Source organism: Amycolatopsis sp. NPDC051372 (assembly GCF_040682095.1).
Classification (GTDB): domain Bacteria; phylum Actinomycetota; class Actinomycetes; order Mycobacteriales; family Pseudonocardiaceae; genus Amycolatopsis.
In genome coordinates, this window is the sequence record NZ_JBFBAF010000027.1 from 5,675 (window position 1) to 120,524 (window position 114,850).

The window sequence follows — 114,850 nt, forward strand, 5'->3', positions numbered from 1 at the left end:
GCAACCACGCTGGGTCGGTCCCCGGTCGCGCCGCGGGGTTCCGGGGGCTCGGCCCCCGGGCAACACATCGCCCCTTCCCCGGGAGCACGAAGTGCGAAAACGCATCGCGGCTCACGGCAACCACGCTGGGTCGGTCCCCGGTCGCGCCGCGGGGTTCCGGGGGCTCGGCCCCCGGGCAACACATCGCCCCTTCCCCGGGAGCACGAAGTGCGAACAGGAAGGGGCAGAAGGGGCGACCCGCTCAACCAGCCTGGGGGTCACTGGGAGCGGGTCGCCGAGTACCAGCTTAGGTAATAAGTGCCGAGTTCGCTCCTCGGGGTCTTCAACGAACACCGATTACTTCTTCACCGAGTGAGCCCGCAACCGGTGAAGAAGCACGTTCAGGATCATGAAACCCCTCGTCAAGGGCACTTCGATCGCCGAAAGCGTACCGCTGAACGGGACGCGCAGCGTGACGAACGTCGCTCCGGCCACGGGTTCCTGTCGGTCGCCGCGCGGTGCCTGAAAAAGAGCACGAGGGGCCCCCGCCGGTTCGCGGAGGCCCCTCGAGGCGCCAGGTGGATCGGTTGGGTCACGCCAGGGCGGTCGCCAGGGGCGTGTGCGGCAGGCCGTGCGCGGTGGCGACGGGCTCGTTGGTGAGGGCGCCGCCGTGGGCGTTGAGGCCCTTGGCGAGCGACGCGTCGGCGTTCAGGGCCGCGTGCCAGCCGCGCTCGGCGAGCTGCACGGCGTACGGGAGCGTCACGTTGGTGAGGCCGTAGGTCGAGGTCCGGGGCACCGCGCCCGGCATGTTGGCGACGCAGTAGAACACCGACTCGTGGACGCGGTAGGTCGGGTCGTCGTGCGTGGTCGGGCGCGAGTCGGCGAAGCAGCCGCCCTGGTCGATGGCGATGTCGACCAGCACCGAGCCCGGCTTCATGCGCGAGACGAGGTCGTTGGAGACCAGCTTCGGGGCCTTCGCGCCGGGCACCAGCACGGCGCCGATCACGAGGTCGGCCTCCAGCACGGACTCTTCGACCGACAGGCGGTTGGAGGTGACCGTGCGGATGCGGCCGCCGAAGTCGTTGTCGATCTGGCGCAAGCGGTCGACGTTCGTGTCCAGGATCTCGACGTCCGAGCCCAGGCCCAGCGCCACGCGGGCGGCGTTGATGCCCGCGACGCCGCCGCCGATCACCACGACCCGCGCCGGGTGCACGCCAGGAATGCCGCCGGGCAGCACGCCGCGGCCACCGCTGGGCTTCATCAGGGAGTACGCGCCGACCTGCGGGGCCAGCCGGCCCGCGACTTCGGACATGGGCGCGAGCAGGGGCAGGGCGCCGGTGGCCGTCTGCACCGTCTCGTACGCGATCGCCGTGGTGCCTGCCGCCAGCAGGGCGTCGGTCAGGGGCCGGTCGGCCGCGATGTGGAGGTAGGTGAACAGCACCAGGTCCTTGCGCAGCCTCGGGTACTCCTCGGCGATGGGCTCCTTCACCTTGAGCACCAGCTCGCCCTCGGCCCACGTCTCGTCGGCGGTGGCGAGCATCTTCGCGCCGGCGGCCACGTACTCCTCGTCGCTGATCGACGAACCCACCCCGGCGCCGGTCTCGACGAATACGTCGTGACCACGCCCCACCAGCTCGTGCACGCCGGCCGGGGTCAGGGCGACCCGGTACTCGTGCTTCTTGACCTCACGGGGAACGGCGATACGCACGGCGGCCTCCTGGCGGCGGATTGGTTCGAGGTGCTGCCACTCACGGTGATGCACCCGGACGGCGGTGTCATCATGCGCGCGGAACAGTTCTCTCGCCATTTCATGGTGCCAAGGGCACAAATCGCTTGACCTCGACCGCACTCGAGGTTGTTGGCTGTCGCACTTGGTCGTGGAGGAGGGCGTGCATGCGTGCGGTGTGGTTGAGGGAGTTCGGCGGACCCGAGGTGCTGGTGGCGGGGGAGGCGCCCGACCCGGTCCCGGGGCCGGGCCAGGTGCTGGTCGAGGTGGCGTTCGTGAACGTGACGTTCGTCGAGACGCAGTTCCGGGCGTCGGGCTTCGGCCCTGTGAATGCGGAGCTGCCGATGATCCCCGGCAACGGCGTCGGCGGCGTGATCAGCAAGGTCGGCGACGGCGTCGACCTGGCCCTCGTGGGCCGGCGGGTTGTGACGTCGACCGGCGGCAGCGGCGGCTACGCCCAGCGCGCGGTGGTCGACGCGGCCTTGGTGTTCCCGGTGCCCGACGCGCTTTCGCTCGACGCGGCGGTCGCGTTGCTCGCCGACGGCCGGACGGCCACCGGGCTCGTCCACACCGCGGCAGTGGCGCCGGGCGACCGCGTGCTCGTCGAGGCTGCCGCCGGTGGCGTCGGCAGCCTGCTGGTACAGATCGCGAAGGCGGCCGGCGCGGAGGTCGTCGCGGCGGCGGGCAGCGCTGAAAAACTCGCGCGGGCCCGGGAGCTCGGCGCGGACGTGGCGGTGGACTACACAGCTGCTGACTGGGCTTCGGTGGTCGGACCGCTCGACGTGGTCTTCGACGGGGTGGGCGGCGCCATCGGGACCACCGCGTTTTCCTTGCTGCGTCCCGGCGGTCGCATGGCGGTGTACGGACTCGCGAGCGGCGCGTGGGCGGAAGTGTCCGAAGAGGACGCTCGCGCTCGCGGCGTCACGGTCATCCGCTCAATCGGCGACGCGGCCGCGCTGCGCGCCTTCACGGTGTCGGCCCTCGACGCGGCTTCGGCCGGCCACCTCACTCCGGTGATCGGGCAACGGTTTCCCCTCGCGGCGGCCGCTGACGCGCACGCGGCGATGGAAGCGCGCGGCACTTTCGGCAAAACCCTGCTGGTCGCATGACGCTGCTGGTCGCATAACGCCCGACGCCGGAAAGCCTTCGTGTGAAGGACCTTTCCTGCGACGTCAACTCCACCGCAACGCCACCAACTGTGTAAGCAACGCCAGCCGCACATCGGGGTCGTGGCGTTCGACGCGAGACGCGTCGGGCCTGATTGAGCGCATTGCGCCAGACCCCGGCCCCACCAGACAGGCCCCCACCCTCCACCGGGGGGACGTCCCTGTTCCATCCTATCGCCACCAGGCCTCGAAAAACGGCTGCAGCGCAATCTGTGGACAACTCCGCCAAAGGCGACCTTCCTGTGGACAACCAAGCCCGCCACTTGGTGTCCCGAGCGGTCCCGCCGGGGCGTTAGACGTGCCTGGCGCGCGGCGGAAACTGGTGCGGTACCTAGGGCCTGACGAGCAGCGGTCGGCCCCGCGATTCCTACACGAACGAGACCAAACGCGGCACCGTCTGGATCCGGCTGACGCCGGAAACCCTTCGCACGAAAGACCTCTCGTACGTCAACTCCACCGCAGAGCCACCAGCTGCGTAAGCAAAGCCAACCGCACATCAGGATCGTCCAGATCGAGCGGCACGAGGTCCAGCAGGCGTTTCATGCGGTACCGCAACGTGTTCGCGTGGATGCGCAGCTCCGCGGCGGCCGCGCGTGGGTCGCCGGGGTGGCGGAGCCATTCGTAGAGCGTGTCGACGTAGCCGGCTTTCGTGGTTTCGTCGTGGGCGCGCAGCAGGCCGAGCGGGCCGAGGTCCGCGACGCGCGCGGTGGCCGAGCCCGTGGCGGCGCGGTGCAGCACCAGCGAAGTCCAGGCGTCCTCGTAGGCGACGACGCGTCCCTCCACCAAGCCGGCGCGCAGCAGGCCCAGTGCTTCGTCGGCCTGCGTGCGCGAAGTAGCCAACGCGGAGACGGCCACGGGGGAGCCGGCGGCGGCGCGGGGGACGCCGCCGCGGCGGGAGGCGGGCTGCGCGGCGAGTGCGTCGCGCAGTTCGGCCCAGGCGCCGCCGTCGGGAACGACCGCGTAGAGCAGGCCGCCGAGTTCCGTGGCGACGGGGCGGCGGCCGATGCCCTGGGAGATGCGTTCGAGCAGCGCCAGGCGCAGGCCCTCGGCGTCGCGGCCGTCGCCGCCGGTCACCTCGATCGCGACGACGCGGTGGGGCTCGTCGGACAGGTCCAGCTCGGCCACCACGCGCCGCTGGCCAGGGTGGCCTTCGAGGACGGCCCGCAGCAGCTCGGCCGAAGCGCGGCGTTGCGCGTCCGTGTGCGCGCGGCGCCGAAGCAGGTGCAGCGCGACCACCGGCGCCGCGTCTGCGAAAGCGGCCGCGCGTTCTTCGGAAACCGGCCCTGCGACGACGGCCCACATCGACCCCAGCAGTTCGCCGCCCATGCGGATGGGCACGATCAGCCGAGGCAGCGTGCCGTCGCGCTGGGCCGGCACGAAGATCGTCTGCCGCCCGCGCGACAGCTCGCGGAACACGCCGCGCGAACGGAACCGCGCGAGCACGTCGTCGGGAATCCGGCGGCCCATGATCGTGGCGACGCGTGCGGGGTCGGTGAGGTCCTGGCGCGCGGAGTAGGCGAGCACGCGCGAGTTCGTGTCCTCGATGGTCACGGGCGCGTCGACCACGGACGCCACCGCGTCGGCGAGCCGGAACAGATCGCCTGAGCCGGGGTCGCCGCCGTCTTCGAGGGACTCCGATTCGTCGCCGAGCGCGTCGAGGACCGTGCGCAGCAGCCACACGAGCTGGGCCCACGAGGTTGCCGAGTGGACCTGGATGAGCGCTATTCCGGCAGATTTCGCCGCGCGGCGCACGGTGGGTTTGGTCGCCAGCGGTGGTTTCAGCAGGACCGCGGCGGCGCCCTGCGCGGCGCTCACGCGCAGCAGTTCGGCCGCGTCGGTCGGATCCACCGTGGCGACGCCCAGCACGAGGTCGCCCGCCGCGATGCCCGCGGGCACGCCGGGCTCGGCGATCACCACGTCGCCCGCCGCCGGGCAGTCGTCGGGCAGCTGGAGCGCGTGGAGCAACGTCGGCCCCACCCGGTCGACCACGCTGCGCACCGAGACCACGGGATACATCCTCGCCGAGACGCGTTCACGGCGCTCGGCGCGGGTAGCCTTCGACGGAACCGGGCAGCCGCCGGAGGGGAGGAAGGCGATGGCCATCGTGGGTGTGGGCAAGGTCGTCGTCGGCGTCGAGGACCAGGCGCGGGCGAAAGCGTTCTGGGCGGACACCGTCGGGTTCACTGTGACCACTGACGTGCCCTACGACGACCAGGGCAACCGCCGGGTCGAGGTCACCGCGCCCGATGGCACGATCCTGGTGCTGAGCGCGGCGCCGGAGGACCGGCGGCGCTTCGACGGCCGCGACGAGCTGCCGACGTCGAACGTCTTCTTCCACGCCGACGACATCGTGAAAACCTGCCAGGAGCTGTCGGAGCGCGGTGTGGATTTCCCCGCGAAGCCCCAGCGGCAGCCGTGGGGCTGGTGGGCGATGTTCACCGACTCCGAGTGCAACCGGTTCGCGCTGCAACAGCGTGACTGAGTCCGTTATGGACGGTCACCCGAACGGCCGCGCCCGGGCACCCGCTCGGGTGATCGACTAACACGGTAGGTTGACGGAGTACTCCCAGCCCGTGGGAAACCTTGGGTGGGCCGTTCAGGGGAGCTAGCTTCGTCCGCGGAGCCGATCCCTTTGAGCCGCAAGGAGAAACTGATGCCGGAAGACACCTCGGCCTGGTCCTTCGAGACCAAGCAGATCCACGCCGGCGCGGCACCCGACCCCGCGACGGGCGCCCGCGCGACGCCGATCTACCAGACCACGTCGTACGTCTTCCGCGACACGCAGCACGGTGCAGACCTGTTCAGCCTGGCCGAGCCCGGCAACATCTACACGCGCATCATGAACCCGACGCAGGACGTGCTGGAGCAGCGCCTGGCCGCGCTCGAAGGCGGCGTCGCGGCGCTCGCGTTCGCCTCCGGCTCGGCGGCCACCACCGCGGCGATCCTCACGCTGGCCGGCGCGGGCGACCACTTCGTGTCCAGCCCGTCGCTGTATGGCGGCACCTATAACCTGTTCCACTACACGCTGCCGAAGCTCGGCATCGAGGTCACGTTCGTCGACGACCAGGACGACCCCGAGCAGTGGCGCGCGGCCGTGCGGCCCAACACGAAGGCGTTCTTCGCCGAGACGCTGGCCAACCCGGGCAGCAACGTGCTCGACATCCGCACCGTCGCCGACGTCGCCCACGAGGCCGGCGTACCGCTGATCGTCGACAACACCGTGCCCACGCCGTTCCTGCTGCGCCCGATCGAGCACGGCGCCGACGTCGTCGTGCACTCGGCCACGAAGTACCTCGGCGGCCACGGCACCACGGTCGCGGGCGTGCTCGTGGACGGCGGCACGTTCGACTTCGGCAAGGACCCGTCGCGCTTCCCGGGCTTCTCCGAGCCGGACCCGAGCTACCACGGTCTCAAGTACTGGGAAGCTCTCGGCCCCGGCGCGTACGCGGCGAAGGCGCGTGTGCAGATCCTGCGTGACACCGGCGCGGCCATCTCGCCGCTCAACAGCTTCCTGATCCTGCAGGGCATCGAGACGCTGTCGCTGCGGCTCGAGCGCCACGTCGCGAACGCGCAAGCGCTTGCGGAGTGGCTGGAGCAGCGCGACGAGGTCGAGACCGTGTATTACGCCGGCCTCCCGTCGAGCAAGTTCTACGCGGCCGCGCAGAAGTACCTGCCGCGCGGCGCGGGCGCGGTGCTGTCGTTCGACCTGCGCGGCGGTGTCGAGGCGGGCCGCAAGTTCGTGGACGGCACGGAGCTGCACAGCCAACTGGTGAACATCGGCGACGTGCGCAGCCTGATCGTGCACCCGGCGTCGACCACGCACAGCCAGCTCAGCCCGGAGGAGCAGCTGGCGAGCGGCGTCACGCCGGGCCTGGTGCGGCTCGCCGTGGGGCTCGAGGGCATCGAGGACCTCAAGGCCGACCTCGAGGCGGGCTTCCGCGCCGCCAAGGCGGAACTGTGACGGATTCCGGTGCGCATCCCCTGCCCGTCACCGGTGCGTGGCGGGCAGGGGACCCACCCGGCAGACGGCAGTGGTTCACCGGTCCCGGCGCGCTGTCGCTGGAGGCCGGTGGGTCGCTGCCGTCCTACACCCTCGCGTACGAGACGTGGGGCACGCTCAATTCCGACGGTTCCAACGCGGTCCTCGTCGAGCACGCCCTGACCGGCGACAGTCACCTCGCCGGCCCCGCCGAGCCCGGCCACCCCAGCGCGGGCTGGTGGGACGGCCTCGTCGGGCCCGGCAAGGCGCTGGACACGGACTCGCTGTTCGTGGTGGCGCCCAACGTGCTCGGCGGCTGCCAGGGCTCCACGGGCCCGTCGTCGCCCGATCCCGACGGTCGTGTGTACGGCAGCCGCTTCCCGGTCGTCACCGTGCGGGACCAGGTGTCGACCGAGGCGGCGCTCGCCGACGCGCTCGGCATCGACCGCTGGGCCGGCGTGGTCGGCGGCTCGATGGGCGGCATGCGAGCCCTCGAATGGGCGGTGACTTTGCCCGATCGGGTGGCGTCCGTCCTGGTTCTCGCTTCGGCGGCCCGCGCGTCGGCCGAGCAGATCGCCTGGGCCGCGCCGCAGCTGCACGCCATCCGCTCCGACCCGGGCTGGCACGGCGGTGACTACTACTCGCTGGCGCCGGGCGAGGGCCCGCACGCCGGCCTCGGCGTCGCCCGCCGGATCGCCCACGTGACCTACCGCAGCGAACCCGAACTGGCGCAACGCTTCGGCCGCCTGCCGCAGGGTTCGGAGGACCCGCTTCGCCGCGGCCGCTTCGCCGTGGAGTCCTATTTGGACCACCACGCCGACAAGCTGGTGCGCCGCTTCGACGCGGGCTCCTACGTGGTCCTCACGGAGTCCATGAACACCCACGACGTGGGCCGTGACCGTGGTGGGGTGGGTTCGGCTCTGTCTCGGGTCCGGGCGCGGACTGTGGTCGCCGGCGTGGACAGCGACCGACTTTATCCGCTGTACCAGTCGGCGGAGATCGCGGAGGGCGTCGGTGGTGAGGCGGCGGTGGTTTCGTCGCCGTATGGGCATGATTCGTTCTTGATCGAGACCGGGCAGATCGAGGCTTTGGTGAAGTCCTTGCTGGGCTGACCGGGCGCGGGGCGATGATCCGAGGCACGCTGGGGTGGTGGACGACGCCTTCACCTCACGCTTGGGAATCACCTACGGTCCGGCTGACCGAGTTGACCGAGCTGATCCGGTTGGCTCGGCTGATCCGGTTGGCTCGGTTGGCTCGGTTGGCTTCGCCAGTCGACTCGGCGCCGAGCCTGGCCCGCCCATCTCCCTGGACCTGCACCCGATCCTGCGCGACTTCGCCCACTCCACCGACTCGGCTTCACACCAGGCTTGGCTGACCGGCCTCACCTGGACCGCCCACCTTCGCGACTCGATGGTCGTCGTCACCGCCTCCGCTCCGGACGGCAGTTCCTTCGGCTTCGGGATCCCGGACGGACCCGCCGCCTCCCGCCTGGCCGCCGCCGCGGACCGCCTGCAGGACTTCGTGGTCGAGCACCTCCGCGCCGGCCTGCCCCTGGTCCCCGGCACCGCCCGCCCGGCCCACGCCCGCCTCCACGACGGCGAGGCCCTGTGGGCAGACGTCCGCACGCCTTGGTCCTGCCTCATCGGCTCGTACCCGTGACACGTCGGCGCACCAGTGCCGCGCTGAGTTCGTTCGCGCCGGGGTGAAATCCTCGCGATGCGAGACAACCCCCGCGCGACGGCAGAGCCCACTCTCCCAAGGCAAGGTTCCGGCAAAGTTGTTGTGGTGTTCAGGGGTGGATGCCGAGCAGGGTGAGGGCTCGGGGTGGGGTTGCGGGTCGTGTGGCGTAGTCCGGCGGCGATGGTGGTCCAGCCGGTGTGGTCCAACCGGTGTGGCGCAGGGCGCTGGTGGTGAGGTTGCGGAGGCTGGCCATGACGCGGGGGTGCGGTGCCGGTGCGCGCTCGGGAGTGGTCTTCGTTGTCTGTGACGTCGCGGACCCAGCGGAGTTTGTTTTCGATGTGCCAGTGGTTGCGGACATAGTGGCCGATGGAGGCGGGGTGGGCCCAGGTTCCGGTGAGGTTGGTGAGGCCGAGCGCGGTGTGGGCGGTGTGTCGTGCGCTGGTGTAGTGGGTGGCGTGGGGGAAGCCGATCGCGGGGCAGCCGAGGAACTGGCCGAGTGGTGCGAGTTGGGTGGTGCGGCGTTAGGTGCGGCCGTGGCCACAGTCGGTGATGATGTGGGCGGGGATCTCGTGCCAGGGCAAGGTCTGGAGCAGCCCGTGGAGGCGGTGCTGGTTTTCTTTGACGGTGAACACGTAGTGGGTCATCGCGGCGAGTAGGTGCACTCCGGCGCCGCCGGTGCGGGCGAAGGTGCCGCGCAGCGATTTCCCGTCCACCGCGATCGCTTCGGGCAGGGTGTCGGCATCGGGTTCGGCGGGTTCGTGTTCGGCCGGCACTCACATGATCAACAGAGACCGCGCCCGCCCTACAACCAGGGCCACACGACTTTGCCGAAACCCCGCCCTCCCAAGGGGGGCTGCCCAAGATCCATTCTATCGGCACCCGGCGACAGAACCCTGTACTCAGCCGAAGTTGTCCACAGGACCCCACAGCCGGCCCAAGTTGTTCACAGCACTCTTTGGTGGACCTCGACGCACCACCTCGATGAGTCGAGGTGCTGCGTCGAGGTCGCCTGCCCCGCACACCCGCCACGGCGAACAAGCCGCGCCCTGGTGAATCGGGGCATCCCTCAGCGAGCCGCGAAACGCAACCGATCGGGGGACAGCAAAACGGACAACCCGGTGAACCGGACGCCCCAACTCCGACCGCCGTCGATCAAAGCAACTACAACAAGAAGAGGCGCCCCACCGAGGGACGCCCCTTCCGCATCACCAAAAACCGCAGATCAGCCGATCGCCGACGTCAACGGGTTGTAGTACCCACCACGCTGCCCAGCCGCCGTCGGGTGGTAGGACTCGTCCACCGGCCAGGTGAGGCTGTGGAGGTAGTCGCTGGCCGACGAGCAGATGTTGTGCCCCACGAAAGCCGAGCGCACGTCCACGAACTGGGCGCCCGCGGCCGCAGCGCGGGAAGCCAGCACCGAGGCCAGGGTGTCCGCGCCGGAGTTGATCGCGGAGCGCTTCGTGTCGCTCAGGCCGACGCTGCAAGAACCCGGCACGGTGTAGAAGCGCGGGTACGACAGCACCACGAGCTTTGCGTTGGGCGCCTTGGACTTCACGGCGCGGTAGACGTTGTCGAGCAGGCCCGGGAGGGTGTTCTGCACGTAGGTCTTGGCGGTGTTGACCCGGGCGGTGCAGGTCGAGTCGCTGTTGAGGGTGCAGGTGGTGATCACGTCGGTGAAGCCCGCGTCGTTGCCGCCCACGGTCAGGGTGACCAGGGAAGCGCCCGAGGGCATCGAGTTGATCTGGTTGAGCACGTCGCCGGTCTTGGCGCCCGAGCAGGCGAGGAAGGTGAACGACGTGCCGGCGTGGGCGTTGGCCCACAGCTGGCCGTAGGCGTTGGCACTGCGTTTGCAGCTGCCCGAGCTGCCGTAGCTCCCGGCGCCCACCCCGGAAGAGTAGGAGTCGCCGAGCGCGACGTAGCTGGTGGCGGCGTTGGCGGTGCTCACCAGGCCGAGTGAAGCGAGAACAGCGACCCCCAGGGCCGCACACATCCGGAGGAACGTACGTGAGGTGGGACGAGCGGCTTCAGCCATGGTCACTCCAGTCGTGACGGTTCGACGAGAAGAACAAATACCAGGTGGAATCCCCACCCGGCACCCCAGAAATCCCAGGTGACCCCACTTGGCTCACGCACTAAGTAGGGCCGGAAGTTAGCGGTCGCTAACCCGCCGCCCTACTATGAGCGGATGCCGGCGAACCCCACCCCACTCGTGAACGGCGAGAAGGCGAACAGGCGTGAACAGATCATGGCCGCCGCCGCCGAGCTGTTCGCCCACCACGGTTTCCACGGTGTCGGGATCGACGACATCGGCGCGGCCGTCGGCATCTCGGGCCCGGCGCTCTACCGCCACTTCCGCAGCAAGGACGCCATCCTCGGCGAGATGCTGAACTCGATCAGCCACTACCTGCTCGAAGGCGGCACCGACCGCGCCGAGACGGGCGGCACGCCGCTCGAGCTCCTCGAAGCGCTGGTGCGCTTCCACGTCGGCTTCGCGCTCGACCACCCGGCGCTGATCACCGTGCAGGAGCGCAACCTCGCGAACCTCACTGACAGTGACCGCAAGCAGGTGCGCGCACTTCAGCGGCAGTACGTCGAGGTGTGGGTGCGCGCGATCCGCGACGCGATCCCCGGTCTCGAAGAGCGAGAAGCCCGCTCGGCGGCACACGCCGTGTTCGGCTTGATCAACTCGACGCCGTACAACCGCCATCTCGGTGACACAGAGCTGTCCGAGCTGCTGTGCCGGCTCGCTCTGGGCGCACTTTCCGCGGCCGGCTGATCACCCGGATTCGGGGTATCCCCACGGAAGCCGGTGCTGGTGTTTGATAGGCACGTGACCCCGGACCGGAGCGAGGACGAGCAGCGGCTCGTGGAGAAGGCGCAGCGCGCGCTAGTCGCCATCAGCCTCGGCGAGGATGCCGAGGCGCTCGAAGAGGTCACCCCGTCGTCCGACGAGCCGCAGGCGCGCTCGGAGGAGACCAAGGAGCTCATGCTGCTGCTGTTCGGCGAGTGCAGCGCCATGGTGTCCACGCTCGGTGACGGCGGCACGGCCCCCGTGAAGGTCCAGGTCTTCGACGAGGACGGCGAAGAGGTCTCCATCGACCAGGCCGACCCACCCGTGCGCACCGCAGTGCGCACGCTGCTCGCCGAAGTGCACGGCAACACCGCCGCCGCGCGCGAGCAGGTGGAGATCGCGTTGGCCAGCGCCGCGCCCAACGAGGTCGACAGCCTCGTGCTCCAAGCGCTGCGCTGGACGATCCGGCTGTCGGTCGAATGCCTCGACCGCGACCTTCCCGTCGCCGACTGGATCTCCGACGCCGTCACCGGCTGAGTCCCGCGTCCGGACAAACGCCCGCCGCGCTGGCAGGATCACGGCCATGGAACGCGTGCTCGGCATCGGCGGCTACTTCATCCGCGCTGCGGACCCGGCGGCCCTGGGCGCCTGGTACCGCGACTGCCTCGGCCTCGATGCCGACGAGAACGGGGTGTGGCAGCAACAACCCGGCCCCACCGTTTTCGCGCCGTTCGAGGCCGGCACCGAGTACTTCGGCTCGAAGTCGCAGCAGGCCATGCTCAACTTCCGCGTCCGCGATCTCGACGCCATGCTCGCCCAGCTGCGTGACAAGGGCGCAGAAGTGGCCGAGGAGACGCAGGAGATGGACGGCGTCGGCCGCTTCGGCTGGGTCACCGACCCGGAGGGCAACCGCATCGAGCTTTGGCAGTCGGCCTGACGCCGGCCACGGGTGGCGGGAGACAGCCAAGGATGACCACGTCCGGAACCTCGAACGTCGCTGTGGTCGGCCCGGGAGCGATCGGGACGACCATCGCGGCCGCGCTCCACCAGGTCGGCCGCACGCCCCGGCTGTACGGCCGCACCGCTCGCGACCGGCTGGAGCTGCACGCACCGGCCGGCCACCTCGTGGTGCCCGGCCCGGTCCAGGTCGACGTCACCCGGGACGTGACCCCGGTCGATCTCGTTTTCCTGGCAGTCAAGGCGACGCAGGTCGACGCGGCTGCGCCCTGGCTGGCCGCGCTGTGCCGAGCGGACACGATCGTCTGCGTTCTCCAGAACGGGGTCGAGCAGGAAACCGTCGTCGCGGAACACACCCGCCTCGGCCGGGTGCTGCCCAGCGTCGTGTGGTTCCCGGCGCAGACCCGGGCCGACGGGGCGGTGTGGCTGCGCGCCCAGGCCCGCTTGACGGTGCCGGACACCGAGCCGGGCCGCGCGGTGTCCGCGGTGCTGGCCGGGAGCTTGTGCACCGTCGAGGCGGCAGCCGATTTCCGCTCGTTGGCCTGGCGCAAACTCATGCAGAACGCGCTCGCGGGGCTCATGGCCCTCACCGGCCGGCGTGCCGGCATGTTCGCGCGGGCCGACCTGACCGAGCTCGGGCTCGCCTACCTGCGGGAGTGCCTCGCCGTGGCCCGTGCCGAGGGCGCCGACCTCGATGACCAGGTGCCCCGGGAAATCATCGACACGTTCCGGACCTATCCGGCGGACATGGGCACGTCGATCCTGGCCGATCGCGAAGCCGGCCGGCCGCTGGAATGGGACGTCCGCAACGGGTCGTGCTGCGCCGCGGGCGCCACCACGGCATCCCGACACCCGTCAGCGACGTTGTGGTTCCGCTGCTCGCGGCCACCGGCGACGGGCCGGGATGACGCGGGTGTGAGCCCCCGGACCCTGGCTGGACACTCCGGTTAGCGGTCGCTAACATCCGAAGGTGAGTTAACGACCGCTAACGTCTCGACGGGGAGTCATGGACACGCCGGTACTGAGCAGTTCCGCGGATCCGCGCGGCGACGCGTTCGCCCGCAGCGTCACCTCGCACGGCGAGCTCGTCGAGGACCTGCGCAAGCGCCTTGACGCCGCCCGCCTCGGCGGGCCCGAGAAGTCCCGTGCCCGGCACGTGGAACGCGGCAAGCTGCTGCCGCGCGACCGCGTCGACACGTTGCTGGACCCGGGTTCGCCGTTCCTCGAGCTCTCGCCGCTCGCGGCCAACGGCCTCTACGACGACGAGGCGCCGAGCGCCGGGATCATCACCGGCGTCGGGCGCGTCTCCGGGCGTGAGTGCGTGATCGTGGCCAACGACGCCACCGTCAAGGGCGGCACGTACTACCCGCTCACGGTCAAGAAGCACTTGCGCGCCCAGGAAGTGGCGCTGCACAACAACCTCCCGTGCATCTACCTCGTCGACTCCGGCGGCGCGTTCCTGCCGCGCCAGGACGACGTGTTCCCCGACCGCGAGCACTTCGGGCGCATCTTCTACAACCAGGCCACCATGTCCGCGCGCGGCATCCCGCAGATCGCCGCTGTGCTCGGCTCGTGCACGGCGGGCGGCGCGTACGTGCCGGCCATGAGCGACGAAGCGGTGATCGTCCGCAACCAGGGCACGATCTTCCTCGGCGGCCCGCCGCTGGTGAAGGCCGCGACGGGTGAGGTCGTCACGGCCGAAGAGCTGGGCGGCGGCGACGTGCACTCGCGCCAGTCCGGCGTCACCGACCACCTCGCCGACGACGACGCCCACGCGCTGCGCATCGTCCGCGACATCGTCTCCACGCTCGGCCCGCGCACGCCGCGGCCCTGGGACGTGCGGCCCGTCGAGGAGCCGGCGGTGGACCCGCGCGAGCTCTACGGTGTGGTGCCCACGGATTCGCGCACCCCGTACGACGTGCGCGAGGTGATCGCGCGCGTGGTCGACGGCAGCCGGTTCTCCGAGTTCAAGAAGGAATACGGCGCCACGCTCGTCACCGGCTTCGCGCACATCCACGGCCACCCGGTGGGCATCATCGCCAACAACGGCGTGCTGTTCGCCGAGTCGGCCATGAAGGGCGCGCACTTCATCGAGCTGTGCGACCGCCGCTCGATTCCCTTGGTGTTCCTGCAGAACATCACCGGCTTCATGGTCGGCAAGGCCTACGAGGCCGGCGGCATCGCGAAGCACGGCGCGAAAATGGTCACGGCCGTCGCGTGCGCGCGGGTGCCGAAGTTCACCATGATCATCGGCGGCTCGTTCGGCGCCGGCAACTACTCGATGTGCGGCCGGGCGTACTCGCCGCGGTTCCTGTGGATGTGGCCCAACGCGCGGATCTCCGTGATGGGCGGCGAGCAGGCGGCTTCGGTGCTCTCGACGGTCCGCCGCGACGCGATCGAGGCCCGCGGCGGCGAGTGGTCGGCCGAGGACGAGGACGCGTTCAAGGCGCCGATTCGCGACCAGTACGAGCACCAGGGCGGCCCGTACTACTCCACCGCGCGGCTGTGGGACGACGGCGTGATCGACCCGGCGGATACCCGCACAGTGCTCGGGCTCGCGCTGTCGGCCGCGGCCAACGCGCCCCTGCCCGAGGTCAACTACGGCGTCTTCCGGATGTGATGAGCGTGTCTGACGGTTCTTTGTTCACCACGGTCCTGGTCGCCAACCGTGGCGAGATCGCGGTCCGCGTGATCCGCTCGCTGCGGGAGCTGGGCATCCGCTCGGTCGCGGTCTACAGCGACGCGGACGCCGACGCCAAGCACGTGCGCGAGGCCGACACCGCGGTGCGCCTCGGCCCGGCCGAGGCGGCGAAAAGCTATTTGTCGATACCGGCCATCGTCGCTGCGGCCCAGGTGACGGGCGCGCAGGCCGTGCACCCGGGTTACGGCTTCCTCGCCGAGAACGCCGCATTCGCGCGTGCCTGTGAAGAGGCCGGTCTGGTGTTCATCGGCCCGCCCGTCGCCGCGATCGAGCAGATGGGCGACAAGATCCGGGCCAAGGCCACGGTGTCCGCGGCCGGTGTGCCCGTCGTCCCCGGAGTGTCCGATCCGGACATTCCCGAGGGCGGGTTCGCCGAGGCGGTGGCCGGGGTGGGTTACCCGGTGCTGCTGAAGCCGTCCGCGGGTGGTGGCGGCAAGGGTATGCGGCTCGTGCACGAGGAGTCGGAGCTCGCCGCCGCGATCGAGTCGGCGCGCCGTGAGGCCCGGGCTTCGTTCGGCGACGACACGCTGCTCGTGGAGCGGTTCGTCACGACGCCGCGCCACATCGAGATCCAGGTGCTCGCCGACAAGCACGGCAACGTCCTGCACCTCGGCGAACGCGAGTGCAGCCTGCAGCGGCGGCACCAGAAGATCATCGAAGAGGCGCCGTCGGTGCTGCTCGACGAGGCCACGCGCCAGAAGATGGGCGCCGCGGCGGCCGAGGCCGCGCGGTCCGTGGGTTACGTCGGCGCGGGCACCGTCGAGTTCATCATGTCGGCGCACGACCCGGACGAGTTCTTCTTCATGGAGATGAACACGCGGCTGCAGGTGGAGCACCCCGTCACGGAGATGGTGACGGGTCTCGACCTCGTGGCGTGGCAGGTCCGCGTGGCCGCCGGTGAGCCGCTGACGGTGAAGCAGGAGGACGTGCGTATCGAAGGCCACGCCGTGGAAGCCCGCGTATACGCGGAGGATCCCGCGCGTGGCTTCATCCCGACCGGCGGCACGGTGCTCGCCGTGCACGAGCCGTCGGGTGACGGCGTGCGCGTGGACTCGTGGATGACCGAGGGCGCGGTGGTCGGCTCGAACTACGACCCGATGCTGGCCAAGGTGATCGCTTACGGCCCCGACCGCACGGCGGCGTTGCGCAAGCTCGACCGCGCGCTGGCGGACACGGCGTTGCTGGGGCTGGGTACGAACATCGCGTTCCTGCGCAGCCTGCTCGCCGACGAGGACGTGCGCGCGGGCCGGCTCGACACCGAGCTGGTGGACCGGCGGCTGTCGTCGCTGGTGTCGTCGGAGGTGCCCGAAGGGTTCTTCGTGGCGGCGGCGCTCGACCGGTTGCTTTCGTTGCAGCCCCAGGGTTCCGTGGTGGATCCGTGGGACGTGCCCAGCGGGTGGCGCATCGGCGGCGGAGGCGGGGTCACGTTCCGCCTGCGCGTCGGCGAGGTCCAGGCCGTGGTGCGAGTGACGGGGCTCGTTTCCCAGGCCACCGTGCAGGTCGACGACAACGCACCGGTCGAGGCCACCGCGACCCGCGCCGGCGACGTGCTGGAAGTGCGGCGCGAAACCGGGATCGAGCGCTACCGCCGCGCCGAAGGTCCACAACGGATGGTCTGGCTCGCGCGCGATGGCTTCGGTTTCGCGTTCGCGGACCAGGAAGTGCGGCTGGCGGCGCGTGGTGAAGCCGCGGGCGCCGGGCCGGTGAAGAGCCCGATGCCGGGCATGGTCCTGGTGGTCAAGGTCGCCCAGGGCGACGTGGTCGCGGCCGGCACACCGTTGCTGGTCGTGGAAGCGATGAAGATGGAACACACCGTGACCGCGCCGATCGACGGCGTGGTGAGCGAGCTTTCGGCGCGCGCGGGCCAGCAGGTGGCGTTGGACGAAACCCTGGCCGTGGTGAGCCCGAACGAGGAGCAACGATGATCGACTTCCGGCTGGACGAAGAGTACGAGGCGCTGCGCAAGACGGTCGAGGACTTCGCGCACAACGAGGTCGCGCCCGTGATCGGGCCGATGTACGAGAAGGAACAGTTCCCGTACGAGCTCGTGGCCAAGATGGGCGAGATGGGCCTGTTCGGCCTGCCGTTCGCCGAGGAGTTCGGCGGCATGGGTGGCGACTACTTCGCGCTGTGCCTGGCCCTGGAGGAGCTGGCGCGGGTCGACTCGTCGGTCGCGATCACGCTGGAGGCCGGCGTTTCCCTCGGCGCGATGCCGATCTACCGCTTCGGCACGCAGGAGCAGAAGGAAACCTGGCTGCCCGCCCTGTGCTCCGGCGAAGCTCTCGGTGGCTTCGGCCTCACGGAACCGGGCGGCGGTTCGGACGCCGGCGCCACGCGTACCCGGGCCAAGCTCGACGGTGACCAGTGGGTGATCAACGGCAGCAAGGCGTTCATCACCAACTCCGGCACCGACATCACGCGGCTGGTCACCGTCACGGCGGTCACCGACGTGATGGAGAACGGCCGCAAGGAGATCTCCGCGATCCTCGTGCCCTCGGGCACGCCGGGCTTCGCCGTGGCGCCCAAGTACTCCAAGGTCGGCTGGAACTGCTCGGACACGCACGAGCTGTCCTTCGCGGACGTTCGTGTGCCGGCGGAGAACCTGGTCGGCATCCGCGGCCGTGGCTACGCACAGTTCCTGTCCATTCTGGACGAAGGCCGCGTCGCGATCGCCGCCGTGAGCGTGGGTCTGGCCCAGGGCTGCGTCGACGAGTGCCTCAAGTACGCCAAGGACCGCGTCGCCTTCGGCCACCGGATCGGCGAGTACCAGGCGATCCAGTTCAAGATCGCCGACATGGAGGTGCGCACCCACACCGCGCGCCTCGCGTATTACCAGGCGGCGTCGAAGATGCTGCGCGGCGAACCCTTCAAGAAGGAAGCGTCCATCGCGAAGCTCGTCGCCTCCAACGCCGCCATGGACAACGCCCGCGACGCCACCCAGATCTACGGCGGCTACGGCTTCATGAACGAATACCCGGTCAGCCGCTTCTACCGCGACGCGAAGATCCTGGAGATCGGCGAGGGGACGAGCGAGGTGCAGCGGATGCTCATCGCTCGCCACCTCGGCGTCGCGGGCTAGTGCGTCAGCTCGCGGTCAACACGAAGAACAGGAAGCTCGGGCTGATCGTGAGCAGACGGTAGTCCTCGGGCCACAGCTCGCGGGCGGCCGGCGCGGGCATGGGTTCGCTGATCACGGAGATCTCGAAGCGCGCCGCGGTGAAGGCGGCGGTCATCGCGTGCAGTGGCCGCATCCAGAACGACATCGGGATGGTCTGGCTGCCGAACGTCCACTCTTCCGTCCAGTTGTAGGTCTCGAAGTAGTTGGTCTTGATGCCTTCCATGCGCTGCAGGGCGTGGATGGCGAAGGGGTGATCGACCGAGATCAGCAGGCGTCCACCCGGTTTGAGGATGCGCTTGAGCTCGGTGAGCGACGGGCCCCAGTCCTCCAGGTAGTGCAGCACGAGGGACGCAATGACGTCGTCGAACGCGTTGTCGGCGTAGGGTAGCGGTTCGGCCAGATCGGCGACGCGCAGGTCGGCCTCGGGCCCGAGCCGGCGGCGGGCCAGCTCCAACATGCCGGCGCTGAGGTCGAACCCGGACATGATCGCGCCGCGATCGCGCAGCACCTCGGACAGCGGGCCGGTGCCGCAGCCGGCGTCGAGGACCCGTCTTCCGGCGACGTCGCCGGCGAGCTCCAGCATCGCGGGCTGCTCGTAGTAGGCGTTCTGGATGCCGTTTTCGTTCTGGGCCGCGTATGCCTCGGCGAAGCTGTTGTAGTCGTTGGCCGGCAGCGTGTGGTTGTCCGGAGTCATGCGGCCGATCATGGCAGAAAACGCCGGACTTCCGGTTGATCCCCTTTCACCATAACCCGGGTGGCAAGCCGGAAACATCGGTCCGCGGGGCGATGTTTCGGCGCCGCCGAATGATTACTGTGGTCGGCATGCCTGAGGAACGCGCACTGAACGTCGGCCCGTCCGGAATCGAGCTGGCGTACGAACGCTTCGGTGACCCCGGAATGCCGCCGGTCGTGCTGATCATGGGCGGTGGCGCACAGATGATCAACTGGCCTGAGGAGTTCTGCCGGGAACTGGTGGACCGCGGCTTGCACGTAATCCGCTTCGACAACCGCGACTCCGGCCGGTCCACGCATTTCGACGACGCGCCTGTGCCGGATTTCGCTGCCGTTCTCGCGGGGGATTTCGCGACGGCGTCCTACACGCTGTCGGACCTCGCGGGTGACACGGTCGGGCTGCTTGATCTGCTCGGGCTGGAGAGCGCACACCTCGTCGGAGCGTCGCTCGGCGGGATGATCGCGCAGATGGTCGCCATCGAGCACCCCGATCGGGTGCGGACGCTGACGTCCATCATGTCCACGACCGGGGCCCCGGGTGTGGGCGCGCCCGACCCGTCGATCCTGGCCGAGATGGGACAGCCGCCGAGCGAGCGGCAGGCGTTCGTGGCGTGGCAGGTGCGAGCGTCGCGGATCACCGGGTCGCCGGGGTTCGAGTTCGACGAAGCTGCCGTCGCTGAGCGAGCGGGGCGGACGTTCGACCGGGGCTACCCCGCACTGGGCATGCCGCGGCAAGCCATCGCCGTGGTGGCGTCGGGCGACCGCACGGACCGGCTGCGGCAGCTGGACGTGCCCACCCTGGTCATCCACGGCGACGCCGACCGCATGTGCGACCTCAGCGGCGGGCGCGCCACGGCGGCGGCCATCCCCGGGGCGGAGCTCGTGGTGGTACCCGGCATGGGGCACAGCCTGCCGCGCGAGTTGTGGGCGGACTTCGCGACGCGGATCGCCGCGCTGGTCAAGACACCATGACCGCGGCCAGTTCGCCGCGTCGTACGCAGTGGTGTGCGCGAGCGCGGGATCTTCTTGCCACTGCGGGGTTTCCCGCATCGACGAGACCACGTCGGCAGGCATTCCCACGGCGTCCGTGCGGAACAAGGCCAGCGCACCGTCGAGGTCAACAGCGTCCACCACCGCCCGCAGCCGCCGCGCGCCTCCTGCCGTGATGGCAGAAGGTGGCTCCTACGCGACCACCCACCGCACCACGTCTGGCCGCACCGTCGCCCGCAACGCCAGCATCCCTCCCGACGAATGCCCGGCCACCACGGCCGCACCGCCGGCGGCAACAGCCGTGGCCACGACGTCGGCGACCTCATCCGCGACGGGGTGCGCCGGCGGTCAGTCGATCGCCACTTCCGCCTCGATCTCCACTGGAATGCCGAACGGCAGCTCCGCGAGGCCGACCGCCGAGCGCGCGTGGTCACCCGCGTCCGCGCCCCACAGCTGCACGATGAGGTCGGAAAAACCGTTGACCACGGCGGGAGTGCGGGCGAACCCGGGCGCGGTGTTGACCATGCCGAACACGCGCAGCCACGCCGTGACGCGGTCGAGGTCGCCGAGTGCGAGCTTCAGCGAACTGAGCACCGCGAGGGCGGTCAGGCGGGCGGCCTCGTACGCCTGCTCTTCGGTGACCTCGGCGCCGACCTTGCCGAGGGGGCCGGCGAGGGAGCCGTCGGGGAGCAGAGGGCCGTGGCCCGAAATGAACGCGCGGTCCCGGAAGACGCGGACCCACGGGAAGGCGAGCGTGACGCCGGGCGGCGGGTTCATCGGCTCCGGCAACTGCAGGCCGAGCTCGGCAAGGCGGTTTTCGATGTGCACGACGGGGAGCTTACGGGCCGGGATAATAATACCGGTATAGTTATCCTCATGGTGGAGCTGAAGACCGCGACCGAGCTCGCGGTGATGCGGGAGGCGGGCCGCGTGGTGGCCCAGGCGCTGGCTGCTGTGCGGGAGGCCGCGGACATCGGCGTTTCGCTGGCCGGGCTGGACGCCGTCGCCGCTCAGGTGATGGCCGACGCCGGGGCGAAGCCGTCGTTCCTCGGCTACCACCCGAACTGGGCGCCGACGCCGTACCCGGGCGTGATCTGCGCGAGCGTGAACGACGCCATCGTTCACGGCATCCCCGGCCGGTACCGCCTGCGTGACGGCGACCTGCTGAGCATCGATTGCGGCGCGTCCATCGACGGCTGGCACGGCGACGCCGCGGTGAGCTTCGTCGTCGGCGCGGCGGACCCGGCCGACCTCGCCTTGATCGCTGCGACGGAAAAGGCGCTCGCGGCAGGCATCGCGGCCGCGCAGCCCGGCGCGAAGATGGGCGACATCTCGGCCGCCATCGCCTCGATCGGCCGGGCGCCGGGCTACGGCGTCACCGAAGACCACGGCGGCCACGGCATCGGCCGCGCGATGCACGAGGACCCGCCAGTGCCCAACGACGGCCGCCCCGGTCGCGGCCTGCGCCTGCGGCCTGGTCTGGTCCTCGCCCTCGAGCCCATGTTCACCCGCGGCGGCCTCGACGACTACCGGCACGCCGACGACGGCTGGACCGTCCACACCACCGACGGCACCCGCGCGTCGCACTCGGAGCACACCGTCGCGATCACCGAGGCCGGGCAGGTGGTCCTGACGCTGCCCTAGGGGTACAACGTCGGAGATGGCGACTTTCACGATCCGCCCAGGCGAACCCGGCGACGCCGACACGTTGCTGCGCTTCTTCGACGAGGCCGTCGAGTGGCTGGTGGCGCGCGGCAGCGCCGGTCAGTGGGGTGATCAGCCGTGGAGCGGTATTCCGCACCGGGCCTCGCGCGTGGCCGACATGGCGAAGGAGCCGGGTCTCGGCATCGCCGAGGTCGACGGTGAGCCGGCGGGGGCGTTGATCGTCCGCGAGGAATGCCCGAAGTACGTGCCGCCGGCCGCGGAGCGGGAGCTGTACATCGGGCTGCTCATCACGTCGCGCCGGTTCGCGGGTCACCGGGTGGGCGCGCGGCTGCTGGAGCACGCGCTGGAGGAGGCCCGGAAGAGCGGCATCGGCCTCGTGCGCGTCGACTGCTGGGCCGGTGGCGACGGCGAGTTGCAGCGCTACTACGAGGGCCAGGGCTTCACGCCGACCGTCCGCTTCGACGTCGACGGCTGGATCGGTCAGGTCTTCGAGCGACGCCTCTGATCGGGGCAGTCGACTGGCGCTCGGCGCCGCGCCGGGGCACGATATTGACACGACGCCAACAGTGCCCCGAGGCAAGAGGAGCCGGCCATGGCCAAGCAGCCGCGAACGCTGTCCGGGAAGGTCATCGTCATCACCGGTGGCGCGCAGGGCATCGGGGCCGCCACGGCCACCGCGCTCAAGCGGCTCGGCGCGCGGGTGGTGCTGGGCGACCTCGACCTCGTCCGCGCGGAGAAGACGGCCGGTGAGCTGGGGCCCGACGCCGTCGCGCTGCCGCTGGACGTGACCGACACGAAAGCGTTCACCGAGTTCCTCGACGAGGTCGAGCGCCAGGTCGGGCCCATCGACGTGCTGATCAACAACGCCGGCATCATGCCACTGGCGCCGCTCGACGAGGAGGACGACGCGGCGACGCGCCGGATGCTGGAGATCAATCTGCACGCCGTCATCCATGGCACGCGCGAAGCCGTGAAGCGGATGAAGCCGCGGCGGACCGGGCACATCGTGAACGTCGCTTCGATGGCCGGGAAGTCCGGGTTCCCGGGCGCGGCCACGTACTGCGCGACCAAGCACGCGGTGGTCGGGCTGTCGGAGGCGGTGCACTTGGAGCTGCGCGGCACGGGCGTGTCGGTGTCGTGCGTGATGCCGGCGGTGGTGCGCACGGAGCTGGCGTCCGGGCTCGGCGAGGCGAAGTTCATCAAGTCCGTGGGGCCCGAAGACGTCGCCGCGGCGATCGCGGATGCCCTGAAATACCCGAAGTTCGATGTTTTCGTGCCGAAATCCCTGGATTTCACGGGCCGGATCACGCGGCTGTTCCCGCGCGCGTTCGGCGAATGGTTCGTGCGCGCGCTCGGCGGTGATCAGCTGCTGGCGTCGGCCGCGCATTCCCCGGCGCGAGCGGAATACGAGTCCCGCGCTGCTCAGAGCGCTCCGGCGGCCGACGCGGGGAACTAGGTTCCCGGTCACCGGGCACTGTCCGAAATGGACGTGCTTGCCGGGTGCTTGCAAGTGTGGCGGTGTTGATGCCGCCCCCGGCCACGGGCAAGATTGCCTCCGAGAGGTCGAGCTCAGGAGGCACACATGGTTTCACCCACGGCACGGCTGGCCGCAGCGGCGTCGAACGTCGTGGGGAAGGTGCTGCACGGCGGTGTCGCCGACCTGCGCCCGATGCCCCGGGTGCTCATCGACCAGGGCCCGAACCGCTCGCTGTACCGGATGACCCACAGTGGCGCGCCGGTGTCGGGGCCGCCGATCCTGCTCGTGCCGCCGCTGGCCGCGCCCGCGCTGTGCTTCGACCTGCGCCGCGGCTGCAGCCTGATCGAGCACCTCGTGGAGGCCGGGCGCAACGTCTACCTCGTCGACTACGGCAACGTCGCGTTCTCCGATCGGCGCCTCGGCATCGAGCACTGGATCGACGAGGTGCTGCCGCGCGCGATCCGCAAGGTGAGCGAGGACGCGGGCGGCGAGGGCGTGCACCTGGTGTCATGGTCGCTGGGCGGGATCTTCTCGCTGCTGGTGAACGCCGACCAGCCCGAGCTGCCGATCGAGTCCGTCACCGCCATCGCGTCGCCGGTCGACTTCGCGGCGATCCCGATCGTCGCGCCGTTCCGCCCGCTCGTCGACCTCACCGGCGGCCACCTGCTCACGCCGGTCTACCGCGCGTTCGGCGGCGCACCGTCCTATTTGGTCAGCCGGGTGTTCCGCGCGACGGGCATCAGCAAGGAGATCACGAAGCCCATCGCGATCCTCAAGAACCTCGACGACCGCGACTACCTCGCGCAGATCGAGGCCGTGGACCACTTCATGGACAACATGTACGCCTACCCGGGCCGCACGTTCGGGCAGCTCTACCACCGCCTTTTCCGCACCAATGACCTCGCCGAAGGCACCGTCGACCTCAACGGGCGCAAGATCAGTCTGTCGGACGTGAAGGCTCCGGTACTCGTCGTCGCGGGCGAGAACGACACGATCGCCCCGCAGCCTTCGGTGGAACGCGTGGTGCGGCTGCTGGAAAACGCACCGGAGGTGCGCTTCCGCACCGCGCCTGGTGGTCACCTCGGTGTGCTGACCGGGCGTAAGGCGCGGGGCACCACGTGGACTTATCTGGACGAGTTTCTCGACGACCGCATCTGACGGCGAGCAAAGGGGCACCGGGCTGACTCGGTGCCCCCCTTTCTTGTTGACTTAGACCGCCGGCGCCTGACCGTTGCGGGCGGAGATCCAGTCACGCACGTCACGCTGTAGCAGACCGCGCAGGGCGAGGCCCGCGAAAACCAGCGGCAGCACGCCCGAAAAGCCGCTGCTGATCAGCGTCACGATGCCGTTGATGATGATCACCGCCTCCACCACGATGGCGGTCACGAACGCCCACTGCTTGCCTTGCGGGAGCACGATCGCGCAGGCGGCGAGGGCGATCGCCATCAGGATGTTGACCACCACGATCACCAGCAGCACCCCGGCGAAACCCCCGGCGGAGGCGCCCGCGACGGCTCCGATCAGGATCGAACCGAGCACGCTGAAGGCGACCTGGATCCACATGAAGATCCGCGCCTGTCCCAGGCCCTTGGGTGGGCCGTACTCCCCAGGATTCGTCATGCCGCGAAGGTTAAGGCAAACACGTCGAAATCTATCGGCAGGAGATCAATCCGATATTCCGGACCTAAGACGCTAATTACGTGAGGAGTTGGAGAAAAACTCACCTGAGCGCGGTGAGTGCCTTTTCCAGTGCGTCGAGCGCGCCGAGGGCGTCGCTGTAGCAGTTGGGGAGGAAGTAGACCGAGCCGTAGAGGTGGTTGGCCTTCGTGTCGGGCAGCGTGGTGAAAGCCGTCTGTCTGAACAGTTCCGGGCCGTATTCTGGCAACCCCCGCTGTGAATTTGATTCAGGCCAGTGCCAGTGCTCGAGGAAGGTGTTTCCGGTATTGACTATTCGGTCAGAAGAATTTCCGAATAGAGTTTCGGTCGGGGCAGGTGCATGCGAGCGCTGCAACGGGTGGCATTGCCGGCATGAAACCGCCATTGGGCGGAGACGAACACCGCCCAGTCGCAGTTCCGTTGCGACCGGGCGGTGTTTCGTTACGCCCCAACCTACTTCAACTGCGCCGACGTCTTCCCCAACACCCGCCGAGCCACGATCAGCTGCTGGATCTGCTGCGTCCCCTCGAAGATGTCGAGGATTTTTGCGTCCCGAGCCCACTTCTCCAGCAGCGATTCCTCCGTGTACCCGTACACGCCGGCCAGCTCGACGCACTTCAGGGTCACGTCCACCACGGTCCGGCCGGCCTTGGCCTTCGCCATGGAGGCCTGCAGGGAGTTGGGCTTGCGGTTGTCCGCCATCCACGCCGATTCCAGTGTCAGGAGGTACGCGGACTCGAAGTCGGCCTCCAGTTCGAGCCAGGTGGCGGCGGCCGGGTGCTGCGGGGGGCGGTCGTAGTCGATCGTGACGCCCGCGGACGACAGGATTCGGCGGGTCTCCTCCAGGGCGGCGCGGGCGACGCCCACTGCCATGGCTGCGACCAGCGGCCGGGTGTTGTCGAACGTCTGCATGACGCCCGCGAAGCCCTTGGCGGTGTCGATGTCCGGCGTGCCCAGCAGGTTCTCGCGCGGGACGCGGCAGTTTTCGAAGCGCAGCACGGCCGTGTCGGACGCGCGGATGCCCAGCTTGTGTTCCACGCGAACGACTTCGAAGCCCGGCGTGCCCTTCTCGACCACAAAGGACTTGATCGCCGCGCGGCCCTTCGTACGGTCCAAAGTGGCCCAAACCACCACGGCGTCCGCGCGCTGGCCCGACGTCACGAAGATTTTCTCGCCGTTGAGCACGTAGTCGTCGCCGTCGAGGACGGCGGAGGTGGTGATGGCGGCGGAGTCGGAGCCGCAGTCGGGCTCGGTGATGGCCATGGCGGCCCACAGGCCGGAAAACCGGGCGAGCTGCTCGTCCGTCGCGACGGAGCTGATGGCCGCGTTGCCCAGGCCCTGGCGTGGCATGGACAGCAGCAGGCCGACGTCACCCCAGCACATCTCGATCGTGCCGAGGACGACGTTGAGGTTGGCGCCGTTGCGGTTTCCGTCGCCCGCCGAGTCACGAGAGCGGCGCACGCCCGCCGCGCCGGCGCCGCCCTCGCCGGAGGAGTTGAGGCCGTCGAGCAGGGCCGCGAACATGTCGAGCTCGGCTGGGTAGGTGTGTTCGGCGCGGTCGTACTTGCGCGAGATCGGCCGGAACACTTGGGCCGCGGCCTGGTACGCCTGGTTGATCAGCGTGCCGGCCTTCTTCGGAACTTCGAGGTTGATCATCGAAAAGCCTTTCTAGAGGAGGACGGCGCCTTCCATCACGCCGATCGCTCGCAAGTCCCGGTACCAGCGCTCCACGGGGTGCTCCTTCACGAAGCCGTGTCCGCCCAGCAGCTGCACGCCCGCGTTGCCGATGCGCATGCCCTTGTCCACGGCCAGCTTGCGCGCCAGCGCGGCCTCCCGCGCGTAGTCCTTGCCCTGCTCGGCCCGCGCCGCCGCGCGCAGCGTGACCAGGCGCAGGCCCTCGAGCTCGATGGCGATGTCGGCGACGGAGAACGCCACCGCCTGCCGGTGGCTGATCGGCTCGCCGAACGCGGTGCGCTCGTTCACGTACGGCACCACGTAGTCGAGCACGGCCTTCGCCGTCCCGGCGGCGAGCGCCGCCCAGCCCAGCCGCGAGAGGCGCACGACCTCGGTGAACACGTCGGGCTTCCCGCCGCCAAGCAACGCGCCAGCCGGCAGCGCGACCTTCTCCAGGTGCAGCTTGCCGGTCGCGGCGCCACGCAGGCCCATCGCCGGCTCGGCCTCCACGGTGACCCCCGCCGACGACGATTCCACGAGGAACAGCGCCGGGCCGCGGCCTTCGAGATCGGCCGAGACGAGGAACAACTCTGCCTCCGCCGCACGCGGGACCAGCGACTTCACGCCGTCGAGCTGGTAGCCCTTCGGCGTGCGTTTGGCCTTCGTGGCGGGCTTGAACGGGTCGAACAGCGGCGTGCGCTCCAGCAGGGCCAGTGCCGCCGCGGGCACCTGGGCGCCGGCGAACGCGGGCACGTAGTCGGCCTGCTGCTGCTCGTCGCCCCAGGCCACGAGCGCCGTGCTCACCGCGGACGGCGCGAGCACGGACACGGCCAGGCCCATGTCGCCGTGCGCGAGGGCCTCGGCGACGAGCGCGTTGGTGACGACGGAACGCTCGGTGCCCGCCCCGCCCAGCTCCTCGGGGATGCCGACGAGGCTGATGCCGAGCTCGGCCGCACGCGTGAGCAGGCCTTCGGGCGCCGCGAGCTTGGCGTCGGCGTCCGCGGCGGCGGGCCGCAGCTGCTCGGCGGCGAACTCGGTCACCGTCTCCGCGATGAGCTGCTGGTCTTCGCTGGGCGTGAGGTCGAACAGCCCGGTGTCCTGCGCGGGGGCCAGCCGCGCGGGTTTGCCGAGCCGCCGCACCGACTTGAACGACCGCGTGGCCGCCCCCGCCGCGCGGAAACCGTTGCGGGTGCCCGCTTTGACCAGGTTCTGCACGGGCCCGCGCAGCCCGGCCCTGTCGATCACGCTGCTCCCGGCCAGCCGGGTGAGCGCGGCCAGGCCGAAGCCCATCGCGTCTCGTTTCCTCGCCGCAGCCATGTGGCCTCCCCCTCGGGTTACCTACTCGCGAGTAGGTTAGCACGTGCCGGCCGACCTTGCGTGGCAGCGCGTCACCGGCCCCGGTTCGAACGGCCGAACTGCTGCGCTTCTCCGGTGAATTCGCCGGGTGACGGCAATTGCACTCGTTAGTGTGGAAACAGTTTCATGATTACCTGGGTCTCGGCACACTTCGGTGTGGAATTTCCGCCGGAATCATATGGGGAGTCATGACCGTCACTGCCGAAGATCGGGTAAAGGTCGTTTTCGAATTGTTCGATGTCGATCACAGCGGATTCTTGGAGGAGAGTGACTTCACGGCGATGTCCGACCGCGTCGAGCAGGTGGCCGACGGCTCGGGTCCCGAAGCGAAGGTGGCGCTGAGAGCCTCCTTCGCCAAGTGGTGGACCACCGTCGAGCGCGAGCTCGACGCCAACCGCGACGGCAAGGTGAGCTACGACGAGTTCACCGCGTGCGTCCTGTCTCCCGAAAAGTTCGACGACACCGTCACCGACTTCGCCCACGCGTTGTCCGCCCTCGGCGACCCCGACGGCGACGGCCTGATCGAACGTCCGCTTTTCACCGCTTTGATGCTCGCCATCGGGTTCAGCCCGGCCAACATCGACGCCTTGTTCGACGTATTCGGCCCGGACGCCGAAGATCGAATTGCGGTGTCCGTCTGGTCGGACGGCATCGTGGACTACTACCACCCGACCAAACCCGACGTCGCTGGCAACTACCTGGTGGGCTGAGGCTCACTGGTCAACGCGGCGGCAGGGGGACCTGCCGCCGCACCCAGGCCATCCGCTCGAACGCGACCAGCCCCAGCACCGCCACGGCGGCCGCGACCACAGCCACCGCCGCGGGGACGTGCTCCAGCAGCGGCGTGACCCCGAGCAACACGGCGGCGAGTACGAGGCGCTGGACGTTCCAGCTGCCGACGTTCCGCCGCCGCAACGCACTCAGCGCCACGAGGTACAACGCGAGCCCACCGGTGAGCGCCCAGATGGGCACGCCGTGCAGCGCCTCGCCGGGTACGTGGTGCGCGGTGTCGGACAGGTAGAGGAATGCCTTCTTCAGGCCCAGCGCCACGAGCACGATCCCCGCGATCAGCGGCAAGTGCAGGAACGTGTACGAGTCCGTCGCGAGCTTCGTGCGCTCCACGCCCTTCGCGCCCGCGAGCCGGTGCTCGGCGACGCGCGCGACCACGTCGAAATAGGTCCACCACATGCCCGCGGCGAGTGCGACCCCGCACAGCGCGCAGCCGGCGATCAGCCACGTCATGGGCACCGGCCCGATGCCGATCCCGATCGCCACGATCGATTCGCCGAGCGCGATGATCACGATCAGCCCGAACCGCTCCGCGAAATGCGCCGGCGAGTTGAGCCGCCAGCCGGCGGGGCCAGAAAAGTAGACGTTCACGTAGTCCACGGTCAGCGCGACCACCCACAGCACCAGCTGCCACGGCCCGGCGAGGAACGCCGCCAGCACCAGCAACCCGATGCTCGGCACCAGCCCGCGCAACATCCGCAGCAGCACGCGCTGCAACTCCGGGTCGTGCCGCGCCGCACCCAGGTACGCGACCTCGTGCAGCACTCGCACGATCGCGTAACACCCGACGAACAGCAACGGCCCGTCCAGCCCACCCGGCCGATCCGTGAACGCCTCCGGCACCGTGAGCGAAAGCAGGAACATCACGCCCATCGCCCCGAACATCGCGAGCCGCGCGATGCCGTGGTCCACGTGGATCGTCGTGCCGAGCCAGGCATAGCAGCACCAGCACCACCACAGCACCGCCAGCACCAACAGCCCCTCGGCAACGCCGAGAGGGCTCAGGTGGTCGGCCATCAGCTGGGTCGTCTGCGTGATCGCGTACACGAACACGAGGTCGAAGAACAGTTCGAGCGTCGACACCCGATGTCCTTCGTCCGCCGTGACCAGATGCAGTCTTCGTCCGGTGGGCACTCGGCATGCTCGCACGCGGATGCGGTGAGGGGGAGCGATTTCGCCGAGAGCTTCTTCAGTACTCCAGCACCGCGTGCAGCAATGCCGTCAACTCAGCCTCGAATCGCGGCCGCCCGCTCACCCGCCGGGTTCGCGTGAGGTCGTTGGCGATCGTCAGCGCCGCGTGCACCCGGATTTTCGCCTCGCGGGCGGGCAGGGTGGGCGAGATCGTCGACAGCAGTGTCACCCAGGAGTCCACGTAGTCCCGCTGCACGCGCAGCAGATCGGCCTTGTCGCGGTCCGGCATGGTGACGCGGTCGGCCGTGAAGGAGACCAGTAGCTCGGGCGTGTGCAGGAGCGTGTGGACGTACGAAGCCGCCAGGCGGCGCAGTGCCGTGCGTTCGTCGGGGGCGCGCATGGCCTGCTCGGCGGCCAGGGCGAGCCGGTCCGCCGCTCGGTGTCCGATGGCGACCATCAGGGCCGCTTTGCTGGGGAAGTGCCGGTAGACGCTGGGTCCGGCGATCCCGGCCGCTGCACCGATGTCCTCCATGCTCACCGCGTGGAAGCCGCGTTCGGCGAACAGTGAAGTCGCGGCCGCCAGCACCTGTTCGCGGCGGGAAGGCGTGCCGAGACCGTCCCGAACCGGCTCCACGACGCCTGCCGAAGGGATTGTGCTGTTCAACACAGCCGTGGCCAGCTCGACGAGCAGCGGAACGAATCGGCGACGGGCCACCGTGGTGTGGTGCACAGCCACGCTGCCGAACACCGACAGCGCGCCCCAGCAGAGAAACTCGGCGTCGTCGAGAGCCAGCGAAGGGCGGACTTCCAGCAGCGCCTTCGTCCACGCGTCGAGCACCGCACCCGACCGCCGCCGGATCTCCCGCCGCTCGTCGTGTGGCAGATGAGGGCCTTCCCAGCGCCACAAAGCAGCGATCTCGCGCCGTTCGACAGCCTGCGTGGCCAGCCCCGTCAGCAGCACTTCCAGCTGGTCAGGCCCACCCGACAACGCCGACGCGGTGACCGCCTCCATGTCGTCGATCCCGGCCAGCACGACGTAGGCCAGGATCGCCTGCTTGTCCGCGAAGTGCCGGTAGAGGGCCGGCCCGGTGACGCCCGCCGCGGCCGCGATGTCGTTGATACCGACGCCGTGGAAGCCGCGCGCGCGGAACAGCCCCGCGGCGACCGCGGCGAGCTGGGCCTTGCGGTCGCGGGGGCGCGACCCGCGGGCTGGAGTACTCATGGTGAACCGACGATAGCGCTAATCGGAACACGGGCAACCCATTGACACCATCGGGTTCGCCAGGCATATGTTAATGGGCATTAGCACCCATGGCTCGGTATGCTCGGCCGTGAGATACACCGAAGTGTCCAACCACGCCGCTGCGCGGAGGAGTGTTCAGTGAGTAGCGAGGCCTACATCTACGAGGCGATGCGCACGCCTCGAGGTAAGAACAAGGGCGGTGCCCTCCACGGCACCAAGCCGCTCGACCTGGTGGTCGGGCTGATCGAAGAGCTCAAGGTCCGCCACCCGAACCTCGACCCGCAGGTGATCGACGACGTCATCCTCGGCGTCGTGTCCCCGGTGGGTGAGCAGGGCGCCGACATCGCGCGCACCGCCGCCCTCGTGGCCGGCCTGCCCGAGACCGTCGCGGGTGTGCAGCTCAACCGGTTCTGCGCGTCGGGCCTGGAAGCCACCAACATGGCGGCCCAGAAGGTGCGCTCGGGCTGGGACCAGCTGATCATCGCCGGCGGCGTGGAGTCCATGTCCCGCGTGCCGATGGGTTCCGACGGCGGCGCGCTGTTCATGGACCCGACCACGGCCTACGACGAGTACATCGTGCCGCAGGGCATCGGCGCCGACCTGATCGCGACGATGGAGGGCTTCAGCCGCGAGGACGTCGACCGGTTCGCGGCCTGGTCGCAGGAGAAGGCCGAGGCGGCCTGGTCCGGCGGCTACTTCGCGAAGTCCGTGGTGCCGGTGAAGGACATCAACGGCGTGACGATCCTCGACCACGACGAGCACCGCCGCCCCGGCAGCACCGTGGAGGGCCTGGCGAAGCTCAAGCCGGCGTTCACCACGATCGGCGACATGGGCGGCTTCGACGCCGTCGCGCTGCAGAAGTACCACCAGATCGAGAAGATCGACCACGTCCACACGGGCGGCAACTCCTCGGGCATCGTCGACGGCGCGGCCATCGTGCTCGTCGGCAGCGAGCAGGTCGGCAAGACCTTCGGCCTCACGCCGAAGGCGCGCATCGTCGCCACCGCCGCCATCGGATCGGAGCCCACGATCATGCTCACCGGCCCTACGCCGGCCACGCAGAAGGTGCTGAAGACCGCGGGCCTGACCCCGGACGACATCGACCTGTGGGAGCTCAACGAGGCGTTCGCGTCCGTCGTGCTCAAGTGGCAGAAGGACCTGCACCTGCCGGACGAGAAGGTGAACGTCAACGGCGGCGCGATCGCCATGGGCCACCCGCTCGGCGCCACCGGCGCGATGCTGGTCGGCACCGTGGTCGACGAGCTGGAACGCCGCCAGGCGCGCCGCGCCCTGGTGACCCTGTGCATCGGCGGCGGCATGGGCGTCGCGACCATCATCGAGCGGGTGTGAGGGACCACTGTGTCTGATCAAAAGCTGGCTGAAAGCAAGACCATCCGCTGGGAGAAGGACGCGGACGGCATCGTCACGCTGACGCTGGACGACCCCAACCAGTCGGCCAACACCATGAACTCCGCGTTCCGCGAGTCGCTCGGCGTAACTGTCGACCGGCTCGAGGCGGAGAAGGACGACATCACCGGTGTCGTGATCACGTCGGCCAAGAAGACGTTCTTCGCCGGTGGCGACCTGCGTGACCTGATCCAGGCCAAGCCGGAGCAGGCCGAGGCATTCACCGCGTCCAGCACGCTGATGAAGAGCCAGATGCGCCGCATCGAGCAGCTGGGCAAGCCGGTCGTCGCGGCGATCAACGGCGCCGCTTTGGGCGGTGGCCTCGAAATCGCGCTGGCGACGCACCACCGCATCGCGGCCGACGCGAAGGGCAGCCAGATCGGCCTGCCCGAGGTCACGCTGGGCCTGCTGCCCGGCGGTGGCGGCGTCGTGCGCACCGTGCGGCTGCTCGGCATCCAGAGCGCGCTGCTGAACGTGCTGCTGCAGGGCACGCGCCACAAGCCGCGCAAGGCGCTGGAGCTGGGTCTGGTCCACGAGGTCGTGGACACCGTCGAGGAGCTGGTGCCCGCCGCCAAGGCGTGGATCAAGGCCAACCCCGAAGGCGGCGTGCAGCCGTGGGACGTCAAGGGTTACAAGATCCCGGGCGGCACCCCGTCGAACCCGAGCTTCGCGGCGAACCTGCCCGCGTTCCCGGCGAACCTGCGCAAGCAGCTCAAGGGCGCGCCGATGCCCGCGCCGCGCGCGATCCTGGCCGCGGCCATCGAGGGTGCGCAGGTCGACTTCGACACCGCGATCAAGGTCGAGACGCGTTACTTCGTAAGCCTGGCCACCGGGCAGGTCTCGAAGAACATGACGAAGGCGTTCTTCTTCGACCTGCAGTCGATCAACTCGGGTGGCTCGCGTCCCGACGGTTTCGAGAAGTACACCGCTCGCAAGGTGGGTGTCCTCGGCGCCGGAATGATGGGCGCTGCGATCGCTTATGTGTCGGCGAAGGCCGGCATCGACGTCGTGCTCAAGGACGTCTCGCAGGAAGCCGCCGACAAGGGCAAGGGCTACGCGGTCAAGCTCGAGGAGAAGGCCCTCTCTCGGGGCAAGACCACGCAGGAGAAGTCCGACGAGCTGCTCGGCCGCATCAAGGCGACTGGCGACGCGGCCGATTTCGAGGGCGTCGACTTCGTGATCGAGGCCGTGTTCGAGAGCGTCGAGCTCAAGCACAAGGTGTTCGGCGAGATCGAGAGCATCGTCAACTCCGACGCCGTGCTGGGTTCCAACACCTCGACCCTGCCGATCACCACCCTCGCCGAGGGCGTGAAGCGGACCGAGGACTTCATCGGGATCCACTTCTTCTCGCCGGTGGACAAGATGCCGCTGGTCGAGATCATCTGCGGTGAGAAGACCTCGCCCGCGACGCTCGCGAAGGTCTTCGACTACACCCTGCAGATCAAGAAGACCCCGATCGTCGTCAACGACAGCCGCGGCTTCTTCACCTCGCGCGTGATCGGCACGTTCATCAACGAGGCCGTCGCCGCGCTGGGCGAGGGTGTCGAGCCGGCGTCGATCGAGCAGGCGGGTGCGCAGGCCGGCTACCCGGCGACGCCGCTGCAGCTGATGGACGAGCTCACGCTCACGCTGCCGCGCAAGATCCGCGTCGAGACGAAGGCCGCGGTCGAGGCCGCCGGCGGTACCTGGACGCCGCACGCGTCCGAAGCCGTGATCGACCGCATGCTCGACGAGTACGACCGCAAGGGCCGCTCCACCGGCGCCGGCTTCTACGAGTACGACGAGAACGGCAAGCGCACCGGCCTCTGGCCCGGCCTGCGCGACGCCTTCAAGTCCGGCACCGGCGACGTCCCCTTCGAGGACCTCAAGGAGCGCATGCTCTTCGCCGAGGCGCTCGAAACGGTGAAGTGCTTCGACGAGGGCGTGCTGACCACGGTGGCCGACGCCAACATCGGCTCGATCTTCGGCATCGGCTTCCCCGCGTGGACCGGTGGCGTGATCCAGTACATCAACCAGTACGCCGGTGGGTTGCAGGGCTTTGTCGACCGGTCCCGCGAGCTGGCTGCGCGGTACGGCGACCACTTCCTGCCGCCGGAGTCGCTGGTGGCGAAGGCCGCCAAGGGTGAGATCTACGAATAGGCTCTAAGCGCTGATCGAGAGGGGCTCTTTTCCGGATCCGTCCGGGGAAGAGCCTCTTTCGTTGTCGGCTACGGAGTCGTTGTCGGGCACCAGGTCCAGCCGGATGGTGTAGCCGAGGAAACGGGCGTACATCAGGAACTCGCACAGCGCCAAGTCGTGCGCGGTCGGGCTGTACTCCAAGGTCCAGATGTGGATGGGGCTGGTGCCGAGGGCCTCGGCGAGGTCGGTGCGCGAGCGGCCGGCGGCCATGCGGGCGCGGCGGAGTTTCTCTTGCAGGCGCCGGGGTTCGGCCATCGCGTCGGCATCGGGGTCCGGGGTCGTGAAGTCGGTGTGCGGCATGCGTTCGCGCCAGGGCAGGGGACGTTCGGCGGGGTCGTCCTCGATGACGAGCAGGCGGATGGCGCAGCCGAGTTCATGGGCGTACTCGGCGAACCGCTGGGCGCTCTTCGAGTGCGGGGCGCGGAACCACCATCGCGCGGCGGTGACGCGGCTGGGGAGGCCGGTCATCTCTTGGATGTTCGAGAGTGTCCAGCCGCGGGAGTAGCGGACTTCCTCGAGCCGCGCCCGTGCGACCTCGATCTGTTCCGTCAACGAATCCATGACCACCGCCCAGTGACTTGTCCTGACGAGTTGCCATACGGTGACACACCGTGGGGCAACTGGTCAAGACAAGTTGATGAGTGGCAGGATGTGCGCATGGTGGATCGCAGAAGCGGCATACCTGCGTTTCGGCAGGTTGCGGGGGATCTTCGCGACAAGATCGCGGCAGGTGAATACGCGCCGGGTGAGCAGTTGCCCAGCGAGCGCGAGTTGGTCGACACCTACGGTGTGTCGCGGCCGACCGTTCGGGAAGCGGTGAACATGCTGCGCTCGGAAGGTCTGGTGACCTCGGAGCATGGGCGCGGAGTGTTCGTCCGCCCGCCGGCGTTGGTGCAGGAGCGAGTCGCGACCACTCGGCTTTCCCGTGCTGCCCGGGAAGGCGATCGTGCGGCGTTTCGAGCTGATGCCACGGCTCGCGGTCTCACTCCTTCCGCGTCGGTCGAGGTCAGGTTCGAGCGCGCGGATTCTCGGGTCGCGGCGAGGCTTGCGATCTCCGAGGGTGCCGAAGTGACTGTGCGGGACCGCGTGATGCGCGCGGATGATCTGGTGGTCCAGCTTGCGGTGTCAAGGCTGCCTCGCGGGCTCACCCGTGGCACCGTGATCGAGAAACCCGACACCGGGCCCGGCGGGACGTATGCGCGTTTGGAGGAAGCCGGACATCTCCTCCGCTCGTTCACCGAGCAGGTCGGAGCGCGCATGCCTTCGCCGGGCGAAACCTCGTTGTTGCAGCTCGCCGACGGTGTTCCCGTCATCACCGTCACCCGGGTGGCCTACGGAACCGACGGGACACCACTCGAAATGAACGACATGGTTCTCGCCGCCGATCGGTACGAGCTGTCGTACGAGTGGCCCGCCGACTGAGGATTCGCTCGGTTGGCGGCAGAAATGCCGGGAGTCCTGTCGGTGGTGGATGCGAAAATGGTTCATGACCACGACGACGCCCATCGAGGAGCGCGACCCGCTGGCGTTCGCGGGGTCCGACAAGCTGGTGAAGCTCGTCGGCGCGCTGTACCAACGGCCGCGGATGGGGGATCTGCCGCGGTCGTTGCACTCGGCCAACGTCGAGTGGGAGCCCGGCTACCAGCAGGAACGTGCGGGCCGCAAGGGTTTGCCGATGGTCTGCCTGGTGGGTCCGGCCGAGGGTGTGCTCGAAGAGTTCAAGCGGCGGCTGGGCACGGCGCGGCCCAGCGGCGGCGTGCGGTACGCGTACCTCCCGCTTGACCAGCGTAAAGACACCGAAGGCCCCGCGACCGCGGCGAGCGTCCACGCGATCCGCGACATCCTGTGGGAAGCGCGCACCGAGTTGCTGCGCAGCCCGCGTTCGCGGGGTTCCGGCCTGAGGTTCGGGCTGTTCACGCTCGTCGTGCAGCTGATGGCCGAGAAGCTGCCCGCGTCGGATCCGCCGGAGCGGACGTTGCTGCGCAAGCTGCAGGACAACGGCTTGCTGGTGCGGTTCCGCTCGGCGATCGAGAACGTCGGCAAGGAGCTGGTGCCCTCCAACGACGCGTGGAAGTACCAGTTGCTGGTGCTGCGGTTGCTGACGATGGCGACGTTCCGGCTCGCCGTCACCGGCCGCGTGCCGCTGCTTTCCGGGCGGTACCGCTGGTTCCTGCGCCAGCCGCACCTCGCGCCGGAGATGTCGGGTAGCTTCGTGCGCTTCGCGGTGCGCCTCACCGACGGCGAGTGGCAGCAGGAGTCGCCGGAGTTCGTCGCGCGGCTGCTGGTCAACGCGTTCCTCGAGGACCTGCGCCGCGGCTACCGGCGGCCGTTCTTCCGGCGCCGGCGGATGACGTACCCGGTACTGCTGCTCGACCACGTCACCACCACCAACGGCGGCTACCGGCTGCTGGAGCTCATCAACGACGTGCGCAACCAGACGGGCCTCTTCGACCCGTTGCTGGTCGTCAGCACGAGCGACGCTCCTCCGCCGGAGGACCGGCCGAACCCGGACCGTCCACGGTGGACCGCGGCGGACGCGGGCGACGCGTACCGCTCGTGGCAGCACGAGCTGCTGCGCGACCGCCGCGCCCGCGACGCCGCCGCGTGGTACCTGCCGATCGGCCTCGACCCCGGCACGCCCGAGCAGCGGAGCCGGGCGCGCAAGCACTTGCAGTCGCTGGGGGACACGTATGTGCTGCGCCGTAGGCAGTCGAGTCCGCCTTGGTGGGCGACGCGGTGGATGCGGCTGGGGGTGCCGCTGGTGATCGTCGCGCTGGTCGCGAGTTTCGTCGCCGTGCGGTACGAGGATTTCCGGACCAGCCACTGCGGCACGTCGAGCGAGTGGCTCACGTGGACGGGCACCGAGTGCGTGGGGATCTCCGACGGCTCGTTCTCGGTGTACCAGCCCGCCGACGACACCATCCGCCAGGTGCTTTCCGTGATCACGGACCAGAACCGGCGCGCGGCCGAGCTGCACGGCGCGCACCCGGAACGGCCGTACATCACGCTCGTCGACCTCGAAGCGCTGACCTCGTCCAACGGCACGCCCGAAGGTCTCACGGCGGAACGCGAGTCGCTGGAAGGCGTCGCGGTCGCGCAGCTTCGGCAGCTCACCGCGACGGCGACGGCCGACCCGATCGTGCGCGTGCTCGTGGCGAACGGCGGGCTCGGAATGCGGCAGGGCGTGGCCGTCGCGCGGCAGCTGAGCCGGATGGCCGAGCAGGACCGCAGCATCGTCGGCGTCGTGGGGCTGGACATGAGCAGCCTGCCGACGCAGCAGACCATCCGCGCCCTCGGCGACGCCGGGCTGCCAGTGGTGGCTTCGACGCTGTCGGCCGACGGGCTCGCCGACCAGAACCCGGTGTACTTCCAGGTGGCGCCACAGAACCGTCGCGAGGCGGCGGTGGCCGCTGCCTTCGCTGCCACCCGTCCGGGCCCGCGGGTGTTGCGCGTGTACTACTCGGACGACGATTCCGACACCTACAGCACCAATCTGCGCGACGACGTCATGAAGTCCTTCGCGGACAAGGGGTTTTCGGTCGAGGCCCGGGCTTTCTCCCCGGACGGCGGGCAGCAGGCGCCTTCTTCGCATGACCGCTACGGCGAACGCCTCGTCGGCAACGCCGCCGCGGCCGGCCGGGACACGTGCTCCTACAACGGTTTCGTCCTCTTCGCCGGCCGCGGCGTCCCGGACTTCGGCGACTTCGCCACCGGCGCCGCCCAGTGCGGCAGCACCGCCACGATCCTCGGCGACGACGACGTGTCCCGCTACGTCGCCGACCAGGTGGCGCGCGAGCAGAACCGCGCGCTGCCGTACTACTACCTGTCCTTCGCCAGCGAACCGGCAACCGACCCGCAAGGCCTGGCGCGCGACTTCTACACCACGCTGGACCGCACGCTGTTCCCGTTCGAGCAAACAGAACGCGGCCGCTCGTTCGACGGCCACGCCGCCCTGTCCTACGACGCCGCGCTGGTGATGATCACGGCGACGGCGTATTTGCGCGAGACGTCCGCAGACATCCCTGTGACGCCGGGCGCGGTGTGGCGCGAGATCACCGCCATCCACACCTCCCGCCCGGACGATCACCAGACCAACAAGTACATCGAAGGCGTCACCGGCACCATCGACTACGGCGGCGACATCGGCCGGCACGTCCCGGAAGCCAAGCCCGTCTCGGTCCTGCGGGTCGAGGGTGGCGAGGTGGTGCGGGGGTTGCAGGGCTTCTGCGGTATGGCGGCGGGGCGGACGTCGGACGCGTGGTGTCCGGCGGATTCGTGAGCGCTACTCGGAAGGCCAGCGGCGAACGCAGGCTTCGGGCAACATGGTGGCGCCGCGGAGCTCGACGTTGTGGACGTTCAATCGTGGTGTGGTGAGCCCGTGGTCACGGATCACCAGGTCAACTGTGTCGAGCGCGCAGTCGATCAGCCAGATCATCCGCTCGTGAGCGCTGTACGGAGTCATCTCCCAGCGGCACCGCGTGAACTGCACGTCTTCGAAGACGAGCCGCGGTCTGCGATCCTTTTCGGACCAGGGGTCGGTGATGGAGTTGAAGTCCAGGTGGGCATCGGTGAATTCGATCTTCTCGAACCGAACGTCGCCCGGGTGGAGCTGCATCCCGGAAAAGTCCACCAGTTTGCCCAGGAACCGGCAGCGGTAGAAGTCGATGGGGCGGCGGCCGACGCTCCAGTAGGAACAGTCCAGATCCTGGCCCAAGAATTCAGCGCCGACGAACTCGGCGCCTCCGTGGAACCGGGCGAACTCGAAGGTCGATCGGTCCGATTCGAACGAGGTGCCGTGGCAGCTGAGCTTGCCGGCGAAGCTGGTTCGTTTGAACGTGGTGAGCTCGCCCGCGAACTTCGCCCCGTCGAACACCGCCGAGCCGGCGAACTCCAGATTAGCGAAGTCGGCGTTGTGGAACCTGACCCCGGTGAAGTCGAAGGTGAGCTCGTCTCGCCGCCAGGTGCCGCGGTAGCTCAGCCGCTCTCGGAACGTCCGGAGGATTGCTTGCTGTACCTCGGCTTCGTCGGCGGAGACGTCGTCCGGTGCCAGGCGGAGGTACCCGCACAGGACGTCCACGCACACCTGACGCTTGTCGATCCAGTCGTCGGCCAGGCCGGCGAGAGAGTAGACGGCGGTCAGGCGCACCGCGGGGCTTTCGTGGGCCAATTGCTCGGCGGCTTTGCCGAGGCGTTCGTTGAACCTCTGGACGGTCTCCCGTTCGTCCTTCTCGACGGCGAGCTGGTGCTCGTCCTCGGCCACCCGCTGCTTGCGGTAGTTGACCGCGAGCAGCACCACGCCGCCGAACCCCGCGACCACGGACAGGGCGATCTTCGTGAGGTCGAGGAACTGGTCGACGCCGAACGCGGCCGTGCTCGGCAACCGCGGCCAGCCGAGAAACCAGAGAAGACCGCCGAAAGTCACCGCGGCGACCGCGAGCCCGATGATCAACCATACGATCACGGACAGCGCGATCCGGCCACGTCGTCGGCTCAGGGACGGCACGAGGAACTCGGCGAAATCCACCAGCGCGGTCCGTACCGAACGGCGGCGCGCGAGGACCGCCACACCCGCGAGAACAACAACGGCGATGAGGGTGTAGCGAAGCCAATCGGACACGATGGACGAGATTAGCCGTTATCGAACAGGCGGATGCGCGGGCTCACCTCACCGGGCGGTACCGGAGGTCCACGGCCAGCGCCGGATCGCCGTCGTGGATGCGGGCCCAGCGGACGGGCGCCGTGCCCGGGCTGTCGAACAGGCGCACGCCCTCGCCGAGCATGACGGGCGCCAGGTGCACGCGGAACTCGTCGATCAGGCCGAGCTCCAGGCATTGGCGCGCGATGTCCTGGCTGTGGATCTCCAGGTCCTTGCCCTTCGCGGCGGCCAACCCGATCTCCACGGCCTCGGCGAGGTCGCAGTCGAGGAAGGTGATGCCGGCATCGGGGACCGCGTCCTCGGGGTGGTGGGTCAGTACGAACACCGGGCCGGTCCACTCGCCGCCGTAGGGCTGCTTGCTCGCTTTGCCGGGGAAGCGTTGTGCGAGGGCGTCGTAGCCGCGGCGGCCGCCCAGGACGGCGCCGAGGGTGGCGATGGCTTCGTGGTGGGTGGCGGGGCTGACTTTGATGCCGGACATCCAGTCCATCGAGTGGCCGGGGCCGGCGGCGAAGCCGTCGAGCGACATCATGAGGTGCCAGCGCACGTTGCCCATGGGGGCCTCCGTTCGTTTCGGTGTGCCCGTATTGACCGGCGGGCACCCGAAAACTCATCGGCCGAGCATCCACCTCACGAAGTCGAAGAACTCCTTGGCGTAGAGGTGCGGCTCGTCGGCGGCCGCGGCGACCTCGTCGACCCAGCGGTACACGTCGGCGTAGCGCGGGAGCCGGTCGGCTTCGTAGGCCTGCAATGCCGATGGCACGTCCGCCTGCGTCAGGTGGTCGGCGAGCACCAGGGCGTCCTCGATGCCCAGGGACGCGCCCGACGTGATGTGCGGGGAGACGGCGTGCGCCGAGTCACCGGCGAGGGCGACGTGGGCGGAGACCCAGCGCGACTGCAGCGGCAGCGCCATCACGCGGTTGCTGACCACGCGGTCCTCCGGTGTCGCCTCGATGGCTTCGCGCAACGGGAACGGCCAGCCGCCGTCGTAGAGGTGGTCGACGCGGGCGAGAGCTTCCTCCTTCGCGGAACGCGTGGTGGGCGGCGCGCCCAGCTGCGCGAGGACCCAGAACGCCGTGCCGCCGCCGCTGCGGACCACGCCGCCGCGGGTGCGTTCGCGGCCGACGACGAAGCGTTCCACGGTGATTTCGGGGATCGCGCTCTCCGCGACGATCCCGCGCCACGCCAGGTGGCCCGGGTACTCCTGAGCGGCCGAACCGGGGGAGAGCTGCTCGCGGACGCGCGAGTACACGCCGTCGGCGCCGACGAGGAGATCGGCTTCCTCGGTGGAACCGTCGGCGAACTCCACGGTCACGCCACCGTCGTGGTCGCGGTAGCCGGTGACGCGGGCGCCGGTGCGCAGCTCGTCGGTGGTCAGCGCGGCGGCGAGCAGCTCGTTGAGGCGCTGGCGCGTGACCATGAGGTAGTCGACGTCGGCGAGGTCGCCGTAGTACTCGTCCATGACCTGCCCGGCCGGGTCCTGGTAGCGGATCGCGCTCGGCACGCCGGCTGCGCGGATCTCGCCGCCCACGCCGAGCCGGTCGAACACCGCGAGCGCGTTGGCCCACAACCCCAGCGCGGCGCCAACGCCGCGGATCTCGGATTCCTGTTCGCACACCAAGGTTTCGAACCCCGCCCGCCGGAGCGCGAGCCCCGTCGTCAGCCCGACAACGCCGCCCCCGGCCACCACTGCTCGTTTTCGCACGCGCCACATCTTCCTCGCGGAAAGGGCGCCGTGACAACCCGGAAGAGGTGACACAAGATCAGCGGTCCAGACCTCGTCCGATAAAGGTCGGGTTCTGTTTTCTGGCAACGGATTCCGTGTCTTTCCGTGTAGTTGTTCACGGTTGTAACACTGCACGGAAATTCGTCGACAAGGCGGCGCACGGTATTTTTCCGAGGAGGCACAAGGTGTTGCGTAAACTGGGTTTGGTCCTGGCCGCCGGACTGCTGGTCGCCGGCTGCGGTGCGGCACCCGCCCCGACCGGAACCGGCGGCGTAGTCCCGCCGGTCACCACGGCATTGCTGCCGACCACGTCCGCGTCGCCGGCAACAACTTCCGAGACGCCAACGTCCGCTTCCGTGCCGACTTCCGTGGCGCCGGAAACCACCACGTCCCAGGTGGCGGCTCCGAAAACCACAGCGAAAGCCAAGACCACTCCGAAAACCACGGCCGCTCCGCCGAAAACCAATTCGGCCGCCTGCAGTGCGGACTACTACCGCAACTCCTCAGGCGCCTGCGTACACCGCCCTTCGTCCGACGCCGCAGGCGCGACAGCCCTCTGCAATGACGGCAGCTACAGCCACAGCCAGCACCGTTCCGGCACCTGCTCCGGCCACCGTGGTGTTCGCACCTGGATCAACCGCCCCGCGAGCTGAGTTCACGGCGTGGCCGCGTCAATGGTGGTGTGTGACCTTGGTGTGGCTGGTGGTCGAGTGGGTGGTCGATGAATGCGTCGATCCGCTGCTGTGGCCGCGGATCGCGACGAAGTAGACGATCGCGGCCACGACGATCAGCGCGATGAGAGCCGCGATGGCGATCTTCGCCTTGCTGTAGGGCCGTTCGCCCTGGACTTCGCCGGTGCGGCCGTTGACGAGGATCCGCCAGTTCTTGCCGGCGTAGACGTAGGTGGCGACCCAGACCGGGAGCAGCATCAGCTTGAAGGTGACGTCGCGGTGCTGCGTGTTCATCGACTGCACGCGCTGCTCGTCGCCACCGATGTCGTGGCGGCAGTCGTCCTCGATGACCGGCGTCATACGACGCTTTGCTTCCTCGAAGCCGGATTCGGCCTCGATGTCGTAGCGCAGCGCGAAATGCCCGGCGAGGAACTGCGGCTGATACGGCTCGGCCTGCTCCAACGGCCACGGCGCGAGCTTGTCGAGTTCCTTCGAGGGCAGCTGGGTACTGCCCGGCACGAGCACGTCGTCGAAGAACCGGGCAACCTGGCCGCCCGCCGGGTACCAGCGCGTGTGCCGCACCCGGCGGGTCTTCTGCTGCCCGTTGTCGTAGTAGGTCTCGGTGACCCAGTAGTGCTCACCGCGCTGCCCGGAGTAGACGGTGTCCGTCTGCGAATCGTAGGTCCAGTGCGGGATGTAGGTGCCCTTGGTGGACTCGGCCGTGCCGACCTTCTTCAGCGCGTTCGGCGCGAACCAACGCGAGTTCGTCCACTTCTTCAGGTGCGTGCTCACCGCGCCCTTGTCGAACTGGAACGGCAGCACGCCTTCGGGCACGAGCTGCCCGGACGCGTGCGCGTCGATCACCAAGGGGGCACCGCAGAACTGGCACAGACTGGCCGTTTCGTTCGTCTCGGTGGTGGCGCCGCAGCGCTGGCACTTGAAGACGTACTGGCCGATCGTGGCGATCGGTTTGCGGGCCAGGTTGGTCAGGTCGGCGAACGCGATCTCTCGGATCTGCCGGTCGCCCGCCGTGATCTCCTGGCGGTACCCGCAATACGGGCACTGCATCGAGGTCGACCCCGGCGCGAACTCCAGGCGGGCTCCGCAGCCGCCGCACGGGTAGGTGGTCGCGGCCGTGTTCGCCGGCGCGAACGCGGGTGGCGGACCGTACTGCGGGGGACCGCCGGGCGCGGGTGCGCCCGGAAAAGTGCCACCCGGCATGGGTCCACCGGGCATGGGTCCGCCCGGCAAGGTGCCACCGGGCATGGGTGCCCCCGGCATCGGGCCGCTCGGCATCGGGCCACCAGACGTGGGTCCGCCGGGCATGGCACCGCCCGGCATCGGGCCCGGGCTACCGGGCATGGGTCCGCTCGGCGTCGGGCCGTGGTGCGGGTAGTTCGGGTTGGTCATGGCGGCTCCCCTCCGCTGGACGAATCAGGACGGCTCAGGACTGCGGCGGCAGCGGCGGCGGGGTCGCGCCGAACAGCGGCGAGACCTCCGGCACCTGCGCGGCCGGTGTCCATTGCGGCATCCCGGACTTCCACACGAGGGTCTCCCGGGTCAGCGTGCCCGCGGAGATCTGCGGCCCGAGCTGGGCCCGGTCGAACGGGCCGAGCTGCTGACCGTTCGCCCCGAGGAACCACTGCTCGGACTGCGGCAGCGGCGGCGGCATCTGCGGCGTCGGCGCGGACGGCGGCTGCTGCTGATACTGCTGCGGCTGCTGCTGGTACTGGGGCTGCTGCTGGTACTGCTGCGGCGCGCCCTGCGGCCCCGCGGCCCGCTGGCCGAGCGCCATGCCGAGACCGATGCCCAGGCCCTCACCCGCGCCGCCCTGGTTGTTCGCGGCCGCTTCGATCGCGTTGGCGGACTGGAACTTCGTGTACTGGTCGAGATCACCGACCACGCCCATCTGGGTCCGCTTGTCCATCGCGGCCTCGACCTCGGGCGGGACCGAGATGTTCTCGATGATGAACTTCGAGATCTCGATGCCGTTGGCGTGCAGTTCGAGGTTGAGCGCGTTGGCGATCGCGCCGCCGATCCGGTCCTGCTGGGTGACTAGGTCGAGCATCGGCACCTTGGCCGCGGCGATGGCGGGGCCGAGCTTGCCGATGATCATCTGCCGGAGGTACTCGGAGACCTCCTCGGTGCGGAACTGCGGGTCGGTGCCCGCGAGCTCCTTGAGCAGCGCGACGGGCTCGATCACGCGCACCGCGTACCCGCCGAACGCGCGGAGCCGGACCATGCCGAACTCAGGGTCGCGCAGGATGATCGGGTTCTGCGTGCCCCACTTGAGGTCGGTGAACTGCCGGGTGTTGACGAAGTAGACCTCGGCCTTGAACGGCGAGTTGAATCCGTACTTCCAGCCCTTGAGGGTGGACATGATCGGCATGTTCTGCGTCTGCAGCGTGTGCATGCCCGGCGCGTAGGCGTCGGCGACCTGGCCCTCGTTGACGAAGACCGCGGCCTGCGATTCGCGGACGGTGAGCTTGGCGCCCATCTTGATCTCGTTCTCGTAGCGCGGGAAGCGCCACACGATCGTGTCACGACTGTCGTCGGTCCACTCGATGATGTCGATGAACTCGCCGCGGATCTTGTCGAAAATCCCCACGTACTGGCCCCTGTCGCCTCCGTCGTTCCGGGCGCTCCCCCGGCCCGTCGACACAGTACCGCGCGTCTCCGTCCGAAATCGGACGGGCGCCGCCGCGCCTGCGCCCGATTTGACTGCTCCATTCAGCCCAGTCCGCTAAGTCGGATCAATCACTTACCTCCCGCCCAGACCGGTCTAAGCGGTAGCGTCCCTTCCGGTACTGCGTACGACTAAACCGGGGGCACAACGTGGCTCAGACAAGCGGACGAGCGATCGTCCCTGTGCTCGCTTCGTGCGGCCTGGTCGCTTCCTTCATGCAGACCTTGGTGGTGCCGCTGATCCCGGCGTTTCCGAAGCTGCTCAACGCATCCGCGACCGACGCGTCGTGGGTCGTCACGGTGACGTTGCTGGCGGGCGCGATCATCACGCCCGTCGCGGGACGGCTCGGCGACCTGTACGGCAAGCGGCGCGTGCTGCTCGCGAACCTGGCCGTCCTGGTCGTCGGCTCGGCCGTCTCGGCACTCACCAGCGAGCTCGCGCTGATGGTGGTCGGTCGGGGATTGCAGGGGTGCGCGATGGGCGTGATCCCGTTGGGGATCAGCATCATGCGTGACGAGTTGGCGCCGGAGAAGGTGAGCGGCGCGGTCGCGTTGATGAGTGCGACGCTCGGCGTCGGCGGTGCGATCGGGCTGCCGCTGGCGGCCGTCGTGGCGCAGAACGCCGACTGGCACGTACTTTTCTGGAGTTCCGCGGCCCTCGGCGTGATCTGCGCGGGGCTGATCCTGCGGTACGTCGGCGAATCGCCCGTGCACACGCCCGCGCCGTTCGACTACGTGGGCGCGCTGGGCCTGGTCGTGGGCCTCACGTGCTTGCTGTTGCCGATCGTCAAGGGCGCCGAATGGGGCTGGGGCAGCGCGGGCACGCTGGCCACCGCCGCGGCGGCGATCGTCGTGCTGCTGGCGTGGGGCTGGTACCAGTTGCGCCGCCGTGACCCGCTCGTCGACCTGCGCGTGTCGGCGCGGCGGCCGGTACTGTTCACGAACCTGGCGTCGATCCTCGTCGGGTTTTCCATGTACGCCATGGCGTTGTCGTTCCCGCAGCTGCTGCAGGCACCGTCGGCCACCGGCTACGGCCTCGGCCGGACCATGGTCCAGGCCGGCCTCTGCCTCGCGCCCAACGGCCTGGTCATGATGGCGCTCTCACCCGTCTCCGCGCGCCTGACCAACCGCCACGGCGCGCGCGTCACCCTCATGACCGGATCCGTCGTGATCGCCCTCGGTTACGTCTTCGCGATCCTGCTGATGGACAACGTCGTAGAGCTCATCACCGCGTCCGTGATCATCGGCGCGGGCGTCGGCATCGCCTACGCTGCCATGCCCGCGCTCATCATGGGTTCGGTGCCGGTGACGGAAACGGCTTCCGCCAACGGCCTCAACGCCCTCATGCGTTCGGTCGGCACCTCGACGTCGAGCGCCGTGATGGCCACGCTGCTCGCCAACCTGACCATCACCGTCGGCGCGCTGACGGTCCCTTCGCTCGCGGGCTTCCGCACGACGTTCGCGGCGGCGGCCGTCGCCGCGGTGATCGGGCTGGGCCTCACGGCCCTGGTGCCCCGGGTCCGCGCGAAGACGGCCGCACCGGAACCCGCTGCGGTCTAAGAGCTGTCCTGTAAGTCATCGGAGCCAGAGCACGATGGCGGCGATGGTGAGTTCGGCCTGGTAGTAGGCGGCGCGTTTGGCGTAGCGGGTGGCCAGGTCGTGGAACGGTTTGAGCCGGTTGAAGCAGCGTTCGACCACGTTGCGCTGTCTGTAGACCGCAGCGTCGAACGCGGGTGGTCGGCCGCCGCGGGAGCCCTTGGCTGCTCGGCGGGCGATCTGGTCATCCCGTTCAGGGCTGACGAAGGTGATCCGCCGGTTCCGCATCGCCTCCCGGGTAGAGGGGTGCGAATACGCCTTGTCCGCGATCACTGTCTCAGGCCGGCACCGCGGGCGTCCCGGCCCGTGCTGGGCGACGCTGATGCCATCCAGCAGCGGAACCAGCTGGGGGTTGTCCCCGGCCTGGCCCGGGGTGAGCAGGAACCGCATGGGCAGGCCCCGCCCGTCCACGGCGAGGTGGATTGTGGTGCTCAGCCCGCCGCGGGACCGCCCGAGTCCTTCTCCGTCGACGGCGAGGGCTTCGACTTGGTCGCTGCATCCCCTTTTTCCGGGCGCCAGCCGAGTGCTGGTGTGCTCGGACCACGCTGGAGTCGACCGAGATGATCCACTCGAGGTCGCCGACGGCGTCGTCTTTGACGATCACCCGGTCGAGGATCTTGTCCCAGGTGCCGTCTGTGGATCACAGCCGCAGCCGTTCGTGCGCGGTTTTCCAGGGCCCGTAGCGGTCGGGCAGGTCACGCCACGGAGCGCCGGTGCGCAGCTTCCACAGGATCGCGTTGATCACCTGACGGTGATCCCGCCACCGCCGTCCACCGCCTTGCACCGGCGGCAACAGCGGCTCGATCACCGCCCACGCTTTATCCGTCAACTCACCGCGACCGACCACGTCCCCAATCCAACCGGACCGCAGCTAGATCACTTACGGACACGCCCTGGCCAAACTAGAGCAGCGGCGGCACCGAAGCGTCGATCAGGTGCGGCCCCGGCTCCGCCAGTGCCCGGCTGAACTGCTCGGCCAGCTCCTCCGCCGTGGTCGCGCGCGTGGCGGGCACGCCCATGCCCTCGGCCATCTTCGCGAAGTCCATGTCGGGCCGGCTGAGGTCGAGCAGTTCCTTGGCCTTCGGCCCGTCCGACGCCGCGCCCACGCGCTGCAGCTCCATACGCAGGATCGCGTAGGCGTGGTTGTTGAGGATGACCGTGGTGACGTCGAGGTTCTCGCGCGCCTGAGTCCACAGCGCGGAGATCGTGTACATCGCGCTGCCGTCGGACTGGAGGTTGATCACCGGACGCGATGGCGCGGCGATCGCGGCGCCCGTGGCCACCGGCATTCCGTAGCCGATCGCGCCGCCGGTCAGCGTCAGCACGTCGTGGCGCGGGGCGCCCGCCGTGGCCGCGGGCAGCAGCAGGCCGGACGTGTTGGCCTCGTCGGCGATGATGGCCTGCTCCGGCAGCAGCGCGCCGATCACCTCGACCCAGTTCTGCGCCGTCAGCGGACCGCTCGGCAACGCCGGACGCGAAGCCTCCTGCAGCACCGGCTCGACGTCGGCGGCGACGATCGCGGCGACGTCGCTCAGCGCGGTGGCCACGTCCTGCCCGACCTCCGCCAGCACGTGGACCTTCGCGCCCTCGGGCACGAGCACGCTCGGCTTGCCGGGGTAGGCGAAGAACGACACCGGCGCCCGCGTGCCGGCCACGATCAGGTGCTTCACGCCGTCGAGCTGGTACATCGCCTGCTCCGCCAAGTACCCGAGCCGCTCGACGTTCGGCAGGCCCGCACCGCGTTCCAACCGGGTCGGGAAAGTCTCGATCAGCGCCTTCGCGCCTGTCGCGGCGGCGATGCGGCTGGTGGCCAGCAGTCCGGCCTCGCGGCAGGCGGGACCACCGATGAGCAGCGCCACCGATTCACCGCTCCGCAGCACCTCGGCGATGTTCTTCACCGTCGTCGCGTCCACGGCCTGCGGCGCGCGCGGCGGGATCGGCGCGCACGTCTCGCCGCCTTCGCCCCACGACGCGTCGGCGGGCAGGATCAGCGTGGCCACCCGGCCCGGCGCGTCCTGCGAAGCCGCGACGGCCGCCGCTGCGTCGGCACCGACGTCCTTCGTGTGCGAAGAGCGGCGTACCCAGCCTTCGAGCGAACCCGCGAGCGCGTCGATGTCCGATTCGAGCGGCGCGTCGTACTGCTTGTGGTAGGTCGCGTGATCGCCGACGACGTTGACCACCGGCGTGTGCGCGCGGCGCGCGTTGTGCAGGTTCGCGAGCCCGTTGCCGAGTCCCGGGCCGAGGTGCAGCAGGGTCGCGGCGGGCTTCTCGGCGATGCGCGCGTAGCCGTCGGCCGCGCCGGTCACCACGCCCTCGAACAGCCCGAGCACCCCGCGCATCTCCGGCACGGAGTCGAGCGCGGCGACGAAGTGCATCTCCGACGTGCCGGGGTTCGAGAAGCAGACCTCCACCCCGGCGTCGACGAGGGTGCGGATCAGGGACTGGGCGCCGTTCATGCTGCTCACTTTCTGGGTCAGGCTCAAGAGAAGAGGACACCGGGGTTGAGGATCCCGGCCGGGTCGAACCCCTGCTTGATCCGCCGCAGCAGCTCGAGCTTCGCCGGGTCTTCGAGTTCCTTGTGGTACTTGGTTTTCGTGCGGCCGAGGCCGTGCTCGCCGGAGATCGCACCGCCGAGGTCCATGGCGCAGGTGAAGATGTCGGTGAGCAGTTTCGTGCGCGTTTGCGGGTCCTTGCAGAAGATCGCAAGGTGGACGTTGCCGTCGCCGGCGTGCCCGCAGCCGATCGCGCCGGCACCAGCGGCCAGCGCCAGCTCGCGCGCCTTGGTGAGGAACGGCGACATCGACGAGCGCGGCACGACCACGTCGATCACGTCGTCGGCGCCCGCGGATTTGGCCGACCAGAACGCCTTTTCCCGCGCTTCGATGAGCTTGCGCGCGGAGCCGCCTTCGAGCACGTACACGTCGATCGCGCCGAGTTCGCCCAGCAGCTCGCCGAGCGTCTCGACGTCCTCGCCCAGCCGGCCGGTGTCGCGGTTTTCCAGCGCCACCACCAGATACGCCTGCACCTTGTCGCGGATCGCGTCGGGGACACCGAGCTCGAGCTTCTCGTTGTAGACGATCGCGGCCATCGTGAGGTTGTCGATGTACTCGAGGATGTGCGGCGCGAGCCCGCTCGTCACGATCTTCGGCACGGCAGCCATCACCTGGTCGAAGTCGTCGAACGGCGCGAGCACGGTGGCGCCGTGGGGCAGCCGCGGGTGCAGCTTCACCGTGACCTCGGTGGCGAGCGCGAGCGTGCCCTCCGAGCCGACGATCAGCTGTGTGAGGTCGTAGCCGGTGGAGATCTTCGACGTGCGCCCGCCCGTGCGGATGATCTCGCCGGTGGGCAGCACGGCCTGCAGTCCCAGGACGTTGCTGCGGGTCACGCCGTACTTGATCGCGCGCATGCCGCCCGCGTTGGTGCCGACGTTGCCGCCGATGCTCGCGCTGAGCTCCCCGGGGTACACGGGGTAGGTCAGGTTCGCCTCGGCCGTGCGCTGGTCCAGCTCCGCGAGCGTGACGCCCGGCTGGACCACGGCGACGTGGTTCACGGTGTCGATTTCGAGGACGGCGTTCATCCGCTCGAACGACACGAGCAGGCCGCCTTCGACGGGTCGCGCGGCCGCCGAGAGCCCGGTGCCGGAGCCCCGCGCGGTCACGGGCAGCCCGGCTTCGGTCGCGGCCTTCAGCAGCTCCGCGACTTCCTCGGCGCTGTGTGGCTTCGCGACGTATGCGGGCTTCTGCTGCTGCACGCTCAACGCTTCGTCGTGGGCGTAGTCGTCGGAGATCGCGTCGCCGACCAGCAGGTTCTCCGCCCCGACGATGTCCGCCAGCCGTGCCGCGACGGTACCCATCAGCTGCCACTCCCTCACGCGCCGGTGCCTGGTTACCGAAGCGTAGTACGTCGCGCGGAGGGCTCGCTATGAAACTTCTTCACGTTCACGGGAGGCGTGTCGCGAGGGGACCGTTCGCGCCCCTGCGGCGACCGGTGGCCTCGGTGCCGCGTGCCCTCCACTGGGAAATGAAAAAACGACCATTTCGGCGACGCCCCGCGAGTCGCCGAAAAATGGCCGGAAGGAAAACTGTGCCACGCCGTTGCGCACGGCGTAGCGGGTGATTCGGCGCTGGTGTCTCGGAGAAAGGGTGACCGAGGGGACCGGCCCGCGCCAACAGGCCGGCCCCCGGTGAAACCTTGCCGCCAGATCAGACAAGCCAGCCGAGCACGTGCGCCAGGTGGGCGAGCAGACCCGTGATCAGGTCGTGGCCGTGGTGCGCGTGCTGGATGAACGTGTGCATTGAGGGGCTCCTTGTTCTGATTTGTGTTCAGTTGTGCTCTCGCGAGGAGCGAACGAAGATTTTCACCGCCCTGGCGTGGTGTCAAAAAGCCATTCGACGGCTGGGGTGGGCGTTACGAATCTTCCACCGTAAACGCGTAAGGCTTTCGTGTTCTTCGGCGGGGTGCCATTGTGGACGGACGGCCACCGTAGGTAGCCGCGAGCGCAGTTGATCACTCTGGGTAGCAGACTGCCGTTGCGACAACCGGGCGTCGTAGTTACCCGAACCGGTGATGGGGCTGCCACGAATGGTGAGTCTCGGAGGTTCACACGCCCGGGTGATGGAGGCGCGGTGTCAACGCCCGCGGCGGCCGCGTCAAAGCTTCGTCAACGGCCCGAGTTCCTTGTGCCTGACCGCTTTAGCGTCGCGGGCGAAGGAGGTGTGCCGTGCCCGGACCGCTGCACGTGACCGGCTACCGCAAGGCCGTCGAGGTGATCGACGTGCTCACCGAGGGTGAGACGGGCTTCACCGAACTGCGCAGGCGCACCCGACTGTCGCGTCGCTGGCTCGCCCGGGTGCTGCGGGTGCTCGCCGCGGAGGGGCTCGTCCGGGGGACTGGTTCATGGGACGAGCGCCCGGCGCCGGACACGCGGTTCGCGCTCACCGAAGAAGGCCGGTGCCTGGCCGACGAGCTGGCCGACCTCGACGTGTGGACGGCGCTGTACGAGAACTACGTCAACGGCGCCGGCTGAGCCGGGGGCGCTGGGGGACGACGAAGGCCTCCGCGCCCGTCCGGACACCGGACGCGGAGGCCTTCGCTGGGGGTCTTACTCGGCGCGGGCGTAGGTGAGCGTCTCGCCTTCGACGCCGCGCAGCCACAGGTCCTGCGCGGCCGCCGCCATATCGGCCAGGCCCTCTTCGATCGTGGCGAACACGTTGCCCGGCACCCAGCCGGCGTCGCCGTTGATCAGGAGGTTGTTACGCCCGTAGAAGATCGCGAGGTCCGTGGCGCCCTGGTCGCCGTGGGCCTCGCTGCCGTCGTCGTAGCCGTACGCGGGGTTGCCGATCTCCCACGCCTCGAACCCGAAGTACACGACGTCGCCCGGGATCGGCGTGATCGTCGGGTTTTCGCGGCCCGGCTTGGGGTTCGCGAAGGGCGGCACGAGCGTGTAGACCTCGTTGCGCGCGTACTTCGCGTGGTAGGCCGAGCCGCTCTGCGGCAGCGCGTCCCATACGGCCTGGCAGGTGCGCGGCGCCTCGGCGTCGAGCAGCCGCGCGCGGCAGGAGACGCCGCGCTTGTCGAGTGTGATCGTGATGTAGCGCGCCATTCCTCAGCTCCCTGCGGTGACGGAGGCGACGACGTCGCCCCAGATCTTCAGTGCGTCGTCGACCTGCTCGGCGTTCACGACGAGCGGCGGGACCATGCGGACCACGTTCGAGTAGGCGCCGCAGGTGAGCAGCAGCAGGCCGCTCTTCGACGCCAGCTGCTGGGCCGCCGCGGCCGTCGCGCCGTCCGGCTCGCCGTCGGCGGTCGTGAACTCGGTGCCCACGAGCAGGCCGAGGCCGCGGACGTCGCCGATCGCCGGCGTCTTGTCCGCGATCAGCCGCGCGCCTTCGAGCAGCTGACGGCCGCGCTCGGCGGCGTTCTCCACCAGCTTCTCGTCTCGGATCACGTCGAGCGTCGCGATCGCCGCGGCGCACGAAACCGCGTTGCCGCCGTACGTGCCGCCCTGCGAACCCGGGTACGCCTTCGTCATCAGCTCGTGCGAAGCGGCGATGCCTGACAGCGGGAAGCCGCTCGCGAGGCCCTTCGCGATGAGCACGACGTCCGGTGTGATGCCGAAGTGGTCGTGGCCCCAGAACTTGCCGGTGCGCCCGAACCCGGCCTGCACCTCGTCGACCACGAGCACGATGCCGTGGCGGTCGGCGCGCTCGCGCAGGCCGGCCATGAACTCGTTGTTGGCCGGCACGTAGCCGCCCTCGCCGAGCACGGGCTCGACGAAGAACGCGGCCGTCTCGCTCGGCGCGGAGACGGTCTGGAACAGGTAGTCGAGCTCGCGCAGCGCGAACTTCGTGGCGGTCTGCTCGTCCCAGCCGTAGTGGAAGGCGTAGGGGAACGGGGCCACGTGCACGCCGCCCATCAGCGGGCCGATACCGGTGCTGAACCGGGTGCCGGACGTGGTCATGGTGGCCGCCGCGACCGTGCGGCCGTGGAAGCCGCCTTGGAAGACGATCACGTTGGGGCGCTTGGTCGCCTGGCGCGCGAGGCGCAGCGCGGCTTCGACGGCTTCACTGCCGGAGTTGGCGTAGAAGAGCGAGTCGAGACCCGTCGGCAGCACCTCGCCGAGGCGGCGGGTGAGCTCCAGCAACGGCTTGTGCATCACGGTCGTGTACTGGCCGTGGATGAGCTTGCCGATCTGGTCGCGCGCGGCCTCGACGACGCGCGGGTGGCAGTGGCCGGTACTGGTCACGCCGATCCCCGCGGTGAAGTCGAGGTGACGTTTCCCGTCGACGTCGTAGAGGTACACCCCTTCACCGTGGTCGACCACGACGGGAGTGGCCTGCTTGAGCAGCGGGGAAAGCTCGGCCATGCGGCGCTCCTGGTTCTTGGTGTGAGGTTGCTCGGGAAAGCACTGTGTGCGGTTGTCGATTGTTGACAATATCCATAGCATGGCCTCGGGACAACACGGAGGAGCAAGCTGGATGAGCGCGATCACTGAAGCCGGCGTCGTCGGCGCGGTCGACAAGGAACTCTTCGTCGGCGGCAAGTGGGTGCCCGCGAAGAGCGGGAAGACCTTCGAGGTGCAGGACCCGTCCACCGGCACCGCCCTGTGCGAGGTGGCCGACGCCGGCGCCGAGGACGGCATGGCGGCCCTCGACGCGGCCGTCGCGGCGCAGGCCGGCTGGGCCGCCGTCGCACCCCGTGAACGAGGCGAGATCCTTCGCCGGGCCTACGACAAGCTGATCGAGCGCCGCGACGAGCTGGCGCTGCTGATGACCCTCGAAATGGGCAAGCCGCTGGCCGAGGCCGCGGGCGAGATCACCTACGCCGCCGAGTTCTTCCGCTGGTTCGCCGAGGAGGCCGTGCGCATCGACGGCGGGTACGCGACGGCGCCCAACGGCGTCGGCCGCTTCCTCATCACCAAGCAGCCCGTGGGCCCGACGCTGCTGATCACGCCGTGGAACTTCCCCATGGCGATGGGCACGCGCAAGATCGGCCCGGCCGTGGCCGCCGGCTGCACGATGGTGATCAAGCCGGCCGCGCAGACGCCGTTGTCGATGCTCGCGCTGGCGTCGATCCTCGCCGAGGCGGGGCTGCCCGAGGGCGTGCTGAACGTCGTCACGACCACCGACGCGGGTGGCGTGATGGAGCCGCTGATCCGCGACGGACGCGCGCGCAAGCTGTCGTTCACCGGGTCGACCGCGGTGGGGCGCAAGCTGCTGGAGCAGTGCGCGGAGAAGGTGCTGCGCACGTCGATGGAGCTGGGTGGCAACGCGCCGTTCCTGGTCTTCGACGACGCGGACCTCGACGCCGCCGTGGAAGGCGCGATGCAGGCGAAGATGCGCAACATCGGCGAGGCGTGCACGGCGGCCAACCGCTTCTACGTGCAGCGCGGCGTGGCCGACGAGTTCTCGCGGCGGCTGACCGAGCGCATGCAGGCGCTGGCGATGGGGCGTGGCACGGAGGAGGGCGTGGTCGTCGGCCCGCTGATCGACGAAGCCGCCGTGAACAAGGTGACCGCGCTGGTCAAGGACGCTACCGACCGCGGCGCGCGGGTGCTCACCGGCGGCGCGACCGTGGACGGGCCCGGCCACTTCTACCAGGCCACGGTGCTCACGGACGTGCCGGTCGACGCGCGGATGGCGTCGGAGGAGATCTTCGGGCCGGTCGCGCCGATCACCCCGTTCGACACCGAGGACGAGGCGATCGCGAAGGCCAACGACACGGAGTACGGCCTGGTTTCGTACCTGTTCACCAGCGACGTGAAGCGGGCGCTGCGCGTGTCGGAGCGGCTCGAGGCCGGGATGATCGGGCTGAACCAGGGCATCGTGTCGAACCCGGCGGCGCCGTTCGGCGGCATCAAGCAGTCGGGGCTCGGGCGTGAGGGTGGCACGGTCGGCATCGAGGAGTTCCTCGAGACCAAGTACATCGCGGTGAGCCTGTGAGTGAGTACCGCATCGCGAGCATCCCGGGCGACGGGATCGGCGTCGACGTCACGGTCGAGGCGCGCAAGGTCCTGGACGCGGCCGCTGCTCGGCACGGCTTTTCCTTGCAGTGGACCGAGTTCGACTGGAGCTGCGAGCGCTACACCCAGACCGGCGCGATGATGCCGGACGACGGCGTGGCGCAGCTGGCGGCATTCGACGGCATCCTGCTGGGTGCCGTCGGGTTCCCCGGTGTGCCGGACCACATTTCCTTGTGGGGCTTGCTGATCCCGCTGCGGCGCGCGTTTCAGCAGTACGTGAACCTGCGGCCGGTACGGCTGCTGCCGGGCACCACGTCGGTGCTTTCGGGGCGGACGGCCGACGAGCTGGAGATGGTGATCGTCCGCGAGAACTCCGAGGGCGAGTACTCGGCGATCGGCGGACGGCACAACTCCGGGCGGCCGGACGAGTTCGTGCTGCAGGAATCCGTGTTCACGCGGGTCGGGGTGGAACGGATCATCCGGTACGCGTTCGAGCTGGCGCGTACGCGTTCTTCTCGCGTGACGTCGGCGACGAAGTCCAACGGGCTGATCCACTCGATGCCGTTCTGGGACGAGATCTTCGCCGAGGTGGCGGCGAAGTATCCGGACGTCGAAAGTGGACAGATGCACGTGGATGCGTTGGCAGCGCGCATGGTTCAGGCGCCGGACCGGCTCGACGTGGTCGTCGGGTCGAACCTCTTCGGCGACATTCTGAGCGACCTGGCGGCCGCCGTCACGGGCGGGCTGGGCATGGCGCCGTCCGGAAACATCAACCCATCGGGTGAGTTTCCGTCGATGTTCGAAGCCGTCCACGGGAGTGCTCCGGACATCGCCGGCCAGGGCATCGCCAACCCGGTGGCCCAGATCCTGGCGGGTGCGATGCTTCTCGAACACCTGGGCGAAACCGTTGCCGCGCAAGCGATCCGTACCTCCGTCGACGAGGTGCTCACGGCCGGCGCCGAGCTCACCCCCGACCTCGGCGGCACCGCTACCACAACTCGCCTCGGCACGGCGGTGGCCGAAGCGCTCCGCTGATTTTTCGTCGGTGCTCCCCGCTTCACTTCTCCTCGACCGACCGGCTCCCGCCGGACCGGTTTCGTCGAATGAGGGGGAGCACCGATGTGCGAGCAGTGCGAGGACCGCGAAAACACGGGTAGACCCGGGGAGCGTTACCTGGCGGAGATCCTCGAGCGGATCCAGGAGTACGGCTGGTGCGTCCAGGGCGTGCTGGGCACGGGTCCCCGGCCGCCCTGGGCCTACACCGTCGGCCTGACGGCCCACGGCTTGCCGGAGCTCGTGGTCACCGGCCTGCCGCCACACCCGTCCATCCTGCTGCTGGGCGCCGCCGCCGAACGCTCCTTCGACTCCGGACCACCGCAGCCCGGCGAGATCTTTTCCTTGCGGGGCTTGCCTTCCGTCGAGGTCGTCGCCCTCACGTCACCGTCGGCGCACCTGTCGGTCGCGGTTTCCCTGTACGGCCATGACATCCGCGCCTTGCAACTCGTCCACGCCGACGAAGCCGGCCGCTTCCCCTGGTCCCCGTCCTACCGCGACGGCCTCGGTGGCCAGCCGGTGCTGGGGACGCGGTCCGATGACTGAACGAGGGTGGCGCGGTCTTCGGCCGGCGTTGTCACGTGGTCTCCGCCGGCGGTTGTCCTGCGCGGCGAACGAATCGGGGCGCGGCGACCGGCGCCGGCGGGTTGCTCTCACGGGCCCTCGTGTTGCCGTGGCGGCCGTGACGGTCAGCCTGTCCGCCGTCTGCCGGCCGATGGCTCGGCGGGCGTGGCGCCGTCTTGCTCGCGGATTGTCCGGTGCGAATGTCCGCCGCTCACTGTTTCTCCTTGCGGCAGCAGGGGAATCGCGGCATGGCGGCGTGCGCACGCCCGTGAGCCGAGTTGCCGTCGCAGGCACGCGCGATGCTGCGAAGGCGGCGCGCGGTGCGACCTGCGCAGGCGGACCGACGCCTGCGCGAGGGTGGCGCGGTCTCTGGCCGGTGTTGCCGTGCCTGCGCGGTCGCGGCTCGTGGTCACGGTCACGCGGGAGCCGGCGCTTCGCCTTCCTTCAAGGTCGTCCCCGGCACCAGCCGGCCGATCGCGTCCTCCATGTGCGCGTCCAGCAGGTGCAGGGCCGCGTCCGCGTCACCGGTGCGCAGGGCGTCGATGATGCGCGTGTGTTCGTCCACGCGGTCTTCCACGCCCTGGTAGGTGCTCTGCAGCAGCGTCAGGCACATGCGCGTCTCGATGAGGAGGGTGCGGGCCATGCGCACGAGGCGTTTGCTGCCGGAGGCGTTGATGAGGGCCTCGTGGAAGGCGAGGTCGGCGGCGGAGAGCGCGGTGGGGTCGTCGTCGTTCGCGGCGGCGGCCATGTCGGCCACGAACTGCTCCAGCGAGGCCGCGATGAGCTCGCGGTCGCCGCGCAGGGCGCACAGCAGCGCGGCGCGCTCGACGGCCGAGCGGGCGAGGTAGATGTCGAACACGTCGCTGGGCTCGAGGTCGATCACGAACAGGCCGCGGTGGCGCTCGCTGCGGAGCAGTCCTTCGGAGACGAGGTGCTGCATCGCCTCGCGCAGCGGGCCGCGCGAGACCTGGAAGCGCGAGGCGAGGTCGGTCTCGCCGAGCTGGGTGCCGGGAGGCAGGGCGCCGGTCATGATCGCGTCGCGCAGCTGGCGCGCGATCACGGCGGCGGTCGACTCCCGGCTGACCGGTTCGATGTCGGGCAGGACGACCACGGCTCAGCTCCTCACCCGGAACAGCGCGCCCAGGGAACGCACCAGACGCGTGGTGCCGGTGAGTCGCAGGCCTTCCCAGATCGTCACCTGGTTCGCCGTGAGCACGGGCTTGCCCAGCGCAGTCTCGATGGTGTTGATCTCGCCGAGCGTGCGCATCGCGGTGTCCGGCACGAGCACGGCGTCGGCCTCGGGGTGGTTGTTCTCCACGGCCAGGCGCACCACGGCGTCGGGCTCGAGCCGGCCGACCTCGGCGGCGGTGTCGATGCCCGCGCTCGCCATCGTCAGCACCTCGACACCGCCGGCGGCGAGGAAGTCCACGAACAAGCGCGCCACGTCGTCGGGGTAGCTCGCGGCCACCGCGACGCGCTTCACGCCGAGGGCCTGAGCCGCGTGCACGAAGGCGAACGAGGTGCTCGATGCCGGGACCCCTGCCACCGCGGAGAGACGGTCGGCCTGGTCGCGCGCCCCGTCCCAGCCGTACACGAAGCTGCCGGAGGTGCAGGCCCAGATCACGGCGTCGGGCTCGTGCTTGGCGAGCTGGTCCGCGCCGTCGGCGAGGCGGGCCTCGCTGCCGAGGTCGAGCAGCTCTGGCACGGCGTGCAGGTCGGTGCCGTAGATGTGCTCGACCGGCAGCCGGATGTCGCCTTCGTCGGCGTCCGACCCGCCGAGCAGCTGCTCGGCGAGCGGGTAGTCGTCCTCGGCCGCGTGGTCGGGGTAGATGAAGCCGATCGTGGTCACAAAACCTCCGGGATACGCAGATTGTCGACAATCTTAGACAGGTGGGTCAAGAGACCTCCCGCAGCCACTTGCCGGGGCCGACGATCGGCAGGTACATGCGGCGCAGGCAGGCCCACATGGTCAGCTGGTTGGCCGTCAGCACGGGCTTGCCCAGCGCTTTCTCGAGGGGCTCGATCAAGTCGAAGGTGGGGAGGTTGGTGCAGCTGACGAAGATCGCTTCGGCGTCGCTGTGGTCGGCGGCGAGGATGCGCTCGGCGATGGTGCGGTAGCTGACCTTCCAGATGCCGCCGCCCAGCCCGAGGTGGTCGCTGGACACCGTGGTCACGCCGAGCTCGGCGAGGAAGTCGTGGAGCTTGCCGGTGAGGTCGGCGTCGTAGGGGGTGAGCACCGAGATCCGGTGCAGGTCGAGCTGCTGCAGCACCTCGGCCAGCGCCCCCGAGGTCGTCACGGCGTCGGGCGCGCCCGCGTCACAGATCGCCTTGGTGAGGGAGCGTTCGTAGCCGATGCCGTTGACGAAGCTGCCCGACGTGCAGAGGTAGGCGACGACCTCGGGCTCGACGTGCAGCACGTCGCGGGTCGCGGCCGCGAGGTGGCGGCTGTCGCTCACGAGCTGCGCCATCTCCATGCTCACGGGCACGGGCTCGTACGGCGTGCGGGCGAGGTGGAGGGAGACCTCCATCGGTACCCACCGCCAGAGTTCGCGTTCGAGGGCGAGGTCGAACGGTGCGATCACGCCGATGCCGCGCTGGGCTAGCGGGCCCTCGAACGCGAGGAAGTCCAGATCCAAGGCTCAGCCTCCGGAATACGCCTGTGCAGATGACACGTCCGGTGCTCCGGGGGTCGTCCTCGGATTGTTGACAATCATACGAGCCACTTTTACGGTGTCAATGTGATCGCCTCGGAATTTCCCGTGCTGGCGGTGCTGTGCGGGTCGGCTCCACCACCGGACATGGCCGCTATCGAAAAGGCGGCGGTGGTTCGTTACACCGACGCGGGAGGACTCACCGAAGCGCTTACCGGAGCCCAGGGTCTGTTCGTCTACGATTTCCTCTCCACGGCCGTGCCCGGAGCATGGCACGCGGCCGGCGATCTGCGCTGGCTGCACATCGCGAGCGCCGGCGTCGACCCGGTGCTGTTCCCCGGCCTGGTCGAGAGCGACGTCGTGCTCACGAACTCGCGGGGCGTCTTCGACGACGCCATCGCCGAGTACGTGCTGGGCGTGGTCTTGGCCTTCGCCAAGGACTTCGCGCGTTCGCTCGACCTGCAGCGCGCCGGCACGTGGCAGCACCGCGAGACCGAACGCGTCGCCGGGCGCGAGGTGCTCGTGGTCGGCACCGGGCCCATCGGCCGCTCGATCGCGCGGCTGCTGCGCGCGGCCGGCCTGCGCGTGTCCGGGGCCGGGCGGCGCCCGCGCACGGGCGACCCCGACTTCGGCACGGTGCATGACTCCGCGCACCTCGCCGAGCACTTGCCCGCCTTCGACTACGTCGTGGCCGTCGCGCCGCTGACCGAGCAGACGAAGGGCATGTTCGACGCGGCGGCCTTCGCGGCGATGAAGCCGTCGGCGCGGTTCGTGAACGTCGGGCGCGGCGAGCTGGTGGTCACGTCCGACCTGGTGGCGGCGTTGCGCGGCGGGCAGATCGCGGGCGCGGCCCTCGACGTGTTCGACACCGAGCCGCTGCCGGGCGACAGTCCACTCTGGACCATGCCGGACGTGCTGCTGTCGCCGCACATGTCGGGGGACTTCCTCGGCTGGCGCACCACCCTGGTAGAGGTGTTCGCGGCGAACTTCCGCCGCTGGGTGGCCGGGGAGCCGTTGCACAACGTCGTGGACAAACGGCTCGGATACGTGCCGTCGGAATCTCAGGGAGCAGCCGGATGAGCCACCGGGAACTGACCGCCAGCGAACTGGTCGCCGCCTACGCCACCGGAGAGCTTTCGCCGGTGGAAGCGACCGAGGACGCGCTGCAGGCCATCGAGGAACGCGACGGTGAACTCAACGCGTTCTGCCTCGTCGACGCCGACCGCGCGCTGGAACAGGCGAAGGCCGCCGAGATCCGCTGGCGCGACGGCAACCCGATCGGCTGGCTCGACGGCGTGCCCTCGTCGATCAAGGACATGTTCCTCACCGCAGGCTGGCCCACGCGGCGCGGCTCCACGAGCATCCCGGCCGAGGGGTCGTGGGACGTCGACAGCCCCGTGATGGCGCGGATGCGCGAGGCCGGCCTGGTGGTGCTGGGCAAGACGACCACGCCCGAGATCGCGTGGAAGGGCGTGACCGACAGCGAGCTCGTCGGCATCACGCGTAACCCCGTGAACCCGGCGATGACCGCGGGCGGCTCGAGTGGCGGCAGCGCCGCGGCCGTCGCGGCGGACATGGGCGCGATCTCCGTGGGCACCGACGGCGGTGGTTCGGTGCGGATCCCCGCGTCGTTCTGCGGGATCGTCGGTCTGAAGCCGACCCACGGCCGGATCCCGCTGTTCCCGGCGAGCCCGTTCGGCCCGCTGTCGCACGCCGGGCCGATGGCGCGCAGCGTCGACGACACCGCGCTGCTGCTCGACGTGATCGCCACTTCCGACCCGCGCGACCCGGCCGCGCTGGCGCCCCCCGTCGGCACCTACCGCGAGGCCGTGCGGCGCGACGTGCGCGGGCTGATCGCGGCGTTCTCGCCGACGCTCGGCTATGTGGACGTCGACCCGGAGGTGGCGGCGATCATCGCGGCGGCCGTGAAGGCGCTCGACGACGCGGGGCTGCAGATCGAAGAGGCGGACCCGGGGTTCGAGGACCCCAAGCCGTCGTTCGACATTCTGTGGTCCACCGGCGCGGCGAAGCTGCTGGACTCATTCCCGCCGGGCAGCGAGGACCGCGTCGACCCGGGCCTGCGCCGCGTGTGGGAGCAGGGCAAGACCTACAGCGCGAGCGACTACCTCGACGCCACCGCGGCGCGCGCGGCGCTCGGCATCCTGATGGGCGAGTTCCACACGCGCTACGACGTGCTGATCACCCCGACCATCCCGATCCCGCCGTTCGAGGCCGGGCACGACGTGCCGCCGGGCAGCGGGCTGAGCGAGTGGCCGGAGTGGACGCCGTTCACCTACCCGTTCAACATGACGCAGCAGCCGGCGATCAGCGTCCCGGCGGGTCGGACGTCGGCCGGATTGCCGGTGGGGCTGCAGATTGTGGGCCCGCGGCACTCCGACGACCTGGTGCTGGCCGTCGCGAAGCTGCTCGAAGAGGTGCGGCCCTGGGTAGTGCGCTGACCCGACGCACGTTGGGGTGAAAACCGGCCGCGAGCGCCGGAAACTGTGTCAGGGTCTGGCGCGTGCATTCCACGGGCTGGCGGTACGAGCAGGCGATCGCCACTGTCGACATGACCGGTCAACCCACTCGCGTGATCGTGGGCCTCATCGAATGCGACGACCGTCTCTCGGCCGCCCTCCGCATCGAAGACGGCCCCACGGCGCTGGTGCCGCTCGAAACGGGCGGCGAGCTGCTCAAGGCGCTGCGCCAGACCCTCGAGAGCTGGTGGAAGCTCGACGGGCACCGCGACGTCGCGCCGGAGCCGCGTTCTCCCGGGCGCTGACTACCGGAAACACTCACCACCGGAAACACTCGCTACCGGAAACCCCGACTACCGGAAACGGAGCCGCGCCAGGTGGTCCCGGCCGGTCGGCGTGATCCGCAGGGCTCGCCCGGCCGGGCGGCGGCGCACCCAGCCCGCGTCGAGGAAGCCGTTCAGCAGTGCGGCACCGAGTGCGCCGGCGAGGTGGACCCTGCCCTGTGACCAGTCGAGGCAGGCGCGGACGGGTGGCGCCGCGGTGACTCCGGTGATCCCGAGTGCGGTCAGCAACGGGTGGTCGAAGGTGCGTACTGCGTCGGTGTCGCCGGGGCTGAGCGCGCCGATGACACCGTCTTCGTGAAGCCGCGCCGCGATCGTGACGCCGAGCCGGCCGCCGAGATGGCCGTAACAAGCGCGGGCCTCGAGTAGTTCGCCCGTCGGCTGGTCCGGCTGCAGGTTCGCGGGCAGCCGCGGGGGCGCGAGCGCGGCGAGGGCCTCCACGACCTGGGCGACCTCCGGCCCGGCGAGCCGGTGCAGCCGCCGCCGGCCGGACTCCGTCACTCGCACCAGGCCCGCGTCACACAGCCTGCGCAAGTGCGCGCTCGCCGTGGACGGGGCGATACCCGCGACCGTCGCCAGGACGCGCGCGGTGTGCGCGTCACCGTCCATGAGCTGCAGCAGCATCGCCGCGCGCGCCGGTTCGCCGATCGCCTGCGCGACGGTCGCGATGTCCGGTCCGGCCGTCATCGGCCGAGATTAGCCCGCTGACAGTTCGCTGCGGAGCGAAATGTTGTTGTGGTTAGCTGCGAGCCATGACCGAGTTCACGACGCCGATCGACGACCGCTGGTTCGAGGACTACCCGCAAGGCGCGGTGTACGAGTTCGGCGAAGCCGTGGTGACCGCGGAAGAGATCGTCGATTACGCGCGCCGCTTCGACCCGCAGAGCTTCCACACCGACCCGGCCGCCGCCGAGCACGGCCCCTTCGGCGGTCTCGTCGCCAGCGGCTGGCACACGGCGGGCGTGATGATGCGGATGTTCGTGGACCACTTCCTGTCCTCGGTGTCCAGCCTCGGCAGCCCCGGCATGGACGACCTGCGCTGGCCACGCCCCGTGCGCCCTGGGGACAAGCTCCACCTGCGCGCCACCATCGAGGACGCGCGCCTCTCGAAGTCCAAGCCGGACCGCGGGCTGCTCCGCACGCACATCGAGCTGTTCAACGCCGACGACGAGGTGGTGATGAGCGCTCACGCCATCAACTTCATGGCTGTGCGCCCGAAATAACCGATTCGCGGCGGATTCAGACGGCCGGCAGGGCGCCCGACGCAACCGGTCGCCGGAGCACCAACCCGCGCACCTGCCGGCTGGACAGCGCGAGCAAAGTCGCCATCACGATCAGTACACCGCAGCCCAGCAGCACGGGCTCGCGGCCCAGGTGCTCGACCAGTGGTCCCGCCGCGATCTGGCCGATGGGCATGGCCGCGAGGGACCCCAGCACGTCGTAGGAGTACACGCGGGCGAGGCGGTCCTCGGGATGTTCTCCTGCAGGGACACGTCCCAGACGACGCTGAACTGCTCCATCGTCAAGCCGGCCAGGGCCATCGTCAGCAGGAGCGGCACCAGCGCGGGCCACAGGCCCAGGCTGAACATCGGCAGGGCCTCCGTCATCACCAGCAGCACGCCGACGAACAGCGCGCGCCGGGGTTGCCAGCGCGCGGCGACGAGGCCGCCGAAGATGGAGCCGACCGTCTCGATCGCGAGGGCGAGGCCCCAGCCCGTGCGGCCGAACGTCTCGTCGGCGACGACCGGGCCGATCACGACGAGCGTGCCGAGGCCGGCGGCGTTGACGAAGGCGAACTGCACCACCACGATCCACACCCACGTGCGCGAGCGGAACTCGTGCCAGCCCGCGACGAGGTCGGCGATCGGGTGGCTCGCCTCGATGCGGGCGCCGCGCGGGAGGCGGATGCCGCGGTAGGCGACGGCGGCGGCGAGGAACAGCAGCGCGTTCACCGCGACCGCCCAGCCCGAGCCGGCCACGGCGACCACGATCCCGGCGACGCCGGCGCCCGCGACGCGGCCGGTGTTGGTGAGCAGGCGGATCAGGGCGTTGGCCTGGCTCAGCCGGTCTCGTGGAACGGTCTGGGGCGTGATGGCCGCCGCGGCAGGCAGGGAGATCGCCGCGACCGCGCCGTTCACCGCGCTCAGCCCGACGAGGAACGGGATCGACGCGAATCCACAAAGGACACTCACGGCGAGCGCGCCCTGTGTGATCGCCGCGGCCGCTTCGGTGCCCTGCATGATCACCGAGCGGGGCAGGCGGTCGGCCAGCACGCCGCCGAACAGCACCAGCGCGATGTTCGCGACTGAGCGCACGCCCACCACGAGACCGAGGTCTACGGCCGAACCGGTGAGGTCGAGCACAGCGAACGCGAGAGCCACGGGGGCGACGGCGTTGGCGAAGGTGGCGAGGGTCCGTCCGGTGGCGAGCGCGCGGAAACTGCGGCCGCGCAGGGGCTCGAGGAGGCTCACGGCGAGCGAGTATCCGATCATCGGCACATGCGGCACAACTCGATATCCGCTGGCCGGGACCCACGCCACAGGTGTGGTGCGCGGCCGTGGCCCGTGTGCTCTCCTGAGGATCATGCGTACGACGATTCTGGGCAGGAGCGGCCTCGAAGTGTCGAGGATCGCCTTCGGCACGTGGCAGCTCGGCGGGCAGTGGGGTTCCTTCGACGAGGACACGGCGATCGCGGCCATCCGGCACGCGCGTGAGCTCGGCGTGACGCTCTTCGACACCGCGCAGGCCTACGGCGCCGGCGCGGCTGAGCAACTCCTCGGCAAGGCGCTGCGCAGCGAGCTGGACCACGACCGCGACAGCGTCGTCATCGCGGCCAAGGGCGGCACGAAACCGCGTGCCGAACGGGCCCGCGACTCGCGCCGCGAGTGGCTCACCCAGGGTGTCGACAACAGCCTGCGCCTGCTCGGCGTCGACCACCTCGACCTGTACCAGATCCACTGGCCCGACCCCGAGACGCCGGCGGCGGAGGTCGCGGCGACGCTGCAGGAGTTCGTCGACGCCGGCAAAGTGCGCCACGTCGGGGTCTCGAACTACACCGCCGCCGAGCTCGCCGCCTTCGACGAGAGGCGCCCGGTGGAGACGCTGCAGCCGCCGTACCACCTGTTCCGCCGCGGCATCGAGACCGATCCGCTGCCCTACGCTCGTGAGCACGACCTCGGCGTGCTCGCCTACAGCCCGCTCGGCAGCGGTCTGCTCACCGGCACCTTCACGGCGGATTCGGTCTTCGACGAGTCCGCCTGGCGCTCGAAATCCTCGGCGTTCCAAGGTGAAAACCTGAGGCACAACCTGGAGATCGTCGACGAGCTCGCCAAGTTCGCCGCCGAGCGGGGCGCGTCGGTCAGCCAGCTCGCGATCGCCTGGACGCTCGCCCAACCCGGCGTCCACGTCGCCATCGTCGGAGCCCGCAAGCCGCGCAACATCGAGGCCAGCACGGCCGCCGCAGACCTCGACCTGACGCCCGAGGACCTCGCCGAGATCGAGCGCATCACCGCCGGCGCCATCCAGGTCGGTGGCGCCAGCCCGGAGGGCATCGCCTAAGGCCTACTTGGCCCCCGTCGCCCCTTCCAGCTCCGCCAGCGCCGTGTCCAGGTGGGTGAGGATCCGCTGCAGGTGCGGCACGCTGCGCCGGCACCCGGTGATGCCGAAGTCGAGGTTGTCGCCGTTGCTGGTCAGCGTGATGTTCAGCGCCTGGCCGTCGAGCAGCACCGACGCGGGGTAGATGCCGTCGAGCGCGGCCCCGTTCCAGTACATCTGCTTGCGCGGGCCCGGGACGTTGGAGATCACCAGGTTGAACGGCGGCCGCGTGTTGTTCACGACGCCCGGGATCGGCGACGCGCCCAGCTGCGCCACGTTGACGCCCGAGAGCAGCAGCGTCTGCAACGGCGTGAGCTCCGAGAAGAGCTTCTTGCCGTTGGTCATCGACGTGTGGATCGCCGACAGCCGCAGCGCCGGGTCGGACAGGTCGGTGCCGAGGTTGCACAGGAGCGCGCCGATGTTGTTGCCGCTGGCCTCGCCGGCGTCGGCCTTGCGGCGCAGCGACACGGGCACCATCGCGATCAGCGGCGCGTCCGGCAGGGCGCTCTGCTCTATGAGGTAGTCGCGCATCGCGCCGGAGCACATGGCCAGAACCACGTCGTTACGGGAGACGCCGGCGGCGGTCGCCACCGCGCGCACGCGGTCGAGCGACCACGACTGCGCGGCGAACCGGCGGGCGCCGCCGATCGGCACGTTCAGCATCGTCTTCGGCGCCTGCATCGGCAGCGTGAGCGTGTGCTCGCGGAACGCCTCACGCGCCACCTTCGCCGCGGCCGGCGCGATGCCCGCGACCTGGTCGAAGGTCTTGCCCGCGAGGCTGAACAGCGACGGTTGCGCGTGGCCGTTGCCGTTGGTCCCGTTCTGCCGGCTGCCCCACGGCGGCGGGCAGTCGAGGTCGTTCGGGTCGTCGGACAGCGTGCCTTGCAGGTGGCGCAGCGCGGAGACGCCGTCCATCAGCGAGTGGTGGATCTTGGAGTACATCGCGAACCGGCCGTCCTGCAGGCCCTCGATGAGGTGGATCTCCCACAACGGCCGGTGCCGGTCGAGCAGCGTGCTGTGCCAGCGGGAGGTGACCTCCAGCAGCTCGCGGATGCGGCCCGGCTGCGGCAGCGCGGAGTGGCGGAAGTGGTAGTCGAGCTCGAGCTCCGCGTCGGCGGCCCAGCGCACGTACCCGGCGGTGTTCACGGGCCGGCTGGGGCGGCGCCGGAAGACGCTGCGCATGTTGTCGGTGGCGAGCATCTTCTGGCGAAGGTCGCTGAGGTAGTTCTCGCCCGCGTTCTCCGGTTTGCGGAACAGCTGCAGGCCGCCGACGTGCATGGGGTGTTCGCGGGTCTCGACCATCAGGAACATCGAGTCGGTCACGGGCATCAACGGCATTTTCCGACCACCTTCCGCCACGCCGGGGGCATCGGCGCTCCCCGGAGCCCGAGTCTACGCACGATGCGCCGTTGTCTGCCCAATACCACATAATTGCTGGTGGCAAACGGTGTCCGGTGACGACCGTGCGGTGCTTTCCGCGCGGTGGATACAGTGGCAGCCGTGGCAGGACGGACTGGTGCTCAGCATCTGGGCGACGCGCTGAAGGCACTCGGGACCGAAGTCGTGTTCGGGCTCCCGGGAGTGCACAACCTGCCGCTGTGGGAGGCGTTGGCGGAAGCGGGAATCCGGATCGTCGGTGTCCGGCACGAACAGACCGCCGGATTCGCGGCCGACGGTTATGCCCGCGCCACGGGGAAACTCGGCGTCGCGCTCGTGACGACCGGGCCCGGTGCGGCCAACACGCTCGGCGCCGTGGGCGAGGCGATGGCATCGGCCGCGCCGGTGCTCGTGGTCGCGACCGACATCCCCTCCACGCTCAAGCGCCCCGGCGTGGTGCGCGGCGTACTCCACGAAACGTCCGACCAGCAGGCGATGTTCGCACCCGTGACCAAGGCCGGGTTCACCGTGCACCGCGCCGACCAGATCGGCACCACCGTGCACCGCGCGTCGCGGCTCGCGCTGATGCCGCAGACCGGCCCGGTGTACCTCGGCATCCCGACGGACTACCTGCGTGAGACCTCGGAGCCGAGCGGACCGCCGAAGCCGCTGGCCGAGCGGGTGCTCGACCTGCCGGACCTGGCCCGCGCCGCCGAGCTCCTCTCCGGCGCCCGGCGTCCGTTGATCTGGGCCGGCGGCGGCGCCTTGCGTTCGGAGGCGGGCGAGGCCATCGGCAAACTCGCCGAACGCCTGGCCGCTCCGGTGATCACCACGTTCGCCGCGCGCGGGCTGCTTCCGCTCGATCACCCTTGCCTGGCCCCGAATCCGGTGCACGCCCCGGAGGTCGGCGAGCTGTGGGACGAGGCCGATGTGGTGCTCGCGATCGGTACTGACTTCGACGGCCTGATGACGCAGAACTGGCTGATGCCCGTGCCGCCCAAGCTCATCGCGGTGAACGTGGACGCCTTCGACGCGGGGAAGAACTACAAACCGGACATCACGTTGGTGGGTGACGCCCGCCGCGTCGTCGAGTCGCTGCGGCCGGCCAGCCGACCCGGCCTCGACGAGCTGACCGTGCGGCTGGCGTCCATCGGCCGACGCGTGCGCCAGCGCATCCGCACCGAGGAGCCGCAGGCGGCCGACTTCCTGTCCACTTTGGAGGAAGTACTCCCCGAACCTGCCATGCTGGTCACCGACATGTGCGTGGCCGGGTACTGGGTCGGGGGTTTCCACCGCGTGCGCGCGCCGCGCCGGCTCGCCTACCCGATGGGCTGGGGCACGCTCGGCTACGGCTTCCCCGCGTCGCTCGGCGCCGCCGCCACCGGAACCGGGCGCGTCGTGTGCGTGACCGGCGACGGCGGTTTCCTCTACGCGGTGGGCGATCTCGCGACGCTCGCGGAGGAGCAGCTGCCGGTGACGGTCGTGGTCGTCGACGACGGCGGTTACGGCATGCTGCGCTACGACCAGGACCAGGAAGGCCTGCCGCACCGCGGCGTCGACTGGGACAGCCCGGATTTCGTCGGCCTGGCGCGATCGTTCGGGGTGCACGCCGACCGCGTGTCCGGGTTCGGGCGGGCGTTCCGGCGGCTGCTGAGCGAGTTCATCGAGTCGGACGAGCCCAACGTGCTGGTGGTGCGGGCGAAGCTGAAGCCTCCGGTGAACACCTCGCCGCGGTGGCCGCGGAAGCCGCGCTGATGGCGGGCCTGCGGGTCGGCTTGCGGGTCGGGATCGACATCGGCGGCACGTTCACGGACCTGTGCGTGCTCGGCGAATCCGGGGTCGTCGCGGTCGGGAAGGTGCTCACCACCCACCGCGAGCCCGCTCTCGCGGTCGCCGAGGGCCTGGCCGGGGTGTTCGCGCGCGCCGGGCTGGACTTCGGCGACGTCGAGCAGCTCGTGCACGGCACCACGCTGGTCACGAACGCGCTGATCGAACGCAAGGGCGCGCGTACGGCGTTGCTCGCCACGGCGGGGTTCCGCGACGTGCTCGAGATGCGCCGCGAGCACCGTTACGAGCTCTACGACCTGCGCCTCGAACTGCCCGAACCGCTGGTGCCCCGGTACCTGCGCTTCGACGTGCCGGAGCGGATCCTGGCCGACGGGACCGTCCACACAGGACTGGACGAGGAGTACGTCGCGCGGCTGGGCCGAGAGCTCGACGCGCGGGGCATCGACGCCGTCGCCGTGTGTTTCCTGCATTCCTTCACCAATCCTACCCACGAGCGGCGCGCGGCCGAGGTGCTCGCACGCGTGGCGCCGCGGCTGCGGGTGGCGCTGTCGTCCGAAGTGGTGCCAGAGATCCGCGAGTTCGAGCGGACGTCGACCACGGTCGCCAACGTCTACGTGCAGGACCTCGCCGAGCGGTACCTGGCGGATCTGGCGCGCCGGCTGCACGAGCTGGGGGTGCGGCCCGCGCCGCACATCATGCTGTCCCACGGCGGGATCGCGACCGTCGAGACCGCGGGCCGGTACCCGATCCGCATCCTCGAATCCGGCCCGGCGGGCGGGGCGCTCGCCGCTTCGGCGTTCGGCGTCGGGGCCGGGGAACGCGACCTGCTGGCGTTCGACATGGGCGGCACGACGGCGAAACTGTGCCTGGTCGCCGACGGCGCGCCGCTCGTGACCCACGAGTTCGAGGTCGGCCGTGAGTACCGGCTGCTGCCCGGCTCGGGGCTGCCGGTGAAGGTGCCGGTGACCGACATGATCGAGATCGGCGTCGGCGGCGGCTCGATCGCGCGCGTGAACGCGCTGGGTTTGCTGACCGTCGGCCCGGATTCGGCGGGGTCGGAGCCAGGCCCTGTGTGTTACGGCCGCGGTGGGACCGAGCCGACGGTCACCGACGCCGACCTGTTGCTGGGTTACCTCGATCCCGCGTATTTCCTGGGCGGCGGGATGGCGCTCGACGTCGAGGCCGCCCGCGAGGCTGTGCGGACGAAGATCGCCGAGCCGCTCGGCGTGAGCGTCGAGGAAGCGGCGTGGGGCATCCACACGAGCGTGAACGAGGACATGGCCAACGCCGCGCGCGTGCACGCCGTGGAGCGCGGTAAGGATCCGGCGAAGCTGCCGATGTACACGTTCGGCGGCGCGGGTCCGGTGCACGGCGCCGGTGTCGCCCGGGCACTCGGGGCGCCGACGGTGGTCGCGCCGCCGGCCGCGGGTGTGCTGAGCGCGCTGGGGTTTCTGACGGCGCCGCTGGCGTTCGACTTCGTGCGCTCGGCGCGGGCCGCCGTGTTGGACCTGTCGTGGGAGGACGTCGACGCGCGGTTCGCCGAGATGGAGGCCGAGGGCGCGGCGCTGCTGTGGGAGTCCGGTGTGGACGGTACGGACGTGACGCACGCGCGCGTCGCCGAGATGCGATACGCCGGTCAGGGGTACGAGATCCGGGTGCCGGTGCGGGCTTCGGCCGATTCTTGGCCGGACGCGCTGGTCGCGGATTTCACGGACGTCTATCGGTCGTTGTACCGGCGGAGCGGGCCGCCCGTGGCGGTCGAGGTGCTGAACTGGCGGGTGGTCTCGTCGGCACCGGTGCCCGAGGTTTCGTTGCGGCTCAAGGACTCCGCGTCCGGAGACGCCTTCGGCGGCAGCCGCCCGGTCTACTTCGCGGGTGGATTTGTCGACACGGCGGTGGTCGACCGGTACCCGCTGCGGCCGGGCGCGCAGGTCGCCGGCCCCGCGATCGTGCAGGAACGCGAGTCGACGGTGGTCGTCCCGCCTGGTGCGCGCTGCGTGGTGCGCGGCGACGCAAGCCTGGAGGTGAGCTGGTGACCGACCCGATCCTCGTGGGCCTGATCGGCAACCGGCTGCACTCGATCCTGGCCGAGTAGCAGAACGCGCTGGTCAACACCGCATTCTCCGCGGTCGTGCGCGAATCGCTCGACCTCGCGTGCGCCGTGTTCGATTCGCGCGGCGAGATGATCGGCCAGTCGACCGGGGGCACGCCCGGCCACATCAACGCGATGGCCACCGGCCTGCGCCACTTCGTCGCCGAGTACCCGCCGCAGACGCTGGAGCCCGGTGACGTGCTGGTCACCAACGACCCGTGGCAGACGGCCGGGCAGATCAACGACATCACCGTCGCCACGCCCGTGTTCGCGGGTGGTCGGCTGGTCGCGTGGTTCGCGTCGTGCTGCCACGCGCCGGACATCGGCGGTCGGCTCGTGTCCGCGGACGCCACGGAAGTCTTCGAGGAGGGCCTGCGGCTGCCGATCCTGAAGTTCCTGCGCGCCGGCGAGGTGAACGCCGACCTGGAACGGCTGATCCGCGCCAACGTCCGCACGCCCGAGGAGACCATCGGCGACCTGTATGCGCAGGTCGCGGGCAACGACGTCGGCGCCGCGAGCCTGGTACGGCTGCTGGAGGAGTTCGGGCTGGCGTCGCTTGACGACGTCGCCGCGGAGATCATGAACCGCTCCGAACGCGCCCTGCGCGAGGCGATCACCGCGTTGCCGGACGGCGTGTACCGCAACGAGCTGGCGACCGACGGCTTCGACGACGAACCGGTCGTGCTGCGCGTCGCGGTGACCGTGGCGGGCGACGAGATCCACGTGGACTTCGCGGGTTCGTCGCCGCAGAGCCGGCGCGGGATCAACGTGGTGCTGAACTACACGAGGGCGTACGCGTCGTTCGCGGTGAAAGCCGCGATCTCGCCGGAGGTGCCGCACAATGCGGGCTCGTTCCGGCCTGTGTACGTGACCGCGCCGGAAGGTTCGGTGCTCAACTGCGTGGCCCCGGCGCCCGTCGCGTCGCGGCACCTGATCGGGCACTTCCTGCCGTCGTTGCTGATCGGGGCGCTGCCGGGCTGCCCGGTCGCGCCCAGCGCCGACGCCCTGTGGATGACGATCTGGCGCGGCGAGGGGTTCATGTCCACGGTGTTCCAGACCGGCGGCATGGGCGCGCGCGTGTCCCGCGACGGCCTCTCGACCACGGGTTTTCCCAGTGGCCTGCGCTCGACGCCCACCGAGGTGATCGAGACGAGTGCGCCGCTGGTGCAGGGCGTGCGGGAGCTGCTGGTGGACTCGGGTGGCGCCGGTCAGTTCCGCGGTGGGCTGGGGCAGCGGACGACGATGGGTCTGCTGGGCGATTTTCCCTGGAGTGTCAACGGGAATGTCGACCGGGTGCGGGCCGCCGCGTCCGGTGTGGACGGTGGTTCTCCGGGCGCCCTCGGCCGGTTCGGGCTGGTTTCCGGAGCTGATTTGCCGGTCAAGAGCCGTGTCGCTTTGGCTCCGGACGCCGAGGTCGACGTCGTCCTCCCCGGTGGCGGCGGCTACGGCGACCCGCGGCGGCGCGCCGTGGCAGACGTGCTCGCCGACGTGGTGGCGCGGTACGTTTCCGCGGAGGCGGCGGAGTCCGTCTACGGCGTGGTGGTGCGGTACACCGGCGCGCCGGACGCGCTGGTCAGGCTGCCGGAGGACTACGAGGTGGCCGAACTTCGAGGGAGGGACTGAACGATGGCTCGGTTGGCCGGCAAGGTCGCGGTGATCTTCGGGGGCGCGCGGGGCATCGGCCTCGCCACGGTCAAGGAGTTCCTGGCCGAGGGTGCCGTGGTTTTCGCGAGCGACATCCGCGAGCCGGCCGCCCACCTGGACGGCTACCGCCACTCACTCGTGGACGCCACCGACGAGACCGCGGTCGGCGACTTCGTCGCGAGCGTCATCGAGGACGCGGGCCGCATCGACGTGCTGGTGAACAACGTCGGCGTCCACCTCGCCAAACCCCTCACGGAGACCACTCTCGAGGACTTCGACACCATCTTCGCGCTCAACGTCCGCGCCGCCTTCCTCGGCACCCGCGCCGTGCTGCCCCACATGCTCGCGCAGCGCTCCGGCAGCATCATCACGACCTCGTCCAACGGCGGCGTGATGGGCCGTCCGAGCGACCCGGTCTACAACGCCACGAAGCACGCCTTGGTCGGCCTCACGAAGTCCCTCGCCGTCGCCCACGCCCACCAGGGCATCCGCGCCAACACCGTCAACCCGGGCGCCATCGACACCGACATGCTCCGCTCGACGCTGGCCTCCCCGGACGACTTCGAGACCAAACAGCACCAGCTCGTGGCCAGCACCCCCGCGGCCCGCGTCGGCGAGGCCACAGAAGTCGCCAAGGCCATCCTCTTTCTGGCCACCGACGAATCCCGCTTCATCAACGGCGCCGTCCTCCCCATCGACGGCGCGAAGTCCGCCGGCGCGATGCCCTCGAACCGCTACAGCCTGGACTTCGACCTCGGCGTCCGCTGACCGAGTGCCCCGACGCGGCTTGGTTGCGCCCAACACACCGAACGCCACATCGGGTGCGCTGAACGCACCGAACACGACCTCGGGGCCCTTGGGCCACCACCCCAACAGCCACCCGCCTACCCAAATCGGCACCCCACCCATGCCGGGCCCACCCCCACAACCGCCGCCCACCCACGCGACGACACCTGCACCCAGCCCCCTCCCGGCACCCCGATCCGAAGCCTCCTTGCGGCAGGCGAGCCGTTGTCAAGGCACGCTTGGCGGACCTTGTTTGTTGACCTACGGTGGTCGACATAGTCAACAAGGACGAGGTTAGCGCTGGCGGGGAGCCTCGGCGGCTGGCCTGGGCTGTTACGGGCGACTGTCGCAGGTGCCGGAGACCGGCGAGCTGCTTGCCGAGGTGTGCGAAGTGCCCGGCGCCGCCTTCACCGAAACATCAGCGGCATGCCTGCCGAACACGCCCGGCTCCACCGGCGGCTCGTCGAAGCGATCGCCGCCGAAGACGAGCCGGGCACCCGCCCGCGCGCCAGCGAGATCGTGAAACTCGCCGAGACGGGACTGACCAGAATCGCCGCCTGCCGTCGAATCAGGACCCGCCTCCGCTCGCGCGGCGCAGCATGGCAACCCGGTTCCTCAGGTCTGCGGCCTCGTCGTGACTGGGGCCGAACTGATCTTCCACTCGTTCGACCAGAGCTTCGAGCTCGAGCAAAGCTCCTCGGTAATCGCCAGTCGCAGCAAGAAGGCCGGCCACCTGTTTCCGGGTATCCCGTGCCAGCGCGCTGTCGCCGGCACCGCGGGTTTCTTCTGTGGTGACGACACTTCGCAGCCCGCGCAGCGCCTCGGTCAACTCGCCCAGTTCCGCAAGGCAATTCGCGGCTTGGAACCGGCAGTACACGGCACCGTCGGTCGGGCCGCCCGCGCTGCGCGTGAAATCCTCCGCCAGACGGTCGTAGACGGGCAGCGCGGTTCGGTAGTCGCCGCCCAAGAACAGCGTGTTGGCGTACTGGAACCGAACGCCTCGGTCATCCGGGTTGTCGCGAAGGTAGCCGCCGAGCAGGCCTGCCGCCTGCGTCAGCCGGCCCGCCTCGGCCAGCTCAGCTGCGCGTTCCCGGATCTCCGCGGCGTTCTGCTCGGCAGCCGGCTGGGGCACGGCGACCGAGGTCCTTCGCGCCGTCGGACGGGGAGCCAGCGGAAACCGATAGGGCCGGGTCGGGTCGACGGGGTCCGGCTGCTCCGCAGGATCCAAGCCCTCGGCCGGCCGGGGAACGAACGGCAGCAGCGCGGTGTAGACGTCAACGGCACTCTCCGGGCGGTTCTCCGGGTCCTTCGCCAGCAGGTCGAGGACGAGCCGTTCGAGCGGTTCCGGCACGTCCGGCCGGCAATCCCGGAGCGGACGCGGGGTCTCCTGCAGATGGGCGTACATCAGCGCAGCGGGCGTGTTCGCGTTGAAGACCGGCTCGCCGGAGATCAGTTCGTGCAACACACAGCCGAGGGAGTAGAGATCACTCCGCGGGCTGATGTTCGCAGAGGTCAGCTGCTCAGGCGCCAAGTACGCCGGACTGCCGACTGCCTCGCCCACCATCGTGACCCGGGTGATGTCCGGGTCGAGCAACGCGGCGACACCGAAATCGAGCACGACGACGGTCCCGCCGTTTGCCACCATGATGTTGCGCGGCTTGAGGTCCCGGTGCACGAGGGAAACAGCGTGCGCGGCCGACAGCACCGCGGCGATCTGCGCACCGATCGCCGCCGACCATTCGACCGGGCAAGGCCCCTTGGTGGCAATGAAATCAGCCAGATCGAGCCCGTTCACCAGCTGCATGACGAGGAAAAGCTGTCCCTCGTGCGCACCGACGTCGAACACCGCGGGCACTCCCGGGTGCTCGAGGCGCGCCGTGAGCCGCGCTTCCCGGCGAAACCGTGCGATCAACGCCCGCCCAGAGGTGCCGTCCGCGGAGATCTCCGGGCGAAGGATTTTCAGCGCGACGGTCCGGTCGAGGCGGGTGTCATAGGCGGCCCAGACTTCGCCCATTCCGCCGCGCCCGATCGGCATCGTCAGTTCGTAGCGCTCTGCAATGATCCGCGGTTGCTGGCTCACGACATCCCCTCGCCGACCGGCTACGCGACCTCTCGCCGGAGTGCCTCGTAAGCATACCGGCGGGCGATCTTCGTCATGTCATTTTTGAAGACCTCGTCGTCGGTGAACTTCTGCAGCACCTTGGTGTCGTTCTCGATGCGTTCGATGAGCTTGTCTTCGAAAACGTTGTCGAAGACGTGCCCGAAGTCCTCCTCGTTGTTGGCGAAGGCCGCGGCCTTCACCTTGGGGTCCGCCATCGCGTCGCGCGCGGAACCGCCGACCAGGTCGTCGTCCCCGAGGTTGACTCCGAACTTCTCGTTGAGGCCGGCGATCAGCTCGGACAGGGACACCCGGTCGGGCTCGTCCGCCGAGCTGCCGCCGCTGCTGCTGAAACCGGGCAGCACCTGGGCGCCCTCCGGCTCCAGGCTGACGTCGTAATCGCCGGTTTTGGTGATCCGGAGATGGGTCAGGTCGACCTGGCCGAGGTCGACTCCCGGGTCTTCCCGGCGAGGCAACCGGTTCAGCAGATGCCGGCCGTAGACGTAGAGCCGTTCGAGTTCCGCGTCGGTGTAAGGCACGACCTGAGACAGGAACCCGTACTTGCGGACGTAATCACGAAGCGCGGAGCGGAATTCCTCCGCGGTTTCCGGGTCATCGGCGTTGAGCTGGACGAACCGGTCCCGGGCCGGGTCTGTGAAGCGATAGAGGTCGGCGTGGGCGCGCTGCCATTGCGCATCTGTCTTGGCAACTTGCTCCGCCCGGAGATAGGCAACCGCGAAAGCATCCATTTCGGACTCGACGAGCAAGGCGAAGTCCATGACCGCTCGCTGCGCCGCGTACAGCAGGTTCGGGTCGGTGGGCGCGGCGATGGTGCTTTCGAAGAACGGCTTGAACTCCTTTCTGATGTCCTCGGCCTCGTTCGCGAGGTCGAGAACGAACAGGTCGTCCTGACTCTTCAACGGATGGGTGCGGTTGAGGCGCGACAGCGTCTGCACCGCGGCCACGCCTTGCAGCTTCTTGTCCACGTACATCGTGGTGAGTAGCGGCTGGTCGAATCCGGTCTGGTACTTGTCGGCGACGACGAGGATCCGGTACTCCGGCTTGGGGTTCACGGCCGCGTGCGGATCGTCGGCCCGGGTGTAGCCGAACTTCTCGGGCAGCGCAGCCTCGCTGAAGCCGTTGATGCCCGGTTCGGTGACCTTGTCCTCCGGGTTCTTGTCGACCTCGAGTTCGCCGGAGAACGCGACGAGTGCACCGCAGTCGGTGTAGCCGCGGACGTCGATGTACGCCTCGATCTTGCGGAACAGCTTCACGGCGTGCTCGCGGGAGCGGGTCACGACCATCGCCTTGGCCCGGCCTTCGAGCCGCGGCGCGACCATGTGGTGGAAGTGCTCGACGATGATCTCGGCGCGTTGTTCGAGGCTGGCCGGGCTGAGCACCGCGAACCGGGCGAGCTGGCCGCTGGCCTTGCGCTCGTCGACTTCGCGATCGTCCGGATTGGCGTTCGCCAGCCGCCAGTAGGTCTTGTAGGTCAAGTAGTTCCGCAGGACGTCGAGGATGAACCCTTCGTCGATCGCCTGCCGCATCGAGTACACGTGGAAGGCCTCGTGCTTCTCGGTCACGGGATTCAGGGTTCCGAACAGTTCGAGCGTTTTCGGTTTCGGCGTTGCGGTGAACGCGAAGTACGACAGCGTCTCGTGACGGCCGCGGGCGAGCGCGGACGCGGTCAACGGGTCGCCGTCCTCGTCGACATCGTCGCTGCCGAGCCTGAGGAGAACCTTCTTCAGGGCGGTCGACGACTCGCCGGACTGCGACGAGTGGGCCTCGTCGACGACGATGGCGAACTTCTTGCCGCGCAGGCCGCTTACTTTCTCGAGTACGTGCGGGAAAGTCTGGAGCGTGACGATGAGAATCTTCGTCGTCTCGCCCGCGAGCGCATCGGAAACCTGCTGGGACTTCGATCCTTCCGATTTGTCGCTGATCTTGGTGACGACGCCCGAACGATGTTCGAACTGGTAGATCGTGTCCTGCAACTGCCGGTCCAGCACCGATCGGTCCGTGATCACGATGACCTTGTCGAAGACCGGTTCGTTGGCATCGCTGTGCAGGTTCGAAAGCCGGTGTGCGAGCCAGGCGATCGTGTTCGATTTCCCCGAACCGGCGGAATGCTGGACGAGGTAGTTGTGCCCGGACCCGTGCTTCGCCACGTGGTCGGTCAGGCTTCGCACCGCGTGCCATTGATGGAACCGCGGAAAGATCATCGGCAGATCGTTCGGGTTCTTCCGGCCGACCCCGTTCGACGCCTTCTTGGGCTTCTCGACATGCATGAACCTCCGGATGATGTCGAGCCACGCCTCCCGCTCCCAGACCTGCTCCCACAGGTAGGAGGTGCGGTAGCCGCCCGGTTTCGCCGGCCGGTTCCCGGCGCCGCCGGTCTCCCCAGCCCCTTCGGAGCCGGTGTTGAACGGCAGAAACCGGGTCTTCTCGCCGGTGAGCTTCGTCGTGACGAAAACCAGATCGGGGTCGACGGCGAAGTGCACGAGAGCGCGACGCGCAAACAGCAGTTCCTTCGGGTCTCGGTCGCGGCGATACTGGTTTTTGGCGTCGTCGACGGTCTGTCCGGTCAGCGGATTCTTCAATTCCGCCGTAGCGACCGGGATTCCGTTCACGAACAACGCCAGATCGAGCGACTTTTCCGGAGTGGTGACCGAGTAGTGCAGTTGGCGGATCACCGTGAGGATGTTTCCGTTGTACTCAGCCAACGCGTCGTCGGCAAGTGTGTGCGCCGGGCGGAAATACGCCAGCCGGATCAGGACGCCGCGGTCTTTGACCCCGTGCCGCAGCACGTCGAGTGCACCCCGCGCGTCGATCTCTCGCGCCAGGTGCGTCTTGAAGCGCACCTGCGCTTCATCGGGTCCGCCGTCGAATTCGACCAGGCGCGCCCATTGGTCGGCTTGGGTGCGCCCGATGAAGGTCCACAGATCGACCGGTACCAAGCCCAACTCGCGGTCGTAGTCGACAGGTTGTCCGCGGTGCCATCCTCCGTCGATCAGCGATCGCTCGATCGCATCCTCGAAGGCGACCTCTTTGTGCACACTCATCGTCTCCCCTTCCGCCTGAGTCAGTTCTCGTCGAAGAAGTCTTCGTCGATGCGCTTGAGGACGAACGTGCTCTCGTCCTGCACTCCGACGTTGTGCAGAATCATCAATTCCGCCAGTCGACGACCGTCGATCAAGACGATCCGGTTCGGAATGCGTTCCACGTAATCACCAGCATCAGCGCTGAATCGGCTCGTCGTGATGAACACTCCGCGGTCCGCTTGCCGACCGTGCAGAGCACCGACGAACGCCTGGATGTCGGGCCGGCCGACCGCGCGCTCCGGCGCGTAGCGCTTCGCCTGCACGTAGACCCGATCCAGGCCGAGCACATCCTGCCGCACCACGCCGTCGATCCCGCCGTCACCGCTCTTGCCCCAGTGCTCGACCGCTCCGGCCCGACCGCCGTATCCCATCGCGGTCAGCAGGTGCAGAACCAGCCGCTCCAGGAACACTGGCGATTGGTCCAGCACCCGCTGAAGCACTTCCTCCGCAAGCGCTTCGTTGCTTTCCCGCACGGCTTCCGCGATCGCATCGCGCGGAGTCTCCGCGTGGCTTCCCGCGGCTGATCCGCTTGCCGCCATTCCGGAGGGGGCCTTCGTCCGGTTCAGGAAATCTCGGTACTCGGCGAACCGCGACAGCACTTTCCTGTCGATCCGATCGGAGTGTTCTGCGAGCGTTTTGCGACCGCGCGCGGTGATGCTGACGTGCCCGCGACTCGGCCGCGCGAGCAGGCCCGCCTGGCAGAGGTGCGTGATCGCCCACTGGACCCGGTCGTTGATCCGCGTCTTGCCGCTCGGGAAGGCATCGCGGAAGTCCTCGGCGTTCAACCCGAGTTTCTCGGCGGCGGGCACCTCGACCTCTCGCCGGTGTCGGACCTGCCCGTCCGACAGGATCGTCAGCACGGGCACCATGAACGTCTGGAATTCCGGAACCGTCACAGCAGCCTCAAACGATGTTGTTCAGCTAATACCACACGTCGTTCCGTCGGCACGGACTCGTCGTCCAGCACCGCCGGCCGATGCAGCCCGGTGTCGGTCGACCTGACATCGGACTCCTTCGCATCGCTTTTGCGCGCGAACTCGTCGAACAGCAATCTCTTGTTCTCCTGGATCTCGCGAATCCTTTCGTCCACACTTCCTTTCGCCAGCACCCGGTGAACCTGCACGGTATGGATCTGACCCATCCGGTAGGCGCGGGCGATGGCCTGTTCCTCGATGCTGGGCTTCCACTGCGGCTCGGCGATCACCACGACGGAAGCAGCCTGGACGTTCAGCCCGACCCCGCCAGCCTCGATCTGGGCCAGCAGCACCGCGCCACCTTCATGCCGAGTGAGGTCCTCGACCATTTGCTGCCGCACCGGAGCCGGCACCGATCCGGTCAACGGCCCCATCGCCAAGGTCCCCAGGGCGCGGTGGATCGCGCCCAAAACGTCAAGGAAATACGAGAAGACAATCACCTTGCGCCCGTCCGCGACAGTCTCCTCGACGATCTCCCGGATACGCTCCAGCTTCGCCGAATCCGAAGATTCGAAGGCCGCGCGACGCATGTGCATGAGGTTCCGCTCTTGCACTGCGGCGCGGTAGGTGGCTTCGTCCTGCCGGGTGAGCTGCACCCAGTCCTCGACCTCGATCTTGTCCGGAAGCTCGGTCAGCACGTCTTCCTGGTTGCGCCGCAGGTAGACCGGCGAGACCGCACGGCGGAACGCCTTGGCCCCGACGACGGCGTCCGCTGTGCTGACCCGACTCGCAACCCCCGGCTGGAGGTAACCGACCAGGTTGCGAAACTCCTCCACTCGGTTCTCCATCGGCGTCCCGGTGAGGAACAAGGCGCGCTGAGCACGCTTCAGCACCTTCGCGATCGCTTGGGAACGCTTTGCGTCGGGGTTCTTGACGTAGTGGGCTTCATCGACGACCAGCATCGCGATGTCGGCGCCTTCGAGGAATTCCAACGTGCTAACCGTGCCGAACGTCGTGACTGCTACACCGCCCCGACGAAGCCATTCGCCGCCGTTGAGCTCCCTATCGCGGCCGTGTACCAGGTGCGATGCCAGATCGGTGTGCCGCTCGATCTCCTTCATCCAGTTGATCTGCACGCTCGCGGGGCAGATCACCATGAAGCGGTGCTGCCCCTTGGCCACCATGTGCGCGAACACGGCCAGCGCCTCGACCGTCTTGCCGAGGCCCATCTCGTCGCCCAGGATCGAACGCTGCTGGTGAATGGCGTACTTCGCGCCGAACGCCTGGTACTCCCGGAGAGTCGTATTGAGCAGCGTGGTATCGAGCGGCTCAGCGGAGATCTTCTGGCGAAGTTCCGGCCCGATGAAGCCTTCAGCCGCTTCGCGGTCGTCGACCTGTCCGGCGCCGCCCACTGTCGACAGCAACGCGTTGAACGCCGCGGCGTCGATTTCGTAGTCTCGCCAAAGCTGTTCGGGCTGGTAGTTGCGCGGTTCGGTGGCTTGTTCCGCGCTGTAGACCGTGTGCCGCAGCGCGACAACGGCCGGATCGGCCATGATCGCCTGCAGCTGCGCGAGCGCTGCCCGGGTCGCTTCCTTCTTCTGCCGCCCCGCAAACGTCATCCGCCATCCGCTGGTGATGCGCTCGGCCTGCGCCACCAGCGGCGTCGTCTGTTGCTGAAGCTGCGCGATTGGACCGCGCAATGCCGATGCCGCACTGTCCGCGTGCCGCGCTGCGGCCAACGTAGCCAGAAGTTGGGTATGGCCGACGGGTTTGTCCCCCGGGTCCAGGCGGACACGGGACTCCTTAAGGAGTTGATCCGCAAGTTTGCCGGCGGCGGCAACGACTTCTTGCACGGTGTGACTGCCGACGCCGGGAACACGCTCCAACTGCGCGGGGTGCGCCCGGAGGACGTCCGCGACGGTTCGGTAACCGCCGGCCTCCAGGCTCCCCAGCCGGGTGCCTCGGCCCATCAGGTCACGGAGGTCGGCTACCGGGCGCTTGCGCAGCAGGTTGACCAGTTGCTCGTTGGCGAGCATGTCGGTTTGCTGGCGTGCGCTCGCCCGTAGTGCTCCCGGGAGCTGCAGCAGCTGCCCGCCGCGGTGGACCAGGTCGGTCAGCGTCGCGATGAGCTGCCGTGCCTGGTCCGCCGGTTTGGCCCGGCTGGGTGGTGCGCCTGGTTGCGGTGGTGACGGGTCTCCGTCGGTCATCGCGATTCCCCCCCTCGGCGGCCATGGTGTTACGCCCTGACTCCGGATCGAGCGGTTGTTACGTCCAGTTCGCCGGTGACAGCAGCGGTGACCAACGTCTGCCGCCGTTCGGCAAGTAACTCGACCTGACGTGAGATAGAATGAACCAATCGGTCCTGATCCTCTGTGGAGTGCTCCAATCTAGAGGCAATTGCAAATTGACAGTCTTGATTTAAATCGGGAACGCAGATGTATTTTAGATCCGAAACGTTCACCCTGGGAGTGCGCACATTGCCCTGCTCTTCCGAGCCTATCCCTCGAATCACCGACGACATTCCCGAAATTACACGCGGAGACCTGAAAAGATAATGAAGGAACTTGGGATCGACTCCCTTTTGGGGCCGTAGGACGGCATAATCTGGACTAACTATTCCACCCTGACGAGAAATACCTACCGCCCCTTGAAAGGCTCGCATTCTGTTAAGAATCAGGTCACCACGCCGACACACCTTGTAGGAATCAAATCCATCCGCCCGAGGAGGCCGATCATTGATCTCATCGTAAGGCGCTACCCCGAAATGAATTGAGACTGAAAGCAATACGGGGGGCGATGCAGCTCCCAAGCGAACATCAGTCTCGCAAAAGAGACTTGACAATCTAACACTCGGAGCATTGTCAAATAGGGGCCCTAACTCCTCTTCCATTACCGAATATGTTCTCGAACGCACTAATTGCAGCTGACGAAGGCGCTTTTTTGAAATGCCATCGAGGTATGACGTTTCGACATCAAGGAAGTCGGCGATCCGCCGCTGCTCCTCCAGTCCTGGCAGGGAGATCGATGAGGATCCCATACGATCGGGGCTGAGTTCGATCTGATTCGTAGCCCCAGTTACCAGCGCAGACATCATGTAGTGCTGATACGGAGCAGACGAGAGGTAGTAGTAGAGGTAGCGCGAATTTAATATTTCCGGATTCGGCCTGACGACGGTTACGTGACTGTCAGCAATACACGGGAGCGAGTCGGGAGCTCCCAAGAAATGCCCAACCCGACCGAGTGTGCCAGTTCCCGTTGAGTTGACAATCACATCACGTTCAACGAGGTACCCCTTTAGCTTCCGCGCGTCTCCTTTGAATTCATGGAATCGAGCGCGCTCCCAGTCAATCCCGGAATCCTGGTTGGATGCCTGGCCAACGACTCTGAGTGCCCCCTCGTCCACGTACTCAGGAGCGGTGCCGCGACGCAGGACAGTGGTGACGGTGCTCAGAGGAACCCAGCTCCATTCGGACGGTATCGTGACACCGTCGAGCCCCGTGCTCACTCCGTCACCTCGCTCAGAAGCCGCTGGATTTCGAACTCCAGCTGCTTCAACTCAGCATCAATCTCCGCAAGCGGCCGTGGCGGCGTATACACGTAGAAATGCCGCGTGAACGGAATCTCGTAGCCGATCTTCGTCTTACTCTCATCGATCCACGCGTCCGGCACATGCGGAAGAACTTCCCGCGCAACATGCTTGTGAACATCTTCCAGCAACGGCACATTCTCGTTGTCCCGCAGATCCGGGTCAGGCAACGGCGAGCCATGCTTGTCGAGCTGCACCTCACCCTCCGGGTCCGACACCGAAACCGCCGCCCACACGGCCTTCTTCACCGGAGCCGGCAGCGCCGAAAGACCACCGGAAAGCGCCTCCGACAGCAGCTTCGTGAAATCCTGCTTCCGCCACACGACCGGCTGGCCGGCCAACGTCCGCAAGTCGGCGAGCAATCCAGCACGACCCTCGTACTTTGAGAGCGGCTTGGCCACTTCGAGCTCCGCCAGCGCATCCTCGGTCACCTCGAAGTGCAGCTTCAACGGCCGTTCGACGGTGATCCGCTGGTAACCGAAGTCCGTGGTCGGGAAGACCTTCACCTTTTCATGCAACGGATGTGCCGAATCGTCAGCCACAGCAAGCGCCTCGCCGTACAACGAAGTCAACTTGGCAATCTTGTCGTCGGAGATGAACTTTCGCTTGTTGTTCAGCGACTTCCGCATCTTGGACCAGTACTCGCGGGCGTCGAGCAGGATCACCTTGCCCTTGTGCGCCGTGTCCTTGCGGTTGCTGAGAATCCAGAAGTACGTCGAAATCCCGGTGTTGTAGAACAGTTGATCCGGCAACGCGACGATCGCCTCGAGAAGATCGTTCTCGAGGATCCACCGTCGGATCTCCGACTCACCGGAACCAGCCGCACCAGTGAACAACGGACTGCCGTTGAAGACGATCGCGATCCGGCTGCCGCCCTCATCCGGGCGCTTCATGTGGTGGATCATGTGCTGCAGGAACAGCAGCGAACCGTCGTTGATCCGCGGCAGGCCGGCACCGAACCGGCCGGCGAAGCCGATCTCGGCTTCCTTCTCGACGTCGTCCTTGACCTTCTTCCACTCCACCCCGAACGGCGGGTTCGCGAGCAGGTAGTTGAACCGCCGGCCGTAGTGCTTGTCGTGGCTGAAGGAGTTGCCGAACTTGATGTTGTCCGCGTCCTCGCCCTTGATCATCATGTCGGAGCGGCAAATCGCATAGGACTCGGCGTTGAGCTCCTGGCCGTAGACCTTCACGGTGGCGTCCGGGTTGTGGTCGAGGATGAACTCCTCCGCCGCGGTGAGCATGCCGCCGGTACCGCAAGCCGGGTCGAGCACCGTCTTGACCACGCCGGGCGTGACGAGATCACCGGTGTCCGGCGCGAGGAGCAGGTTCACCATCAGCTTGATGACCTCGCGCGGGGTGAAGTGCTCGCCGGCCGTCTCGTTGGAGATTTCCGAGAACCGCCGGATGAGTTCCTCGAACAGGTAACCCATCTGATGGTTGTCCACCACGTCCGGGCTCAGGTCGATCTCCGCGAACTTGCTGGCGACCTGGTAGATGAGACCTGCGTTGTCGAGACGCGTGAGCTGGACGTCGAACTCGTAGGAGTCGAAGATCTCCTGCGCGTTGGCGGTGAACCCGCGGATGTAAGAGCGGAGGTTCTTCGCGACGTTGTCCTGGTCGCGAACGGAAGCTGCGAAGTCGAGCTTGCTGGTGTTGACGAAGCTCAGGCCACCCGCGGCACGCTTGAGCATGCCGTCCATGTTCTGGATGCCCTGTTGCTTCCGCTTGTCCTGCTCGGCCAGGACAGCCTCGCGGGTCGGCGCGAGCACACAGTCCAAGCGGCGCAGGACGGTGAACGGCAGGATCACCTTCCCGTACTCGGACTGCTTGTAGTCGCCGCGCAACAAGTCGGCCACCGACCAGATGAATCCGGCCAGCTCGGTGTGTTTGCTGCTCAATTCCGTCCCCTCGGGGTGGTGCTCGTCGTCCTGGACATGTCTGTATACCTGTCGTCGCGCATCGTCATGATGTTGCAGGTTTCCGGTCCGGTCTTTCGGGCGGGGTCAGTGCGCCGGCGGCCAGGCCGTCGGTCAAGGACTGGGTCAGCTGGTGGCCCAGATTCGAGGCCCGAGCCAGGGTCGTGTCGAAGCGAGCGAGGACCTCGAACGCGGCGGCGTATTTTCGCTGTTCAGCGATAGGTATGCGAGGTACCTCGACCCGGCGGACGTCGATGCGGCGCGTGCCGGACATCGTCGACGCGAACTGCAGCGAGCCTCGGCTGCGGAGAAACCCGGCGAGGAACCACGAGTCGATCTGGTTCGGATCCGGCCGCAACAACTGCACGTGCGGCCCCAGGGCTGTGCCCGCCTCGGTGACGACGACCGCGGCCGCACTCGTCAAGACCGTCGGGACAAGGACGTCACCGGGGAGGACCGCGATGCACTCCGCCTCGGCTGCGATACGGCCAGCGGGCGGTTCACCCGAAATGATGTCGCGCGCGGTGTAGACAGGCAGCCCCTCACCGCCAGGCTGAACCTCCATACGCGCCGTCTGCTGCCGGATGCTCACCGCCCCGGAGCGTTGCAGCTCGCCGATCGAAACCGTGGCCTTCGGACTGGTATCCGCAAGCGTGGGCTGCACATCCGGCAGAAGCTCGGCAAGCTCGGCGAGAAGCTTGGCAAACGAACGCTGAGTGGTGCGCAAAGCCGTGACATCCAGCTCCGCAGCCGCGCGCAGGTATCGCGCAGGGGTCAGGTCCACCTCGTCGTCCAGAAGATCGATCACCGACCGCACGGTGTGTCGGCCTGCCTCTTCAGCGACCGTTCCAGGGTCGGCCACGAAGCTCGCCCAGACCGGATCGACCCGTTCCCGCATAGCCGGCCAACCGACCTCATCGATTCGCTGAGCCAATCCAGCCGTGCCGTCGATGAACAACACGCGGGCGTCGGGCATCTGCTCTGCGGGCTGCTCCAGGATCCACAGCTGCAGCGAAAGTCCCAGCGGTGGTGCCGCGCCCGCCGGAAGTTGGACGATCGCCCGCACCGCACCTCGACGGAGAAGCTCGGCACGAATGGGCCGACCCGAGCGGCGTGACGCGGCGGCAGGCGGCATCAACAGCACGGCCCTCCCGCCGCGGCGCAGATGAGCGAGGCAGTGCTGCACCCAGGCCAACTCCGATTCGCCCTTCGGCGGGAGGCCGAAAGCCCAGCGTTGGTCGTAGGCCAGCTCCTCCGCGCCCCAGTTGCGGTCGTTGAAGGGGGGGTTGCAGACCACGGCGTCGGCGCGCAGCTCGGGGAAGGCGTCCCGGCGGAGTGAGTCGCCGGTTTCAATCGTGGAATCTGCGCCGCTGAACGCGAGCCGCACGGCGGTGAGACGCGCGAGCGGCGCGTCGAACTCCTGACCCAAGACTGCGATGCCGGGTTTCACCTGCGCCGCGGCCCGCAACACCGAGCCCAGGCCGCACGCGGGGTCGAACATCGAGCCGCCGAGCGGAGCGGCCAGACCGACCATGAACTCAGCAAGTTCCGGCGTGGTCACAGCCATCGTTCGCCAGTTGGCGGTGACGAACCGTCCGCACAGCTCGTCGAACGCGGACTCGGCTCCCCAGTCGGCGGCGAGCGCGTCCAGCGCCTCACGAGTGCGTCTGTCCAGGTCCGTGGCCGGTTGCCGGCCGGCCAGATACTCGCCCGCGGCCGCGACGCGGTCGACGACCGAGTCGGAGCCGGAGGCGGCAAGCCGTTGCCAGACCAGCTCCCGGGCCGACTCAGCGCCAAGTTTCCCCTGGTCCTCGAGCCAAGTCAGAATCTCCGCCGACCGGAAGCGCGGACTGGTGTCCGTCCCGTCGATCGGCTGGGGGAAGTCGGTGAACCGCTTCCGCCAGTTGCTCACAGCCGCGCGGCCCACACCGGCGAGCCGAGCGATCTCGGAAGCCGTCACCTCAGACTCGTCAGCCATGTATCCCTCCTCAGTCGACTTGCCAGTGAACTTACCACATCTAGGGTGAGACTGTTGACATAGTTCACAGGCAATGATCTCATTGACTCTGTCGGCGAAAGCAGGGCCCGATGGCCGAAGACTTCTGAACCGCGGCGGTCGCAGCGCCTGTCCGACGCACAGAACCAAGGAGGTAGCCATGTGTTTCCCACCCCGCGACGTGTTGTCCGCGAACCTGCTCGGCCCTCAGTCCGCGGCTGCCCATGCAACGAACAAGCGCTGACGACATGCCCGTGATGACAGAGCCCAGCATCGACCTGGAACTGGTCGCCAAGGCCGCGGGCGCAGGCGATCGGGAAGCGATCGCCACGCTGCTGGCTGCCATCCAGCCCAAGGTCATCCGCTACTGCCGGGCCCGGATCAACTCGGCGCGCCAGGGCTACGCCTCAGCCGACGACGTCGCACAGGACGTACTGCTCGCGGTGTTCACGGCGCTCCCCTCCTACCGCGATACCGGTGGAACCTTCCTCGCCTTCGTCTTCGGCATCGCGGCCCACAAGGTCGCGGATTTCCACCGGAAGCGGCAACGCGACCGCGCCACCACAACCGCGGAAATCCCCGAGCGGACGGACTCCGGCAACAGCCCGGAAGAGGCGGTGCTGCAAGCAGAAATGCGGTACATGGCGCGGGAACTGCTCAGTACGTTGCCGGACGCGCACCAGGAGATCCTCGTCCATCGCGTGATCGGCGAAATGACCTCCGAGCAGGTCGCCGAACTCCTGTCTTCCACTCCCGGCGCCGTGCGGGTCGCACAGCATCGTGCCCTCGCAAAGCTTCGACGCCGGCTGTCCACCCGGCGATGAACCCACAAACCTTATGGAGGCAACCATGCGTTTCCTGCACACCGCCGACTGGCAGCTGGGCATGACCCGGCACTTCCTTTCCCCCGAAGCACAAGCCCGGTTCTCCGACGCCCGCCTCGCGGCCATTCGGGAGATCGGAAAGATCACCGCCGAGCAGGAATGCGAGTTCGTTGTCGTGTGCGGCGACGTATTCGACGCGAACTTGCTCAGCCCCCAGGTCGTCGGGCGCGCGCTCGAGGCGATGCGGTCGATTCCGGTCCCGGTCTACCTGCTGCCGGGCAACCACGACACGATCGACGCCGGATCCGTCTACCGCTCGGCGACCTTCACCCGCGGCTGCCCGCCAAACGTGCGCGTCCTGGCGGAGCCAGGCGTGCATGAGGTCGCGCCGGGCGTCGAGCTGGTCGCGGCGCCGTTGAAGGTCAAGCATCCGCTCTCCGACCTTCCCGGCGACCAGTGCGCGACGCTGACGGCACGGCCCGGCGTCCGACGGATCCTCGTCGGGCACGGCGCAGTCGATTCCCTCAGCCCGGACCCGGACAACCTGGCGACGATCCGCGTCGGGACGTTGGCCGATGCGTTGTCCGACGGGCGGATTCACTACGTCGCGCTCGGCGACCGGCACTCCGCAACGCAGGTCGACGGCCTGGCGATCTGGTACTCCGGCGCGCCCGAGCCGACCGATTTCACCGAGACAGATACGGGCAACGTTCTCGTCGTCGACCTCGATCGCGACCTCGAAGCCAAGGTGACGAGTCACCGGATCGGCACTTGGTCCTTCCTCGCGGCAGAACGGCATCTCAACGGCGCGGCCGATGTCGAGGAGTTCGGCCGCTGGCTGGCCGGCTTCCCGAACAAGGACCGCACGATTCTGAAGCTTGGACTGGTCGGAACCCTCAGCGTCGGCGCGCACGCGCAGCTTGAGGATCTGATCGAGAAGCACCGTGAGGTCTTCGCGTCGCTCGAGGTGCCCGGGCGACGCTCCGATCTTGCCGTGCTCGCCGGCGACCAGGACTTCACCGAACTCGGCCTGTCCGGATTCGCGGCGACCGCCATGACGGAACTCGTCGGCGCGGCCGCCGGGAATCCCACCGCCCAAGACGCACTCAGCCTGCTCTACCGACTCGTCAGGAGCGAAGCATGAAGATCCACTACGTCCACCTGCGAAACTTCCGCGGCGTCACCGACCGGCGGGTCGACTTCGCCGAGTCCGGAGTCACCGTTGTCGAAGGCGTCAACGAAGCCGGCAAGTCCAGCATGATCGAGGCGATCGACTTGCTGCTCAAGCACCCGGATGCGTCCAAAAGCAGCCAGGTGCTCGCGGTCCGGCCGAGAAACGTCGATGCCGCACCGGAAGTCGAAGCCGAGATCACCACCGGCGAGTACCGGTTCGTGTTCGGCAAGCGCTGGTGCAAACACCCGCGAACCACGTTGCGCATGATCGAGCCCGCACCGGCCGACCTGGTCGGTCGGGAGGCGCACGACCGGGTACAGCAGATGGTCGAGGAAACGCTCGACGACGCCTTGTGGGCCGCATTGCGGGTCGCGCAGAACGAGCCGATCAGCCAAAGCGCGCTGGGCGGCAACGACGCTCTGGTGCGCGCGCTGGACGCGGCGGCCGGCGGTGCCCGGGAGACCGGCAGCGAGTCCTCGCTCTTCGAGCGGGTCGAACGGGAGTATCTGCAGTACTACACGCCGGGAGGCAAGGCGAGGGCCGAGTTGAAGGCCGCCGCTGAGCAACGCGACGAGACCAGGCGAGCGGCAGCAGCCGAAGAAGAGTCCCTGCGCGAGGTCGAGCGCGACGTGGAACGGCACGCCGAACTGACCCGCGAGCTGACCAGCCTCACTGCCGAGTTGGTTGAGCAGAAGGAAGAACTGGCCAAGTGGGTCGGACGCAAGCGTGCGCTGGACGAGCGGCGCGCCCTCATCGACAGCTTGTCCAGCCGACTTGCTGTCGTGTCGGCGGAAACCGACGCAGCAGACGCGGCCGTAACGACGCGGCGCGAACTGGGGGCCGCCATGGCCACTCAAGAACGTACGGCGGCGAAAATCGTCGAAGAAGCCGCGCAAGCGCAGGTCACTGCGGACGCGGCGAAAGCGCTGACCCGAGACGCCGAGCTCGCGTTGAACGCCGCCACCCAGGCTGCGGAGCGTACCGAGAGCGAGGAACGTCGAGCTGCCGAGCACGTCCGCTATCTCCATGACAAGGCGGAACTCGACGACCTCACGCGGCGCGCATCACGAGCCGAGGAGGCGATCGGGCAGCGGAACTCCGCGGAAGCCTTCCTCGCCGTCTGCACCGTGGACGAACCCGGATTCGCGGCCCTCGAAGCCGCACACGCCGCACGGCGGGAAGCGCGCGCGGTCCTTGAAGCTGGTGCCCCGACACTAGAACTCGAAGCGCTCGCCCGGCTCGACGTCTCCCTCAACGGGGAGCAGGCCAGGCTCGAAGCCGGCGATGTGCGGTCTGAATCAGTCACCGACACGCTGGAAGTCGTATTCCCCGAGCAAGCCGTGCTCCGCATCGGGCTGGGCAATGGTCAGGATCTCAAACTCGCAGCCGACATGGCCGAGGCCGAGTTTCGGCGCTGCTGTGCCGATGCGGCGGTCGAGGGGATCGCCGAAGCGCGGAGCGTGATCGCCAAGCGCCGTGCAGTGGAAAGCGACCGACTGACGGCCGAGCAGGCGTTGAAACTGGCGTTGGACCACCGGCTGCTCGACGACATCCGCAGTGACCAGGTTCGCCTTTCCGCCCGCATCGGCAGCTATACCACCGCCGACGAGCAGCCGGCCGATCTCGCAACGGCCGTGGCGGCCGAATTCGACGCCCGCAAGCAGACCGAATCCGCGCGTCGGAAGGCTTCCGACGCAGGGGCCCGCCACCAGGAACTTCTCGCCGCCGGAACAGAAGCGAACAACAGCGCCATCGCACTGCACACGCAGTCTGGCTCCGCGCAGGAGCAACTGCTGCTGATGCGCGACCAACTGGCAACCGCCCGCGCCGAAGCATCCGACGATTCGTTGACCGAACGCCTGACCGACTGTCAAACCACACGCGCCGATGCCCGTCTGGCGCTCGCGGCCGCGGAGGCGGACCTCGCCGCGCAAGATCCGGAAACCGTCGCAGCGAGGTTGACGGCAGCGCAAGCTTGGGGCGAGCGACTCGAAGACGACCACCGGTCGCGGACGTCCGACCTGACCAAACTCCAGGGACGTCTCGAACTGGCCGGGACGGAGGGTCGCCAAGACCGATTCGACCAGGCGCAGGCGGCCTGGAACGAGGCGGAGAAGCGGTATGACAGCGTGCATCGCCGCAGCAATGCGGCCAGTTGCCTGTTCACGACGCTGCGCACCGCGCGCGAAACAGCCAAGCAGGCTTACGTCCAGCCGTTCCGCGACCAGCTGGAACGGCTCGGCCGCATCGTTTTCGGACCGACGCTCAAGCTGGACATCGACGGCGACCTCCGGATTGCCAACCGGACGCTCGAAAACATCACGGTCGGCTACGACGATCTGTCCACCGGCACCCGCGAGCAGCTCTGCATCATCGCGCGGCTCGCCTGTGCCGCGATGATCGATCCGGCCGACGGTGCGCCGGTGGTCATCGACGACGCCTTGGGCCACACCGACCCGGAACGGCTTACGCGGATGGGCGCGGTGTTCGCCGCGGCGAACACCGAGTCGCAAGTCATCGTGCTGACGTGCACCCCGGAGCGTTACCGCCGAGTCGGCAACGCCAAGGTCGTGCCCGTCCAGCCCTGCCGGAGCATCGCCGTCGAGGCCCCTTCCGGGCACGCGCTTCCCGACGGTCCGGAGGACGCCATTCTGGCGTGTCTCGAACGGGCAACGGGGCCGCTCGGAAAAGCCGATCTCATTCGACTCTCCGGAATCGACGAAACGCAATGGACGCCGGCCATTCGAGCACTCGTCGACCAGGAGAAGATCGTCAAAATGGGCGACCGCCGCGGAACGCTTTACCACGCGAAGCGGCAGCCGCCGGGTGCGGAACTTGCGTCGTGAGGTTCTTCGGCCGGGTTTGCCGCACGGCGGGCATCTTGGCGACCCGCCGCGCGGCAAACCCTGACTGCGACGTGCCGATCGCGCGGGACCGCGGTCGCTTATGACGGGCGTGGGGCTCGCGACCGCGCTTGAGGACCGGGCCGAAGATCTCCTCCCGCGCGATCCGGGTGTGGTTCTCCGTCTCGAAGATCGTCGGCGCCACGAACCAGCCGTGCTCGGCGCCGGCGACCCGCACTCGCGAGCCGCCGGTGAGGAGGGTGGCCTCGGCCTTGCCGGTTTCGACGTAGCCGGGCACGCGTTCGCCCTGCGTCGCCGAGACGAGGCCGCCCAGGCGGGTCGCCGGGTCCAGCGGGGAGCCGATACGGATGCTCTCGAACGCCTTGACGAGCTTCTCCGTGGACTCCAGGCAGAGGTCGTCGTGGACGAACAGGCGGGTGCCCGCCAGGCAGGACTGGCCGTTCCAGAAAGTCGCGGCGAAGGTGACGTTGTCGATCACCGCGTCGAGATCGTCGATATCCGGCAAGACGATGTTGAGGCTCCTGAGCGCACGACCGTGGTTTGTCCAGGAGTAGCCGAATTCAGGGTGCGTCTCGCCTGTTCGCGTGGATGTCGTCGGGCGGGCGGGTCGGCCACGACGGTGGCGGCCTGGTCCGTCGTGAGCAGGCCGCACGGGTCTGCGTCGAACTTGGCCGGGTCGACCGGGCGGTCGATCTCGGTGAGCGGCGGCGGCGCACCGGTCTGCGGCGGGGCCGGTGGCTGGGGGCGAACGCGTTCCGGCGTCGACGGCCCGCACTCGCTAAGCAGGCCCGCTGCGAAGACCACGGCCCTCATGCCAGGGTCGCCGACGGCTCGATGCGCCACTGCTTCTCGTCGTCCAGTCCGGAGTCGCCGGGCACGTCGGGGAACTCCGGGAAAGCGGCCGCGGGCCGCGCGTCGAGTTCGCCGGCCTGCTATTGCATCAGCCGCAGATCGCGGCGCGGTTATGACTGCATCACCGCGTCGAGCATCCAACTTCCCCTACTCTAGGTTCATCAGGTGACGGAACGTGCCCTACCGCGACTCACGACAAAGCAGAACCGGACCGGGAACAATCGGAGCTGGACGGTGGATTGCCGACCGACCGCAACGGGGCCGTTTTGGTGTTGCGCGGCGGAAGCGAGAGCTGATCGTCGCCATTGGCGCCTTCGGCCAACTATCGGTGGCCCGCGTGTCGACGTCTTCCGTCGACTTCCCTTCAGCAGCGTTTCCATCCGCGAACCGAGCGATAGGCATGTGATTAGCGTGCAAGTGTCCCGGGTTACGCACGCTGGTCGTCAGGTGAGCGAGTTCTGCAGTCGCGTGAGGCGCCGTAGCTGGCGGGTCGAGCCGATCTCCGTCGCGAGCAAACGCGCTTTCGTGATGTGTTCACGTGCTTCCTCGGGTTGTTGTCGCGCCACGAAGGCGGCGGCTAAGTCGACCTTCAGGCCGGCTTCGGCTCGTGCGAACGTGGGGTCCAGGCTGTTTAGGGCTGCTTCGGGCACGTGCACGGCTTGTGGTTCGCCGATCCGAGCGAGGGCATGCCCTCGCCACCGTGCGAGGTGGACGGCGTCGAGAGCGACATCGGGTCGGTGTTCGTCAGGCAGGCCTGACGGCAGCAACGCTGCGGCGCGGTCGAAAGCGCGCAAGCTCGCAATCGACCGGGTCAGACGCGTCTCGAAGAGGGTGTTTGAGCGGCTGATGAGGACGGCTGGGACGTGCGTGGGGGACCGCTACACCGGCGGTTTGACCCCCTGCCCCCCATCCCCCAACTTCTTCCTCCTCGCAAACCACCCATCCCTCAACTCGGCACCCAGCTCCTCATGCCGCGTGACCAGCACCCGAACCGCTTCCTCATCGGAAACGTCATACGGCGCGATCTTGTACAGATAAGCCGTCGCATCCCGCTCCAAGGAAAACCTCAGCCGTACATACTCGATCCAGTCGTCGTGAAACCCCAGCACCGTCCGGATCGTCGTCGCGATCAGGACCAGCGCCCCGGCGATCGCGCTGAACGCCACGTCCCACCGCAACGCCGCGAACACCGGCACCGCCGCCGCACAGGCGACGCCGACGAACTCCGTGGTCACGTAGTGGATGCGGCTGCGGCGGGCGTGGTCGCTGAACCACGCCCACCGCCGCACGACCACTTCCGGCAGCGGTTTCCCGTTGCGGGTTCCGGTGATCATCCAGTGCTCGGCCGGCAGGGCCTCCGTCGACGCCATGCCGCATTCTCCCGCCGCGGCCTGGCGTGTGTGAATGGTTCGGACCGATTCAGCAGCTCACCGCCGCGTCAGCCCAGTCAGCGTGATCCGTGTTGTTCCCGTCCCCACCATCCGTCACGACGAGGTCCAGCACCTGCACGCCACCCAACGGCACGTCGAGCGCCTGCGCCGCCGAGCCATGGCGGAACACGTCCGTCGAAGCCAGCGTCTTGCCATCCCCGCGGACCTCGAACGTCACACTTCCCGTGTCGAACTCGTCATCGAGTCCGACGACCGAGTGCAACGTCTGACAACCCCCACCCAGATACACCCGGACCAGCGAAGGCGCGTGCGCCCCGAGGCCATCCGAGTACACCTGGCCGTTGATCGTGATCGGGTTCCCGTCGCCGGCCTGGTTCTCGCCGTTGCTGGTGCCCCGTTCAACCGGGCCCCAGCCGTTCTCCGTCAGCAGGAACGGCGCCTTCGACATCGGCGTCACTCCGGCAGCGAACGGTGTCACGACCGGTCCACTCGCATCAGCCGACAACGAGCGCCGCCCCCAGCCCGTCGTGTACGTAGCCTTCACCGACATCGCCACCTGCGCACCCGGCTTCACGGGCTTCACCGTCACCGTGCGGTCCCAAGATCTCCCCGGAGCGACCACCGGCACGAGCACGTCGCCACGCCCGTCGAGCTGCCAGCCGGACGGCGCCGACACCGTCACCCGAGCCGCGGCGAGCGGTGTGCTGCCGTCGTTGGTCAGCCGAACGTGAGCAGTGAACGGCTTCCCCGCGGGGAAGTACGACCCCGCGTCAAGAGACAGCGTCGCCGCCGGCGCGGCAGCCGGGAACTTGGCCGGCCACACCCGGAACACCGCCGCCCCGTGGCTCGGCACGGTCGCCCGCAGTGTCCCGGCGCTCTCCGTCTCCGCACCCGTCCACAGATCACGCACGCGGAAATCGCGCCCGGCCAGACCGATCTCCGACGCGTTGCTCGTCATCGTCGCAGCGGAAATCCCGCGGTTGAACAGCACCACCGCGGCCGAACCGTCGGACATCGGCTTGGTCCACACCTCGGTGTCGCCGTCGTCGCGGACCTTGTGACCCTGCACGCCCGCCCAGTCCTGGTCGAGGGCGACGACGTCCTTGTTCGCCAGGATCGCCTTCGTCGCGGCCGGCATGGAGCGGACGTCGTTGCCCGCGAGCAGCGGCGCGTTCATCAGCGACCAGAGCGCGAAGTGCGAGCGGTACTCGGCGTCGGTCATGCCGCCGTTGCCGACCTCGAGCATGTCGGGGTCGTTCCAGCCGCCGGGGCCGGAGTACTTCTCGAGCCCCACCTGCTGGTCGAGGATGCCGGTCATGCTGGTCCAGTTGTCGCTGATGTCGCCGGTGGTGCGCCACAGCTGCGCGCCGGAGGTCTTGCCCCACAGCCACGGCTGGTTCTCGCCCCACTCGCACAGCGCGTAGATCATCGAGCGGCCGGTCTTCTTGATCGCGTCGCCCATCTTCGTGTAGCGCTCGATGGCCGGGCGGCCCTCGTTGTTGCAGTTGTCGTACTTGAGGTAGTCGACGCCCCAGTCTGCGAAGGTCTGCGCGTCGACGTCCTCGTGGTCGAGGGCGCCGGGCATGGTCTTCGCGCAGGTCTGCGTGCCGGCGCTGGTGTAGATGCCGAGCTTGAGGCCCTTGGCGTGCACGTAGTCGGCCAGCGCCTTGATGCCGCTCGGGAAGCGTTCGTGGTTGGGCTCGAACTTGCCCTCGGCGTTGCGGTTCTGCTCGGCCCAGCAGTCGTCGATGTTCACGTACTGGTAGCCGGCGTCGCGCAGGCCGCTGCTGACGATCGCGTCGGCGGTCTCACGGATGAGGGTCTCGTTGATGTTGCAACCGAACTTGTTCCAGCTGTTCCAGCCCATCGGCGGCAGCGCGCCGGTTTCCTGCTGGACGGCGTTCGGGGCGGCCGGGGCCGCTTCCGCGCTCGCCGTGGTGAGGGTGGTGGTCAGGCAGGCAGCCGCCAGCAGGCCCACAAGACGACGCATGAATTCCTCCCGGAGTGCACAACTCAACTACTCAAAGCGGAACATACTTCCTCAAGAATCAACAGGAGTGAACGGTTCACGTCAATGGGCCGTTGGTAGGTAATCCGTTGGCCGGGAGGTAGAAAGGAGGCGTAGGTCCGCGACGACGCCCCGAGGAGCCGCCCCATGCCCGAGGTCCGCCCGCTCGACGGTCTCAAGGTCGTCGACCTCTCCCGGATCCTGGCTGGGCCGTACTGCACGCAGTACCTCGGTGAGATGGGTGCCGACGTCGTCAAGGTCGAGCCGCCCGGCCACGGCGATGACACGCGCCTGTGGGGCCCGCCGTTCGTCGGCGACGAAGCCGTGTACTTCCTTGCCGCCAACCGCAACAAACGCGGGATCGTGCTCGACCTCAAGTCCGAACGCGGCCGCGAAGCCGTACGCCGGCTCGTGGCCGACGCGGACGTGCTCGTCGAGAACTTCCGCCCGGGCACGCTGGAGCGGTGGGGCCTGTCGTACGCCTCGCTGTCCGAGCTGAACCCGCGGCTGATCCACGTCTCGATCACGGGCTTCGGCCAGACGGGGCCGTACCGCGACCGGCCGGGCTACGACCTCGTCGCGCAGGCGCTCGGCGGCGTGATGGGGCTGACCGGCGAGCCCGACGGCGCGCCCGCCAAGGTGGGCCTGCCCGTGGCCGACCTCAACGCGGGCACGTGGGCGATCATCGGCGTGCTGATGGCGCTGCAGGCCCGCCACACCACCGGGCGCGGCCAGTACCTCGATGTCTCCCTGCTCGACGCGCAGCTCGCCTGGCACATCTACGCCGCCGGCGCGCACTTCTACGACACCCCGCGCCCGCGCCGGATGGGCTCGGCGCACCCGAGCATCGTCCCGTACCAGGCGTACCACGTGTCCGACGGCTGGCTCGTCATCGCCGTCGGCAGCGAGAAGCTGTGGCGCGCGTTCTGCGGTGTGCTCGGCCTGGACATCGCGGAGGACCCGCGGTTCTCGACCAACGCGGCGCGGACGGCGCACCGCGACGAGCTCAACGTGTTGCTGGAGGAAGTGCTGGTCACGCGCACCGTCGACGACTGGACGAAGGCCCTCGACGAGGCCAGCATCCCGGCCGCGCCGATCAACGACATCGACGACGTGTACGCCGACCCGTGGACGGCCGCGCGCGACCAGGTCGTGCGGCTGCCGCACCCGACCATCGGCACCTACCTCGGCACGGGCTTCCCGGTGAAGGCCTCGGACACGCAGCCGCGGCCGACGTCTGCGCCGCCGGTGCTGGGCCAGCACACGGCGGAGGTGCTCGCGGAAATCGGGTACTCGGAGTCGGAGATCGCCGAGTTCCTTTCGTTGTGACCAAGGAGGATTACATGGAGAACCCGCTGTGGCACCCGTTCGCGGACATGGGCGCCGTCGACGGCGACCGCTTCGTGATCACGCGCGGCTCGGGCTCGTACGTGTGGGACGACGCCGGCCGCCGCTACTTCGACGCCACGGCTTCGCTCTGGTACGCGAACTTCGGCCACGGGCGGCCTGAGATCACCCAGGCCGTGACGGCGCAGCTGGAGAAGCTGGATTCGTACAACCTGTTCGGGTATTACGCGAACGAGCCGGCGTTGGAGTTGGCTTCGCGGCTTTCTGCGCTTGCTCCGGTGCCGGGTTCGAAGGTGTTCCTCGGCTCCGGCGGTGGTGATGTCGTCGACACGGCGGTGAAGATCGCGCGGGCGCACTTCGTCCACACTGGACGGCCGGAGAAGACCCACATCATCGGGCGGACGCAGGGGTACCACGGGACGCACGGGTTCGGGACGGCCGTGGGCGGGATCCCGGTGAATGCCGAGGGGTTCGGGCCGATGCCTTCTGGGTTTTCGCATGTGGCGTATGACAGTGTGCCGGCGTTGGAGGCCGAGATCCTGCGAGTGGGAGCGGATCGGGTTGCCGCGTTCTTCTGCGAGCCGGTGATCGGTGCTGGGGGCGTGCTGTTGCCGCCGGACGGGTATCTCGAAGCTGCGGTGGAGGTTTGTCACCGGTACGGGGTGCTTTTCGTGGCGGATTGCGTGATTGCCGCGTTCGGCCGGTTGGGGACGTGGTTCGGGATTGATCGGTGGGCGGTTCGGCCGGACATGGTGACGACTGCCAAGGGTCTTACCGGTGGGACCATTCCGTTGGCCGCGTTGCTGGTTTCGCCGGAGGTGGCGGCACCGTTCTTCACGGGTTCTGCCGGGGCTCCTGTTTTGCGGCATGGGGCTACTTATGCGGGGCACCCGGTGGGGTGTGCTGCTGCGTTGGCGACGTTGGATATTTATGAGAAGGACGGGTTGATTCCGCGGGGGCGGGAGTTGGAGAAGCCGTTGGCGGATGCGTTGGCCGGGGCGGCCGACCATCCGTTGGTCGCGGAGGTTCGAGCTGGGCTGGGGTTCTTGGCCGCGGTGGAGCTGTCGGCGGAGGTGCTGGCGGCCGATCCCGGGGCGCCGGGGAAGCTGCAGCGGCTGGTGCGGGACGAGGGGGTCTTGGTGCGGCCGTTGGGGAAGGGGATTGCCCTGTCGCCGCCGCTGGTGACGGGGGACGAGGAGCTGGACTTGCTGGCGGCGGCCATTCCGGCGGCGCTTTCTCGGCTGCAGGGTTAGGTTTCCGCTCGTTGCGGGGCGTCCCGCATGGGGGCGCCCTTTCCTGCGTGGTCGCGATCGCCGGCGGTCAGGTAGAGGACGGCGTAACAGGCGAGCCAGTGTTCGACCATGTAGTCGCTGCCGCTGACGTGATCGAGCTCCGGGTCCGCGTGGGCTTCGGCGGCGGAGATCAGGAGGGGTTGGCGCGGGTCGGTGGCGGGGAGGCTGTCGGCCAGGCGGAGCCAGCACCAGGCGCGGCTGAGGTTGAGGCCGCGGAGGTGGGCGAGCTGGCCGTCGCCGTCGTCGGACACCGTGGCCGGGGTGAGGAGTGCAGCCGGGAGCTGGGGAAGGAACCGGTCGAACCAGGCTGTGAAGTCTTTTGGCGGCAGGAGGCAGGCCTGCAACTCCACTTCGGTGAGGGCGGGCGACAGGAAATCGGCGCCGGAAGGTTCCCAGTCGGCGGGGTAGTCGGCGTCGGTGCTGAACCAGCGGGTGGCGGCGTCCTGGATGGCGGCAAGAAGGGCTCCGTCGCCGGCTGCGGCTTGGCTTCTGGCGTAGGGGAGGGCGCGGGAGAGACCGAAGGCGCTGTTGTTGTGCGCGCCGGTGCGGATGGGGTAGGTCTGTTTGGGGAGCCACTGCAGGAAGGCGTCGGTGACTGCTGCCGACAGGGGTGCGAGGCCGGCCGACCAGGTTCGGGCGTCGGGGTCGTCCCAGGTGGCGATCTCGTGGTGGAGCATGAGGGCCCAGCCCCAGCCGTAGGGGCGGGCCCGTGATCCCTTGGTCCGGAATGTCTCGGCTTCGCCTTCGAGGGCGTCGGCGGTGAGGTGCTCGTTGAGTGTGGTCCGGATGTCGTCGGTGGGTATTGCGTCTGGGGTTGTGCGGAGCAGCCGGACCAGGAGCCAGTGCATCTCGACGCAGGAATGCCAGTCGAAGCAACCGTAGAAGGCTGGGTACAGGTCGCGCGGACGGTTCGGGAAGTCCCCCGGGAACTGCATGGTGCTGCGGATGTCGTTGGGGAATTCTTTCCTGATGTTGCGCAGGGCGGCCGCGCTGTACTCGGCGGCTCGGGAAAGCAGCTGGGTTTCTCGCCGGGATGTCATGGGCGCGCGGGCCTCCTGCCACTGGACGCGTCGGGCCGGTCGTCATTGCCTCCGGCCCACGGACGAAACGCATCACCCCACACCAGTGGGCCTGACCGCAAGATCCTCAGCCGCACGACTTAGAACTTGCCACGGTGGCAAGACCCACCTCTGATCGGCGAGTTGCCGTCTGCTGCGGCGAGTTGCCGCCCCTACTGGCACGGCGCCGCGCTTGTGGAAGCCCGGACGGGTATGGCAAGTTCCGTGCTTCTTGCCTGCCATTGCCTCGGCAACGTGCGACATTCGGTGGCAAGGTTCCGCGCCGATCGGCAAGGCGCCATGGGTGCGGCATGACGTCGAGGTGTTGCCGCTGCCACTGGCCACTGGCCACTGCCTTTGCCTTTGCTGTGGCAAGGCGCGGCGGGTAGAGGCGAGGTTCCGCGCGGATTGGCAGGGTGCCGCGTCGACTGGCAAGAGGTCGCACGGGTGGCGTGGCGCCAAGGTTGATGGCAAGTGTTGCGCGCTTGGCATGTGCCGTTGCCGTGGCGAGGTGCGGCGCGAGGTGGCGAGCTGCCGTGCTGATTGGCGAGGCGCCTCGCGGAATGGCATGGGCCAGCGTGGAGTGGCATGTGCCCGCGCAGGATGACCTGGGCGGTCCGAGTGACGAAGTGCTGTGCAGGTTGGCGGGGCGCGCGTGGGATGGCATGGCGCCGTGCGGAATGGCATGGTGCCGTGCGGAATGGCGAGGCGCCGACCGGGTTGGCATGGCGGACGCCGGAAGGCATGGTGCCGACGGGGATGGCAAGGCGCACGCGGGAAGGCACCGGCGCGCACCGGAAGGCAAGGCGCCGCGCGGGGTGGCGTGGACCGGTGTGGAGTGGCAAGTTCCGCGCGGAGTGACAAGGGCGGTCCGGGTGGCAAGGGCGCCGTCACCACGAAGGCTCGGCTGCCCCCGCGCTAGCGGCGCCAGCCGCGCCAGCCGCGCCGAGCCGAGCCGGGGCGAGAGGTGCGTGGGGCAGAGGCAGCGGGGAGGTTCCCGAAGGAAGCCGGCCAGACCGTCAGCCGATGCAGAATTCGTTGCCCTCCGGGTCCGCCAGCGTGATCCAGCGGGTCGGCCCCTGGGACCCCCGGTGCAGGAACGTCGCACCCCTGGCCTGGAGTTTGGCGAACTCCTCCTCCATGTTCTCCGCGCCGCCGACGCGGACGTCGAGGTGGAGGCGGTTCTTCACCGTCTTGCCCTCCGGCACCTCCTGGAACAAGACCCGCCGCGACGTCTCCGGGTGGGAGATCGCGGCGCCCGAGCGCCAGACCAGGGCGCCGCGGTGGACCGTGGTGTCGTCCTCCGACGCGTAGCCCTTGGCGATCATCTCGCGGATGAAGGCCTCGTCGCTGGGTTCGACAGCCCAGCCGAGCGTCTCAGCCCACCAGTCGGCCTGGGTGTGCGGTTCCGCGGAGTCCACGGTCACCTGGAAGTCATACGCCATACCGGGACGTTAACGACCGACCCCGACATTTTCGGCAGCTCGGACTCGCCCGGCACGTCGGTGAACGCCCACTTGTCGACGCCGCCGCCCATGATTTCGGCGTAGCGGCGGGCGCCGTCGGCGTTGGCGAAGCGCACCTGCTGGCCGTTGGTGAGGTGGGTGATCTTGACTGCCACGCTGCCTCCAAACGCTGAAAACCGAGAGTGCCGGCCCGCGGAGCTTCCCCCTCCGGGGCCGGCTCGATCAGTAGAACACGTGTTCGAAGGTGCCCGCAAATCGGGTCCCCCTCGTGGGCGACGCATGTCCCCCGGAGGGGTAACACCGCTGGTCAGCGAATCATCGCGAGACGCGGCCAATGGTCCAGCCCGAGCGCCGCCTCATGCGCGCGGATGGTGCGCAGCGAGGGGCCCCACGACGACTCGAGAAGCTCCCGGAAGCCCAGTCGCGCGTAGTACGGAGCGTTCCACGGCACGTCACGAAAGGTCGTCAAAGTCAGCGCCGGCAAACCACGAGCAACAGTCCACGCGGCCGCCGTCTCGATCAGCTGCCGCCCCAGCCCCCGACGTGCGAAAGACGGCAGCACCGACACCTGCTCGACGTGACCATTGCCGTCCACGACGTCCGCCACCAGATACCCCGCCACGACACCCGAGACATCCACCACCCAGCACCGCCCGCCGACCCGGTACGGCTCCAGCTCCGCCACCGAAAACGGTTCGTCATCCGCGACGGCCGCCATCCCCAGGTCGCGGAACGGCCCCCCGGCCGCGCGTTCGAGCTCGCCCAGCAGTGGCAGGTCGACAGCGGTGGCGAGCCGGATCATCCCCCATTCCTACCCGCTACACCGAATACGACGAAACTGCTTTCTTGATGCGCTCGGCATACACCTGCAACGCGCTGATCGCCTCGGCCCGCGCGGCGTCGCCGATGCGCGCGGCGGGCCCGACGAGCGAGAGCACGCTCGGCCGCGTCCGCCCCGTTTCCACCGGCACCGAACACGCCCACACGCCGTCTTCGATCTCGCCCCAGCTCTGCGCGTAGCGGTTGGCCAGTGCGAGCTTCAGCTCCTCGCGCACCTCGATCCCGTGTTCGCGCGCGATCTCCGCGACGCGCTGCTCGCGTTCGCCGTCGGGCAGCAGCGCGAGCAGCATCTTGCCGGTCGCGCCCGCGCCGAGCGGGATCGAGTGCCCGGGCTGGAACGTGAACCGCATGGCGCGGTCGCATTCGACCCGATCGGTGCATACGGCCAGGTCACCGAAGTGCTGGAACAGCAAGATCGTCTCGCCGAGCTCGCGCGACGCTTCCTCCATGGTCGGGCGGGCGATCCGGGCGACGTCGTTGGCCAGCCGCGCGGCGCGCGCGAGCGGCATCACCTGGCTGGTCACGTGGTAGCGGCCCGAGCGGGCCTCTTCGAGCAGCTGAAGTTCCTTCAGCAACTGCACGTAGCGATAAGTCGTGGCGACCGGGCTGCCGATCACCTCGGCCAGCTCCGCGACGCTCGCTTCCCACCGGTGCTCGGAGAACGCGAGCAGCACCTGCAGAACCTTGCGCGAACTGCTTGTGCCTGCCGTTCGGCGCGGGCCCGCGGAGCGTTCTTTGGAAGGCGGCATTCGGATCCTCTTCGTGGTCTGCGACCCGACTCGCGAACGCGACAGGTGAGTAAATTACCACATGGCCGGAACAATGGCGCGCAGTGAATTCACCGGAATGATCACGGCCGGCTAATCGGCCCGTTTCCCGGTAATCAGGAACGGCGTGAGCAACCCCGGCACCGTCGCGTCGGCCAGCGCGAGTCCGGCGCTTTCGCCGACGTCCACCACGTGGTAGCGGCCGCGCCCCGCCGCGATCGGCGCGATCACCGTGACGAGCCCGGCGCGCCGCTGGAACCACGAGCGTTCGACGACGATCCCGGTCAGCCCGTCGCGCCGCACCGCGACCGTCGTGCGCGCCAGCGAACCCGAGCGCGTGACGAGGTAGCGGCCGGCCAGCGCGTGGCCCAGCGTGCGGTAACGGTCCCAGCCCACCAGCACCGCGAACGGCACCAGCACCAGCGCGAGCTGCCACGGCCAGTCCGGCAACGCGCCGGCCCACGCCAGCAGGAACAGCGCCGCCGCCGGCACCAGCACGCTCGTCAACGCCCGCGTGATCCGCCGGTTCAACGCCTGCCGCGGGTGCCGCACGAGCGCGGCGCCCGCGACGTCCTCGCCCAGCACCTCGCCCGCCACCTCCTGCGCGCGTCCCAGCGGCGCGGGCGGCAGCAGCAGCCCGCCGCCCTTGTCGGCGCCCTTGCCTTCGCGCAGGCCCGCGGCCACCGCCACGCACTTCGCGCCGCCGGCCATCCGCAGCGGCAACGGTTCCTTCAGCTCGACGCCGCGCAGCCGGTCCTCCTCGATCGACACCGACCGCGTGGTGAGGAGCCCCCGCCGGATGTGCAGCGTGCCGCCCGGCTCGCGCGTGAGGCGGAAGTTCCAGAACGACAGCACGTAGCCGCCCACCGAAAGCACCGACACGAGCAGCAGCAGGCCGATCGCCGCCGTGACCACGGTGAGCCACACGGGTTCCTGTGTCACGCGATCGGCCAGCTCGCGCAGCGGCCCGTAGCGCACCGGGTCGAGGTTCAGCTCGTGCGCGAAGTGGTAGACGGTGCCGAGCATCGCCCCCACCACGGCGATCCCGGACAGCGTGAACGGCGCGTACCGCAGCCACTTCCGGTCGACGGCCGCCACCAGCTGCTCCGGCGGCGCCACGACGTCAGCCGGCACCGATTTCCGGTGCAGCAGCAGGGTCCGAAGTCGTTGCGCCTCCTCGCGCGTGACGGCGTCGAGTACCAGTTCGTCCTTGCCCGGCCCCTTCCCGTGCGAATGCCGCCCGGTGCCGATCCGCACCGCGGCCAGGGAGAACAGCCGGTGCTTGGGCTCCGACACCACGTCGACGGTGCGGATCCGGTCGCGCGGCACGGCCCGCTGCTTGCGCAGCAGCAGGCCGGTGCGCCATTCCACCTGTGTCGCGGTGATGCGGTAGCGCGAGGTGAGGCAGTGCGAGATGCCGGTGGCGATCGTCAGAGCCGTGAACGCGAGCCCGATCCACTGCCAGCTGTTGCCCGAGCCGAGCAGGAGCGCGCCGACGAGCACGGGCAGCGACCGCACGAGGTCGAGCACTGGCCGGATCAGCAGCATCCGCAGGTCGAGCCGGTGCCACGGGGCTTCCGCCGTGCCTTCGTACGCCTGCGTGGTCGCCGGCAGCGCCGCGCTCACGTGGCATCCCCGCGCACGGCATGCGTGGTGCGCGTCAGCTCGTCGGCCAGCGCCACGGCGCGGTCGTGGTCGAGGCCGGAGATCCGCAGCGGCCCCGCGGCCGACGCCGTGGTCACCGTGATCCGGGCCAGCCCGAACAGCTGCTCCAGCGGGCCGCGCTCGATGTCCACGGTCTGGATCCGCGAGATCGGCGCGATCCGCCACTCCTGCTTGAGCCAGCCGGACTGCGTGTACACGGCGTCGGAAGTGACCTCCCATCGGTGCACGCGGTAGCGCCACTGCGGCATCACGAGCAGGTGCAGCGGCCCGAGCACGCAGCAGAGCACGAGCGTCACCGAGAGCCACGACGGCGGGTCGTCGCTCGTGGCCACCACCACCGCCTGCACGCCGATCACGACGAGCCAGCCGATCGCGGCCGACGCCGTCCAGTGGCCGATGGCCTTGCGGCTCACGCGGTGCGCGGGTGGCCGAAGGCTGAGGCTCAGTTCTTCTGCGGTCACCTGCTCAGCGTGCCTGAACCGCGGTGACCGTGGCCACGACAAGTGTCACTGTGCCCCGATCCGGGGCCCCGGTGAGTGCGTGGCGTTACTATTTCGCCCGCGGGCGGGATGGATTCGTGGCGGTGCCGCGTTGAACCCGGTTAAGCCTGTGCACGACAGCGATCAGCAGGAGGATTCCGGTGGGATTCGATCCCGAGGAACTGTACGAGGTGGACTCGGACGTCCCCGACCTGGACGGAGCCGTGCTCCTGCACTTCTTCGACGGTTTCATGGACGCGGGCTCCACCGGCAGGCTCGTCACCGACCACCTGACGAACGAGGTCGAGAACCGCGTCATCGCGCGCTTCGACGTCGACCGCCTCATCGACTACCGCTCCCGGCGGCCGCCGATGACCTACGCGGTGGACCATTGGGAGGACTATGAGGCTCCTGAGCTGGCCGTTCGCCTCCTGCACGACACCGACGGCGTGCCGTTCCTGCTGCTGTCCGGCCCCGAGCCCGACCACGAGTGGGAACGCTTCGCCACCGCCGTGAAAAGCCTGGTGGAGCGCTGGGGCGTGCGCTTGACCGTCGGTTTCCACGGCATCCCGATGGGCGCTCCGCACACCCGCCCGCTCGGCGTCACGGCCCACGCCACGCGCGAGAGCCTCATCGGCGGCGACCACCAGCCGCTGCCCAACCGTATGCAGGTGCCGGGCAGCGTGTCGGCGCTGCTGGAGTACCGCCTCGGCGAGTGGGGTCACGACGCGATGGGCTTCGCCGCCCACGTGCCCCATTACCTCGCGCAGTCGGCCTACCCGTCGGCGGCGCTGCTGGTGCTGGAGTCCGTCGAGCGCGCCACCGGCCTGCACCTGCCCGACGGTGAGCTGCGCGTGGCCGCGCAGGTCGCCACCGCCGAGATCGACCGCCAGGTCGCCGAGTCCGACGAGGTCGCCGACGTCGTGCGCGCGCTGGAGCGCCAGTACGACACGTTCGTCGAAGCCTCGGGCCGCGACAGCCTGCTGGCCGAGTCGCAGGAGCACATGCCGACGGCCGAGGAACTCGGTTCGCAGTTCGAACGGTTCCTGGCCGAGCAGGGCGGGGACGCACCGGACCGCTGAGGAACCGGCGGGTGCCCCGGCCGGCGTCGGTGTCAGTCGCGGGCCCGTCTGCGCCCGGTGCGATACGCGATCGCGGCCGAGCGGACCGTCTGCCAGGCCCACCACATTCGTGTCGTCATGGTCGCCACCATCCCATGATCGGCCCAGGGGGTTTCGGGCAAGCTGCCTGAAGGGGTGCGGCGGGTGACGTTCGGACCACGGGCAGCCACCACGCCACTGATCGGTACACAGTCGCTGATCGGTACACAGTGGACGCTTGCCGTTACCCGCGGGTAGACCGGCCGCCTCGAATCAACGCCCGGTTGACGTATATCGTCCCGGGATGAACCAGCCGCACCAAGATCGTTTCACGGCAAAGACTTTGGGCGGGGCGCTGCGGCGGAAAGCCGGCCTGGTGCTGCGCCGGGTGGCCACCCGCCTGCATGACCCGTACACCGATCAGCTGAACCAGATCCGCGATGAGCTCCGCGAGGAGATCGTCCGCCAGGGTGACCGGTTGCTCGACCGGGTGGTGGAGTTCGAAATCCGCAGCCGCCGCGACATCGTGTACGCCGGCGATCAGGACGCGGCGCTCGAGAGCAACGTCTTCGCCCGCGAGAACCTCGTCGGCGCCCGCCACTTCGGCAGCCCGCCCGAGACGCTGAAGTTCGCGTTGTCCCTGGCCCCGACGGGCGGGATGGCGCTCGAGTTCGGCGTCGCGTCGGGCAACACACTGCGCACCATCGCCGCCGCGCGTGGCGGCGTCGAGGTCTACGGCTTCGACTCCTTCGAAGGACTGCCCGAGGCGTGGCTCAACGGCATGCCTGCCGGCGCCTTCGCCCGCGAGGACCTGCCGGACGTCCCGGGTGCGGAACTGGTCGTGGGCCTGTTCAACGACAGCCTCCCGGGATTCCTGGAAAAGCACCCGGGCCACGTCGATTTCCTCCACGTGGACGGCGACCTCTACAGCTCCGCGAAAACCGTGCTCGACAACGTCGGCCCCCGCCTGCGCCCGGGCAGCATCGTGCACTTCGACGAGTTCTTCAACTTCCCCGGCTGGAAGCGTCACGAGTACCGCGCGTGGATGGAACACATCGAGAAGACGGGCGTCGAGTTCACATACGAGGCCTATACGTACAACGACAACCAGGTGACGGTGCGGATCACGCACGTGCCGGGGTACGAGGCACCCGCGCCGGAGTCGGCGGACCACGCGGGCAGGAAGATCACGCCCTAACGCGGGTGGCAGCCCTGCTCGTTCAGCGGCCCGATCGACGGCAGGACCAGGCCGCACAGGTACCCGTCGATCCAGTGGCCGTTGCCCGCGAGGTTCGTGCCGAGGCGCAGGAGCGGGACAAGCGCTTTCACGCCGTGGGCGAGGGAATCCTGGTTGCGCTGCAACAAGGACGTGAGCCGGTCGAGGCCGGCGAGTGTCGGGCCGAGGGTGTGGTCGTTGTCGGCGACGAGGCCGGACAGCTGGGCGGCGAGGCGCCGCGAGCCGTCGAGCAGGGTGGAGATGGCGGACTCGCGGCGGGCCACCTCGTCGAGCAGGAGGTTGCCGTCGGCGAGCAGGCGCCGCACTTCTGCGTCGCGGTCGACGAGCGTCGAGGACACGGTGCGAGTGTTGACCAGCAGCGCGGTCAGCTGCGCGTCGCGGGAGGCGATGGTGTCCGACAGGCGGGAGAGGCCGCCGAGCGCGGTCCGGACGTCGGCGGGAGTGCCGGCGAACGTCGCGGCGAGCGTGTCGAAGCTGCGCGCGAGCCGCGTCGTGTCGATGTGGTCGACGGTGGCCGAGAGGTCGCGGAACGCGTCGAGCACGTCGTAGGGCACGGTGGTGCGCGAACTCGGGATCGGCACGTCCGGGTCGAGCGAGCCGGCGCCCGCCGGGTCGAGCGCGAGATATTTCTGGCCCAGCACCGTTTTCAGCTTGATGGCGGCAGTGGTGCTGTTGCCGAGCCACGCGTCCTTGACCTTGAACGACACGCGCACGCGAGCGCCGTCGAGCGTCACGGCGGACACGCGCCCGACCTCCACGCCGGCGATGCGCACGTCGTTGCCGTTCTGGAGTCCGGCGGCTTCGGTGAACTCGGCTGCGTACGTGGTGCCGTCGCCGATCACGGGCAGGTTCCGGGCGTTGAGTGCGGTGACGATGCCGAGCACCAGCACGGTGAGCCCCGCCAACGCGGTGCGGACGGGGTGGCGGGGACCTCGGGCTGATCGCACGGCGTGAACAGTGCCGCAGGCGGCGTGGTGACGCCAGTCACACAACACGTTCGGTGGAAGCCGGGCAGGTTCGGCGGAGATCGCCGGCGGGTACTTTTCGGCGAAACGTTCAACCCCCGGCGGAAGGTGGCACGGCGTGGCGCACACACGGGTCTACCGCGACGGCGTGCTGGTCGAAGAGAACTTCCCGGTCGAGCAGGTCTCCGACTACCTGCAGGACCCGGCCACCACCGTCTGGCTCGACTTCTGCGAGCCGACCGAAGACGACCTCACCTCGATCTCCGAAGAGCTCGGCCTCCACGCGCTGGCCGTCGAGGACGCGGCCGAGGAACACCAGCGGCCGAAGTTCGACCGCTACGACACGCATTCCTTCCTCATCGCGTACTCGGCGCACTTCGACGTCGACACCGGCATGGTCACGAAATCGGAGCTCGCCGCGTTCGTCACGAAGCAGGCGCTCGTGACCGTGCGCAAGGACGACGGGTTCGACATCGAAGCCGTGGCGCGGCGGTGGGACTCCTCGGCCGATCTCGCGAAGTCCGGCGTCGCGTTCCTAGTGCACGGCCTGCTCGACTACATCGTCGACGGGCACTTCGACAGCGTCCAGGCGCTCGACGACCAGATCGAAGCCCTGGAGGACCTGGTCTTCGACGAGCGGCCCGACCAGCGTGAGCTGCAACGGCGCTCGTTCCGGCTGCGCAAGAGCCTCACGGCTCTGCGCCGCGTGGTGCTGCCGATGCGCGAGGTCGTGAACACGGTGATGCGCCGCGACCAGCACCTGGTCGACGGCGTGATGATGCCGTACTTCCAGGACGTCTACGACCACGTGCTGCGCGCGTCGGAGTGGACGGAGTCGTTGCGCGACCTGGTGGCGACCGTGCGCGAGACGCAGCTGAACCTGCAGGGCAACCGGCTCAACACCATCATGAAGAAGGTCACGAGCTGGGCGGCGATCATCGCGGTGCCCACGGCGGTCACCGGGTTCTACGGGCAGAACGTGCCGTACCCGGGATTCCAGGCCACGTCCGGATTCTGGGTGTCCACAGTGGCCATTGTGCTGCTCTCGGTGGCCCTCTACGCGTCGTTCAAGCGCCGCGACTGGCTCTGATCGCGTTTCACCCCGCGCGCACCCGGGTAGGTTCGGCGGAGAAGGGATCTCGCACTTCGGGGAGAACAGGCATGCGTGACTTCAGCGCCGGGCTGCACCCGGCTGCGGACCTCATGACCGAGGAAAATCTGGCGCACCAGCAAGAAGTGCGCTGCAAAGCGACTCGCGCCGTGGCATCGAACTCGCGCGACGGCGACGACTGCGCGCTCCTGCTGGACATGCTGGGACTGCACACGGCCGACAGCCGGCGCGGGGAAGTGGCCTGATCTCAGCCGGCGGGGAGCTGCTGCTTCTCGGACGTCTCCCGCTCCTGGCCTTCCCGGTCTCGGCACAGCGTGCACACGAGCTTTTGGCCGATGCACTGGCCTTCGGGCGTCACGAGGTGGGCGACGTGCAACGTGGGGTAACCACACTTCTCACAGGGAATCGCGGTGCTCTCGTGGCTGATCAGCACGCGGATCGGCATCGGGCTCTCCTCTGGCGGAGTCGGGTGGCGTCGGGCTAACCCGTTTGGCCGCAGCTCAGACGCGACGGCGGCGGTTGTCACCCGTTCGGCGCAACAGGTTCACCCTGGGTAGAACGACAGCTCCGGCTGCGCATGTCTAGGTCCGATAGACCTCGGTTCCGGCCACGTACGTCCGGACCACCCGCGTCGCGCCGATCTCCTGGCGCGGTCCGTCGAACGGGTCACGGTCGAGAACCACCAGGTCGGCGGCCTTTCCGACGGCGAGCGAGCCCGTGCCGTCGTCGAGGTGGTTCACCGCGGCGCTGCCCGCGGTGTAGGCGCGCAACGCGGTCGCGAGCGGTAACGCTTGTTCCGGACCCAAGGGCGGAGTGGTCGCGCCGGGCAGGACGCGGTTCACGGCGACGTGGATCGCGGCCAGCGGATCGGGGCTGCTGACCGGCCAGTCGCTGCCCATCGCGAGCGCGGCGCCGGTGCGCACGAGATCGCCGAACGGGTACTGCCAGGCGGCGCGGGGATAGCCGAGGAAGGGCAGCGTGAGCTCGTCCATCTGCGGTTCGTGCGCGGCCCACAGCGCCTGCAGGTTGGCCGTGGCGCCGAGGCGGTGGAAGCGCGCGACGTCGGACGGGTGCACCACCTGCAGGTGGGCGAGGTGGTGGCGGCGGTCGGAAGTGCCGTTGTCGGCGATGGCCGCTTCGAGCGCGTCGAGGACGTCGCGGACCGCGCGGTCGCCGATCGCGTGGAAGTGGACCTGGAAGCCGGCGGCGTCGAGGGCGGTCGTGACGGCGCGGAGCAGGGCGGGGTCGAGGAAACCGAGACCGCGGTCGCCGGTCGGGTGGCCGTGGGCGTCGAGGTAGGACTCGAGCATGGCGGCGGTGAACGTCTCGACCACGCCGTCCTGCATCACCTTCACCGACGGCGTGCGGTAGTTGCGGCACCGCGCCGCCGTGGCCGCGCGGATTTCGGCGAGGCGCGCGACCTGGTCCGCGACGGCTTCGCGCGGGCACGAGCGGTCCCACCACAGCGCGCCGGTGACCTTCGCGGTCAGCGTGCCGGCGGCGTCGGCGCGCAGGTAGGACTCGTGGACGTTCGGCCCGTCGCCCGGCACGGGCACCCAGGCGTCCTGCCAGTTCGTGACACCGCAGGAGTGCAGGTAGCGCTGGGCTTCGGCGAGGGCAGCGTCGAGGTCTTCCTGTGTGTCGACCGGTGCGACGCGGGCGACGAGGTCGGCGGCGCCTTCGTGGAGGAGCCCGGTGGGTTCGCCGTCGGCATCGCGTTCGATGCGGCCGTCGGCCGGGTCGGGGGTGTCGCGGTCGATCCCGGCTCGGGTGAGGGCGGCCGTGCTGACCCAGCTGGAGTGGTGGTCGCGGTTGGGGAGCAGCGCGGGGCGATCGCCGACGACGGCGTCGAGCGCGGCGCGGTGCGGGCGGCCGCCCGGGAACGCTTCCATGGCCCAGCCGCCGCCGAGGATCCATTCCCGGTCGGGGTGGGCGCGGGCGTATTCGCCGATGATGCGTGCGTACGCGTCGGCGGTTGCGGCGCCGGAAAGGTCGCAGCGGATCCGTTCGAGCCCGCCCAGCACGGGGTGCACGTGGGCGTCGCCGAAACCCGGCAGCAGGAGTCCGCCGGCGAGGTCCACGACGTCGTCGGCTTCGCGCAGGAACGGCTCCACCGTGCGGTCGCCGCCGAGGGCGACGATCCGGCCGCCGGACACCGCGACGGCCGAGCAGACCGTGCCCGCGGCGTCGGCGGTGAAGACGCGGCCCTCGCGGAACACCGTGGTCGTCATTACTGCACGGTAGCCGGGCGAGTCCACGGAGGACTCCGGGTCGGATGGGGAATTTTCGTTGCCCCCGCGAACCATCTGTGCGTTCCGAAGAGGACCGATCTTGCAACTGACCAGCGAGATGACCACATCGGCCGAAGTGAACGTTTCGTCCGAGATGGTGCCCTCGCTCGCGGTGATCTTGCCCGAAGTTACCCCATCCGGTCGGCCGGAGGGACCAAATCACGGACCTCTGAGCACACTTCGTGACTCCCCAACCTTCTAACGGAGGAAGGCGTTGGGGCATTCGATGTATCTGCCACTCCGCCGTAACATCCTGTGCAGAGGAGCAGTCGGGTGAAAGCTCGGCTGAGGGGAGGGGTTTCGAGGATGAAAACAAGCAGGGTGGAGTTGGCGGACGACTACCTCACGCGCCAGCAGCGTGCGCTGGCCGAGGCGGTGGAGTCCGACGGGGGTTTCGGTGAGGGAGGCCGCAGCTTCCGGATCGCCGCGCACCTCGCGGCCGAAGGTGGCCTGCACCGTTCCGACGTGATGGCCGCGACAGCGCTTTTCCTGGCCTACACGGCCTTCCAAGAGGGCAACCTCGACGCGGCGCAGGGGTTCGCGCGAAGGTTGCGTGGTCTGGACCCGGCCAGCGTCGAGCTCGTGTTCCACCTGATGCGGCTCGAGGTCGGGCGCGAGCAGGGCTGGCTGCCCCGCACGCAGTACGACGACCTGCTGGCCTACGCGTGGCGCGAGAACCGCTTCGACCTGGCGCAGCGCGCCGGCGACATCCAGGCGCGTGACGTCGACCCGGGCGCGGCGCCGGTCGGTTCGTGGGCCGAGCTCGAGCGGACCCTCTGCCCGCTGCTGGCGTGACGCCTGGCTAGCGCGGTGGTTCCGGCGCGTTGCGCGCCATGAACGTGCCGGCGTCGCCCTGCGACGGGTCCACGAAGACCACGTCGTCGGGGCGCCGCCTCGGCACGTCCACCGACAGCACCACGAGCGGGTGCTCGCCGATCCGCGGGAAGCCGTGGACCTTGGTCTTCTCGAAGTGCAGCAGCAGGCCCGGGCGGGCTTCGAACTCTTCGCCGTCGAGGTGGAACGTGCCGCGGCCGCTGAGCACGTAGAGGTGCTCGTCGCATTCCGTGTGGTAGTGCAGCGGCAGTTCGCGGTAGATGCGGAAGATCCGCGCGCTGGCCGTGGGTTTGTCCACGAAGTACTCGTCGACCAGCATCGTGTCGGCCGTGTCGGGTAGCCGTTCCAGGGCGGCGAGGACGTCGAACACGTTGTCGTTTTCCACAGTCAGCTCCAATCGGTTCGGTCGAAGAGCTCTTTCAGCTTGGCACCTCGGGGCGCGCTCGTCGCGGAGATCCAGGCGATGCGACCTCGCAGATGGGCCTGGAAATCGGGGTGGCCGGCGTGGTTCTGCGCCTGGGGGCCGGTTGTCGCGCAGTTGTGGAGCGTGGCGCGGAGGTCGTCGTAGTGGGTGCGCTGGGCCGCGGGTTTGGTGTTGACCACGAGGCCGGCCACGCGCTGGCGCTGGTGCTTGGCGGCGACGGAGGTTTTGTCGTCGCGCAGGTGGAAGCCTTCGTCTTCGACGATTCTGCGGACGCCGGGGAACAGGCGGTGGAGGGGGAGCGTGGCGGCGCCTGAAAAGGCGAGGTCGTCGGCGTAGCGGGTGTAGTTCGCCCCGAGTTTTTGTGCCAGGCCCGAGAGCCTTCGGTCGAGCCGGTTGGTGACGACGTTCGCGACGGCCGGGGACGAGGGTGCACCTTGGGGCAGGTGCGGCTTTTTGAGTTGGTCGCGGACTTTCCTGGGTGCGTTCTTGAGGACGTCCGGTGGCGTGGTTGTGGTGAGGATTCCGGCCAATGCCTGGGCGACGGCGGGTGGGTAGCCGGCCAGTTCGAGCAAAGAGCGGATCCGGCGGGCGGAGACGGTGGGGAAGAAGTGCTCCAGGTCCATGCGGATGACTCTTTCCTGGCCCGCGTGGGGTTGCGCGCACGTGAGGATGGAGCGGCCGGGGTGGAAGCCGTGGGCGGCGTCGTGGACCGGGAGGGCGGTGAGGACGTGCCGGCGGATGCGCCGTTGAAGTTCCGCCAGGCGGGGTTTGGGGCGCTCGATGAGGCGGAGGCCTCCGGTGGAGGTGGGGATCCAGTGGTGGTGGTAGTGGCGGAGAGTGCGGTTGGCGCGGTCGTTCCAGTGGCGGGGGTCGGAGAACCAGGAGAGTTCGCCCGGGGTGAGGTTCAGGGCGGCGGCGCAGGATTCGAAGCTGGCCCAGCGGGGGACTTGCCAGCGCCAGACCGGGGGAAGAGGGTCCAGGGGGCATGGTTCTTGGGGGCCGAGGGGTGTTGTCGACTCGGCCGGGTTGGTCGGCACGACAGGGCGGGACGGGGCGGGCGGTGTGCCCGGCTCGGCTGAGTTGGTCGGCGACGCGGGGGTGACTCTTTCTCCGTTCATCCGCGCGGTCTTGTACGCGCAGCGTGCCGCCCTCGCGTGGGGCGCTGTGATCGGGTGATGTGGTGCGTTCCGGGGTTGCCCCGGAAGGGGTGGTTCTCCACCGGGCTCACCTCCCGCGTCGCCGGTGGTCGAGTCTAGGGGTGGTTGGTCGGGCTCGGCGTGCTGCGCACACCATTGCGCCCGATGAGTGGGTGGTGGGGCACCCCGATTTTTGATTGTCAGATCGCATTTTGGAAAGCCATCGGGGGCCGGCCGGGGAAAAGGTGCGGGAGGGTGGGGGGTGAGTTGTGTTGCCGGGTGGTGGTTGAGGGGTGACAAGAGCGGCGCCGGCCAGCGTTGTGTGATGGGCAGCGGCGGGGTGCGGTCGGGTTGCGGTGGGAGGTGGCGATGGGACGTGGAGTCGACGAGGCCATGGTCGAAGTTCGGGTCGCGGTGACTGTCGCTGAACTTGAAGAGGCGCGGGAGTGCTGGCGTGCGGCCAATGTCGCGCGCGGCAAGGTGCCTGGGGCGGAGCGGGTGGAGCGGGTGCGGGAGAAGTTGGCGGATCCCGAAGCACTGGTGCTCGTGGCGGTGGAGGG

98 protein-coding genes and 3 pseudogenes (1 of these 101 only partly in view) are annotated in these 114,850 nt (G+C 69.0%); 48 read left to right on the forward strand and 53 right to left on the reverse strand.

What is annotated here, in order from left to right:
• Positions 1-571: 571 nt before the first annotated feature.
• On the reverse strand, positions 572-1,687 hold the full coding sequence (gene ald / locus AB0M56_RS34325) for an alanine dehydrogenase (protein WP_364183970.1): 1,116 nt from the start codon (positions 1,685-1,687) through the stop codon (positions 572-574).
• Between the two features lie 185 nt (positions 1,688-1,872).
• On the opposite strand from ald, the gene AB0M56_RS34330 reads away from it, so the two are divergent.
• Positions 1,873-2,814 (forward strand): zinc-binding dehydrogenase, encoded by a 942-nt coding sequence (locus AB0M56_RS34330; RefSeq protein ID WP_364183972.1) that lies wholly within the window; start codon positions 1,873-1,875, stop codon positions 2,812-2,814.
• A 504-nt stretch (positions 2,815-3,318) separates the two neighbouring features.
• Here the strand turns inward: AB0M56_RS34330 and AB0M56_RS34335 are convergent.
• Positions 3,319-4,878 carry a helix-turn-helix domain-containing protein gene (locus AB0M56_RS34335; protein WP_364184256.1) on the reverse strand — a complete coding sequence of 520 codons (1,560 nt, stop codon included), beginning with the start codon at positions 4,876-4,878 and terminating at the stop codon, positions 3,319-3,321.
• An 88-nt stretch (positions 4,879-4,966) separates the two neighbouring features.
• Between AB0M56_RS34335 and AB0M56_RS34340 the strand changes: the two genes are divergently transcribed.
• From AB0M56_RS34340 to AB0M56_RS34355, 4 genes are all read left to right on the forward strand, one after another.
• The gene (locus AB0M56_RS34340; protein ID WP_364183975.1) at positions 4,967-5,353 is read left to right on the forward strand and encodes a VOC family protein; all 387 of its coding nucleotides are present in this window, start codon (positions 4,967-4,969) and stop codon (positions 5,351-5,353) included.
• A 171-nt stretch (positions 5,354-5,524) separates the two neighbouring features.
• Entirely contained in the window at positions 5,525-6,832 is a 1,308-nt protein-coding gene (locus tag AB0M56_RS34345) for a bifunctional o-acetylhomoserine/o-acetylserine sulfhydrylase (RefSeq protein ID WP_364183977.1), read from the forward strand.
• Positions 6,829-7,962, forward strand: coding sequence for a homoserine O-acetyltransferase (locus AB0M56_RS34350; RefSeq protein WP_364183980.1), 1,134 nt, complete (start codon positions 6,829-6,831; stop codon positions 7,960-7,962). Before AB0M56_RS34345 ends, AB0M56_RS34350 begins: the two co-directional genes overlap by 4 nt.
• A gap of 298 nt (positions 7,963-8,260) precedes the next feature.
• Complete coding sequence (locus AB0M56_RS34355; protein WP_364183983.1) at positions 8,261-8,509, forward strand: hypothetical protein; 249 nt, start codon at positions 8,261-8,263, stop codon at positions 8,507-8,509.
• 542 nt (positions 8,510-9,051) lie between these two features.
• On the opposite strand, the gene AB0M56_RS34360 is transcribed toward AB0M56_RS34355, so the two are convergent.
• Together AB0M56_RS34360 and AB0M56_RS34365 are read right to left on the reverse strand one after the other, a co-directional pair.
• Positions 9,052-9,303 carry a hypothetical protein gene (locus AB0M56_RS34360; protein WP_364183986.1) on the reverse strand — a complete coding sequence of 84 codons (252 nt, stop codon included), beginning with the start codon at positions 9,301-9,303 and terminating at the stop codon, positions 9,052-9,054.
• Between the two features lie 449 nt (positions 9,304-9,752).
• Entirely contained in the window at positions 9,753-10,520 is a 768-nt protein-coding gene (locus tag AB0M56_RS34365; RefSeq protein ID WP_220243981.1) for an SGNH/GDSL hydrolase family protein, read from the reverse strand.
• A gap of 195 nt (positions 10,521-10,715) precedes the next feature.
• Between AB0M56_RS34365 and AB0M56_RS34370 the strand changes: the two genes are divergently transcribed.
• The 7 genes from AB0M56_RS34370 to AB0M56_RS34400 are packed head-to-tail and all read left to right on the forward strand — an operon-like array spanning position 10,716 to position 18,058.
• Positions 10,716-11,306, forward strand: coding sequence for a TetR/AcrR family transcriptional regulator (locus AB0M56_RS34370; protein WP_364183988.1), 591 nt, complete (start codon positions 10,716-10,718; stop codon positions 11,304-11,306).
• Between the two features lie 54 nt (positions 11,307-11,360).
• Positions 11,361-11,858 carry a hypothetical protein gene (locus AB0M56_RS34375; protein ID WP_364050152.1) on the forward strand — a complete coding sequence of 166 codons (498 nt, stop codon included), beginning with the start codon at positions 11,361-11,363 and terminating at the stop codon, positions 11,856-11,858.
• 46 nt (positions 11,859-11,904) lie between these two features.
• Positions 11,905-12,258, forward strand: a complete 354-nt coding sequence (locus AB0M56_RS34380; protein ID WP_364183991.1) for a VOC family protein — start codon at positions 11,905-11,907, stop codon at positions 12,256-12,258.
• 32 nt (positions 12,259-12,290) lie between these two features.
• A complete protein-coding gene (locus AB0M56_RS34385; RefSeq protein ID WP_364183993.1) occupies positions 12,291-13,229 on the forward strand; it encodes an oxidoreductase in 939 nt (312 codons plus the stop codon).
• Positions 13,230-13,284: 55 nt separating this feature from the next.
• Entirely contained in the window at positions 13,285-14,898 is a 1,614-nt protein-coding gene (locus tag AB0M56_RS34390; protein ID WP_364183995.1) for a carboxyl transferase domain-containing protein, read from the forward strand.
• A gap of 20 nt (positions 14,899-14,918) precedes the next feature.
• Entirely contained in the window at positions 14,919-16,904 is a 1,986-nt protein-coding gene (locus tag AB0M56_RS34395) for an acetyl-CoA carboxylase biotin carboxylase subunit (RefSeq protein ID WP_364184259.1), read from the forward strand.
• Positions 16,901-18,058, forward strand: coding sequence for an acyl-CoA dehydrogenase family protein (locus AB0M56_RS34400; protein ID WP_364183998.1), 1,158 nt, complete (start codon positions 16,901-16,903; stop codon positions 18,056-18,058). Before AB0M56_RS34395 ends, AB0M56_RS34400 begins: the two co-directional genes overlap by 4 nt.
• Before the next feature lie 4 nt (positions 18,059-18,062).
• Here AB0M56_RS34400 and AB0M56_RS34405 read toward each other — a convergent pair whose 3' ends face one another.
• Positions 18,063-18,791 carry a class I SAM-dependent methyltransferase gene (locus AB0M56_RS34405; protein ID WP_364184000.1) on the reverse strand — a complete coding sequence of 243 codons (729 nt, stop codon included), beginning with the start codon at positions 18,789-18,791 and terminating at the stop codon, positions 18,063-18,065.
• A gap of 128 nt (positions 18,792-18,919) precedes the next feature.
• Here AB0M56_RS34405 and AB0M56_RS34410 point away from each other — a divergent pair, with 128 nt between their 5' ends.
• A complete protein-coding gene (locus AB0M56_RS34410) occupies positions 18,920-19,801 on the forward strand; it encodes an alpha/beta hydrolase (RefSeq protein WP_364184003.1) in 882 nt (293 codons plus the stop codon).
• Between the two features lie 366 nt (positions 19,802-20,167).
• Here AB0M56_RS34410 and AB0M56_RS34415 read toward each other — a convergent pair whose 3' ends face one another.
• Positions 20,168-20,647 carry a RidA family protein gene (locus tag AB0M56_RS34415; protein ID WP_364184005.1) on the reverse strand — a complete coding sequence of 160 codons (480 nt, stop codon included), beginning with the start codon at positions 20,645-20,647 and terminating at the stop codon, positions 20,168-20,170.
• 48 nt (positions 20,648-20,695) lie between these two features.
• On the opposite strand from AB0M56_RS34415, the gene map reads away from it, so the two are divergent.
• From map to AB0M56_RS34435, 4 genes are all read left to right on the forward strand, one after another.
• On the forward strand, positions 20,696-21,463 hold the full coding sequence (map, locus tag AB0M56_RS34420; protein WP_364184008.1) for a type I methionyl aminopeptidase: 768 nt from the start codon (positions 20,696-20,698) through the stop codon (positions 21,461-21,463).
• Between the two features lie 16 nt (positions 21,464-21,479).
• The gene (locus AB0M56_RS34425) at positions 21,480-21,989 is read left to right on the forward strand and encodes a GNAT family N-acetyltransferase (protein ID WP_364184010.1); all 510 of its coding nucleotides are present in this window, start codon (positions 21,480-21,482) and stop codon (positions 21,987-21,989) included.
• An 87-nt stretch (positions 21,990-22,076) separates the two neighbouring features.
• Positions 22,077-22,940 (forward strand): SDR family oxidoreductase, encoded by an 864-nt coding sequence (locus AB0M56_RS34430; RefSeq protein ID WP_364184013.1) that lies wholly within the window; start codon positions 22,077-22,079, stop codon positions 22,938-22,940.
• Positions 22,941-23,066: 126 nt separating this feature from the next.
• Positions 23,067-24,119: an alpha/beta fold hydrolase gene (locus tag AB0M56_RS34435; protein WP_364184015.1), complete on the forward strand. Its 1,053-nt coding sequence runs from the start codon at positions 23,067-23,069 to the stop codon at positions 24,117-24,119.
• Between the two features lie 51 nt (positions 24,120-24,170).
• On the opposite strand, the gene AB0M56_RS34440 is transcribed toward AB0M56_RS34435, so the two are convergent.
• The 4 genes from AB0M56_RS34440 to AB0M56_RS34455 all read right to left on the reverse strand — a co-directional run bounded on the left by AB0M56_RS34440 (position 24,171) and on the right by AB0M56_RS34455 (position 27,581).
• A complete protein-coding gene (locus AB0M56_RS34440) occupies positions 24,171-24,581 on the reverse strand; it encodes a hypothetical protein (protein WP_354864683.1) in 411 nt (136 codons plus the stop codon).
• 100 nt (positions 24,582-24,681) lie between these two features.
• Entirely contained in the window at positions 24,682-24,846 is a 165-nt protein-coding gene (locus AB0M56_RS34445; protein WP_364184017.1) for a hypothetical protein, read from the reverse strand.
• A gap of 224 nt (positions 24,847-25,070) precedes the next feature.
• Positions 25,071-26,273 (reverse strand): acyl-CoA dehydrogenase family protein, encoded by a 1,203-nt coding sequence (locus AB0M56_RS34450; RefSeq protein WP_364184020.1) that lies wholly within the window; start codon positions 26,271-26,273, stop codon positions 25,071-25,073.
• Between the two features lie 12 nt (positions 26,274-26,285).
• On the reverse strand, positions 26,286-27,581 hold the full coding sequence (locus AB0M56_RS34455; RefSeq protein WP_364184261.1) for an acyl-CoA dehydrogenase family protein: 1,296 nt from the start codon (positions 27,579-27,581) through the stop codon (positions 26,286-26,288).
• Positions 27,582-27,835: 254 nt separating this feature from the next.
• Between AB0M56_RS34455 and AB0M56_RS34460 the strand changes: the two genes are divergently transcribed.
• On the forward strand, positions 27,836-28,357 hold the full coding sequence (locus tag AB0M56_RS34460; protein WP_364184264.1) for an EF-hand domain-containing protein: 522 nt from the start codon (positions 27,836-27,838) through the stop codon (positions 28,355-28,357).
• 10 nt (positions 28,358-28,367) lie between these two features.
• On the opposite strand, the gene AB0M56_RS34465 is transcribed toward AB0M56_RS34460, so the two are convergent.
• Positions 28,368-29,570, reverse strand: coding sequence for a low temperature requirement protein A (locus tag AB0M56_RS34465; protein WP_364184023.1), 1,203 nt, complete (start codon positions 29,568-29,570; stop codon positions 28,368-28,370).
• A gap of 55 nt (positions 29,571-29,625) precedes the next feature.
• Positions 29,626-30,789, reverse strand: coding sequence for a TetR/AcrR family transcriptional regulator (locus tag AB0M56_RS34470; protein ID WP_364184026.1), 1,164 nt, complete (start codon positions 30,787-30,789; stop codon positions 29,626-29,628).
• 159 nt (positions 30,790-30,948) lie between these two features.
• Between AB0M56_RS34470 and AB0M56_RS34475 the strand changes: the two genes are divergently transcribed.
• On the forward strand, positions 30,949-32,160 hold the full coding sequence (locus AB0M56_RS34475; RefSeq protein WP_364184029.1) for an acetyl-CoA C-acetyltransferase: 1,212 nt from the start codon (positions 30,949-30,951) through the stop codon (positions 32,158-32,160).
• Positions 32,161-32,184: 24 nt separating this feature from the next.
• Entirely contained in the window at positions 32,185-34,356 is a 2,172-nt protein-coding gene (locus tag AB0M56_RS34480) for a 3-hydroxyacyl-CoA dehydrogenase NAD-binding domain-containing protein (protein ID WP_364184267.1), read from the forward strand.
• Between the two features lie 3 nt (positions 34,357-34,359).
• Here AB0M56_RS34480 and AB0M56_RS34485 read toward each other — a convergent pair whose 3' ends face one another.
• The gene (locus AB0M56_RS34485) at positions 34,360-34,956 is read right to left on the reverse strand and encodes a helix-turn-helix transcriptional regulator (RefSeq protein WP_364184032.1); all 597 of its coding nucleotides are present in this window, start codon (positions 34,954-34,956) and stop codon (positions 34,360-34,362) included.
• 96 nt (positions 34,957-35,052) lie between these two features.
• Between AB0M56_RS34485 and AB0M56_RS34490 the strand changes: the two genes are divergently transcribed.
• Both AB0M56_RS34490 and AB0M56_RS34495 read left to right on the forward strand, forming a co-directional pair.
• Entirely contained in the window at positions 35,053-35,817 is a 765-nt protein-coding gene (locus AB0M56_RS34490) for a GntR family transcriptional regulator (protein ID WP_364184035.1), read from the forward strand.
• 64 nt (positions 35,818-35,881) lie between these two features.
• Positions 35,882-38,674, forward strand: coding sequence for a hypothetical protein (locus AB0M56_RS34495; RefSeq protein ID WP_364184037.1), 2,793 nt, complete (start codon positions 35,882-35,884; stop codon positions 38,672-38,674).
• A 3-nt stretch (positions 38,675-38,677) separates the two neighbouring features.
• Here the strand turns inward: AB0M56_RS34495 and AB0M56_RS34500 are convergent, their stop codons facing one another.
• From AB0M56_RS34500 to AB0M56_RS34515, 4 genes are all read right to left on the reverse strand, one after another.
• On the reverse strand, positions 38,678-40,012 hold the full coding sequence (locus AB0M56_RS34500; RefSeq protein WP_364184039.1) for a hypothetical protein: 1,335 nt from the start codon (positions 40,010-40,012) through the stop codon (positions 38,678-38,680).
• Between the two features lie 43 nt (positions 40,013-40,055).
• Positions 40,056-40,604, reverse strand: a complete 549-nt coding sequence (locus tag AB0M56_RS34505) for a dihydrofolate reductase family protein (RefSeq protein ID WP_364184042.1) — start codon at positions 40,602-40,604, stop codon at positions 40,056-40,058.
• A gap of 54 nt (positions 40,605-40,658) precedes the next feature.
• Positions 40,659-41,753, reverse strand: a complete 1,095-nt coding sequence (locus AB0M56_RS34510) for an FAD-dependent monooxygenase (protein ID WP_364184045.1) — start codon at positions 41,751-41,753, stop codon at positions 40,659-40,661.
• A gap of 136 nt (positions 41,754-41,889) precedes the next feature.
• Positions 41,890-42,219 carry a hypothetical protein gene (locus tag AB0M56_RS34515; protein ID WP_364184285.1) on the reverse strand — a complete coding sequence of 110 codons (330 nt, stop codon included), beginning with the start codon at positions 42,217-42,219 and terminating at the stop codon, positions 41,890-41,892.
• On the opposite strand from AB0M56_RS34515, the gene AB0M56_RS34520 reads away from it, so the two are divergent.
• Entirely contained in the window at positions 42,170-42,427 is a 258-nt protein-coding gene (locus AB0M56_RS34520) for a DUF3761 domain-containing protein (protein WP_364184270.1), read from the forward strand. The genes AB0M56_RS34515 and AB0M56_RS34520 overlap by 50 nt on opposite strands.
• An 18-nt stretch (positions 42,428-42,445) precedes the next feature.
• Here AB0M56_RS34520 and AB0M56_RS34525 read toward each other — a convergent pair whose 3' ends face one another.
• Both AB0M56_RS34525 and AB0M56_RS34530 read right to left on the reverse strand, forming a co-directional pair.
• Entirely contained in the window at positions 42,446-43,855 is a 1,410-nt protein-coding gene (locus AB0M56_RS34525; RefSeq protein WP_364184048.1) for a hypothetical protein, read from the reverse strand.
• Positions 43,856-43,889: 34 nt separating this feature from the next.
• Positions 43,890-45,053 (reverse strand): SPFH domain-containing protein, encoded by a 1,164-nt coding sequence (locus AB0M56_RS34530; protein WP_364184051.1) that lies wholly within the window; start codon positions 45,051-45,053, stop codon positions 43,890-43,892.
• A 227-nt stretch (positions 45,054-45,280) separates the two neighbouring features.
• On the opposite strand from AB0M56_RS34530, the gene AB0M56_RS34535 reads away from it, so the two are divergent.
• Positions 45,281-46,690, forward strand: a complete 1,410-nt coding sequence (locus tag AB0M56_RS34535) for an MFS transporter (RefSeq protein ID WP_364184053.1) — start codon at positions 45,281-45,283, stop codon at positions 46,688-46,690.
• A gap of 15 nt (positions 46,691-46,705) precedes the next feature.
• On the opposite strand, the pseudogene AB0M56_RS34540 reads toward AB0M56_RS34535, so the two are convergent.
• The 3 genes and pseudogenes from AB0M56_RS34540 to AB0M56_RS34550 all read right to left on the reverse strand — a co-directional run bounded on the left by AB0M56_RS34540 (position 46,706) and on the right by AB0M56_RS34550 (position 50,579).
• Positions 46,706-47,582: pseudogene (locus AB0M56_RS34540) on the reverse strand (IS5 family transposase).
• 46 nt (positions 47,583-47,628) lie between these two features.
• Positions 47,629-49,182 carry an acetolactate synthase large subunit gene (locus tag AB0M56_RS34545; protein ID WP_364184055.1) on the reverse strand — a complete coding sequence of 518 codons (1,554 nt, stop codon included), beginning with the start codon at positions 49,180-49,182 and terminating at the stop codon, positions 47,629-47,631.
• Positions 49,183-49,205: 23 nt separating this feature from the next.
• A complete protein-coding gene (locus AB0M56_RS34550; protein WP_364184058.1) occupies positions 49,206-50,579 on the reverse strand; it encodes an FAD-binding oxidoreductase in 1,374 nt (457 codons plus the stop codon).
• Between the two features lie 867 nt (positions 50,580-51,446).
• Here AB0M56_RS34550 and AB0M56_RS34555 point away from each other — a divergent pair.
• A complete protein-coding gene (locus AB0M56_RS34555; RefSeq protein WP_364184060.1) occupies positions 51,447-51,752 on the forward strand; it encodes a winged helix-turn-helix transcriptional regulator in 306 nt (101 codons plus the stop codon).
• Between the two features lie 75 nt (positions 51,753-51,827).
• Here AB0M56_RS34555 and AB0M56_RS34560 read toward each other — a convergent pair whose 3' ends face one another.
• On the reverse strand, positions 51,828-52,328 hold the full coding sequence (locus AB0M56_RS34560; RefSeq protein WP_364184063.1) for a DUF3830 family protein: 501 nt from the start codon (positions 52,326-52,328) through the stop codon (positions 51,828-51,830).
• A 3-nt stretch (positions 52,329-52,331) separates the two neighbouring features.
• Entirely contained in the window at positions 52,332-53,591 is a 1,260-nt protein-coding gene (locus tag AB0M56_RS34565; RefSeq protein ID WP_364184066.1) for an aminotransferase class III-fold pyridoxal phosphate-dependent enzyme, read from the reverse strand.
• Between the two features lie 112 nt (positions 53,592-53,703).
• Here AB0M56_RS34565 and AB0M56_RS34570 point away from each other — a divergent pair, with 112 nt between their 5' ends.
• From AB0M56_RS34570 to AB0M56_RS34580, 3 genes are all read left to right on the forward strand, one after another.
• A complete protein-coding gene (locus AB0M56_RS34570; RefSeq protein ID WP_364184069.1) occupies positions 53,704-55,167 on the forward strand; it encodes an NAD-dependent succinate-semialdehyde dehydrogenase in 1,464 nt (487 codons plus the stop codon).
• Positions 55,164-56,222 (forward strand): tartrate dehydrogenase, encoded by a 1,059-nt coding sequence (locus tag AB0M56_RS34575; RefSeq protein ID WP_364184072.1) that lies wholly within the window; start codon positions 55,164-55,166, stop codon positions 56,220-56,222. The genes AB0M56_RS34570 and AB0M56_RS34575 overlap by 4 nt, the downstream gene beginning before the upstream one ends.
• Positions 56,223-56,306: 84 nt before the next feature.
• On the forward strand, positions 56,307-56,786 hold the full coding sequence (locus tag AB0M56_RS34580; RefSeq protein ID WP_364184074.1) for a DUF4262 domain-containing protein: 480 nt from the start codon (positions 56,307-56,309) through the stop codon (positions 56,784-56,786).
• 433 nt (positions 56,787-57,219) lie between these two features.
• Here AB0M56_RS34580 and AB0M56_RS34585 read toward each other — a convergent pair whose 3' ends face one another.
• From AB0M56_RS34585 to AB0M56_RS34595, 3 genes are read right to left on the reverse strand one after another with little or no spacing between them, the layout of a single operon-like run.
• A complete protein-coding gene (locus AB0M56_RS34585; RefSeq protein ID WP_364184077.1) occupies positions 57,220-57,915 on the reverse strand; it encodes a GntR family transcriptional regulator in 696 nt (231 codons plus the stop codon).
• Positions 57,916-57,918: 3 nt separating this feature from the next.
• Positions 57,919-58,653 carry a maleate cis-trans isomerase gene (locus AB0M56_RS34590; protein ID WP_364184080.1) on the reverse strand — a complete coding sequence of 245 codons (735 nt, stop codon included), beginning with the start codon at positions 58,651-58,653 and terminating at the stop codon, positions 57,919-57,921.
• 46 nt (positions 58,654-58,699) lie between these two features.
• Positions 58,700-59,440: an Asp/Glu/hydantoin racemase gene (locus AB0M56_RS34595; RefSeq protein ID WP_364184083.1), complete on the reverse strand. Its 741-nt coding sequence runs from the start codon at positions 59,438-59,440 to the stop codon at positions 58,700-58,702.
• Between the two features lie 102 nt (positions 59,441-59,542).
• Here AB0M56_RS34595 and AB0M56_RS34600 point away from each other — a divergent pair, with 102 nt between their 5' ends.
• From AB0M56_RS34600 to AB0M56_RS34610, 3 genes are all read left to right on the forward strand, one after another.
• Positions 59,543-60,535 carry a D-2-hydroxyacid dehydrogenase gene (locus tag AB0M56_RS34600; RefSeq protein WP_364184086.1) on the forward strand — a complete coding sequence of 331 codons (993 nt, stop codon included), beginning with the start codon at positions 59,543-59,545 and terminating at the stop codon, positions 60,533-60,535.
• Positions 60,532-61,914: an amidase gene (locus AB0M56_RS34605; protein ID WP_364184089.1), complete on the forward strand. Its 1,383-nt coding sequence runs from the start codon at positions 60,532-60,534 to the stop codon at positions 61,912-61,914. The genes AB0M56_RS34600 and AB0M56_RS34605 overlap by 4 nt, the downstream gene beginning before the upstream one ends.
• 62 nt (positions 61,915-61,976) lie before the next feature.
• Positions 61,977-62,237 (forward strand): hypothetical protein, encoded by a 261-nt coding sequence (locus AB0M56_RS34610; RefSeq protein ID WP_364184092.1) that lies wholly within the window; start codon positions 61,977-61,979, stop codon positions 62,235-62,237.
• A gap of 48 nt (positions 62,238-62,285) precedes the next feature.
• On the opposite strand, the gene AB0M56_RS34615 is transcribed toward AB0M56_RS34610, so the two are convergent.
• Positions 62,286-62,960, reverse strand: a complete 675-nt coding sequence (locus tag AB0M56_RS34615) for a helix-turn-helix transcriptional regulator (protein WP_364184095.1) — start codon at positions 62,958-62,960, stop codon at positions 62,286-62,288.
• A gap of 65 nt (positions 62,961-63,025) precedes the next feature.
• Between AB0M56_RS34615 and AB0M56_RS34620 the strand changes: the two genes are divergently transcribed.
• Positions 63,026-63,496 (forward strand): MaoC family dehydratase, encoded by a 471-nt coding sequence (locus AB0M56_RS34620; protein WP_364184098.1) that lies wholly within the window; start codon positions 63,026-63,028, stop codon positions 63,494-63,496.
• Between the two features lie 16 nt (positions 63,497-63,512).
• Here AB0M56_RS34620 and AB0M56_RS34625 read toward each other — a convergent pair.
• Positions 63,513-64,765: pseudogene (locus tag AB0M56_RS34625) on the reverse strand (MFS transporter).
• 91 nt (positions 64,766-64,856) lie between these two features.
• Between AB0M56_RS34625 and AB0M56_RS34630 the strand changes: the two are divergent.
• Entirely contained in the window at positions 64,857-65,831 is a 975-nt protein-coding gene (locus AB0M56_RS34630; protein ID WP_364184101.1) for an aldo/keto reductase, read from the forward strand.
• A 3-nt stretch (positions 65,832-65,834) separates the two neighbouring features.
• Here AB0M56_RS34630 and AB0M56_RS34635 read toward each other — a convergent pair whose 3' ends face one another.
• Positions 65,835-67,205 carry a wax ester/triacylglycerol synthase family O-acyltransferase gene (locus AB0M56_RS34635; protein ID WP_364184103.1) on the reverse strand — a complete coding sequence of 457 codons (1,371 nt, stop codon included), beginning with the start codon at positions 67,203-67,205 and terminating at the stop codon, positions 65,835-65,837.
• 162 nt (positions 67,206-67,367) lie between these two features.
• Between AB0M56_RS34635 and AB0M56_RS34640 the strand changes: the two genes are divergently transcribed.
• The 4 genes and pseudogenes from AB0M56_RS34640 to AB0M56_RS34655 all read left to right on the forward strand — a co-directional run bounded on the left by AB0M56_RS34640 (position 67,368) and on the right by AB0M56_RS34655 (position 73,536).
• Positions 67,368-68,999, forward strand: a complete 1,632-nt coding sequence (locus AB0M56_RS34640) for a thiamine pyrophosphate-binding protein (protein WP_364184106.1) — start codon at positions 67,368-67,370, stop codon at positions 68,997-68,999.
• Entirely contained in the window at positions 68,999-71,068 is a 2,070-nt protein-coding gene (locus AB0M56_RS34645) for a hydantoinase/oxoprolinase family protein (RefSeq protein ID WP_364184273.1), read from the forward strand. Before AB0M56_RS34640 ends, AB0M56_RS34645 begins: the two co-directional genes overlap by 1 nt.
• Positions 71,062-72,747, forward strand: a pseudogene (locus tag AB0M56_RS34650) (hydantoinase B/oxoprolinase family protein). The gene AB0M56_RS34645 and the pseudogene AB0M56_RS34650 overlap by 7 nt, the downstream one beginning before the upstream one ends.
• A 3-nt stretch (positions 72,748-72,750) precedes the next feature.
• Entirely contained in the window at positions 72,751-73,536 is a 786-nt protein-coding gene (locus AB0M56_RS34655; RefSeq protein ID WP_364184109.1) for an SDR family oxidoreductase, read from the forward strand.
• A 586-nt stretch (positions 73,537-74,122) separates the two neighbouring features.
• On the opposite strand, the gene AB0M56_RS34660 is transcribed toward AB0M56_RS34655, so the two are convergent.
• The 7 genes from AB0M56_RS34660 to AB0M56_RS34690 form a co-directional block, all read right to left on the reverse strand.
• Complete coding sequence (locus AB0M56_RS34660) at positions 74,123-75,634, reverse strand: protein kinase (protein WP_364184112.1); 1,512 nt, start codon at positions 75,632-75,634, stop codon at positions 74,123-74,125.
• Between the two features lie 20 nt (positions 75,635-75,654).
• On the reverse strand, positions 75,655-78,714 hold the full coding sequence (locus AB0M56_RS34665; protein WP_364184114.1) for a DEAD/DEAH box helicase family protein: 3,060 nt from the start codon (positions 78,712-78,714) through the stop codon (positions 75,655-75,657).
• Between the two features lie 20 nt (positions 78,715-78,734).
• On the reverse strand, positions 78,735-79,649 hold the full coding sequence (locus tag AB0M56_RS34670) for a restriction endonuclease (protein ID WP_364184117.1): 915 nt from the start codon (positions 79,647-79,649) through the stop codon (positions 78,735-78,737).
• A complete protein-coding gene (locus AB0M56_RS34675) occupies positions 79,646-81,874 on the reverse strand; it encodes an SNF2-related protein (RefSeq protein WP_364184120.1) in 2,229 nt (742 codons plus the stop codon). Before AB0M56_RS34675 ends, AB0M56_RS34670 begins: the two co-directional genes overlap by 4 nt.
• A 29-nt stretch (positions 81,875-81,903) precedes the next feature.
• Positions 81,904-83,172, reverse strand: a complete 1,269-nt coding sequence (locus AB0M56_RS34680; RefSeq protein WP_364184123.1) for a restriction endonuclease subunit S — start codon at positions 83,170-83,172, stop codon at positions 81,904-81,906.
• A complete protein-coding gene (locus AB0M56_RS34685; RefSeq protein ID WP_364184125.1) occupies positions 83,169-85,151 on the reverse strand; it encodes a class I SAM-dependent DNA methyltransferase in 1,983 nt (660 codons plus the stop codon). The genes AB0M56_RS34680 and AB0M56_RS34685 overlap by 4 nt, the downstream gene beginning before the upstream one ends.
• A gap of 64 nt (positions 85,152-85,215) precedes the next feature.
• Positions 85,216-87,147 carry an N-6 DNA methylase gene (locus AB0M56_RS34690; protein ID WP_364184128.1) on the reverse strand — a complete coding sequence of 644 codons (1,932 nt, stop codon included), beginning with the start codon at positions 87,145-87,147 and terminating at the stop codon, positions 85,216-85,218.
• A 275-nt stretch (positions 87,148-87,422) separates the two neighbouring features.
• Between AB0M56_RS34690 and shbA the strand changes: the two genes are divergently transcribed.
• The 3 genes from shbA to AB0M56_RS34705 are packed head-to-tail and all read left to right on the forward strand — an operon-like array spanning position 87,423 to position 92,009.
• Positions 87,423-87,989: an RNA polymerase sigma factor ShbA gene (shbA, locus tag AB0M56_RS34695; protein WP_364184131.1), complete on the forward strand. Its 567-nt coding sequence runs from the start codon at positions 87,423-87,425 to the stop codon at positions 87,987-87,989.
• Positions 87,990-88,014: 25 nt separating this feature from the next.
• Complete coding sequence (locus AB0M56_RS34700; protein ID WP_364184134.1) at positions 88,015-89,133, forward strand: exonuclease SbcCD subunit D; 1,119 nt, start codon at positions 88,015-88,017, stop codon at positions 89,131-89,133.
• Positions 89,130-92,009, forward strand: coding sequence for an AAA family ATPase (locus tag AB0M56_RS34705; RefSeq protein ID WP_364184136.1), 2,880 nt, complete (start codon positions 89,130-89,132; stop codon positions 92,007-92,009). Before AB0M56_RS34700 ends, AB0M56_RS34705 begins: the two co-directional genes overlap by 4 nt.
• On the opposite strand, the gene AB0M56_RS34710 is transcribed toward AB0M56_RS34705, so the two are convergent.
• The 4 genes from AB0M56_RS34710 to AB0M56_RS34725 all read right to left on the reverse strand — a co-directional run bounded on the left by AB0M56_RS34710 (position 91,936) and on the right by AB0M56_RS34725 (position 96,260).
• The gene (locus tag AB0M56_RS34710) at positions 91,936-92,802 is read right to left on the reverse strand and encodes an aldehyde dehydrogenase family protein (RefSeq protein ID WP_364184139.1); all 867 of its coding nucleotides are present in this window, start codon (positions 92,800-92,802) and stop codon (positions 91,936-91,938) included. The genes AB0M56_RS34705 and AB0M56_RS34710 overlap by 74 nt on opposite strands.
• Before the next feature lie 520 nt (positions 92,803-93,322).
• Positions 93,323-93,673 carry a hypothetical protein gene (locus AB0M56_RS34715; RefSeq protein WP_364184141.1) on the reverse strand — a complete coding sequence of 117 codons (351 nt, stop codon included), beginning with the start codon at positions 93,671-93,673 and terminating at the stop codon, positions 93,323-93,325.
• A gap of 84 nt (positions 93,674-93,757) precedes the next feature.
• The gene (locus AB0M56_RS34720; protein WP_364184144.1) at positions 93,758-94,249 is read right to left on the reverse strand and encodes a DUF4231 domain-containing protein; all 492 of its coding nucleotides are present in this window, start codon (positions 94,247-94,249) and stop codon (positions 93,758-93,760) included.
• A gap of 49 nt (positions 94,250-94,298) precedes the next feature.
• The gene (locus AB0M56_RS34725) at positions 94,299-96,260 is read right to left on the reverse strand and encodes an NPCBM/NEW2 domain-containing protein (RefSeq protein ID WP_364184147.1); all 1,962 of its coding nucleotides are present in this window, start codon (positions 96,258-96,260) and stop codon (positions 94,299-94,301) included.
• Positions 96,261-96,425: 165 nt separating this feature from the next.
• On the opposite strand from AB0M56_RS34725, the gene AB0M56_RS34730 reads away from it, so the two are divergent.
• Positions 96,426-97,607: a CoA transferase gene (locus AB0M56_RS34730; protein WP_364184151.1), complete on the forward strand. Its 1,182-nt coding sequence runs from the start codon at positions 96,426-96,428 to the stop codon at positions 97,605-97,607.
• A gap of 47 nt (positions 97,608-97,654) precedes the next feature.
• Positions 97,655-98,878 carry an aminotransferase class III-fold pyridoxal phosphate-dependent enzyme gene (locus tag AB0M56_RS34735; RefSeq protein ID WP_364184154.1) on the forward strand — a complete coding sequence of 408 codons (1,224 nt, stop codon included), beginning with the start codon at positions 97,655-97,657 and terminating at the stop codon, positions 98,876-98,878.
• On the opposite strand, the gene AB0M56_RS34740 is transcribed toward AB0M56_RS34735, so the two are convergent.
• The 7 genes from AB0M56_RS34740 to AB0M56_RS34770 form a co-directional block, all read right to left on the reverse strand.
• Positions 98,875-99,957: a DUF2891 domain-containing protein gene (locus AB0M56_RS34740; RefSeq protein WP_364184156.1), complete on the reverse strand. Its 1,083-nt coding sequence runs from the start codon at positions 99,955-99,957 to the stop codon at positions 98,875-98,877. The genes AB0M56_RS34735 and AB0M56_RS34740 overlap by 4 nt on opposite strands.
• Before the next feature lie 1,037 nt (positions 99,958-100,994).
• A complete protein-coding gene (locus tag AB0M56_RS34745; protein ID WP_364184159.1) occupies positions 100,995-101,420 on the reverse strand; it encodes a VOC family protein in 426 nt (141 codons plus the stop codon).
• Positions 101,399-101,596, reverse strand: a complete 198-nt coding sequence (locus tag AB0M56_RS34750; RefSeq protein ID WP_220243923.1) for a hypothetical protein — start codon at positions 101,594-101,596, stop codon at positions 101,399-101,401. The genes AB0M56_RS34745 and AB0M56_RS34750 overlap by 22 nt, the downstream gene beginning before the upstream one ends.
• 152 nt (positions 101,597-101,748) lie before the next feature.
• On the reverse strand, positions 101,749-102,243 hold the full coding sequence (locus tag AB0M56_RS34755) for a GNAT family N-acetyltransferase (protein WP_364184161.1): 495 nt from the start codon (positions 102,241-102,243) through the stop codon (positions 101,749-101,751).
• A 16-nt stretch (positions 102,244-102,259) separates the two neighbouring features.
• A complete protein-coding gene (locus AB0M56_RS34760; RefSeq protein ID WP_354877998.1) occupies positions 102,260-102,955 on the reverse strand; it encodes an IclR family transcriptional regulator C-terminal domain-containing protein in 696 nt (231 codons plus the stop codon).
• Between the two features lie 186 nt (positions 102,956-103,141).
• Positions 103,142-104,596: a PH domain-containing protein gene (locus AB0M56_RS34765; protein WP_364184276.1), complete on the reverse strand. Its 1,455-nt coding sequence runs from the start codon at positions 104,594-104,596 to the stop codon at positions 103,142-103,144.
• 74 nt (positions 104,597-104,670) lie between these two features.
• Complete coding sequence (locus tag AB0M56_RS34770) at positions 104,671-105,174, reverse strand: PH domain-containing protein (protein WP_364184164.1); 504 nt, start codon at positions 105,172-105,174, stop codon at positions 104,671-104,673.
• Between the two features lie 179 nt (positions 105,175-105,353).
• Between AB0M56_RS34770 and AB0M56_RS34775 the strand changes: the two genes are divergently transcribed.
• A complete protein-coding gene (locus tag AB0M56_RS34775) occupies positions 105,354-106,274 on the forward strand; it encodes a PAC2 family protein (RefSeq protein WP_364184167.1) in 921 nt (306 codons plus the stop codon).
• A gap of 322 nt (positions 106,275-106,596) precedes the next feature.
• Positions 106,597-107,490, forward strand: a complete 894-nt coding sequence (locus AB0M56_RS34780) for a class I SAM-dependent methyltransferase (RefSeq protein WP_364184170.1) — start codon at positions 106,597-106,599, stop codon at positions 107,488-107,490.
• Here the strand turns inward: AB0M56_RS34780 and AB0M56_RS34785 are convergent.
• Positions 107,487-108,476, reverse strand: coding sequence for an MCE family protein (locus AB0M56_RS34785; protein ID WP_364184173.1), 990 nt, complete (start codon positions 108,474-108,476; stop codon positions 107,487-107,489). The genes AB0M56_RS34780 and AB0M56_RS34785 overlap by 4 nt on opposite strands.
• A gap of 136 nt (positions 108,477-108,612) precedes the next feature.
• On the opposite strand from AB0M56_RS34785, the gene AB0M56_RS34790 reads away from it, so the two are divergent.
• Both AB0M56_RS34790 and AB0M56_RS34795 read left to right on the forward strand, forming a co-directional pair.
• Positions 108,613-109,584 carry a magnesium transporter CorA family protein gene (locus AB0M56_RS34790; protein WP_364184175.1) on the forward strand — a complete coding sequence of 324 codons (972 nt, stop codon included), beginning with the start codon at positions 108,613-108,615 and terminating at the stop codon, positions 109,582-109,584.
• Positions 109,585-109,655: 71 nt separating this feature from the next.
• A complete protein-coding gene (locus AB0M56_RS34795; protein ID WP_364184178.1) occupies positions 109,656-109,850 on the forward strand; it encodes a hypothetical protein in 195 nt (64 codons plus the stop codon).
• Between the two features lie 2 nt (positions 109,851-109,852).
• Here the strand turns inward: AB0M56_RS34795 and AB0M56_RS34800 are convergent, their stop codons facing one another.
• Complete coding sequence (locus AB0M56_RS34800) at positions 109,853-110,050, reverse strand: hypothetical protein (RefSeq protein WP_364184181.1); 198 nt, start codon at positions 110,048-110,050, stop codon at positions 109,853-109,855.
• Positions 110,051-110,186: 136 nt separating this feature from the next.
• Positions 110,187-111,836 carry an amidohydrolase gene (locus AB0M56_RS34805; RefSeq protein WP_364184183.1) on the reverse strand — a complete coding sequence of 550 codons (1,650 nt, stop codon included), beginning with the start codon at positions 111,834-111,836 and terminating at the stop codon, positions 110,187-110,189.
• Between the two features lie 366 nt (positions 111,837-112,202).
• On the opposite strand from AB0M56_RS34805, the gene AB0M56_RS34810 reads away from it, so the two are divergent.
• The gene (locus AB0M56_RS34810) at positions 112,203-112,691 is read left to right on the forward strand and encodes a hypothetical protein (protein WP_364184186.1); all 489 of its coding nucleotides are present in this window, start codon (positions 112,203-112,205) and stop codon (positions 112,689-112,691) included.
• A 7-nt stretch (positions 112,692-112,698) separates the two neighbouring features.
• Here the strand turns inward: AB0M56_RS34810 and AB0M56_RS34815 are convergent, their stop codons facing one another.
• On the reverse strand, positions 112,699-113,115 hold the full coding sequence (locus AB0M56_RS34815) for a cupin domain-containing protein (protein WP_364184189.1): 417 nt from the start codon (positions 113,113-113,115) through the stop codon (positions 112,699-112,701).
• Between the two features lie 2 nt (positions 113,116-113,117).
• Positions 113,118-114,191, reverse strand: coding sequence for a reverse transcriptase family protein (locus AB0M56_RS34820; protein WP_364184192.1), 1,074 nt, complete (start codon positions 114,189-114,191; stop codon positions 113,118-113,120).
• Positions 114,192-114,659: 468 nt separating this feature from the next.
• On the opposite strand from AB0M56_RS34820, the gene AB0M56_RS34825 reads away from it, so the two are divergent.
• A protein-coding gene (locus AB0M56_RS34825) for a GNAT family N-acetyltransferase (RefSeq protein WP_364184195.1) crosses the window boundary here: on the forward strand, positions 114,660-114,850 show its start. 319 nt of this gene lie beyond the right edge of the window; the window shows 191 of its 510 coding nt (coding positions 1-191); the start codon lies at positions 114,660-114,662; its stop codon lies beyond the right edge, outside the window.

Coding starts and splice junctions, on each gene's coding strand:
- AB0M56_RS34765 (WP_364184276.1), bottom strand. CDS start 104,596: ATGCTGCTGATCCGGCCAGTGCTCGACCTCGTGCGGTCGCTGCCCGTG.
- AB0M56_RS34450 (WP_364184020.1), bottom strand. CDS start 26,273: ATGATCAACCTCGAAGTTCCGAAGAAGGCCGGCACGCTGATCAACCAG.
- AB0M56_RS34365 (WP_220243981.1), bottom strand. CDS start 10,520: ATGTGTGCGGCCCTGGGGGTCGCTGTTCTCGCTTCACTCGGCCTGGTG.
- AB0M56_RS34400 (WP_364183998.1), top strand. CDS start 16,901: ATGATCGACTTCCGGCTGGACGAAGAGTACGAGGCGCTGCGCAAGACG.
- AB0M56_RS34615 (WP_364184095.1), bottom strand. CDS start 62,960: ATGACGGCCGGACCGGACATCGCGACCGTCGCGCAGGCGATCGGCGAA.
- AB0M56_RS34525 (WP_364184048.1), bottom strand. CDS start 43,855: ATGACCAACCCGAACTACCCGCACCACGGCCCGACGCCGAGCGGACCC.
- AB0M56_RS34560 (WP_364184063.1), bottom strand. CDS start 52,328: ATGGCGCGCTACATCACGATCACACTCGACAAGCGCGGCGTCTCCTGC.
- AB0M56_RS34550 (WP_364184058.1), bottom strand. CDS start 50,579: ATGGGTACCGTCGCGGCACGGCTGGCGGACATCGTCGGGGCGGAGAAC.
- AB0M56_RS34675 (WP_364184120.1), bottom strand. CDS start 81,874: ATGACCGACGGAGACCCGTCACCACCGCAACCAGGCGCACCACCCAGC.
- AB0M56_RS34700 (WP_364184134.1), top strand. CDS start 88,015: ATGCGTTTCCTGCACACCGCCGACTGGCAGCTGGGCATGACCCGGCAC.
- AB0M56_RS34810 (WP_364184186.1), top strand. CDS start 112,203: ATGAAAACAAGCAGGGTGGAGTTGGCGGACGACTACCTCACGCGCCAG.
- AB0M56_RS34720 (WP_364184144.1), bottom strand. CDS start 94,249: ATGGCGTCGACGGAGGCCCTGCCGGCCGAGCACTGGATGATCACCGGA.
- AB0M56_RS34755 (WP_364184161.1), bottom strand. CDS start 102,243: ATGATCCGGCTCGCCACCGCTGTCGACCTGCCACTGCTGGGCGAGCTC.
- AB0M56_RS34505 (WP_364184042.1), bottom strand. CDS start 40,604: ATGGGCAACGTGCGCTGGCACCTCATGATGTCGCTCGACGGCTTCGCC.
- AB0M56_RS34430 (WP_364184013.1), top strand. CDS start 22,077: ATGGCCAAGCAGCCGCGAACGCTGTCCGGGAAGGTCATCGTCATCACC.
- AB0M56_RS34460 (WP_364184264.1), top strand. CDS start 27,836: ATGACCGTCACTGCCGAAGATCGGGTAAAGGTCGTTTTCGAATTGTTC.
- AB0M56_RS34440 (WP_354864683.1), bottom strand. CDS start 24,581: ATGACGAATCCTGGGGAGTACGGCCCACCCAAGGGCCTGGGACAGGCG.
- AB0M56_RS34435 (WP_364184015.1), top strand. CDS start 23,067: ATGGTTTCACCCACGGCACGGCTGGCCGCAGCGGCGTCGAACGTCGTG.
- AB0M56_RS34495 (WP_364184037.1), top strand. CDS start 35,882: ATGACCACGACGACGCCCATCGAGGAGCGCGACCCGCTGGCGTTCGCG.
- AB0M56_RS34725 (WP_364184147.1), bottom strand. CDS start 96,260: ATGCGTCGTCTTGTGGGCCTGCTGGCGGCTGCCTGCCTGACCACCACC.
- AB0M56_RS34565 (WP_364184066.1), bottom strand. CDS start 53,591: ATGGCCGAGCTTTCCCCGCTGCTCAAGCAGGCCACTCCCGTCGTGGTC.
- AB0M56_RS34630 (WP_364184101.1), top strand. CDS start 64,857: ATGCGTACGACGATTCTGGGCAGGAGCGGCCTCGAAGTGTCGAGGATC.
- shbA (WP_364184131.1), top strand. CDS start 87,423: ATGACAGAGCCCAGCATCGACCTGGAACTGGTCGCCAAGGCCGCGGGC.
- AB0M56_RS34385 (WP_364183993.1), top strand. CDS start 12,291: ATGACCACGTCCGGAACCTCGAACGTCGCTGTGGTCGGCCCGGGAGCG.
- AB0M56_RS34705 (WP_364184136.1), top strand. CDS start 89,130: ATGAAGATCCACTACGTCCACCTGCGAAACTTCCGCGGCGTCACCGAC.
- AB0M56_RS34380 (WP_364183991.1), top strand. CDS start 11,905: ATGGAACGCGTGCTCGGCATCGGCGGCTACTTCATCCGCGCTGCGGAC.
- AB0M56_RS34635 (WP_364184103.1), bottom strand. CDS start 67,205: ATGCCGTTGATGCCCGTGACCGACTCGATGTTCCTGATGGTCGAGACC.
- AB0M56_RS34455 (WP_364184261.1), bottom strand. CDS start 27,581: ATGGGCTTCGGCCTGGCCGCGCTCACCCGGCTGGCCGGGAGCAGCGTG.
- AB0M56_RS34545 (WP_364184055.1), bottom strand. CDS start 49,182: ATGAACGGCGCCCAGTCCCTGATCCGCACCCTCGTCGACGCCGGGGTG.
- AB0M56_RS34570 (WP_364184069.1), top strand. CDS start 53,704: ATGAGCGCGATCACTGAAGCCGGCGTCGTCGGCGCGGTCGACAAGGAA.
- AB0M56_RS34795 (WP_364184178.1), top strand. CDS start 109,656: ATGCGTGACTTCAGCGCCGGGCTGCACCCGGCTGCGGACCTCATGACC.
- AB0M56_RS34645 (WP_364184273.1), top strand. CDS start 68,999: ATGGCGGGCCTGCGGGTCGGCTTGCGGGTCGGGATCGACATCGGCGGC.
- AB0M56_RS34800 (WP_364184181.1), bottom strand. CDS start 110,050: ATGCCGATCCGCGTGCTGATCAGCCACGAGAGCACCGCGATTCCCTGT.
- AB0M56_RS34745 (WP_364184159.1), bottom strand. CDS start 101,420: ATGGCGTATGACTTCCAGGTGACCGTGGACTCCGCGGAACCGCACACC.
- AB0M56_RS34740 (WP_364184156.1), bottom strand. CDS start 99,957: ATGACATCCCGGCGAGAAACCCAGCTGCTTTCCCGAGCCGCCGAGTAC.
- AB0M56_RS34425 (WP_364184010.1), top strand. CDS start 21,480: ATGGCGACTTTCACGATCCGCCCAGGCGAACCCGGCGACGCCGACACG.
- AB0M56_RS34690 (WP_364184128.1), bottom strand. CDS start 87,147: ATGGCTGACGAGTCTGAGGTGACGGCTTCCGAGATCGCTCGGCTCGCC.
- AB0M56_RS34580 (WP_364184074.1), top strand. CDS start 56,307: ATGTGCGAGCAGTGCGAGGACCGCGAAAACACGGGTAGACCCGGGGAG.
- AB0M56_RS34340 (WP_364183975.1), top strand. CDS start 4,967: ATGGCCATCGTGGGTGTGGGCAAGGTCGTCGTCGGCGTCGAGGACCAG.
- AB0M56_RS34485 (WP_364184032.1), bottom strand. CDS start 34,956: ATGGATTCGTTGACGGAACAGATCGAGGTCGCACGGGCGCGGCTCGAG.
- AB0M56_RS34805 (WP_364184183.1), bottom strand. CDS start 111,836: ATGACGACCACGGTGTTCCGCGAGGGCCGCGTCTTCACCGCCGACGCC.
- map (WP_364184008.1), top strand. CDS start 20,696: ATGGTGGAGCTGAAGACCGCGACCGAGCTCGCGGTGATGCGGGAGGCG.
- AB0M56_RS34355 (WP_364183983.1), top strand. CDS start 8,261: ATGGTCGTCGTCACCGCCTCCGCTCCGGACGGCAGTTCCTTCGGCTTC.
- AB0M56_RS34730 (WP_364184151.1), top strand. CDS start 96,426: ATGCCCGAGGTCCGCCCGCTCGACGGTCTCAAGGTCGTCGACCTCTCC.
- AB0M56_RS34490 (WP_364184035.1), top strand. CDS start 35,053: ATGGTGGATCGCAGAAGCGGCATACCTGCGTTTCGGCAGGTTGCGGGG.
- AB0M56_RS34470 (WP_364184026.1), bottom strand. CDS start 30,789: ATGAGTACTCCAGCCCGCGGGTCGCGCCCCCGCGACCGCAAGGCCCAG.
- AB0M56_RS34405 (WP_364184000.1), bottom strand. CDS start 18,791: ATGACTCCGGACAACCACACGCTGCCGGCCAACGACTACAACAGCTTC.
- AB0M56_RS34620 (WP_364184098.1), top strand. CDS start 63,026: ATGACCGAGTTCACGACGCCGATCGACGACCGCTGGTTCGAGGACTAC.
- AB0M56_RS34780 (WP_364184170.1), top strand. CDS start 106,597: ATGAACCAGCCGCACCAAGATCGTTTCACGGCAAAGACTTTGGGCGGG.
- AB0M56_RS34735 (WP_364184154.1), top strand. CDS start 97,655: ATGGGCGCCGTCGACGGCGACCGCTTCGTGATCACGCGCGGCTCGGGC.
- AB0M56_RS34665 (WP_364184114.1), bottom strand. CDS start 78,714: ATGAGTGTGCACAAAGAGGTCGCCTTCGAGGATGCGATCGAGCGATCG.
- AB0M56_RS34345 (WP_364183977.1), top strand. CDS start 5,525: ATGCCGGAAGACACCTCGGCCTGGTCCTTCGAGACCAAGCAGATCCAC.
- AB0M56_RS34370 (WP_364183988.1), top strand. CDS start 10,716: ATGCCGGCGAACCCCACCCCACTCGTGAACGGCGAGAAGGCGAACAGG.
- AB0M56_RS34655 (WP_364184109.1), top strand. CDS start 72,751: ATGGCTCGGTTGGCCGGCAAGGTCGCGGTGATCTTCGGGGGCGCGCGG.
- AB0M56_RS34605 (WP_364184089.1), top strand. CDS start 60,532: ATGAGCCACCGGGAACTGACCGCCAGCGAACTGGTCGCCGCCTACGCC.
- AB0M56_RS34330 (WP_364183972.1), top strand. CDS start 1,873: ATGCGTGCGGTGTGGTTGAGGGAGTTCGGCGGACCCGAGGTGCTGGTG.
- AB0M56_RS34410 (WP_364184003.1), top strand. CDS start 18,920: ATGCCTGAGGAACGCGCACTGAACGTCGGCCCGTCCGGAATCGAGCTG.
- AB0M56_RS34390 (WP_364183995.1), top strand. CDS start 13,285: ATGGACACGCCGGTACTGAGCAGTTCCGCGGATCCGCGCGGCGACGCG.